The organism is Vibrio sp. K4, from assembly GCF_051122595.1.
In the GTDB taxonomy this organism is placed as follows: Bacteria; Pseudomonadota; Gammaproteobacteria; order Enterobacterales; family Vibrionaceae; genus Vibrio; species Vibrio owensii.
Genome location: NZ_CP178578.1, coordinates 1,898,857 through 2,014,199, shown reverse-complemented (window position 1 = coordinate 2,014,199; position 115,343 = coordinate 1,898,857). Strand labels below are relative to the sequence as shown.

The 115,343-nt window shown below is 45.7% G+C and carries 106 protein-coding genes (2 of these 106 only partly in view); 70 read left to right on the top strand and 36 right to left on the bottom strand.

Annotated features, from left to right (window positions below):
- The 6 genes from ACLIIY_RS26540 to ACLIIY_RS26515 form a co-directional block, all read left to right on the top strand.
- Positions 1–42, top strand: the final stretch of a protein-coding gene (locus ACLIIY_RS26540; RefSeq protein ID WP_434529529.1) for a BCCT family transporter. 1,527 nt of this gene lie to the left of the window's left edge; only the last 42 of its 1,569 coding nucleotides appear in the window; its start codon lies beyond the left edge, outside the window; its stop codon occupies positions 40–42.
- A gap of 112 nt (positions 43–154) precedes the next feature.
- Positions 155–1,894, top strand: coding sequence for a hypothetical protein (locus tag ACLIIY_RS26535; protein WP_434528860.1), 1,740 nt, complete (start codon positions 155–157; stop codon positions 1,892–1,894).
- A complete protein-coding gene (locus ACLIIY_RS26530) occupies positions 1,891–2,622 on the top strand; it encodes a DUF3726 domain-containing protein (protein WP_045477676.1) in 732 nt (243 codons plus the stop codon). Before ACLIIY_RS26535 ends, ACLIIY_RS26530 begins: the two co-directional genes overlap by 4 nt.
- Positions 2,623–3,454: 832 nt before the next feature.
- On the top strand, positions 3,455–5,797 hold the full coding sequence (locus ACLIIY_RS26525; RefSeq protein WP_434528859.1) for a M4 family metallopeptidase: 2,343 nt from the start codon (positions 3,455–3,457) through the stop codon (positions 5,795–5,797).
- A gap of 71 nt (positions 5,798–5,868) precedes the next feature.
- Positions 5,869–7,395 carry a M28 family metallopeptidase gene (locus ACLIIY_RS26520; RefSeq protein WP_434528858.1) on the top strand — a complete coding sequence of 509 codons (1,527 nt, stop codon included), beginning with the start codon at positions 5,869–5,871 and terminating at the stop codon, positions 7,393–7,395.
- A gap of 142 nt (positions 7,396–7,537) precedes the next feature.
- Positions 7,538–7,930, top strand: a complete 393-nt coding sequence (locus ACLIIY_RS26515) for a nuclear transport factor 2 family protein (protein ID WP_005443841.1) — start codon at positions 7,538–7,540, stop codon at positions 7,928–7,930.
- Between the two features lie 93 nt (positions 7,931–8,023).
- Here ACLIIY_RS26515 and ACLIIY_RS26510 read toward each other — a convergent pair whose 3' ends face one another.
- Entirely contained in the window at positions 8,024–8,818 is a 795-nt protein-coding gene (locus ACLIIY_RS26510; RefSeq protein WP_434528857.1) for a glycine betaine ABC transporter substrate-binding protein, read from the bottom strand.
- A gap of 154 nt (positions 8,819–8,972) precedes the next feature.
- Positions 8,973–9,929, bottom strand: coding sequence for a LysR family transcriptional regulator (locus ACLIIY_RS26505; RefSeq protein ID WP_408696388.1), 957 nt, complete (start codon positions 9,927–9,929; stop codon positions 8,973–8,975).
- Positions 9,930–10,066: 137 nt separating this feature from the next.
- On the opposite strand from ACLIIY_RS26505, the gene ACLIIY_RS26500 reads away from it, so the two are divergent.
- The 3 genes from ACLIIY_RS26500 (at position 10,067) to ACLIIY_RS26490 (ending at position 13,177) form a co-directional block, all read left to right on the top strand.
- Entirely contained in the window at positions 10,067–11,080 is a 1,014-nt protein-coding gene (locus ACLIIY_RS26500; RefSeq protein ID WP_434528856.1) for a DUF1254 domain-containing protein, read from the top strand.
- A gap of 33 nt (positions 11,081–11,113) precedes the next feature.
- On the top strand, positions 11,114–12,166 hold the full coding sequence (locus ACLIIY_RS26495) for a DUF1254 domain-containing protein (RefSeq protein ID WP_054823837.1): 1,053 nt from the start codon (positions 11,114–11,116) through the stop codon (positions 12,164–12,166).
- Positions 12,167–12,283: 117 nt separating this feature from the next.
- Positions 12,284–13,177 carry a LysR family transcriptional regulator gene (locus tag ACLIIY_RS26490; RefSeq protein ID WP_434528855.1) on the top strand — a complete coding sequence of 298 codons (894 nt, stop codon included), beginning with the start codon at positions 12,284–12,286 and terminating at the stop codon, positions 13,175–13,177.
- Positions 13,178–13,181: 4 nt separating this feature from the next.
- Here ACLIIY_RS26490 and ACLIIY_RS26485 read toward each other — a convergent pair whose 3' ends face one another.
- Entirely contained in the window at positions 13,182–14,177 is a 996-nt protein-coding gene (locus ACLIIY_RS26485; RefSeq protein ID WP_434528854.1) for an ABC transporter substrate-binding protein, read from the bottom strand.
- Between the two features lie 205 nt (positions 14,178–14,382).
- Positions 14,383–16,611 carry a hypothetical protein gene (locus tag ACLIIY_RS26480; RefSeq protein WP_434528853.1) on the bottom strand — a complete coding sequence of 743 codons (2,229 nt, stop codon included), beginning with the start codon at positions 16,609–16,611 and terminating at the stop codon, positions 14,383–14,385.
- 531 nt (positions 16,612–17,142) lie between these two features.
- Between ACLIIY_RS26480 and artP the strand changes: the two genes are divergently transcribed.
- The 6 genes from artP to ACLIIY_RS26450 all read left to right on the top strand — a co-directional run bounded on the left by artP (position 17,143) and on the right by ACLIIY_RS26450 (position 22,582).
- Positions 17,143–17,871: an arginine ABC transporter ATP-binding protein ArtP gene (artP, locus tag ACLIIY_RS26475; protein ID WP_009704632.1), complete on the top strand. Its 729-nt coding sequence runs from the start codon at positions 17,143–17,145 to the stop codon at positions 17,869–17,871.
- A gap of 88 nt (positions 17,872–17,959) precedes the next feature.
- Complete coding sequence (locus tag ACLIIY_RS26470; protein WP_005443853.1) at positions 17,960–18,691, top strand: arginine ABC transporter substrate-binding protein; 732 nt, start codon at positions 17,960–17,962, stop codon at positions 18,689–18,691.
- Between the two features lies 1 nt (position 18,692).
- Positions 18,693–19,382, top strand: a complete 690-nt coding sequence (gene artQ / locus ACLIIY_RS26465; RefSeq protein WP_167425292.1) for an arginine ABC transporter permease ArtQ — start codon at positions 18,693–18,695, stop codon at positions 19,380–19,382.
- Entirely contained in the window at positions 19,379–20,047 is a 669-nt protein-coding gene (gene artM, locus ACLIIY_RS26460) for an arginine ABC transporter permease ArtM (RefSeq protein WP_005388569.1), read from the top strand. The genes artQ and artM overlap by 4 nt, the downstream gene beginning before the upstream one ends.
- A 194-nt stretch (positions 20,048–20,241) precedes the next feature.
- Positions 20,242–21,858, top strand: coding sequence for a methyl-accepting chemotaxis protein (locus ACLIIY_RS26455; protein ID WP_171370323.1), 1,617 nt, complete (start codon positions 20,242–20,244; stop codon positions 21,856–21,858).
- A 151-nt stretch (positions 21,859–22,009) separates the two neighbouring features.
- Positions 22,010–22,582: a protocatechuate 3,4-dioxygenase gene (locus ACLIIY_RS26450; protein WP_171370324.1), complete on the top strand. Its 573-nt coding sequence runs from the start codon at positions 22,010–22,012 to the stop codon at positions 22,580–22,582.
- Between the two features lie 9 nt (positions 22,583–22,591).
- Here the strand turns inward: ACLIIY_RS26450 and ACLIIY_RS26445 are convergent, their stop codons facing one another.
- The gene (locus ACLIIY_RS26445; protein ID WP_434528852.1) at positions 22,592–23,422 is read right to left on the bottom strand and encodes a LysR family transcriptional regulator; all 831 of its coding nucleotides are present in this window, start codon (positions 23,420–23,422) and stop codon (positions 22,592–22,594) included.
- 118 nt (positions 23,423–23,540) lie between these two features.
- Here ACLIIY_RS26445 and ACLIIY_RS26440 point away from each other — a divergent pair, with 118 nt between their 5' ends.
- Positions 23,541–24,188: a glutathione S-transferase family protein gene (locus ACLIIY_RS26440; protein WP_434528851.1), complete on the top strand. Its 648-nt coding sequence runs from the start codon at positions 23,541–23,543 to the stop codon at positions 24,186–24,188.
- A gap of 96 nt (positions 24,189–24,284) precedes the next feature.
- Here ACLIIY_RS26440 and ACLIIY_RS26435 read toward each other — a convergent pair whose 3' ends face one another.
- Positions 24,285–25,802, bottom strand: a complete 1,518-nt coding sequence (locus tag ACLIIY_RS26435; RefSeq protein ID WP_434528850.1) for an arylsulfatase — start codon at positions 25,800–25,802, stop codon at positions 24,285–24,287.
- A 635-nt stretch (positions 25,803–26,437) separates the two neighbouring features.
- Here ACLIIY_RS26435 and ACLIIY_RS26430 point away from each other — a divergent pair.
- The gene (locus ACLIIY_RS26430; RefSeq protein WP_434528849.1) at positions 26,438–29,452 is read left to right on the top strand and encodes a flavocytochrome c; all 3,015 of its coding nucleotides are present in this window, start codon (positions 26,438–26,440) and stop codon (positions 29,450–29,452) included.
- 94 nt (positions 29,453–29,546) lie between these two features.
- Entirely contained in the window at positions 29,547–30,518 is a 972-nt protein-coding gene (locus ACLIIY_RS26425) for an FAD:protein FMN transferase (protein ID WP_434528848.1), read from the top strand.
- Between the two features lie 52 nt (positions 30,519–30,570).
- On the opposite strand, the gene ACLIIY_RS26420 is transcribed toward ACLIIY_RS26425, so the two are convergent.
- The 3 genes from ACLIIY_RS26420 to ACLIIY_RS26410 form a co-directional block, all read right to left on the bottom strand.
- Complete coding sequence (locus tag ACLIIY_RS26420; protein ID WP_434529539.1) at positions 30,571–30,738, bottom strand: hypothetical protein; 168 nt, start codon at positions 30,736–30,738, stop codon at positions 30,571–30,573.
- A 66-nt stretch (positions 30,739–30,804) separates the two neighbouring features.
- On the bottom strand, positions 30,805–31,680 hold the full coding sequence (locus ACLIIY_RS26415) for an alpha/beta hydrolase family protein (protein WP_434528847.1): 876 nt from the start codon (positions 31,678–31,680) through the stop codon (positions 30,805–30,807).
- A gap of 254 nt (positions 31,681–31,934) precedes the next feature.
- Positions 31,935–32,606, bottom strand: a complete 672-nt coding sequence (locus ACLIIY_RS26410) for a type 1 glutamine amidotransferase domain-containing protein (protein WP_009704625.1) — start codon at positions 32,604–32,606, stop codon at positions 31,935–31,937.
- Positions 32,607–32,723: 117 nt separating this feature from the next.
- Here ACLIIY_RS26410 and ACLIIY_RS26405 point away from each other — a divergent pair, with 117 nt between their 5' ends.
- Positions 32,724–33,608: a LysR family transcriptional regulator gene (locus tag ACLIIY_RS26405; RefSeq protein ID WP_408696374.1), complete on the top strand. Its 885-nt coding sequence runs from the start codon at positions 32,724–32,726 to the stop codon at positions 33,606–33,608.
- 59 nt (positions 33,609–33,667) lie between these two features.
- Here the strand turns inward: ACLIIY_RS26405 and ACLIIY_RS26400 are convergent, their stop codons facing one another.
- The gene (locus ACLIIY_RS26400) at positions 33,668–35,329 is read right to left on the bottom strand and encodes an electron transfer flavoprotein-ubiquinone oxidoreductase (protein ID WP_408696373.1); all 1,662 of its coding nucleotides are present in this window, start codon (positions 35,327–35,329) and stop codon (positions 33,668–33,670) included.
- A 278-nt stretch (positions 35,330–35,607) separates the two neighbouring features.
- Between ACLIIY_RS26400 and ACLIIY_RS26395 the strand changes: the two genes are divergently transcribed.
- Positions 35,608–36,357 (top strand): electron transfer flavoprotein subunit beta/FixA family protein, encoded by a 750-nt coding sequence (locus ACLIIY_RS26395; protein ID WP_408696372.1) that lies wholly within the window; start codon positions 35,608–35,610, stop codon positions 36,355–36,357.
- Positions 36,358–36,368: 11 nt separating this feature from the next.
- Positions 36,369–37,334 carry an electron transfer flavoprotein subunit alpha/FixB family protein gene (locus tag ACLIIY_RS26390; RefSeq protein ID WP_408696371.1) on the top strand — a complete coding sequence of 322 codons (966 nt, stop codon included), beginning with the start codon at positions 36,369–36,371 and terminating at the stop codon, positions 37,332–37,334.
- A 397-nt stretch (positions 37,335–37,731) separates the two neighbouring features.
- Here ACLIIY_RS26390 and ACLIIY_RS26385 read toward each other — a convergent pair whose 3' ends face one another.
- The 3 genes from ACLIIY_RS26385 to pdhA are packed head-to-tail and all read right to left on the bottom strand — an operon-like array spanning position 37,732 to position 40,941.
- Positions 37,732–38,874 (bottom strand): dihydrolipoamide acetyltransferase family protein, encoded by a 1,143-nt coding sequence (locus ACLIIY_RS26385; protein WP_408696370.1) that lies wholly within the window; start codon positions 38,872–38,874, stop codon positions 37,732–37,734.
- Positions 38,871–39,854: an alpha-ketoacid dehydrogenase subunit beta gene (locus ACLIIY_RS26380; protein WP_434528846.1), complete on the bottom strand. Its 984-nt coding sequence runs from the start codon at positions 39,852–39,854 to the stop codon at positions 38,871–38,873. The genes ACLIIY_RS26385 and ACLIIY_RS26380 overlap by 4 nt, the downstream gene beginning before the upstream one ends.
- Positions 39,847–40,941 carry a pyruvate dehydrogenase (acetyl-transferring) E1 component subunit alpha gene (gene pdhA / locus ACLIIY_RS26375; RefSeq protein ID WP_434528845.1) on the bottom strand — a complete coding sequence of 365 codons (1,095 nt, stop codon included), beginning with the start codon at positions 40,939–40,941 and terminating at the stop codon, positions 39,847–39,849. Before pdhA ends, ACLIIY_RS26380 begins: the two co-directional genes overlap by 8 nt.
- A 593-nt stretch (positions 40,942–41,534) precedes the next feature.
- Here pdhA and ACLIIY_RS26370 point away from each other — a divergent pair.
- The 3 genes from ACLIIY_RS26370 (at position 41,535) to yegD (ending at position 44,158) form a co-directional block, all read left to right on the top strand.
- Entirely contained in the window at positions 41,535–41,855 is a 321-nt protein-coding gene (locus ACLIIY_RS26370) for a DOPA 4,5-dioxygenase family protein (protein ID WP_005450131.1), read from the top strand.
- Between the two features lie 236 nt (positions 41,856–42,091).
- Positions 42,092–42,718, top strand: coding sequence for a hypothetical protein (locus ACLIIY_RS26365; RefSeq protein WP_009696323.1), 627 nt, complete (start codon positions 42,092–42,094; stop codon positions 42,716–42,718).
- Positions 42,719–42,805: 87 nt separating this feature from the next.
- Entirely contained in the window at positions 42,806–44,158 is a 1,353-nt protein-coding gene (yegD, locus tag ACLIIY_RS26360; protein ID WP_408696369.1) for a molecular chaperone, read from the top strand.
- A 257-nt stretch (positions 44,159–44,415) separates the two neighbouring features.
- Here the strand turns inward: yegD and ACLIIY_RS26355 are convergent, their stop codons facing one another.
- Positions 44,416–44,892, bottom strand: a complete 477-nt coding sequence (locus tag ACLIIY_RS26355) for a copper chaperone PCu(A)C (RefSeq protein WP_020197290.1) — start codon at positions 44,890–44,892, stop codon at positions 44,416–44,418.
- A 92-nt stretch (positions 44,893–44,984) separates the two neighbouring features.
- Positions 44,985–45,446 carry a hypothetical protein gene (locus tag ACLIIY_RS26350; RefSeq protein WP_408696367.1) on the bottom strand — a complete coding sequence of 154 codons (462 nt, stop codon included), beginning with the start codon at positions 45,444–45,446 and terminating at the stop codon, positions 44,985–44,987.
- Positions 45,447–45,853: 407 nt separating this feature from the next.
- Between ACLIIY_RS26350 and ACLIIY_RS26345 the strand changes: the two genes are divergently transcribed.
- Entirely contained in the window at positions 45,854–46,894 is a 1,041-nt protein-coding gene (locus tag ACLIIY_RS26345) for a hypothetical protein (protein WP_045417763.1), read from the top strand.
- A 115-nt stretch (positions 46,895–47,009) separates the two neighbouring features.
- Here the strand turns inward: ACLIIY_RS26345 and ACLIIY_RS26340 are convergent, their stop codons facing one another.
- From ACLIIY_RS26340 to ACLIIY_RS26330, 3 genes are all read right to left on the bottom strand, one after another.
- On the bottom strand, positions 47,010–47,306 hold the full coding sequence (locus ACLIIY_RS26340; RefSeq protein ID WP_408696366.1) for a hypothetical protein: 297 nt from the start codon (positions 47,304–47,306) through the stop codon (positions 47,010–47,012).
- A 117-nt stretch (positions 47,307–47,423) separates the two neighbouring features.
- Entirely contained in the window at positions 47,424–47,759 is a 336-nt protein-coding gene (locus ACLIIY_RS26335) for a hypothetical protein (RefSeq protein ID WP_009704615.1), read from the bottom strand.
- A 124-nt stretch (positions 47,760–47,883) separates the two neighbouring features.
- Positions 47,884–49,074, bottom strand: a complete 1,191-nt coding sequence (locus ACLIIY_RS26330) for a DUF5666 domain-containing protein (RefSeq protein ID WP_434528844.1) — start codon at positions 49,072–49,074, stop codon at positions 47,884–47,886.
- An 89-nt stretch (positions 49,075–49,163) separates the two neighbouring features.
- On the opposite strand from ACLIIY_RS26330, the gene ACLIIY_RS26325 reads away from it, so the two are divergent.
- The 5 genes from ACLIIY_RS26325 (at position 49,164) to ACLIIY_RS26305 (ending at position 53,890) form a co-directional block, all read left to right on the top strand.
- Entirely contained in the window at positions 49,164–49,832 is a 669-nt protein-coding gene (locus ACLIIY_RS26325) for a response regulator transcription factor (RefSeq protein WP_009704613.1), read from the top strand.
- The gene (locus tag ACLIIY_RS26320) at positions 49,804–51,045 is read left to right on the top strand and encodes a sensor histidine kinase (RefSeq protein WP_020197296.1); all 1,242 of its coding nucleotides are present in this window, start codon (positions 49,804–49,806) and stop codon (positions 51,043–51,045) included. The genes ACLIIY_RS26325 and ACLIIY_RS26320 overlap by 29 nt, the downstream gene beginning before the upstream one ends.
- Before the next feature lie 128 nt (positions 51,046–51,173).
- Entirely contained in the window at positions 51,174–52,103 is a 930-nt protein-coding gene (locus tag ACLIIY_RS26315) for an SRPBCC family protein (protein WP_270051793.1), read from the top strand.
- Between the two features lie 132 nt (positions 52,104–52,235).
- A complete protein-coding gene (locus ACLIIY_RS26310; RefSeq protein WP_270051792.1) occupies positions 52,236–53,528 on the top strand; it encodes an alkaline phosphatase in 1,293 nt (430 codons plus the stop codon).
- Between the two features lie 125 nt (positions 53,529–53,653).
- Positions 53,654–53,890, top strand: a complete 237-nt coding sequence (locus tag ACLIIY_RS26305) for a hypothetical protein (RefSeq protein ID WP_227739881.1) — start codon at positions 53,654–53,656, stop codon at positions 53,888–53,890.
- A 135-nt stretch (positions 53,891–54,025) separates the two neighbouring features.
- Here ACLIIY_RS26305 and ACLIIY_RS26300 read toward each other — a convergent pair whose 3' ends face one another.
- The 6 genes from ACLIIY_RS26300 to ACLIIY_RS26275 form a co-directional block, all read right to left on the bottom strand.
- Entirely contained in the window at positions 54,026–54,472 is a 447-nt protein-coding gene (locus ACLIIY_RS26300; protein ID WP_434528843.1) for a hypothetical protein, read from the bottom strand.
- Between the two features lie 12 nt (positions 54,473–54,484).
- Positions 54,485–56,263 carry a S8 family peptidase gene (locus tag ACLIIY_RS26295; RefSeq protein ID WP_045417780.1) on the bottom strand — a complete coding sequence of 593 codons (1,779 nt, stop codon included), beginning with the start codon at positions 56,261–56,263 and terminating at the stop codon, positions 54,485–54,487.
- Between the two features lie 255 nt (positions 56,264–56,518).
- Positions 56,519–56,854, bottom strand: a complete 336-nt coding sequence (locus ACLIIY_RS26290) for a hypothetical protein (RefSeq protein ID WP_005439286.1) — start codon at positions 56,852–56,854, stop codon at positions 56,519–56,521.
- Positions 56,855–56,862: 8 nt separating this feature from the next.
- Entirely contained in the window at positions 56,863–58,638 is a 1,776-nt protein-coding gene (locus ACLIIY_RS26285; RefSeq protein ID WP_270051789.1) for a tetratricopeptide repeat-containing diguanylate cyclase, read from the bottom strand.
- Positions 58,639–59,393: 755 nt separating this feature from the next.
- Positions 59,394–60,650 (bottom strand): aromatic amino acid transport family protein, encoded by a 1,257-nt coding sequence (locus tag ACLIIY_RS26280; RefSeq protein WP_005439281.1) that lies wholly within the window; start codon positions 60,648–60,650, stop codon positions 59,394–59,396.
- Positions 60,651–60,870: 220 nt separating this feature from the next.
- Positions 60,871–63,087 carry an EAL domain-containing protein gene (locus ACLIIY_RS26275; RefSeq protein ID WP_434528842.1) on the bottom strand — a complete coding sequence of 739 codons (2,217 nt, stop codon included), beginning with the start codon at positions 63,085–63,087 and terminating at the stop codon, positions 60,871–60,873.
- A 362-nt stretch (positions 63,088–63,449) separates the two neighbouring features.
- Between ACLIIY_RS26275 and ACLIIY_RS26270 the strand changes: the two genes are divergently transcribed.
- The 11 genes from ACLIIY_RS26270 (at position 63,450) to nirD (ending at position 76,906) form a co-directional block, all read left to right on the top strand.
- Complete coding sequence (locus ACLIIY_RS26270; RefSeq protein WP_045417789.1) at positions 63,450–63,884, top strand: GNAT family N-acetyltransferase; 435 nt, start codon at positions 63,450–63,452, stop codon at positions 63,882–63,884.
- Positions 63,885–64,174: 290 nt separating this feature from the next.
- Complete coding sequence (locus ACLIIY_RS26265; RefSeq protein ID WP_434528841.1) at positions 64,175–66,838, top strand: nitrate reductase; 2,664 nt, start codon at positions 64,175–64,177, stop codon at positions 66,836–66,838.
- A gap of 20 nt (positions 66,839–66,858) precedes the next feature.
- Complete coding sequence (gene cobA / locus ACLIIY_RS26260) at positions 66,859–67,764, top strand: uroporphyrinogen-III C-methyltransferase (protein ID WP_434528840.1); 906 nt, start codon at positions 66,859–66,861, stop codon at positions 67,762–67,764.
- Complete coding sequence (locus ACLIIY_RS26255; RefSeq protein WP_104980738.1) at positions 67,761–68,714, top strand: glycosyl transferase family protein; 954 nt, start codon at positions 67,761–67,763, stop codon at positions 68,712–68,714. Before cobA ends, ACLIIY_RS26255 begins: the two co-directional genes overlap by 4 nt.
- A 229-nt stretch (positions 68,715–68,943) precedes the next feature.
- Entirely contained in the window at positions 68,944–69,861 is a 918-nt protein-coding gene (locus ACLIIY_RS26250) for a dienelactone hydrolase family protein (protein WP_434528839.1), read from the top strand.
- A 73-nt stretch (positions 69,862–69,934) separates the two neighbouring features.
- Positions 69,935–70,516, top strand: a complete 582-nt coding sequence (locus tag ACLIIY_RS26245; RefSeq protein WP_012842515.1) for an ANTAR domain-containing response regulator — start codon at positions 69,935–69,937, stop codon at positions 70,514–70,516.
- A 265-nt stretch (positions 70,517–70,781) separates the two neighbouring features.
- A complete protein-coding gene (locus ACLIIY_RS26240) occupies positions 70,782–72,146 on the top strand; it encodes a CmpA/NrtA family ABC transporter substrate-binding protein (protein WP_434528838.1) in 1,365 nt (454 codons plus the stop codon).
- A gap of 80 nt (positions 72,147–72,226) precedes the next feature.
- Positions 72,227–73,192 carry an ABC transporter permease gene (locus ACLIIY_RS26235; RefSeq protein ID WP_079401738.1) on the top strand — a complete coding sequence of 322 codons (966 nt, stop codon included), beginning with the start codon at positions 72,227–72,229 and terminating at the stop codon, positions 73,190–73,192.
- A gap of 11 nt (positions 73,193–73,203) precedes the next feature.
- A complete protein-coding gene (locus ACLIIY_RS26230) occupies positions 73,204–74,040 on the top strand; it encodes an ABC transporter ATP-binding protein (RefSeq protein ID WP_005450080.1) in 837 nt (278 codons plus the stop codon).
- 10 nt (positions 74,041–74,050) lie between these two features.
- Positions 74,051–76,570, top strand: a complete 2,520-nt coding sequence (gene nirB / locus ACLIIY_RS26225) for a nitrite reductase large subunit NirB (RefSeq protein ID WP_434528837.1) — start codon at positions 74,051–74,053, stop codon at positions 76,568–76,570.
- Positions 76,571–76,906, top strand: coding sequence for a nitrite reductase small subunit NirD (gene nirD, locus ACLIIY_RS26220; RefSeq protein ID WP_050936462.1), 336 nt, complete (start codon positions 76,571–76,573; stop codon positions 76,904–76,906).
- 98 nt (positions 76,907–77,004) lie between these two features.
- Here nirD and ACLIIY_RS26215 read toward each other — a convergent pair whose 3' ends face one another.
- Both ACLIIY_RS26215 and ACLIIY_RS26210 read right to left on the bottom strand, forming a co-directional pair.
- Positions 77,005–77,409, bottom strand: a complete 405-nt coding sequence (locus ACLIIY_RS26215) for a PPC domain-containing DNA-binding protein (RefSeq protein ID WP_434528836.1) — start codon at positions 77,407–77,409, stop codon at positions 77,005–77,007.
- 1 nt (position 77,410) lies between these two features.
- Positions 77,411–77,986 carry a TetR/AcrR family transcriptional regulator gene (locus ACLIIY_RS26210; RefSeq protein ID WP_005375904.1) on the bottom strand — a complete coding sequence of 192 codons (576 nt, stop codon included), beginning with the start codon at positions 77,984–77,986 and terminating at the stop codon, positions 77,411–77,413.
- A gap of 284 nt (positions 77,987–78,270) precedes the next feature.
- Here ACLIIY_RS26210 and ACLIIY_RS26205 point away from each other — a divergent pair, with 284 nt between their 5' ends.
- The 9 genes from ACLIIY_RS26205 (at position 78,271) to ACLIIY_RS26165 (ending at position 86,918) form a co-directional block, all read left to right on the top strand.
- Positions 78,271–78,885: a glutathione S-transferase gene (locus ACLIIY_RS26205; protein ID WP_005450075.1), complete on the top strand. Its 615-nt coding sequence runs from the start codon at positions 78,271–78,273 to the stop codon at positions 78,883–78,885.
- Positions 78,886–79,139: 254 nt separating this feature from the next.
- On the top strand, positions 79,140–79,400 hold the full coding sequence (locus tag ACLIIY_RS26200; RefSeq protein ID WP_005443088.1) for a hypothetical protein: 261 nt from the start codon (positions 79,140–79,142) through the stop codon (positions 79,398–79,400).
- Between the two features lie 21 nt (positions 79,401–79,421).
- The gene (locus ACLIIY_RS26195; RefSeq protein WP_434528835.1) at positions 79,422–81,083 is read left to right on the top strand and encodes a SpoIIE family protein phosphatase; all 1,662 of its coding nucleotides are present in this window, start codon (positions 79,422–79,424) and stop codon (positions 81,081–81,083) included.
- Between the two features lie 212 nt (positions 81,084–81,295).
- Positions 81,296–81,769 (top strand): type II secretion system protein, encoded by a 474-nt coding sequence (locus ACLIIY_RS26190; protein WP_434528834.1) that lies wholly within the window; start codon positions 81,296–81,298, stop codon positions 81,767–81,769.
- Positions 81,770–82,098: 329 nt separating this feature from the next.
- Complete coding sequence (locus ACLIIY_RS26185; protein ID WP_434528833.1) at positions 82,099–83,796, top strand: GGDEF domain-containing protein; 1,698 nt, start codon at positions 82,099–82,101, stop codon at positions 83,794–83,796.
- Positions 83,797–83,836: 40 nt separating this feature from the next.
- Positions 83,837–84,379: a prepilin-type N-terminal cleavage/methylation domain-containing protein gene (locus ACLIIY_RS26180; protein WP_009704587.1), complete on the top strand. Its 543-nt coding sequence runs from the start codon at positions 83,837–83,839 to the stop codon at positions 84,377–84,379.
- Positions 84,380–84,396: 17 nt separating this feature from the next.
- A complete protein-coding gene (locus tag ACLIIY_RS26175; RefSeq protein WP_061009148.1) occupies positions 84,397–85,089 on the top strand; it encodes a response regulator transcription factor in 693 nt (230 codons plus the stop codon).
- Between the two features lie 11 nt (positions 85,090–85,100).
- A complete protein-coding gene (locus tag ACLIIY_RS26170) occupies positions 85,101–86,372 on the top strand; it encodes a sensor histidine kinase (RefSeq protein ID WP_041053241.1) in 1,272 nt (423 codons plus the stop codon).
- 15 nt (positions 86,373–86,387) lie between these two features.
- On the top strand, positions 86,388–86,918 hold the full coding sequence (locus ACLIIY_RS26165) for a type II secretion system protein (RefSeq protein WP_434528832.1): 531 nt from the start codon (positions 86,388–86,390) through the stop codon (positions 86,916–86,918).
- A gap of 14 nt (positions 86,919–86,932) precedes the next feature.
- Here the strand turns inward: ACLIIY_RS26165 and ACLIIY_RS26160 are convergent, their stop codons facing one another.
- Positions 86,933–87,610: a response regulator transcription factor gene (locus tag ACLIIY_RS26160; protein WP_434528831.1), complete on the bottom strand. Its 678-nt coding sequence runs from the start codon at positions 87,608–87,610 to the stop codon at positions 86,933–86,935.
- Between the two features lie 166 nt (positions 87,611–87,776).
- Between ACLIIY_RS26160 and ACLIIY_RS26155 the strand changes: the two genes are divergently transcribed.
- Together ACLIIY_RS26155 and ACLIIY_RS26150 are read left to right on the top strand one after the other, a co-directional pair.
- Positions 87,777–88,121, top strand: coding sequence for a hypothetical protein (locus ACLIIY_RS26155; protein ID WP_054823880.1), 345 nt, complete (start codon positions 87,777–87,779; stop codon positions 88,119–88,121).
- A 71-nt stretch (positions 88,122–88,192) separates the two neighbouring features.
- A complete protein-coding gene (locus ACLIIY_RS26150) occupies positions 88,193–88,753 on the top strand; it encodes a hypothetical protein (protein WP_009704581.1) in 561 nt (186 codons plus the stop codon).
- Between the two features lie 133 nt (positions 88,754–88,886).
- Here ACLIIY_RS26150 and ACLIIY_RS26145 read toward each other — a convergent pair whose 3' ends face one another.
- Positions 88,887–89,888, bottom strand: coding sequence for an NADH:flavin oxidoreductase (locus ACLIIY_RS26145; protein ID WP_434528830.1), 1,002 nt, complete (start codon positions 89,886–89,888; stop codon positions 88,887–88,889).
- Positions 89,889–90,132: 244 nt separating this feature from the next.
- Between ACLIIY_RS26145 and ACLIIY_RS26140 the strand changes: the two genes are divergently transcribed.
- Both ACLIIY_RS26140 and ACLIIY_RS26135 read left to right on the top strand, forming a co-directional pair.
- Positions 90,133–90,600, top strand: a complete 468-nt coding sequence (locus ACLIIY_RS26140) for a hypothetical protein (protein WP_434528829.1) — start codon at positions 90,133–90,135, stop codon at positions 90,598–90,600.
- A gap of 232 nt (positions 90,601–90,832) precedes the next feature.
- Complete coding sequence (locus tag ACLIIY_RS26135; RefSeq protein ID WP_434528828.1) at positions 90,833–91,339, top strand: IbrB-like domain-containing protein; 507 nt, start codon at positions 90,833–90,835, stop codon at positions 91,337–91,339.
- A 28-nt stretch (positions 91,340–91,367) separates the two neighbouring features.
- Here the strand turns inward: ACLIIY_RS26135 and ACLIIY_RS26130 are convergent, their stop codons facing one another.
- Complete coding sequence (locus ACLIIY_RS26130; protein WP_045417836.1) at positions 91,368–91,826, bottom strand: hypothetical protein; 459 nt, start codon at positions 91,824–91,826, stop codon at positions 91,368–91,370.
- Entirely contained in the window at positions 91,819–92,487 is a 669-nt protein-coding gene (locus tag ACLIIY_RS26125) for a winged helix-turn-helix domain-containing protein (protein WP_434528827.1), read from the bottom strand. Before ACLIIY_RS26125 ends, ACLIIY_RS26130 begins: the two co-directional genes overlap by 8 nt.
- A gap of 569 nt (positions 92,488–93,056) precedes the next feature.
- On the opposite strand from ACLIIY_RS26125, the gene ACLIIY_RS26120 reads away from it, so the two are divergent.
- The 3 genes from ACLIIY_RS26120 to ACLIIY_RS26110 all read left to right on the top strand — a co-directional run bounded on the left by ACLIIY_RS26120 (position 93,057) and on the right by ACLIIY_RS26110 (position 96,632).
- Positions 93,057–93,692 (top strand): LysE family translocator, encoded by a 636-nt coding sequence (locus tag ACLIIY_RS26120; protein WP_434528826.1) that lies wholly within the window; start codon positions 93,057–93,059, stop codon positions 93,690–93,692.
- Positions 93,693–94,001: 309 nt separating this feature from the next.
- Positions 94,002–95,252 (top strand): aromatic amino acid transporter, encoded by a 1,251-nt coding sequence (locus tag ACLIIY_RS26115; RefSeq protein ID WP_038896546.1) that lies wholly within the window; start codon positions 94,002–94,004, stop codon positions 95,250–95,252.
- A gap of 330 nt (positions 95,253–95,582) precedes the next feature.
- Complete coding sequence (locus ACLIIY_RS26110) at positions 95,583–96,632, top strand: carbohydrate porin (RefSeq protein WP_434529528.1); 1,050 nt, start codon at positions 95,583–95,585, stop codon at positions 96,630–96,632.
- 212 nt (positions 96,633–96,844) lie between these two features.
- On the opposite strand, the gene ACLIIY_RS26105 is transcribed toward ACLIIY_RS26110, so the two are convergent.
- The 3 genes from ACLIIY_RS26105 to ACLIIY_RS26095 form a co-directional block, all read right to left on the bottom strand.
- On the bottom strand, positions 96,845–97,537 hold the full coding sequence (locus tag ACLIIY_RS26105; protein ID WP_039989068.1) for an SDR family oxidoreductase: 693 nt from the start codon (positions 97,535–97,537) through the stop codon (positions 96,845–96,847).
- Between the two features lie 147 nt (positions 97,538–97,684).
- Positions 97,685–98,383, bottom strand: coding sequence for an IclR family transcriptional regulator (locus ACLIIY_RS26100; RefSeq protein WP_041053224.1), 699 nt, complete (start codon positions 98,381–98,383; stop codon positions 97,685–97,687).
- Positions 98,384–98,510: 127 nt separating this feature from the next.
- Positions 98,511–99,074 carry a carboxymuconolactone decarboxylase family protein gene (locus tag ACLIIY_RS26095; RefSeq protein ID WP_039839501.1) on the bottom strand — a complete coding sequence of 188 codons (564 nt, stop codon included), beginning with the start codon at positions 99,072–99,074 and terminating at the stop codon, positions 98,511–98,513.
- 498 nt (positions 99,075–99,572) lie between these two features.
- Here ACLIIY_RS26095 and ACLIIY_RS26090 point away from each other — a divergent pair, with 498 nt between their 5' ends.
- The 8 genes from ACLIIY_RS26090 to mnhG all read left to right on the top strand — a co-directional run bounded on the left by ACLIIY_RS26090 (position 99,573) and on the right by mnhG (position 106,650).
- The gene (locus ACLIIY_RS26090) at positions 99,573–100,508 is read left to right on the top strand and encodes a universal stress protein (RefSeq protein WP_434528825.1); all 936 of its coding nucleotides are present in this window, start codon (positions 99,573–99,575) and stop codon (positions 100,506–100,508) included.
- 83 nt (positions 100,509–100,591) lie between these two features.
- Positions 100,592–100,783, top strand: coding sequence for a hypothetical protein (locus tag ACLIIY_RS26085; protein WP_009699168.1), 192 nt, complete (start codon positions 100,592–100,594; stop codon positions 100,781–100,783).
- Positions 100,784–101,082: 299 nt separating this feature from the next.
- On the top strand, positions 101,083–103,689 hold the full coding sequence (gene mbhE / locus ACLIIY_RS26080) for a hydrogen gas-evolving membrane-bound hydrogenase subunit E (protein WP_434529527.1): 2,607 nt from the start codon (positions 101,083–101,085) through the stop codon (positions 103,687–103,689).
- The gene (locus ACLIIY_RS26075; RefSeq protein WP_061009158.1) at positions 103,689–104,042 is read left to right on the top strand and encodes a Na+/H+ antiporter subunit C; all 354 of its coding nucleotides are present in this window, start codon (positions 103,689–103,691) and stop codon (positions 104,040–104,042) included. Before mbhE ends, ACLIIY_RS26075 begins: the two co-directional genes overlap by 1 nt.
- Entirely contained in the window at positions 104,039–105,589 is a 1,551-nt protein-coding gene (locus tag ACLIIY_RS26070; RefSeq protein WP_434528824.1) for a proton-conducting transporter transmembrane domain-containing protein, read from the top strand. Before ACLIIY_RS26075 ends, ACLIIY_RS26070 begins: the two co-directional genes overlap by 4 nt.
- Positions 105,586–106,062 carry a Na+/H+ antiporter subunit E gene (locus ACLIIY_RS26065; RefSeq protein ID WP_038896553.1) on the top strand — a complete coding sequence of 159 codons (477 nt, stop codon included), beginning with the start codon at positions 105,586–105,588 and terminating at the stop codon, positions 106,060–106,062. Before ACLIIY_RS26070 ends, ACLIIY_RS26065 begins: the two co-directional genes overlap by 4 nt.
- 28 nt (positions 106,063–106,090) lie before the next feature.
- Positions 106,091–106,351: a cation:proton antiporter gene (locus ACLIIY_RS26060; protein WP_009699163.1), complete on the top strand. Its 261-nt coding sequence runs from the start codon at positions 106,091–106,093 to the stop codon at positions 106,349–106,351.
- A complete protein-coding gene (mnhG, locus tag ACLIIY_RS26055) occupies positions 106,351–106,650 on the top strand; it encodes a monovalent cation/H(+) antiporter subunit G (protein ID WP_005443983.1) in 300 nt (99 codons plus the stop codon). The genes ACLIIY_RS26060 and mnhG overlap by 1 nt, the downstream gene beginning before the upstream one ends.
- 73 nt (positions 106,651–106,723) lie before the next feature.
- Here the strand turns inward: mnhG and ACLIIY_RS26050 are convergent, their stop codons facing one another.
- The 3 genes from ACLIIY_RS26050 to ACLIIY_RS26040 form a co-directional block, all read right to left on the bottom strand.
- A complete protein-coding gene (locus ACLIIY_RS26050; RefSeq protein WP_009704562.1) occupies positions 106,724–107,716 on the bottom strand; it encodes a cytochrome d ubiquinol oxidase subunit II in 993 nt (330 codons plus the stop codon).
- A 2-nt stretch (positions 107,717–107,718) separates the two neighbouring features.
- Positions 107,719–109,050 carry a cytochrome ubiquinol oxidase subunit I gene (locus ACLIIY_RS26045; RefSeq protein WP_434528823.1) on the bottom strand — a complete coding sequence of 444 codons (1,332 nt, stop codon included), beginning with the start codon at positions 109,048–109,050 and terminating at the stop codon, positions 107,719–107,721.
- A 685-nt stretch (positions 109,051–109,735) separates the two neighbouring features.
- Positions 109,736–110,824, bottom strand: coding sequence for a DUF1254 domain-containing protein (locus ACLIIY_RS26040; protein ID WP_045417864.1), 1,089 nt, complete (start codon positions 110,822–110,824; stop codon positions 109,736–109,738).
- A gap of 135 nt (positions 110,825–110,959) precedes the next feature.
- Between ACLIIY_RS26040 and ACLIIY_RS26035 the strand changes: the two genes are divergently transcribed.
- The 5 genes from ACLIIY_RS26035 to ACLIIY_RS26015 form a co-directional block, all read left to right on the top strand.
- Positions 110,960–111,895, top strand: coding sequence for a LysR family transcriptional regulator (locus ACLIIY_RS26035; RefSeq protein WP_434528822.1), 936 nt, complete (start codon positions 110,960–110,962; stop codon positions 111,893–111,895).
- Positions 111,896–111,938: 43 nt separating this feature from the next.
- Positions 111,939–112,487 (top strand): AAA family ATPase, encoded by a 549-nt coding sequence (locus tag ACLIIY_RS26030; protein WP_434528821.1) that lies wholly within the window; start codon positions 111,939–111,941, stop codon positions 112,485–112,487.
- Positions 112,488–112,713: 226 nt separating this feature from the next.
- Positions 112,714–114,033, top strand: coding sequence for a murein DD-endopeptidase MepM (gene mepM / locus ACLIIY_RS26025; RefSeq protein WP_434528820.1), 1,320 nt, complete (start codon positions 112,714–112,716; stop codon positions 114,031–114,033).
- Positions 114,034–114,274: 241 nt separating this feature from the next.
- Positions 114,275–115,153, top strand: coding sequence for an AraC family transcriptional regulator (locus tag ACLIIY_RS26020; RefSeq protein ID WP_434528819.1), 879 nt, complete (start codon positions 114,275–114,277; stop codon positions 115,151–115,153).
- 123 nt (positions 115,154–115,276) lie between these two features.
- Positions 115,277–115,343: the 5' end (the start) of a nuclear transport factor 2 family protein gene (locus ACLIIY_RS26015; protein ID WP_334438504.1), read on the top strand. Its footprint extends 794 nt past the window's final position; only the first 67 of its 861 coding nucleotides appear in the window; its start codon is at positions 115,277–115,279; its stop codon lies beyond the right edge, outside the window.

The window sequence follows — 115,343 nt, the reverse complement described above, 5'->3', positions numbered from 1 at the left end:
CCGCAGATCGCTATGAAGATGGCAAAAGAGCAAGGGCTATAACAACGGTTATAACAAAAAGATCAAACCCAATAACGTGGCGCTTGTGTGGGTGATTCCTCCCCACACCCGCACAAGCCCTTATTCTTACAATAAAAAATAAGTGGTGAGCAAAATGGATGCACATCGTTCTACTTACACTGAAACAACACTTCGCAACGCTGCAATTGTGATGGCACCAGACAGGCTAGGGGCTATGCACCAAAATCGAATCAGCTTTGTGCGAAGTTTGATCCGAAAAATGGCGAGTCAGGAATGGCAAGTGAGCAAACATGAGTGGCAATTGTGTCCACGCGGTTTTGGTCATGTGATTTACAAATTAGCGACGCCGGGACACGTTTATCACTTGGTTGTGTTTTGCGATGAAATTGCTGATGAAGAGCGTAACGACCGAGTCATTGCTGAGAGATGGGACGTGACTTTTGCGTTGGTCAAAGGTGAGGTTAATGTTGAACTGTTAGAGCAACTTCGAGCCAACGTACCTTTGCAAGAAGCGGGGCGCAATCCAAACAACGTGCTTGTTCTTGCTCGTGCGAATAAAAGCGTTCGTGTGTTTGAGCACATTGTGAATGCACTTTCTAAAGGTGAGCAGCCAGAGCCTTCTGAGCTTGCTGAAGTGGGTTACATCCTAAGAACCACCGCCGTTTATGGTAACGGTAAATTTGGCATTGCCGATTTTAAACTGCTAGAGAACAACCCTGATTTTAACCAGTCATTTAGTGCCCAGATGTGTGCCGTTTATATGCTGCGTGAATTCAGTTTAGATTGGGTTCATTACCTTGCTGCGCAAAAGGGAGGATATAACGCCATTGCACTCCACAAAGGTTTGCAGCGCTATCTTGGTGTGGGGAATGCAACTGGCTTGGGTATGGCGCCATATTTAATCAACCATCCATGTATTGTCGACCAATGGATGACATCACGTGAGCGAGCTATTGCCAATGTGCTTGCCATGCCATGTGAACCTACCGAGTTAGAGCTGCCGTTAAAAGCCCTGCTAAAAAAAGCACAGCGACACTTAGAGCAAGTGATAACAATCAATGAACATCAAGATCAGTTTAATCATCAAGCGATTGCTGATCTCCAAGCGCTACAAATTAACTTAAATGCTTTGATGGCAGAGCACTCGAATTGGGCAAGCTTGATCAAACAAACCACAACAATGAGTTTGGAAGCCCAAGAAATCCTAACTTCATGTTTGATCGAGCTTTACCCGTCTTTGGTTGATGAATTTGAAAACCAAATGAACACCGATGAATCACTCTCTATTCCAGGCGGAAAAAGCGTTCAAGATGTTTTGCAAATACTAGAGAGTAAGTACCGTTGGTCAATCGAAACCGACTACACGTTACCGGAGAACAACTATTGGTTCTGGTATCGCTCGCAAGACAAAGAAGAACCAAGGCTAGGCGTTCGTGGAGAAGAAATCGGTGAAGAACGTGAGTTGCCACTCGACATAGGGCGACAAGTAAACCGCCTCTACCATGCGCTGCAAACGTGCCAACCAGAAACATCGTTGGCGGAGTTCTTACTGCAGCATCCACAGTATCGCGCAATCACTCGCCGTGTATGGACGCTAGGCAACCGAGAAATGGGTGATATCCAGATGAACGTGCTACGTGAAGATGCACTGCCTATGCATCTACTGCGTTGTAAGTTGGCTATCTTTGGGGCGACCAAGTTTGATCCACGTTCAGACCGATGGGTGCGCGTGACCTTCTTTCAAGGCGCACCATTGCTTGATGAGATTCAGGACCCGTGTTTCAGCGATACGTGGATTTTCCCAACCATGCCCGAGCGTGAAGAAATCGCGCAAAGCGACAATCAAAAAATCAGTGGAGGTTTTGCATTATGATCGTCTCGCATAACGAGCTGGTAGCAGCAGTAAACAAAGCTTTTCTTGGTATGCGCCGCCATTGTGGTGAAGCCGATGTGATTGCCAATATGGTTGCGGATCTGCAAATGGTGGGTTTGCACGGGGTGCGTCACTTCAACAACGCCAGCCTGTTTCTCAACTTAGATTCAGATTGCGCGGTCACTATTACGAGTAACACCGACTCTCATATCGAAGTCGAGTTACACAATGGCAGTATCGCCTGTCATTTACCGGCGGTGTTGGATTTTGCGCTTGAGAAAATGGTCAGCAGCAAGAGCGTTACCATCACACTAAAGCAATGCCACAATCGCTGGCTAGCATTTAGTGAGCTAGTTAGGCTCTCTGCCAAAGGCATTGCGTGCCGTGCTCAGTGGGTTAATGGCACTAGTCCAAAGCGAACTTTGTATGTGTTAAACCGTGGGCGGATTGCACCAGAGGTATTCTTTTCTGACCAGATTGAAGACAACAGTACCGATTATCACAGTATGACGATAGAGCTTGCCGTAACGGATTTTGATATCGAAGCGAGCTCTCAAGGTTACGCAATTCATATTGATGGTGAAGAGCTGAGCCGTGCGCAAAAAACATCATGGGAAGAGGGCATCTTTGTCGAGGACGCAGAATGGAACGCGCTTAAACAAACTGCCACGGTTTTCCTTGTCGAGAACAGTGAACGTTCGGTACAAGGTGCTGGCGAATTAGCCTGATATTGATACATTAACGAATAAAAGTGTGAGGCTGCCCAAGGGTAGCCTTTTTTATTTTCCTAACCTTGCTCTCTGGTTTATGTGTCTCTCACCTCGTTTATAATATTAAATATAACGTTTTTGACTCACTATTATTACATTGGATTTATTTGTTTTTGTTTTAATCAATAAATATGAGTTTTGTTATTATTGGTCTCACCAAGTTTATTCTGTTACCTATTGTTTAAAACGTTGTTTATTATCATCTCATTTGTAATTTATCTATTCATAATTAATGCCTTTATATTCTATGTGTTATTGTTTTTGGAAAATACCCTTTATTTAAATGTGGAATTAGGTGGTTGGTATAAACTATAGTATTACTTAGTCCTTTAAATTAAATAGGCTCCAGTGCTGTTAAAGCTCTTGTTTTATAGGCGGCCATTCAATTGGGATGGCATTCATTCTAAATTAAAGTGCAATATTTGGATTTTGATTGTTATATATGAAACTATAAAGTTAATTATGCTAAGTTCCCACTCCGGCTTAGGGTTGCTTCTCATTACATTCATCTAATCATTTAGTCGTAGTAGTATGATGTATTTATAATTAGATAAAATAAACAATATTTTTAAATAAAAATATCTAGTGATAAAAATAGTATTTTTTGATTTTATAAATGAGATCTTCTTTCCTAAAAAAGGTCATTGAAATAAATTTGTAATTTTCATTTTTACCAGTTTCATGAATTTATTTAATTGATGTATCACAACTATTTTATTGATCTTAATTATCGACTCCGGTGTGTTTTTTTCTGATAGATTCGACGCGAACACATCAAGGAGATAGATAAATGAAAATCAAGAAACGTCTGATAGCTATCGCTGTTGCAGGTGTCATGACGATGTCAGTTCATGCCGGTGAATCAGTGACATTGAATAAGCCAGTCAACTTTACCAACTTCTCTGGGCTTAATTCACAATTGGGTGTTAATAATGCATCGAGCTTTAAACAGGTTAAGAGCATTCACCTAAAGAAGCGCGGTGTTTATAAGGTAAAGATTCAGCAAAATGTCTGGGGTATTCCTGTTTGGGGACATTCACTTAACGCGACCCAAAGCTTTAAAGGCGGCGCTTTGAAGGCCGTGCAAGGCAATTATTTGCGTGTAAATGACTTAGATCGAAGCTTTGTAAAACCTAAGTTGAACCGAGCGGAAGCGCTAAAGGTTGCGTCAAAGAACCTTGAGAATAAAGGCATCGCAGGCAAGTTTCTAAGAAATGTCGAAGATGAGTTATTCATTTATCAAGATGGCAAACAAACACGATTGGTTTACGTGGTTTCTTATCTGCTAGCAAACAGCCTTCAACCTTCTCGCCCATTTACCATGTTAGATGCGCACAGTGGTGAAGTTATCGACCGTTGGGAAGGGATTGCTCATGCGCAAATCGGTACAGGCCCTGGTGGTAACGAAAAAACAGGCATGTATGAGTACGGTACCGACTACCACTATCTCGATGTACAAGAAGATGGCAACAATTGTGTGATGGAGTCGGAGAACGTCATCACAGTTAACCTAAATGGTGCCACTGAAGGTTCTACACCTTACAGCTACGAGTGTCCTCGCAATGAATTTCAAGAAATTAACGGTGCTTACTCTCCACTGAACGATGCTCATTACTTTGGCAATATCGTATTCGACATGTACAAAAACTGGTTCGATACTGCGCCACTTACTTTCAAGTTAATGATGCGTGTTCACTACGGCACGGGTTATGAAAATGCCTTCTGGGACGGCCAAGCGATGACGTTTGGTGACGGTGAGAGTTATTTCTACCCATTGGTTAGTCTGGATGTTTCAGCCCACGAAGTGAGCCACGGCTTTACCGAGCAAAACTCGGGGCTAGTGTATGCAAACCAATCTGGTGGTATGAACGAAGCTTTCTCTGATATTGCAGGTGAAGCCGCAGAGTTCTACATGAAAGGTGAGAATGACTGGATGGTTGGTAAAGACATCTTCAAAGAGGAAGGGGCATTGCGTTACATGGATGATCCTTCACGAGATGGTTCTTCTATCAACCATGCACAAGACTACTATGATGGCTTGAATGTGCATTACAGCTCGGGTGTTTTCAACAAAGCTTTCTATCACTTAGCAACGACATCCGGTTGGGATACCAAAAAGGCGTTTGAATTATTTGTGCTCGCGAACCAAATTTACTGGTCACAAGACAGTGATTTTTGGCAAGGCGCATGTGGTGTGAAGAACGCAGCAAACGACCTAGGGTATGACGCATCTGCGGTTGTGGATGCTTTTGCTGTTGTCGGTGTCGAGCCATGTGCAGAGCCACCGCTGCCGCCAGAGCCAGAATATCAGCGTCTTGAAAACGGCCAATCAGTCACAGTAAATGGCGCTACTGGGTCGAAAACCTATTTTGATATCGAAGTCCCAGAAGGCCAACCGCAGCTTACAATCAATCTTACCGTGCCAAATGGTGACCCAGATATTTACGTAGGCTTCGATTACGCGCCTTCTTCAACTGAAAATATTTGTTCTAGCTTGTCCGTTAGCGATGAAGTGTGTGTGATTGAGAACCCAGAGCAAGGTCGCTACACGGTGAACGTATTTGGTTACGCTGAATATGACAACGCAGAACTAACGGCAACGTACGACGATAGCAGTGCAAACCTTCCTCCAGTCGCCGCGTTTGATCAGTCTGTATCTGGTAAGACTGTGACACTTCACAGCACCAGTAGCGATAGCGACGGCAGCATTGTTTCTTACCAGTGGAACCTAGGTGATGGCAGTTCGCAAACTGGCGAAATGGTGACGCACACTTATGCCGCAGCAGGTGATTATGCGGTGACGTTAACCGTAACGGACGATGCAGGCAGTGCGACATCAACCACACAAACGGTGACGATTGAAGAAGGCCAAGCAGAGGCGTTCCCGCTGAAACTCAACTTCGGTAACAAGTTCCCGAATGGTAAGGCTCGCGTGAAGTTGTCTTGGAAGTACGACACCAACGATTACTTCATTGTTAAACGTAACGGTAAGAACGTTGGTGCAACAGACTTTAAGTCTTATGTCGACCAGTTTGAACACAACGGCACTATCGACGTGGAATACCAAGTGTGTACTTCGGGCAACGTATGTTCTGAAACCAAGCGTTACCGATTCATCAAACCAAACAAATAACAACGCAATAGCAAAGGGCTCCAGATGGAGCCCTTTTTTCGTCAGTAAGGTTAGTAAAGGAAAATACCAACATGAAAAAGAGTCTTTTAGCATTGGCATTGTTGAGCGGTACGTTGAGCAGCAGTGTTGTAGCCAGTGAATTGACCGAGCAAGAACAAGTTTGGATCACCACCGATGCGGATGCGTTGGATCTGATTACCAAACACGGAGCCACGGTTTATTCTGATTTCTTTGGTGCTCGTCCCGCCGTGGTCGCGAAAATATCGCCAGATCAGTTGGCGACGCTATCCAGTCACATGCATCATGAAAAGCATCGCTGCGGTGGTTATATGGTGCACCCAGACAAAGCCAGTGCATTGAAAGCCGCAACCATGCCAACCACTTTGAAGACGTTTAACAAACCGATGATCAGCCATCATGACACGGTTGAGGCTCTCATCAATCAAGTAGAGCCGACGAACTTGGTGAAGACCATAGAAGACATGACGTCATTTACCAATCGTTTTTATACCACCGCTACGGGTGTTGAAGCCTCTGATTGGTTGCTGGCGCGTTGGAACCAAGAGGTTGAAGGTATCTCTTATGCTTCTGCGGAACAAATTTCCCATCGCGGCTACCCACAAAAGTCGGTAGAAGTGACGTTGCTGGGTGCGAAATATCCCGAAGAAATTGTTGTCGTGGGTGGGCATCTCGACTCAACAGCTGGCGCATGGACAGAAGAGGGAACCATATCTCCGGGTGCCGATGACGATGCTTCTGGTATTGCAACGGTGACTGAGTCACTTCGCTTAATGATTGCCAGCGGTATCCAACCAGACAGAACCATCAAATTCTATGGTTATGCAGCAGAAGAAGTTGGGCTGAGAGGCTCGCAAGACATTGTTGAAATGCTGAAAGACGAAAAAGCCAACGTGTTATCCGTGTTGCAATTAGACATGACCAATTACAGCGGTTCTGCGCATGATATTACGTTTATTACCGACTATACCGATAGCAACTTGACGGCATTTTTGTCTGAGTTGATTGATGTGTACACGCCTGAAATTACCTACCAGTTTGATCGCTGCGGCTATGCTTGTTCTGACCATGCCTCTTGGCACAATGCTGGCTATCCGGCGGCCATGCCATTCGAAAGTTTGTTTGAAGACTACAACCCGAATATTCATACCCAATTTGATACGTTGGAAAATTCAGACCCGACCGCCTCGCATGCCAGTAACTTTGCAAAGCTTGCTATCGCCTATTTGATTGAATCAAGCATGGACAGCACGAATGGCGTGACCCCCTTACAAGATGGTGAGCCCGTTGAAAATTTACGAGCAGGCTATGGAGAGGAACAGTTCTTTAGTTTTGAAACTCGAGAGGAGGGTAAGGTGACCATTTCCTTGTCTGGGCCAAGAAGTGGCGATGCGGATCTCTTTGTGAAATACAACGATCAAGTGTCAGTCAGTAACTTTGATTGTCGTCCATTCCAAAATGGGAGCAATGAAGAATGTGTTCTAAATAAACCGGCAGGAACGTTCAGCATTATGGTGCGAGGTTATCGTAATTTCGACCAAACCAGCCTTGTTGCAAGATTTGAGAAAGCGACCAACTGATCGTAAAGAGCACTTCTCATCAAACTCTAAATGCCGCATGACACAGTGCGGCATTTTTGTTTATTCGTTACGAGGGAAATGCTCCGCGCTTTAATTCTCAACTACGCTTTGTAGACGATCGCGAGTTGAATAGGAGAAACCCATGAGCACCTTGCAAATCGACATTGAAGAGAACAAACGCAATGCCATTGCTTTCTATGAGATGGCATATCGAGGAAACCCAAGAAAAGCGGTCGAGCTTTACGTCGGGGATGAGTATATTCAGCACAACCCGTTGGTGGGTAATGGTCCTGATCCTTTTATCGCTTATTTCGAACGAATGCAGGAAGAGTACCCAGAAAAAGACATTACGTTTGTTCGTGCAGTCGCAGAGGGCAATTTAGTGGCGCTGCATACGCACCAAACGTGGCCTGATGACGTGGAATACGTGACGATGGATTTCTTCCGCTTTGATTTAAATGGCAAGATTGTCGAGCATTGGGATGCCTTGCAAGAAATCCCGAAAGAGTCAGCAAACGGGAACACCATGTACTAACCTAACGTGCTTTGCCATGCAATTTAGCAATTTAGCAAGGTAGTAATGTGACAATGTAAGCAAGGCAAAGCACTATAAACCGCGTAAAGCTTGTTAGCGTTGGTTGTCTAACCACTCACGTGTCACCGCGTCTAACTCTCGTCCTTCACGACTGATTTTGTAATCCAATTCCGCAATGATGTCGTTTGAGAAACGTAGCGCGTCCAGTCTGCTCAACTCATCTTGAGTAAATTTATCTGATTTGTCTTGGCGCAATAGCAAAACGGCTTTATCGACAATACCCAGCAAACCTTTTGGTTCTGCGACTTCTCGAATCGCGTACTTATAGTGGAGAAATTGAGGCTTCCAAAGTGGCACGACAACCCATTGTTTGTTCTCTACCGCCTTCTCAAATGCAGTAAAGCAGTCTTCTTCCGTCCCCGTATGGAAACGGTAACCCGCTTGGGTCAGCGAGTATTCGTCCATCATCTTAATCGAAAAACGTGTAATGCCCGCTCCAGGGTTGATGCCTTGAATATCCGATTTCATCTTCGCCACGACTTCTGGTTTGGTCAGGTCGCTTACTTCTGATACCAGTTCTTCCGGCACGTAGTCGGGCACACCCCAAAGCGCGTATGGTTCGTAGTGTAAGCCCAGTTCTAGCAAGGGTTGTACTTCCTCTACCGATGCTTTGTAAATGCCGTGACTTGATGGTAACCAAGCCGAAGAAAGCATATCGATTTCACCGGATTTGAGTTTTGAAAAGTTCTCTTCATGCGGAGAGTAAACGCGCTCAACCTCAAAGCCCATATCATTGAGCACGTGGCTAACAAGCGAAGCGGTAACGCGGTGGAAAGAGAGGTTAGTGACACCAAGTTTTATCGTTTTTGACGCGTGAGTACCAGTCATACTGAAATCCTTATTATGGAGCAGTGCGAAGGGGAGTCATGCACTGCTTTATGACGGAAATAGTAGGCTTGCGGTGAAGAAGGATAAACAGCGCTGTCTTTGAGTCACTGTCAAAAATGATTTGATAATGACACATAGGGAAAGCGCTGACTGCTCAGGAATTGACTTGGTGTTTATTCGATTGTGCCGCGTTTAGAGCATTCACTAACGAAGCTTGAATCAGTTTCCCTAACTGACTAGCAGCAAATTGATTTGAGTAAAAAAGGCCAATCTTCATGGATGGAAGATAGCTGTTCATATCGAATTTGGTGTTGATCGTCGTGTGTTCTGTCGATGCTTTTTGGGCAAACAAATGATTAACGGGCATTAACGCATCGGAATGCTTGAGCGTTGTCAGGCAGAGGTTGGCGTTGTCGCTGCGCAGAATAATGTTCGAGCTAAGTTTGAACTTACGAAGCGTGTGCTCAATTTTACTGTTCTTGGCCGTAAAGTTAGGAATGATGGATACCACGAGTGGATACTGGGAGATTTCTTCCAGAGTGACAGACTTATCGCATAGAGGGTGAGACTTTCGGGCGATCAAACGAAAGTCGGCAGGTAAAACAGACTGGTGAACTAAGTCCTTAGAAACATCTATCGGATAATAATTGATGCCAACCTGAATTTTGGTATTGAGTAATTGTTGTTCCGTAGATTCCGACCAATTGACCAATCGAACCGTGGCATTGGGAAAATCCTGTTTTAGTTGCAAATACACGTCATCGGCAAGGGCATAGTACATCGCCGAGCTTATCGCGATGCTGATTTCACCCGAATACGCTTGTGTTGATACTTGGTTGGAATCCGCATAAATGCTCTCTAGCTCAAGTAGCAACGGGGTGACTCGTGAGACCAATTCATCGCATTTCTCTGTTGGTATAAAGCCTTCTCTCGTGCGAACAAACAGTGGGTCATTGAGCTGCTCACGAAGCTTCTTCAATCCTTTACTCACGGCCGACTGGGTGACGAACAAACGCTCTGCGGTTCTTGCTGTACTTTGCTCTTCGTGGAGCGTAACCAACAACAGCAATAAGTTTAAGTCTTTATGAATAAACAATTTTTCGTTGAGCATCTCGATTCTCTTTTGGAATTGGTAGGGTGAAAATAAGTCCCTTATGGAATGTTATTGCTTAGGTTAAGGTTGGTCAACAGATAAACATTGGAACCTTAATACTCCTACCTAAAGCACATAACATGAGTACGCTCCCCATGAAAAAGAAACTATTAACGCTTTCACTCTCCACGCTTGCCTTAACGGGTGCAAGCCATGTATTGGCTGAAACGCTTGTCCCTGTTACTGAGAAAAACTACGAGTTTGCGGAATCTGATCTCGCGTTCAAAAACATCACTAAACTGGTTGGGTCTAACAAGTGGTTTCACTTCCCAGGTCTGACGCCTTTGGATAACCAAACGGTTGTTCGTATGAATCGCGACACCATTTACTCGGGTTATGTTGCTGATTTGTCGAAAGGCGGGAGTATTACCATTCCAGACACGGGCGAGCGTTACATCTCGGTGATGGTGGTGCAAAACGATCACTACATCGACCAAGTTTTCTCGACGCCGGGAACGCATAATATTGAGAGCCAAACTGACTTTGCGATGATTGTTGCTCGTGTGCAGATAGACCCAAATGACCCTGCTGATTTGCTTCGAGTAAAAGCCATACAGAATAAACTCAAAGTGACGACAGGTTCGCATCAAGAGCACATCATGCCGAACTACGATATGACCCAACTTGTCTCTGTCCGTGATGCGTTGACAAAAGAAGGCGCCAAACTGGGCAATCAAAAGAACATGCAAGGCGCTCATGGTGAGGTGGATCCTCGCATGCATATGTACGGCACCGCCATTGGTTGGGGAATGTTGCCTGATGCCGAAGCGCAATACTTTTCTTACTACAGCTCTGGCGAGGTTGCTAATCCAGACAACTGCTCTCAAGCCACTTACCAAGCACCAAAAGTAAAAGGGAATGGCTTCTACTCTCTGACCTTATACAACCACCAAGGTTATATCGCCTTTGATAAAGCGGTACTGAATAAAAACAACATCGAGTACAACCAAGATGGCTCATTCACGGTGAACTACGGTCACTGTCCTAAAGGCGCTAAGAATGCCATGCCAGTGGCGAAAGGGTGGGATGTCATGATGCGAATCTACAAACCGAATCTTACTCAAACAGAATCCTACCAGTTACCAGAGCCGAAAGTGGTTTCTCAATAACTCATCACACCCTCAGATTTAGGAGTCACCATTATGAACAAAACGATACTTGCGTTATCGACCCTTACTTTGATGTTTACGACAGGGTTACAAGCAAAAGAAGCAACTTTGGACAATGTTGTCACTGATTTTGCCGATCAGCCAACGAAAGAAACAGACTGGTATATGACGCGTTTGCAAAAAGAAGTGCCAGTTAATACCTATAAGCACAATCGTATCCCATCGAGCAAAGATCACCAGTTCGTGATTCGTGAAAACGAAGACACGATGTACAGTCATGCAATACTGGATGTCACCAAATCGGCAACCATTACCATGCCTGAGTACGATGAATATGCGATTGTTCAGGTGATCGACGAGAACCACTTTACGATTGCAGAAGTCTACCCGGGTCAGACACTGCGTTTGACGCCAGATATGCTGAGCTCTGGTACTCATGTATTCCTAAATACGCGAGTAGCGGCGGCAGATAACCACGACCCTAAGGCTTTGAAGAAAGCACATGATTACCAAAACGCGATTAAGTTGTCTGCTGAAACTCGCCACCCTTACGTCTCAAAAGGGTTTGATGAAAAAGAAGTATTAGCTGCGCGAGCGACGGTGCAAAAGTTACGTCCGTTCATCCCTAAACCATTCGATATTTTTGGCAACAAAGGTAAAGTTGACCCGACCTCGTTTGTGATTGCCTCTTCGGCAGGATGGGCGGGCTTACCCTCAGATGCGGCTGTGTACTTGCCACAAATTCCGGGAAACAAAGGGGAAACGCAATGCAGTTCTTTGACCATTAACCCGCCACCGCTTCAGTACGATCGTCACGCGTTTTTCAGCATGACGGTATACGACAAAGATGGCTGGATTGCAGATGATGATTTTGCGATTTCGAACAAGCGTATGACGCCAAATGAAAACGGTACTTACACATTCCGCTTTAACTGTGAAGGACAAGCTAACAACTTAACCGTCAGAGAAGGTTGGAGCGGGTTATTAAGGATGTACTTGCCAACATCTAAGCAAGCGATTCAAAACTATGTGGTGGACGACTACTTGAAGCATTCTCGCTTGGTGAAAGGGGCGGGTGAGCAGTAGTTCTGTCTCTTGCTGCCAATAGCCGATAACCAATTAGCAATAACCAAGGAATAATGAGTCACTGTTTTTGGCAGTGGCTCGCTTTCGTTTAATTCAATACACGCGAAGCAAATGCTCATGTCAAAGTCCATTGATTTGAACCTAATCAACACCTTTCTCGTCGTAACAGAGAGCCAATCTTACACTAAAGCGGCTGAGCAACTTGGTGTCACGCAACCTGCCGTCAGTGCATCGATTCGGCGATTGGAACAGGCCTCCAATAAAAAGCTATTTGTAAAATGCGGGAGAAGTATTGAGCTGACGCATACGGCACGAGAGCTACTGCCACAACTGAGACAAGCGCTGAGTATCATTGATAATGCGATGACGAAACCGCAATCATTCAAAGCCTATTGCTGTGACTTGCCTTTATTGGGGCTAAGCCCTATCGACAATGTGATCTTTCATGAATCCACACAAGATGCTGGTGAGCTGTGTGATTTCCTATACCACCGAAAAGCCGACATCATTATTGGCTGCATTGGCAATAAACCCACTTCAATCATTGTGGAAGATCTTCATCAAGAACCATTTGTAATTATTGGTCGAGCGGATCACCCGAGGCTTGGTAAAAGGCTTGATATCGATGCGTTTCACAACGAAAAGCATTGTGTTCTCTCCTCCACTTGGAGTGTGGAAACGGAGCATGAAACGGCATTAAATGTGACGATTAAAGCGAATCAAATCGAAGTGGTGACGTCATCTTATCTTGGCGTGCTGACTAACGTAGCTCAGCGAGATTGTTTGGGTGTTGTGCCTTTGTCGATGGCGAAAAGGTGGGGAGATGCTCTCAACATTCGTTACTTTCAAAGTCCGTTTCCAAGTGGCCAATTTACGTTTCAGATTGCTTATCACAAACGACACGCGAACTGTGCAGAACATCGGGCAATGCGGCGAGTGCTAAAAGAAAGGCTAAGTCTCCCCCTGTCATCACAGCATTATTCTTGCGCCGTTAACAGGGGGAGTGAGTAAAGCGTTAAATGGCTTTTTCTACTTTCGCAGCCACGTCTGCCGATACCCATGTTTTCCATAGTTCAGGATAGGTTTCGAAGAAGTAGTACATCGCTTCTTCTGCGTCCGCTTGGTTATCTTCCATCCATGCAAGTAGCTGGCTCATCTGCTGATTGGTGAACCCACGTTTTTGCAAGTAGGAGTAAGCTTGTGGCTCTTTATTGGCAAAGGCTTCGGTTGTAACGGTATGAACCGGTGAAGGTGGGTACATAGTCACTTTTGGAGATTCACACTCAGGTTGCGTTGTACAGTTGCGGTATTCTTCCACATCTGTGCCGCTGCCGAAGTCGACTTTCACCATGTCATACTTGCCCAATACTGGCGTCGGTGACCAGTAATACCCGAACCAAGGTTTCTCACGTTCATAAGCTTTCGCGATAGTGCCAGCCAGCGCTGCGCCCGAACCTGGGTCAATCATATCGAAGCCGTGTTTCTCGAGTTCCATGGCATCAAATAAGTGCCCAGAGGTGATTTGGCACGTCCAACCAGCAGGGCAGCTATAGAAGGCGAATTTCTCATCATCTTCTGGGTGCTCAAACAACTTGGCGTGTTTAATCACACCTTCAATGGTTGCTAATTCCGGATACTGCTTCACTAGATAGGAAGGAACCCAAAAGCCTTCCTCGCCACCATTGACCAAAGATTCACCAGCGATACGTAAGCGCTTATCTGCAATACCTTTGTCTAACGCTTCCTTGATTCCGTTGGTCCATAGCTCAGGAGCAACATCCGGTTGGCCTTTCTCAATCATCGAGGTGCCAGTCGGTACGCTATCACCCGGGATGAGTTCTGCATCGCATTGGTAGCCTTCATTAAGAATGAACTGGTCGATGTGCGCCATCAAACTCGCCGAGTTCCAGTTCATATCCGCTATGGTGATTTCACCACATTCACTAGCATAAGATTGAGCAGAAAAAGCGGACAGCAGCAAAACGGAAAGAACGGACGGTGTTGTCTTCATGTGACTGAATTCCCTTATCATTGTCATTTGATTCAGTATATACACAAGGTTTATGAAGATTCAGAGAATAGGGCGTTATCTGTGAAGTTGAAAACGAAGAGAATCGGAAGATAAAAACGTTAAACCCACGCTCTGCCGTTTACGCCGAAATCAGCAATTTGGATTGGGAGAGAGTGGAAGCAAGCGCTATGTCTGGTAAGCCTAATCAGTACAGCAAAAACAGACCTTCGTAACCACCGATTTCGATTTGCGAAACGTAGTCACCAATGTTGCCGTCCTTGTCTACGGGTCTCATCGGCTCGTCTAACGTGATGGTGATTTTAGGCGCAGTGAAATAATCTGTGCTCTTGCCGAAAAAGTCGGTGCGGTACAGCACTCTGCCTTTGCTAAACTCGCGTGCTAATACCATCTCTGCAGGGCCTTGAGCCACCACATTGTTCTCAGAGCGATACGCAAAGTAGGTGAACGTAGGAGAAACGTAAGTAATGCCATCGGGTAGATCTGCATGTACCACTTCGTTCATTGACGAATCTCCAATAACCGTGTAATCCGCTGGGTAAGGTGTGCTGGTGGACATCATCAGTGGGATGGCCTCTGCGCCCTCAGGTAGCTGATTGGCGGGCTCTCCCAAGTCAACAGCAAGTAAGGTACTTGGTTGATAGGCAATATTCTTTGGTATGCCTGCCTTCCAGAAGTTATCACCTGTAGTGTTATTACTTCCATATAGGTAACCATTGTTCCACTGATTAAAGTAACTGCCATCAGGGTGATGATTTAAGTAAAACGCCGCCAGTGCAGAGTATTGGTCTTGCTTCCAGTTATCTTCAGTGTTGCCAAAATATTGCACTCGACCATAACGCGTGGTCGCTTGATAAATCACTTTCTGACCCGCTTTGGCGAGTGCAGAGTTATCCCAAAACTTAGCTAAGCCAGCATAGCCACTAAAGCCAGTAGAAGGGAAAAGGTAATGCTCGCGTAAGTACAGAGAACCAGCTTCAACTAAGTGGTTCTGTCCATTGCGACTGAATAAGTTTGCCGTGCCTATGTTGAGGCCAATTAACGCATCCGCATCCAGTGTCGCCAGTTTGTTTAAGAAAGCCGAGAATTGCGCTTTGTAAGCATCGTCAGCAGCTTGGCTACCCGCCACCAAACCAAGTTCATCCACCGTACCACCTGAATAAACGTAGAACTGATTTGCTCCGAGTAACTTATTCGTATCGTCGTTGTACGCACCGTTTAAACCTTGCTTTGCCCATTCAGCTTGGTAATAGTGGTGCATTGCGTTGGCAAAGTCGGGGTTGCCGAGATTGGTTAACGCCCAAGAAGAGGTTTGGTTCCACATACGACCAAATGGAATAACACGTGACTCCCAACGAAATCGTGCTGTTGCATTCTTATTTGAGCGGTTTTTGTATTCATTCCAAGAAAGATAATTGTCTTGGTTGAGATCCGCAGATTTGTCGAAGCCACGAATTTTGCGCCAGCGTTGAATGGTTTGACCTTCAGGTGTTGCCGTTGGAGCATCGGTCAACTTTACGGTTTGGAAGCTGTTTTTGAGCTTAACTTCTTTTAAACGAGGGCGATTCTCGATGTTTTCGTCATGCCAAGTAATTTTCGCAACGTAAAGACGGCCGCCATCGCGCAAAAAAGTGGAGCCAAAGTACTGGCCACCACCATAGGTTTGTCCGCTGCCATCGTGTGTTGTAGCGCGAACCCAATTCGAAGGAACAGACCAGTTTACCGTCTGGTTTTTGGTCATGTTCTCGGTTTTGTCTTTTTTAATCGTGAAGCTTTTCCATTCTGTTACCTGACCAAAGGAATCGATGGCAGAAGGGTATTCAATCGTGAAGCTGCCACCTTGAGCAAACTGAGAGAACTTAAAGGTTAAGCGGTCGAACTTTTCTGAGTGATAAACATAGAGCGCACCACCATTATTCGCCTGACCGAATACGTCAGCATCCCATGGTGGTTGTTGATATAGCCAAAAACCGGCATGGTCATCGCTGGCGGTATAGCCAACGATCATCGGCTTTCGATTGAGTAAGGTATTTTCACCATGGCTAGAGTCTACCTCTGCGATGATTGTGTCTTCAGCAAAATGAAGAAAGTAATCCTCGTAATCAATCCCATTCAGCTCTGCCTCGTTGCGAATATCGTTTTCTACCCAACCCGCATTGAGCTCAAGCTTTTGGTTGTACATATAACCGATGGCTTGGACACGCTCGTTGTCAGCCTTGTGTGGGTAAGCACCAAACACAATATCGGCATTGTTAATTTCCCAATCGATCACATCATCGGCAGAGAGCGGGGCGTCTTGTAAATCGACACCTTGCTCATGCAATCCCGGTAAAACGACAGCAGTACCAGCCCAAGTAGTAGGCGAAAATAGGTTCAAAGAACCAAGCGCAAGCAGCGCAAAACGATATGGCTTCATTATTGAGTTGTCCCAATCAAAAAACTTCGATTACTCAAATTGCGAGTCAAATTACGAGGAAGTATTAGCGATCGGTCAGACCAATTCAAGAAAGTACTAGAACATCTCTCTTTTGATAAATTCTTTATAAGATGAATACGCTAAGCAAATCAGCTTTTTACAAAATGAGTCCTGTTTGTCTCAATTTTGAGCCTTGAAGAAGTGAAGAAAAGCTACGCGAGATTTTTCTCAAAATGAGAGGGGGAAATGCTTATACAACCAGTTACTGTCTTTCGGAATGATGCTCTCAATTAATGGCGCGGCAAAGCATCAGTTTAAGTCTCCAATGGAATTCTAAGCTGTCGAAATTACGGGCTTTTTTGATCAACAAATACGGTTAAAACCTCACTCATTGCACCAGTCATATACTCTGCTGAGTTGGTTGTTTCTCATACAAAAAATTAACAATCTAAATTTTTATACATTTTTATTGCATAAAATCCCTTTCTTGCTAGTATAAGCTCCAGATGACAATTAATGCAGTATGACAGCATGAGTATTCAAGTTAAAAGTATCAATAAGTCTTACGGCGATACCCAAGTTCTACACGATGTCAGTTTTAATTGTGAAAGCGGTGAAACGCTGGTGTTACTCGGTCCAAGTGGTGCAGGGAAGAGCTCTCTACTACGTGTTCTTAACCTTCTAGAAGGGGCGGATAACGGCCAGTTAAACATCGCTAATGACGCATTCGACTTTTCAACTGAAATCAAAGAGAAGCAAGGTTTAGCGCTTCGTCGTAAAGTGGGCATGGTGTTCCAACAGTACAACCTATGGCCACACATGACAGTGATGGAGAACCTGATTGAGGCTCCGGTAAAAGTTTCTGGCATGGATAAAGAAGAAGCGAAGAAGCAGGCAATGCAAATTCTCGCGACGCTGCATTTGGCAGACAAAGCAGATGCATGGCCGATGCAACTTTCTGGTGGTCAGCAACAACGTGTGGCGATTGCCCGCGCGCTGATGATGAAACCAGAAGTCTTGCTTTTTGATGAGCCTACCGCGGCGCTTGACCCTGAAATCACGAACCAAGTGGTCAAAATCATTAATGATTTAAGCGAAACCGGAATTACACAAGTAGTTGTGACCCACGAGGTGGATTTCGCCAAGAAAATCGCTAGCCATGTTCTATACCTAGAACAAGGACACATCGTAGAACACGGCACGCACGACGCATTTGTTAATCCGCAAACCACTCAGTTTGCCGATTACCTAAATCACTAAATTACGTTTTTAAAGTTCAGTCTATTTAACAGATAAGCTCGGCTGTCATTGCGAGTGTCAGCCCACTAAGTACACACGGAGTATTGCAATGAAAAAGATTTTACTAGCTTCACTAATCGGTCTTGTCTCAGCGAACGCAGCAGCACAAGAAGAGATCAAATTCGCGATGGAAGCGACTTACGCACCGTTCGAATACATGGATGAAAACAACCAAATCCAAGGTTTTGATGTGGATCTGGCGAACGCACTATGTAAAGAAATGGAAGCAAAATGTACCTTCCACAACCAATCTTTTGACAGCCTGATCCCTGCATTAAAATTCAAGCGTTACGACGCGGCTATCTCTGCAATGGATATTACTGATGCACGTTTGGAACAAGTAAACTTTTCTGACCCTTACTACGACAACTCAGCAGCGTTTGTTTCTATCAAAGAAAAAGTGGCCGATCAAAAAGCACTAGAAGGTAAGCGTGTTGGTGTTCAAAACGGTTCAACACACCAAAGCTACCTGATTGAGCAAATGCCGGGCGTAACCGCGGTTCCTTACTCAAGCTACCAAGACGCGTTCATCGATATGAAAAATGGTCGTATTGATTCTGTATTTGGTGACACAGCAGTCGTAGCAGAATGGTTCAAGAAAGAAGACAACCTAGCTTACGTGGGTGAGCACGTCACTAACCCTAAATACTTCGGTAACGGTTTCGGTATCGCAGTAAACAAAGGTAACGACGAGCTAGTGAACAAGCTGAACACAGCACTGAAAACAGTGAAAGCGAACGGCGAATACGACGTAATCTACAACAAGTACTTCGGTAAGTAATATGGCACTAACGGGTTACTCTTTATCGCTTGTTCAAGCTAGTTGGATGACTGTCCAGCTAGCCTTCACAAGCCTTTTAGTCGGTTTGATTCTGGCAGTGGTATTCGCCAGTGGTGAAATGTCTCGCCGCGTTATCGTTAAATGGCCAATGACGGCGTTTGTGACGATTGTACGTGGCTTGCCAGAAATCCTTGTCGTGTTGTTCATCTATTTTGGTTCGACGCAGGTTCTGTTTTTAATCACCGGCGACTTTATTGAAGTTAGCCCGTTCTTGTCTGGCGTGGTAGCGTTGTCATTGATCTTCGCCTCTTATGCTTCTCAAACTCTACGTGGCGCATTAAAAGCGGTTGGAAGAGGGCAGAGAGAGGCAGCAAGTGCACTCGGCATCAGTCAAGCACACGCTTTTGTTCGCATTGTTTTGCCACAAGCAGTAAGACACGCGCTACCAGGTTTAACTAACCAATGGCTGGTTTTGCTGAAAGATACCGCGCTTGTATCACTGATTGGCGTAACGGATTTGTTGAAACAAGCGCAGCTAACATCTGCAGCGACGCATGAAGCGTTTACATGGTACGCAACTGCTGCGGCGATTTACTTAGGCATTACTTTGATTACGCAACGTGCCGTAAAACTGATTGATAAGAAGTTCTCAATTCAAGGCATGAGTATGGGACAGGAGGCTACCGCATGAACGAACAACACGTTTGGCAAATGCTGGATGGCTTAGGCACTAGCCTTCAATTGACCGCCGCTTCCTTGGTTGTGGGCTGTCTCTTAGCTCTGATGATGACGCTGACTCTGATCCTACGTACTCCGGGTTTGCATTGGGTAAGTCGTGGCATCATCACCTTGTTCACAGGTACGCCTTTGTTGGTGCAGATCTTCTTGGTGTACTACGGTCCGGGTCAGTTTGACGCAGTAAGAGAAAGTGTATTCTGGACATGGTTAAGCCAACCTTGGTTCTGTGCGATGTTGGCGTTAGCGTTGAATACCGCGGCGTACAGTACTCAGTTGTTCAAAGGAGCGTTTAACGCGATTCCTTCCGGTCAATGGCAAGCGTGTCGTGCATTAGGCATGAACAAAACCGCAACGCTGAAAGTGCTGCTGCCATACGCTATTCGTCGTGCGGTTCCGGCTTACTCGAACGAAGTGATTTTGGTCTTCAAAGGTACGTCACTAGCAAGCACGATTACGATCATGGATTTGATGGGTTACGCGCAGCGCATTAACGCACAAACCTACGACACGTTGACGGTGTTTGGTATTGCAGGCGCATTTTATTTAACGGTAAATGGTGTGCTAACTCTTATTTTCCGTCAGGTAGAGAAGAAAGCATTGGCGTTCGAAGCCGCATAAACACATTTAGAAACAATTTGATTTTATAAATGCCCCTACTTAATGACTCTCGAGTAGGGGCATTTTTTATGGTTGAAGCATATTAAAAGTGTCATATTTCTTGATGCTAAGTTCCTTCCATTCCCCGTTTATATGATTGCGGTGTTCTGTAAAGGACAACACACAACATAATGAACTAAATTGGGGAAAACCCTGTGAAAACAATAATTAATAATCTGTCTATACGAGCGCAACTTGTGTCGCTCTCTGCCGTGGTGTCTATTTTCTTCGTCTTGATTTATTCGATAAGTATCTATCGTTTAGATGTTGCCGCTGAGCGGTTAGTCGAAGCCAGAGACTCATCTTTTTCTACCATAAACTCCGTCTATAAGAATGAACTGATCACGGCGTACAACATTCGTTTGTTGTTCTCGAAAGCAGCGCAACGAGAGGAGTTTTACGATCAATTCAATCGAGGTTTGAACGACTGGGCAAGAAGCATCAAAGATAAATACAGCGAGGACAAAAGCCGAGAAACGCAAGACCGCCTCGACAACTTTGAGCGCTACTACAATCACGTTTCAAAACTGGGCCAGATCACGTACCGTTTTCAAAATGGCGCTTTGTCTGAAGAAGCTTATGACGAATATTTCAATCAAGCTGATGATTTAGCGTTTGAGCTGATCGATTCGCTGAATGACTTCATCGAGCAGGTCAACTTCAGCATTGATGAAGAGTTTGCGGATGTGGAATCGGACGTGTACCGCGATGAAATTATTGGTGCGATTCTTATGGCAATCGCAGCTGTGCTATCACTTGGTCTGGTGTTTATTGCCTCTGGTTACCTCTCTCTGCCAATCAAAGAAGTGGATACCAAGTTGAACCTTATGGCTGATGGCGATTTTCGTGTTCGAACTAATGTGAAAGGGAAGAATGAGATTGGCAGTTTGGCTAGTTCAATTAATCAAGTGAGCGAGTCTGTGGGTAGCGTTGTTCGTGAACTGAATGACAACGGCGAGCGTGTTGCCGCGTCTGCCTCTGAGCTTTCTTCAGTGATGCAGCACTCTAAAAAGAACATGGAACAAGAAAAGGCACAGTTTGATCAGATCAGCGTTGCGGTTACCGAGCTATCAAACACCTCGCAAGAAGTGAATAGTAATGCTCAAATGGCAGAAGAAGCCTCTCGCCTTGCGATTTCGAACATTGCTCTAGGGCAAGAGCACGTAAATCGTTCGCAATCAGTGGGTGAAGATATGTCTCTCGCAATTCAAGAAGCTTCAGTAAAAGTTGAGAAGCTTAATGAATACTCGCAGAGCATCAGCAACGTGATTGAAGTGATTGATAATATCTCCGGCCAGACAAATTTACTGGCACTCAATGCTGCGATTGAAGCCGCAAGAGCAGGAGATCAAGGCCGAGGGTTCGCCGTAGTTGCTGATGAAGTTCGTAGCTTAGCGGTACGTACTCAAGAGTCGACGTCAGAAATCTATGAGGCGGTTGAATACCTTCAAAGCCAGTCAGTTGAAGTCAGCCAACTGATGGAACAAAACGTTGAACTGATAGATCACAATCGCACAATAACGGAAGAAGTACGTTCTGCCTTTGGTCAAATTTCAGAGGCGGTGGAGAACATTTCCACACTTAATGCGCTGGTCAATACCGCCTCATCTGAACAAGCGGATGTAACCCAAGAAATTGCACAAAGTTTGGGGCAATTGAATGACATTGTCAGCCTCAATTTAGCGGGATCTGTCCAGTCCAATGTTGCAGCCGAAGAGTTAGCAGAAATGGCAGAAAACCAGAAGAATACGCTCAGCCGATTTAGCGCCTAATCGTTTCGTTTTACATTCTGAGTTCTAGCGATTTAATCCGTGCCTCTGCAATGCAGGGGCATTTTTGTGTCTACTATCAGACGTTATCTTAAGCTGGAAAAATGAAGAGGTTTCGCCACACTTACTACAATAAACGGAAAAGGCTGAAACCATGGAAAGAAGACACTTTTTAGCGCTGTGGACATTGTTGTTCGCACGCTCTCTAAAAGCTAAAACACCAATGCGGCCGACGCCAGCACAAACAGAAGGGCCATTTTATCCAGTAGTGGATATTCCTCTTCGTCAAAACTTGATTCTGCAATCAGAAGGCTTGGTCGGTGAACCTATCGTGTTGCAAGGCAAAGTCGTAGATACATCTGGAAACCCAGTTTCAGGCATCAAAGTAGAAATCTGGCAATGCGATGGGCAGGGGATTTACGATCATCCTAAGCAGCCAAATAATGATAAGTTTGATGCCCACTTTGCAGGCTTTGGCGCGGCAGAAACCCAATCGGATGGTCGTTACTTGTTTCAGACTTTGTACCCCGTGCCTTATGCTTCTCGTCCGCCGCACATTCACGTTAAGTTGTGGAGGGGTAACCAAGAGCTTCTGACCACTCAATTATACTTAAAAGGCAATACTGGTGATGAATGGTGGGGTGGCAAAGCCCGTGATTATCTACAGTTTGAAACCATACGAATCGACGGGCGATTAACGGGCGAATTCAACTTTGTGATTGGTTAGCGAATTTAGTTAAGCCATTAACTCAACCAATTGCGCCAAGCATTCTTTATCCAGTATCGGATGAGGCTCGACGCCCGTGACCAAAACGATATCCACGGAAGGTAGCGATGGCATATCGTCTAAGATCTTAAGATCCTCGCTAACGCTAATACTGCCCATCGCACCGATAGCCATGCCTGAACGTACAATCGCTCGTTGTGCAGAGGCTGTATTGCAACACGCCAGTAGTTGATAAGGAGTGCCACGTTTGGTTAATCCGTCTACCGCTGCCGCGTGGTATTTGCAGTCGGTTTGGAATAGGGCGAGAGGGAGAGGTTGGGCGTTCTCGATGTCAAAATCAGGGTGAGTAATCCACACGCCTTTGTCGCTCGCTAGCCAGTAACCTTCTTCACTGTCCGGTGCTCTTGTCACAATAGCGGCGTCTAGCTTTCCTTCATCGAGCTTTTCTCTCAAGGTGATGCTTGGCTCACTGAAAACTTGGATAGAGCATGTCGGTTCAGATTGCTGTAATACGCGGATGACTTTAGGCAGGATATTATCGTTGTAATCCTCGGGGCAACCCAAGCGAAGAGGGCGCTTATTCTCATAACGTTTCACTTGTTTCAGTGCTTGATTGTGCAAGCTGACCAATTGTTCGGCGTGAGAGCGTAGTGCTAATCCTGCTTCACTCAATACTAAGTTGCGACCTTCTTTTTCAAACAAATTGACGCTGAGTTCGTCTTCCAGCTTACGCATTTGTGCACTGAACGCTGATTGGGTGCGATTGATCTGCTTGGCTGCACGAGTGAAACTGCCCGTTTCTACAAAAGCAAGAAAGCTGCGTAACGCATCGATATCCATATCTAAAACTCATCCATCGTTTTTGTTGAAGTGTTCCATCAAAACTATCCGTTAGTCCCCTTAAATACAATCAGATATTGTGAATGAGTAATCAAAACACGAACCGCATGGAGGCGTCATGAAACTGTTTATTGCTAACCAAAACTACTCAAGTTGGTCACTTCGCGCATGGCTGATCTTTTCTCAATTCAAACTGGATGTGAAAGTCACCAAGCTCAAATTATTCACGGAAGATTTTTATAAGACCTTGGAAGATATTACACCAACCGCGAAAGTACCGACCTTGGTGGATGGTGACGCAACCGTGTGGGATTCATTAGCGATTTTGGAATACGTAAACGAGCAATACTTACAAGGCAAAGCATGGCCAAGCAACTCCGCAGAACGGGCTAAAGCACGCGCCATCGCTTCAGAAATGCACTCGGGTTTCTTTGATTTAAGAAACGAACTCCCAATGAATATCCGCGCGCGCAGAAAAGTCGATCTAACGGATGGTGCGCGTAAGGATATTGCGCGTATTGATGCCATTTGGGCTGAGCAAGCCAAACTGTATCCCAACGGTTGGCTATTTGGAGAATGGTCGATTGCAGATGCAATGTACGCACCTGTGGCATTGCGTTTCCAAACTTACGGTATCGAGTTATCGGAAGGTGCCAAAGCTTACCAACAGAAGGTGCTAGCAAGTGAATCTTTACAGCAATGGTTGGAAGAGGCGAGCCAAGAAACGGATATCGTCGAAGAAGATGAAGCAGGGGTAGAAGTTTAAACATAAAAATACGGAGTACAGATACCAGCGATAATATCCGTACTCCGTAGGCTTAATGCTTTTTAAGTGGAGTAAATGTACTTTAGTTCGTTTTGATTAATTCCGTTGCGGTTGCGTCATTGCATCAACCACTTGTTCGATACTCAAAGAGCTGCCTTTTGTCGCTGGGAACTCTTTAAAGGTTTCGAGGAATTTGCGAACGATCGCTTGGGCTGGCACAAACATCCACATTTGATCTGCGTAGAAGTGGCGAACATAAAGTGCTGAGTCTGGGCCTACTTCAAATGGGTCCATACGCAGGTTCACAATCAATGGCCAGCTTGGTGTTTTACGGTAAGCTTCGTTAATCGCACCTTCCATAATCGTAAAGTGGATTTTCCAATCTTTGTAACGCAGTGCGTTTAAGTGACCACCAGCATCGAAGTAGAAGATCTCGTTACGTGCGCCCGTTTCGGCTTTACCAGTAAGTAGATCCAACTGGTTGTAACCATCTAGGTGCGCTTTAAAGGTCTTGTTGTTTGCCTTATGGCCTTTTAGCAGTTTCTCTTTGATATCTGCTTCACCAACAGCAGCAAGCAGTGTTGGCATCCAGTCTTCTTGAGAGAAGATATCGTTGATCACCGTACCCGGTTTGATTTGACCCGGCCAGCGAACCATCATAGGAACACGGAAACCACCTTCCCAAGTCGTACCTTTCTCGCCTTTAAATGGTGTTGTACCACCATCTGGCCAAGTGAATTTCTCCGCACCGTTGTCGGTACTGAAAATTACGATAGTGTTGTCAGCGACGCCAAGTTCGTCGAGCTTTTTCAGCATCACGCCAACTTGGTCATCCAAATCCATCATGCCATCTGCATATAGGCCATAACCGGATTTGCCTTTGTACTCGTCGCTTAGGTGAGTCCAAACGTGCATACGAGTTGAGTTGTGCCAAATAAAGAAAGGTTTGTCTTCTTTTACGGCTTTTTCCATGAAGGCAAGGCTGGCTTCCATAAACTCACGGTCTACGTTTTCCATGCGTTTACGAGTCAGTGGACCTGTATCTTCGATCTTGCCATCTGCCGTCGATTTAAGAACGCCACGAGGGCCGAACTTTTTACGGAATTCAGGATCTTTAGGGTAGAACTCTGATTCAGGCTCTTCTTCTGCATTCAAGTGGTAAAGGTTACCGAAGAACTCATCAAAACCGTGGTTAGTCGGTAAGTGTTCGTCTTGGTCACCCAAGTGGTTTTTACCAAACTGACCCGCGACATAGCCGTGGTTCTTCAGCAGTTCGGCGATGGTTGGATCTTTAGCTTGAATCCCTTCCTTTGCGCCTGGCATGCCAATAGTAAGAAGACCGGTTCGGAATGGGTGCTGACCAAGAATGAAGGATGCACGACCCGCAGTACAACTTTGTTGCGCGTAGGCATCTGTGAAAATGGCACCTTCCTTTGCGATGGTATCAATGTTTGGAGTACGACCACCCATCATGCCGTTGTGGTAAGCGCTAATGTTGTAAAAACCCACATCGTCGCCCCAAAATACCAAAATGTTGGGTTTATCTGCTGCTAGCAAACTGACAGGCGCGACCGCGCTCATCAATACAAGAAACTGTCTCAATATCCTGTTCATCGAGTCCTCCTGGACAATAAATAGAGTTCATTTCTTTTGGAGTAAGAGAATGCGAATTAACCGTAAAGCTGTTCAGTGAATTGCCAAGTAAGCATAGTACACCTGATTGATTTTTCGGATTTAGATACGCTTTTCTTATGAATAGCAAGAGGAAGAAAAGTAGAGTAATCACAATGAAACTGCGGTGGACAAAGGATTTGGAGCGTTAAACAGCGTTAAAAATCAATTTTTATTTTGTTGGAAGTCGGTGTTTTTATGAGTCTCTGTACTTTTCTTTGTCTATCGAATTTGATGACAGGCACTTCTATTTTCAAACTATTTCTTCGCAAGCCCGAACCTTACATTACCTATTAAATTCTCGATTAGAAAAGGCTTAACGCCTAACTAAACGTTAAGGCGTCGCACTTCATCTCCTGCCGTTTTTACCATTCAAATCAAACCACTTAGCCTTTAATTAATGCGCGTCAATCATAGCTAAAATGCAAAGTATTCATTTTACTCATATGGTCAAATCAATAATATTTTTGTGGTTATCGAATGAGGGCGTTGGTTTTCATATCAAAAACACTTGTGGTGCGTTGGTCGAGCTGGAGGTGCCTTTGATATGAGAATTAATCTGTTAAAGGAAACTATTTATGGCTCAGTTAGTCGATGAAATTGTATTTCAATCAGGGGTCAAACTGCACAATCGTATCGTGATGGCACCGATGACGATTCAGTCTGCATTCTTTGATGGCGGCGTAACGCAAGAGATGATCAACTACTATGCGGCACGCTCTGGTGATGCTGGGGCAATCATTGTCGAGAGTGCGTTTGTAGAGAATTACGGTCGAGCTTTCCCGGGTGCGCTTGGTATTGATACCGACAGCAAAATTGCTGGTTTAACTAAACTTGCCGATGCGATTAAAGCAAAAGGCTCTAAAGCCATTCTGCAGATTTACCATGCCGGTCGTATGGCAAACCCTGAGTTTAATGGCGGACACCAACCTATTTCTGCAAGTCCTGTCGCTGCGCTACGTGACAACGCTGAAACACCACTTGAGATGACCAAAGAGCAAATCGAAGAGATGATCGATCGCTTTGGTGATGCAGTAAATCGTGCAATCCTTGCTGGCTTCGATGGCGTTGAAATCCACGGTGCAAACACATACCTGATTCAGCAATTCTTCTCGCCACACTCAAACCGTCGTAACGATAAATGGGGTGGTAACATTGAAAGACGTACTTCCTTCCCATTAGCTGTACTTGCAAAAACTAAGCAAGTGGCTGAGCAACATAACAAATCTGACTTCATCATCGGTTACCGCTTCTCTCCTGAAGAGATTGAACAGCCGGGCATCCGCTTTGATGACACCATGTTCCTACTAGACAAGCTGGCGACTCACGGCTTGGATTACTTCCATTTCTCAATGGGGAGCTGGTTACGTAACTCGATCGTGACACCTGAGGATCAAGAACCGCTAATTGACAAATACCGTAAGCTTCAATCTGAAAGTGTCGCAAAAGTGCCAGTGATTGGTGTTGGTGGCATTGCTCAACGGAAAGATGCAGAAAACGCACTAGAGCAAGGTTACGACATGGTCAGTGTCGGTAAAGGTTATTTGGTTGAACCTATTTGGGCAAACAAAGCGCTTAACGATGAGACCTGTGCCGAGTTCGCGGACATCGCGCAACAAGAAGCGCTGCAAATTCCAACGCCACTTTGGGAAATCATGGATTACATGATTGTGGATAGCGCAGCAGAAGCTTTGAAGCACCAACGCATCAAAGAGCTGCAGAACGTTCCAATCAAATTTAACTCAGGTGAATACACGGCGTATGGTCGCGGTCACAATGGTGACTTGCCGGTTACGGTTACTTTCTCTGAAGATAAAATCCTCGACATTGTGGTGGACTCTTCAAAAGAATCGGACGGCATCGCAAACCCAGCGTTTGAACGTATTCCTCAACAAATTCTTGATGGACAAACACTGAACATCGACGTGATTTCAGGCGCAACAGTCAGCAGCCAAGCAGTACTGGACGGCGTATCGAACGCGGTTGATCTGGCGGGCGGTAACTCAGAAGCACTGCGCTGCAAAGCCAAAGAAGCGGTGGCATGGTCATCGAAAACCATCGAAGAAACCGTGGATATCGTGGTTGTTGGTGGCGGCGGTGCCGGCTTGAGTGCAACGTTAACGGCGCTAGATAAAGGCAAGTCGGTTATTTTGCTTGAGAAGTTCCCTGCAATCGGTGGTAACACAGTGCGCACTGGCGGTTGGGTGAACGCGGCAGAACCAAAATGGCAAGGTGATTTCCCAGCACTTCCTGGCGAAAAAGAAACCTTGATGCTGCTAGCGAAAACAGCGGAATCCGAGTTTGCGGGTGAGTACCTTCAAGACTTCAAGGTACTTAAAGCGCAACTGGATGGCTACTTTACAGACCTTGAGAACGGCAAGCAGTACTTGTTTGATTCTGTCGAATTACACCGCATTCAAACCTACCTTGGCGGTAAACGCACTGACTTGAACGGTGAATCGATTTACGGTCAATACGATTTGGTTGAAACCCTAACGTCTCGCTCTATGGAATCTATTGATTGGCTGAGTGAAAAGGGCATTGATTTTGACCGTAGCGTTGTTGAGATTCCAGTTGGTGCCTTGTGGCGTCGTGCACACAAACCTAAACGTCCAAAAGGCGTAGAGTTTGTCGACAAACTATCAAAACGCATCCAAGAGCAAAACGGTCGCATCATTACAGATACACGAGCGACGGATTTGATGATTGATAACGGTAAAGTGGTCGGCATCAAAGCGGTTCAAGCGGACGGTACAGAGCTTATCCTTCACGTGAATCATGGTGTGGTGTTGGCTTCTGGTGGCTTCGGCGCAAACACTCAGATGATCAAAAAGTACAACACATACTGGAAAGAAATCGCGGACGACATCAAGACCACAAACTCACCAGCATTGGTTGGTGACGGCATCGAAATTGGTGAGAAAGCAGGCGCAGAATTAGTTGGTATGGGCTTTGTGCAATTAATGCCAGTTGGTGACCCTAAATCAGGTGCGCTGTTAACTGGTCTGATTGTGCCACCAGAGAACTTTGTATTCGTGAACAAGCAAGGTAAGCGCTTTGTTGATGAGTGTGGTAGCCGTGACGTGCTTTCTGAGGCGTTCTTCGATAACGGTGGTCTGATTTACATGATTGCGGATGAGAACATTCGTCAAACCGCAGCGAATACATCAGATGAAACCATCGAACGCGAAATCAAAGAAGGCATCATTATTCAAGCTGACACGCTAGAAGAGTTGGCCGAGAAAATTGGCGTTCCGACGCAAGAGCTAACGAACACCATCGCACAATACAACGCTTGTGTGGATGCGGGGCAGGATCCTGAATTCCATAAGAGTGCCTTCGGTTTGAAAGTGGAAAAAGCACCGTTCTACGCAACGCCACGTCAGCCTTCGGTTCACCATACAATGGGTGGCTTGAAGATTGATACTAAGGCGCGAGTGATTGGTAAAGACGGCGAAGTTATTCAAGGTCTTTACGCAGCAGGCGAAGTAACGGGTGGCATCCACGCGGGCAACCGCCTCGGAGGTAACGCGCTGATCGATATCTTCACTTATGGTCGCATCGCTGGTGAGAGTGCATCTGATCTTGTTTAAGCACTCATTCAAGAGCGAAACAATGCAAGATAAGTAATAAATGAGAGGGGAGTGACGCTTCCCTCTTTTCCGTATTTAGTGTTTGGAGAAATCGATGAGCACCAATAAATACAGCGCCAGATTTCAGATGATGGGCACCTTTATCGATGTGGTGGTGTATCACTCGAATGGTGACCTACTGATAAGAGAAGCCTACGCGCAACTCGCCGATTACGCAGAGCGATTTACGGTCAATCAATCCGACTCTGAGTTGATGCGCGTCAACCAAAATGCAGGCATTACACCTGTAGTGGTGGTAAGGGATCTATTTGACCTGATTAAGCTTGCCAAACAGCACAGTGAAGACACAAGAAACCCGTTTAATGTTGCTATTGGGCCTTTAGTAAAAGCGTGGCGAATTGGTTTTAAGGATGCCAAAGTGCCGTCTCATGATGTGATTACTGACAAGTTATCCTTGGTTGATCCTACCAAGATCATTTTGAATGAAGATGACCACTCGGTGTTCTTAAGTCAGAAGGGGATGGAGTTAGACTTGGGCGCGATTGCTAAAGGTTACTTCGCTGATCAGGTAAAGAACAAACTGGTTGAAGCAGGCGTACAAAGCGGTTTTATCAGTTTGGGTGGGAACGTACTGACCATCGGTCATTCGCCAAATAACAGCAACAAAGCATGGAATGTGGGCATTCAGAACCCATTATCAGAGCGTGGTGACGTCGTTCGCGTCGTACCTTTACAAGGCATGTCGATGGTGACATCGGGTATCAATGAGCGATTTTTTGAATCCAACGGGCAGCGTTATCATCACTTGTTGGATGCCAAAACGGGGATGCCAATCTCAACCGATATCGCCAGTTTGACGATTATCTCTCGCCTGTCTGTCGATGGTGAAATTTGGAGTACCGCAGGCTTTTTAGCAAGCGTAGAAGAATCGATGTCGTACCTAAATCAGCAACAGGGTATCGAGGCAGTGGTTGTTTCAAAACAAGGTGAAGTGCACGTCACACAGGGGCTGATGGATTATAAAGGCTGTATTTTATTGCGCGAAGAGTCAGCTCTGGGAGAGTAAGATGAGGCAGAGATTCAAACCTGCCTCGTATCATTAACTTATCGCGTTAGCGTTAATCGTCCGCACCGCATTTAGCGCACTCTTCGTACGTGCGTTCGCCTTCACTGATCACAACATAGCTACCCACACATTGGTCACATAGCGCCAGTTTTGGGTAGGCAATTTTCTCTTTCTTAGACGTCGTGCCGCCTTCAGTTACGTAGTATTTTCGCATTGTCATGATTCATCAGCTGGAACAAGGGCGGCATTATATCCGGAATTGATGAGGAGTGGCGACAATATCGCATTACGCCACCGACTCTATCTCACTCGGATATTGGTTGTTCAGCCAAGCTAAGGCATCTAGCCAGAGATCGTCTTCATGTTTCTTACGGAAGAAGCCAAAGTGTCCAACTTTGGTGCCCAGTTGTTTTGTTTTCACTGTCTCTATTTCGACGTTCGCGTTGCTGTAAAAGCTGGCAAGTTGATGGACGGATTTCGGTGGTGCAAAGTCCATGTCATCATCGATAAGTTTGAACTTAATAGTACAAGTCATTTTCTCGAAATTTTCGCGGATTGGCGTGCCGTTCTCATCAACGATGTAGTGCGGATCGCGTCCCCAGTATGCCCATTGTTTGGCAATGCATTCAGGTAGAGCTTCCCCACCAAGAAAGACTCCAGGAACTTTGCCAAACAGCGTTGATAACACTGGAACGGCGAAATACCACATGGCAAACATGCGCGGTTTAGCAATGCCTTCCCAATTTGCCCAATATCCGCCTTGAGAGGAAACACAGTAAACGCTTTTAAATATCGTGTTGTTTGCCGCTAAACCTAAGATCTGACCGCCAACACTGTGCCCAATACAGTGCCAATCGAGTGCAGGGTGATGGGTTGTCGCCCAATCAATGACGGTAGCCAAGTCCTTTTCTCCCCATGCTTGCATTGTTAAGCGGGGATCGCGCGTATCTTGAATGGAGGATTGACCAATACCGCGATAGTCATAGGTCACCACCAAATAACCATTTTGCGCGAGGAATTGAGCAAAACGTTGATAATAACTTTGCTTAACTGCGGTAGCTGCGTTGATGATGATGCCGGCTTTTACCTCGCTTTCTGGATGGAAAACTCTGGCATGGATGGAGAGCACATCAGGCGTTTTCAGTACTAATTCATTATTCATTGTCGTCCTGACTTGTTGTTATTGAATTGTTAACTTACCTTGATTCAATCTTTGGTGAGTTTCAATGAATCAAAGAAATACAAGCGGATGAGTTTGAAGTAACTCAAGTTTTGCGAGGCATCACTCGTTATTGTATTGGGAAGGGGCGAGGGAACGGAACGGTCTTGGCTGAATAGTGAAATAGATGACAAACAAAAAGGAAAGCGACATGAATGCGGCTTTCCTTTGTTCTTCGTGGGTAGAGTGTCTAGGGACTAGCTCAATAGATCCACGATTGCTTTACCTACGCCGTGTGCGCTCGTTGGGTTTTGACCTGTGATGACTCGGTCGTCCACAATCACAAGCTCTTGCCATGGTTGCACTTTGGAATAACGCGCTGCGCCACGAGCAAGAGACTCTTCCAATAGGAATGGGATATCGTTGATAGTGCCGAAGTCAATCTCTTCTTCGCGAGTGAAGCCTGTTACTGATTTAGACGCAAGTAGCTTTTCGCCATTGCTAAGCGTGATAGGGAGAAGAGCGCCAGGACCATGACAAACTGCAGCCACAATACCGCCATCTTCATAGTGTTTTGCAGAAATCTTGGCAAAATCTTCGTTGCTCGCTAGGTCTGAAAGAAGACCAAAGCCACCCGGATAGAAGATCGCATCGTAGTTGTCACCGTTGATTTGTGACACTGGAATCGTGTTGTTGATGCGGTTCTGGAAATCATCATCCGCCAAGATTTTCTCGTTCACTGCGTCGCCTTCGATGTCGGTTCCGTACAGTGGTGCTTGTCCACCTTTGATCGAGGCAATGTCGTAATCGAAGCCTGCACCTAGTAGCTCGCTAAGGGCATGAGTGAGCTCTGGCGCGTAAGTTCCGTTTGCTTGGTCAGTTTCACCAAGGGTCGCATGGTTCGTCACAATGATGAGTACTTTCTTCATGATGGTTTCCTTTTTGGCTTACGTATATTTGTTGAACACCTTCATACTAATTGTTAAACAAATAAGTGATAATACGATTAATTGGCAAAACATTATTGCTATATTGCAAAGGTAAGTATGGACAGTTTTGAAGGCATCAATGAGTTTGTTACGGTTGCTGAGAGCTTGGGGTTTTCTGCAGCGGCAAAACAATTAGGTTGCAGTACCAGTCATGTCAGTCGCCAAGTCACAAGACTAGAAGAGCGATTAGGTGTCGCCTTGTTAGCACGTTCGACAAGAATGGTGAGTCTAACGGAAGCGGGGCAAGCGTATTATCAACAGTGTAAAGAGCTGGTGATTGGGCTTCAGCAAGCCAATGAACAGCTCACCACGCAGCAAACTCAATTGAGTGGTACGTTACGTGTGAGTGCCGCTGGTGCGTTTTCTGAAAACCATGTAGCGCCTGCCTTAATGGCGTTTGCCAAGCAACATCCTAATCTCACGGTAGAAATCAACTTCAACACAAGCATGGTCAACTTTATTGAAGATGGTTTCGATTTTGCTATTCGTTACGGTAAGTTAAGTGATTCAGGCTTGGTTGCGAGAAAGCTGGTGGACCGTCCGATGGCAGCGGCAGCCAGTCAGCGTTATCTCGATGAACATGGTTTGCCAACGCACCCCGAGCAACTCAAGCGTCATAGCTGCATTATTGCCAATAAGGACGTTTGGTTGTTTGAAAAAGACGGCAAGCCTTTAGATGGCGTAAAAGTGCAGGGCAGATGGAAGAGCAATAACGCACACACGGTCTTGCAAGCCTGTGCAGAAGGATTAGGTGTGGCGTACTTACCGAAGAGCAGTTTCAACGATGCTATTTCGTCTGGTCGTTTGGTGCCAATACTAGAGCCCTATTGGGGAAGTGGTAACAGCAGCTGGATTGTTTATCAGAATCGTCACTTTCTGCCACTAAGAGCGCGATTGGCTATCGATTTTCTACTTGATCATTTTGCCGATTGGCAGGAGTAATAAGGCTCTACCAATCGGTTTGTTTATCCATTCATTAGACCGTCAACATACTAACGTATCTACATGTTTTGATAGCTCGGTCCGCCGCCACCTTCTGGTGCTTTCCATGTGATGTTTTGCGACGGATCTTTAATGTCACAGGTTTTGCAATGCACACAGTTTGCGGCATTGATTTGGAACATTCGCTCGCCTTCTACTTCTACCACTTCATACACGCCAGCAGGGCAGTAACGTTGGCTCGGCTCATCAAACTTCTTCAAATGGACTTGAATCGGAATATGAGGATAGGCGAGCTGCAAGTGGCAAGGCTGATTTTCTTCGTGTTGTGTACCAGACAAAAATACCGATGAAGGTTTATCGAAGCTAATTACACTATCTGGCTTCGAGTATTGAATAGGTTGGCACTCATCAATTGGTTTCAGCTGTTCGTGATCGTGCGAAGGATCAGTGACCGTCCATGGTATTGGTTTTTTCACCAGAGGCTGCCACAGATTGTGTTCGAAGGTGGAAAGTGCGCCGCCCAGCACGCTGCCGAATTTGTGAATGTTCGCACCAAAGTTACGTGTGTCACTAAGTTCTTCATACAGCCATGAATCTTCAAACTTGGTTTGGTAATCCGGTTCCGAATTGGATTGTGTGAACGCGTCAGCAATGGCTTCTGCGGCTAATAAACCGGATTTCATCGCAGTATGGCTGCCTTTGATCTTAGCGACGTTTAAGGTGCCCGCATCACAACCAATCAATAAACCGCCGGGGAATTGCTGTCTCGGCAGAGAAGACAACCCACCTTTTGCAATGGCTCTTGCGCCGTAAGCGATGCGTTGAGCGCCTTTCAAATGTTGTTCGATTGCAGGGTGGTGCTTAAAGCGTTGAAATTCGTCAAACGGACTCAAGTAAGGATTGCTGTAATTCAAGTCGACAATAAGCCCAACGGCGATTTGGTTGTTTTCCATGTGATAGAGAAAACCGCCGCCCGTGGTGTTGGATTCACTCAGAGGATACCCTGCAGAATGAATCACGCTGCCTGATTGATCTTTGGCATCGGCAGGTAACTCCCAAATCTCTTTAAGCCCGAGCGCATAATGTTGCGGTTGTTTATCATCGTCTAAACCAAATCGTTGGATGAGCTCTTTTCCTAGATGACCTCGGCACCCCTCGGCGAATACGGTGTATTTGGCTTTTAGCTCAATACCTGCCTCAAAGTTGGGTTTGGCTTCCCCTTTCTTGTCCAAACCCATGTCGCTGGTGTTTACCCCTGAAACTGCGCCAAATGCATCGTAGTTAACTGTGGATGCGGCGAAACCGGGATAGACCTCAACACCAAGTGATTCTGCTTGTTCTGCTAACCAACGACACAAGTTCGCCAAACTGATGACGTAGTTGTTTTCGTCATTGTGCATTGGGTTGGGGGTAAGAAAGTGGGGAACACGAACGTGATTAAGTTCCGTGGTTAGGTACAAGAAGGCATCGTTTTTTACAGTGGCGGAAAGCGGTGCGCCAATGCTTTGCCAATCAGGAAAGAGTTCGTCTAATGCACGCGTTTCGAATACCGCGCCAGATAAGATATGTGCACCAACCTCTGAGCCTTTTTCTACCACACAAATAGACAGCGGCTCACCTTCACGTTCTTGGTTGAGTTGCGCTAAGCGGCATGCAGCACTCAAACCTGCAGGTCCGGCGCCGACAATCACCACATCAAATTCCATGCATTCTCTTTCCATCTTCTTGCTTCCTTTATGCGAAACCTTTCTTTGTGTTTCAGGTGCTTCTTCTATTACGCAGTGCTCGTATAAAGAACTATAGTCCAGTTGACGTAAACGTAAACTAAACTAAGCTCAAATGGTAACGTCATAGGGCGTGATAAAGATATTGAGTGACAATGTCACAATGCATTTTTTGTTAGCAAGGTAATGAAAAAGCTGAGCTTTAACACCAATCTTTGTCACGCATGACCCAATTGCTAGGACGCGTATCGCTTTGCGATCTGCTAGGAGGGAATGTGAAAGTACTGGTTGCGATTAAACGTGTAATTGACCCTTACGTTAAAGTAAGAGTGAAATCTGATGGTTCCGGTGTGGAAACCAACAACGTAAAAATGACGATGAACCCATTCTGTGAAATCGCGGTGGAAGAGGCAGTACGCCTTAAAGAAACTGGGGTAGCAGAGGAGGTGTTGGTGGTGTCAATTGGTGACACCAGTTGTCAGGAACAATTGCGCTCAGCGCTCGCATTAGGTGCGGATCGTGCGATTCATATTGATGTTGAACAGTCACCAGAACCGCTCGCGGTCGCGAAGTTACTCAAAGCGGTGATGGAGCAAGAACAGGCTCAATTGGTGCTGCTGGGTAAACAGTCAATCGATACGGATAACAACCAAGCCGCGCAAATGTTGGCAGCACTAACGAATCGCCCACAGGGGACATTTGCATCGGAAGTGAAAGTAGAAGGGGAAACGGTTCTGGTTACTCGAGAAATCGACGGTGGCTTAGAGACGCTCAAACTGGATCTGCCTGCAATCATCAGTACGGATTTGCGATTGAATGAACCGCGTTACGCCTCTCTACCGAATATCATGAAAGCGAAGAAGAAGCCGCTATCGGTGATGACGCCAGACTTCTTTGGTGTGAGTGTTGAGCGCTCTCAGCAAGTGTTGGAAGTCATGACGCCGCCTGCTCGTAAAGCCGGTGAGATGGTTGGCAGTGTGAGCGAGTTAGTCGACAAGCTCAAAAATGAAGCGAAAGTGATTTAGGAGGCATAACCATGGAAAACAAACCGTTAGCAACCTTGGTCGTGGTGGAGCACGACAACCAATCACTTTCAGTCGATACATTACGTGCGTTGAGCGCGGCTTCTCAAATTAAACAAAACGGTGCCTCTTTGCCGGTCACCGCCTTGTTAGTCGGACACCAGTTCAACTCAGTATTGAATGAGTTGAAGTGTGTGCAAGGTATCTCGCAGATCGTTGCGATTGATGCTGCCGAATATCAACATGCATTGGCAGAAAACCTGTCTACCTTGATTGCCGAAGTTGGTCGGGATTATTCGCATATCCTAGCTCCCGCGAGTACCTTCGGTAAGAACTTGATGCCCCGAGTCGCTGCCTTGTTGGATGTTGGGCAGTTGTCAGATGTGATTGCAATTGAATCGTTCGATACGGTTGTTCGCCCCATCTATGCCGGTAATGCGTTAGCCAGAGTTCGTTCGGACGATACAACCAAAGTAATGACGATTCGAAGTTCAGCGTTTGACGCAATTGCTGTGTCTGACTCACCAGTAGCCGAGAATGTCGTGACGTTAGAAACGGTCATTAAGGCAGATCACAGTGAGTTTCTTTCACAGCAAAAAGCGGAAAGCGAAAGACCAGAGCTACCGGCGGCAAACGTTGTGGTTTCTGGTGGTCGAGGGTTAGGCAGCAAAGAGAATTTTGCGCTGGTGGAACAGCTTGCCGATAAGCTTGGTGGTGCAATTGGCGCATCACGCGCTGCGGTAGACGCAGGCTTTGTCTCTAACGATTTGCAAGTAGGGCAAACGGGTAAGATTGTCGCGCCTCAACTGTACATTGCTGTAGGTATTTCCGGTGCAATTCAACATTTAGCAGGGATGAAAGATTCCAAGGTAATTGTGGCGATCAACAGTGACCCTGAAGCACCAATCTTCCAAGTCGCAGACTATGGTTTGGTTGGTGATCTGTTTGAGATTATGCCGGAATTATTGGAGAAGGTTTAAGTTAGGTATTTGTCGGGCGCCGTTCCCTACATCGAAGAATGAGCGAGTAGGGAATCCCTTCATGCTCGCTACTTTAAGTCGTCATTCTGAACAGCGAGGAACGAGCGTGATTCAGAATCTATTGTCAAAGTGCACGGTTGGAATATCGCTATGAAAGCCCTTCAGTGCATTTTGCCATTAGATTCCTAGTCGCGCTTAGGCTTGCTGGAATGACGCGCTAAAGTTTCTTCTTAAGTATCAGGTTTTTACGGCGCTTTTTGTTGATTACAGACCAAACAGCGTCATTCCCTAGAGTGAAGAATGAACGAGTAGGGAATCTCTAATTCAAGTTCATCCTCATCCTCAAAACAAAAGGGCCTCCGATTGGAAGCCCTTCGCTAATTATGGCAAAAGCTGCTTAAACGCTCGGTTTTCTCAAGTGCTCTGCCAGTACTTTTGTGAACCTTGCTGCTTCACCGCCGGTACATGCGCGATGGTCAAACGTTATCGAAAGTGGCATGGCTTTCACTGCTACAGCTTGTCCGTTTCGAATTACAACCTTCTCAATGATTCGACCTGCACCGACAATCGCGACTTGTGGCGGTGTGACCACAGGCGTTGCGTAAATACCGGCAATTGCACCAAAGTTTGAAAGCGTAATGGTGGCGTGCTGTAACTGCTCACGACCGATCTTACGTTCACGTATGCCTTGTACGGTTTGGTCCAACCAACGGCGTACCTCTTGAGGCTCGTATTCATCAGCGTGTCGTAGAACAGGTACGTACAAACCGTGTCGACTGTCTACGGCAATACCAATATTCACCGTGCTGTGGACACAGCGCGTCATGGTTTCGGCATCGAACCATGCATTCATGGCTGGCTCTTCCTGACACGCATGCACAATCGCTTGGACCAGACGAATACTGATGTCTTCACCTTGCTTCCAGCCTTCCAACACGGCTTCTTCGGTAATGGTGACCGCCGCGACATTGTGATGGGATTCTGCCATGGTCGACACCATGGTTCGGCGCGCGCCTTTGAGTACTTCTGTACCGGGGCGTTGTTTGCCTGCTTCATCGTAGATATCGGCATCGACGATCAAACCATCCGGACCACTGCCTTTGACCAAATCTAAATCCACACCCAGTTTCTTCGCTAATAGGCGAGCAGAAGGAAGCGCTGTGATGAGGTTATCAGGCGATGGGTTGTGTTCGCCACCAATCCAGAAATCGTCGACATTCACGCTGTGCGCATGTTGGGATACATTACCGACCACAGTTGCTGCATCGGCAGTTTGTTTCTGCTCTGAAACGGTTTGCTCCGCTCCGGTTTCATCGATTTCCAGAAGTAGAGCACCAATGTTGATTACGTCACCTTCTTCACCATGACGACTCACGATACGACCGCCATAAGGCGCAGGTACGTCCACGGTCGCTTTTGCGGTTTCGACGGTAAGCACCACTTGATCGAGCTTGACCATATCACCGACACTAATATGCCATTTCACAATTTCTGACTCAGCGAGACCTTCGCCGAGATCGGGTAAGTTAAACGTCTTCATTTCCAATCCTCCACGAGTTCGCGCGCGGCGAGCACAATGTCTTCTTCCTGAATCATGTAATAATCTTCGTTGCGGTAGTACGGCATGATGGTATCCATACCTGTGACACGTTTTGGTGGCGCTTTGAGTAGGCACATCGCATGTTCTGCGGTTCTGGCTAGCAGCTCTGAGCCGACACCACAGGTTTTGCTGGCTTCATGTACCACCAAGAGGCGTCCGGTTTTCTCTAGCGAACGGAAGATGGTCGCGGTATCAATGGGTTTGATGCTGGCTAAATCAATCACCTCAACTTCGATACCTTGATTGGATAGCGTTTGAGCCGCTTGCAGTGATTCGACAACACACGCCCCCCAAGTCACTAACGTAATATCGCGACCTTTGCGAAGGGTAAAGCATGTGTCGAGAGGAAGCGCTTCGCCATTATCCACCACTTCAGATTTCACTGTGCGATAGATACGTTTTGGCTCAAAGAACATCACCGGATCGTTGCTTCGAATGGCTGCTAGGAGCAAACCATAAGCGCGTTGCGGTGAGGAAGGAATGACAACCTTAAAACCTGCGGTGTGAGCAAACAATGCTTCGACACTTTCGGAGTGGTGCTCTGGTGCGTGAATACCGCCACCAAAGGGCGCGCGGAACACTGCAGGACAGGTGAGTCGACCACGAGTACGGTTACGCATTCGTGCCGCGTGACACATTAAATGCTCTAATGCAGGAAAGACAAAGCCTTGGAATTGAAACTCTGCCACAGGTCGTAGACCTTGCGTAGCCATGCCGACAGTGACACCGCCAATAAGCGCTTCAGCTAAAGGTGTGTCGATAACACGCTTAAGACCGTATTTTTGTTTGAGTCCAACAGTAGCGCGGAATACACCGCCGTTATCACCCACATCTTCGCCAAGGACGATGACATTCGGATCGTGTTCCATTTCATGGTACAGTGCGAGGTTCACTGCTTCAACTAACGTGAGTTCAGCCATGTTTCCCTCCTTGCATTCGCATTGCTTTGTTGATTAGCTCATCCCTTTGCGCATGAAGCTCTTGGGGTAGGGATTCATAAAGGAAATCGAAGCCCGTTTCAGGTGCTTGATTTGGCATGTTGAGATAACGTTCAACGGCGAGTTCTACTTGTTCTTTACAGTGGGCTTGCCACTCTTGTTCTTTCTCGTTACTCCAAACACCTTGATTGGTGAGAAAGGCTTTAAGTCGACGAACGGGTTCATATTGCCAAGCAGTTTGAACCTCATCCTCGTTACGATAACGGGTCGCGTCGTCGGCGGTGGTGTGGTCGCTCAAGCGGTAACTTACTGCTTCAATTAACGTTGCGCCTTTGCCTTTTCTCGCTCGTTCAAGGGCGGTCATTGTTGCATCAAACACCGCGACGACATCGTTGCCATCCACCGTAATACCGGGGATGCCAGCACCTTTGGCTTTTTCTGAGAGAAATTCCGCAGCACATTGCAAACTGCGCGGCACGGAGATCGCCCATTGGTTATTGTTCACCACAAAGACTAATGGGATGTTCCATGCGCCCGCACAGTTAATGGATTCAAGGAAGTCGCCTTTGGAAGTGCCGCCATCGCCGCACATCACCAAAGCCGCATCGTGATTGCCTTGGATTTTCAGTGCTGCTCCAACACCAACGGCATGGGTACACTGGGTTGCGATTGGGACACAGAAGGGGAGGTCTTTGCTCGGAAAAGGGCTGCCTTCAGGAGCGAAGTCGCTGCCGCGTTCATCGCCTCCCCAGTATTGCAGGTTCTTTTCCATTCCTATGCCACGACACCACATGGCGGGCATGTCGCGATAATAAGGAACAAACACATCACTGGCTTTTAGCGCTCTGCCTACCGCTATCCCAACGGCTTCCGAGCCAAGGTGCGATGGGTAGGTGCCTAATTTACCAGTGCGTTGCAGGGCAACGGCTTTGTTATCGTAGGTGCGAGTTAATACCATGTCTTGGTAAAACCCGACTAGTGTTTCGAGATCAGCCCAGTTGGGTAGTTGGCTGACGAGGTTCCCATCATGGTCGATAAACCGATGCATGGGTAATGCCTGAACGTTCATCTCAAGCTCCTTTTGACGCTGCGGGTCTTTTGGACTGCAGCTGCTCATTGTTTCGATCTCAGCCTGTATGGGTACTCAGGCTTTGATATCAGCGCAAAAGGTCATACCTAGGATTGCAGTTGTTTTGATAGTTATCGACGCTTTTGGTGCTCGTCTCTCTAACAAAAGTGTGTTCTGGTAAAACACAAGGCGTCATTTATTACTGCTGTTTACACCGCCTAATCCAGTGATGAATCTTGGTATAACCAGATACAGTAAGTGTAAACAAATTGTTAAATTATGCTTTAATTTGAGTTGTAACCCACAGTAAAGTTTCGCTTACACCGTACTTTTCTAGGATAAAACACTGCTTTTTTGAATTGTACGTTTTCGAAGTTGAAGGGAATCACTGAGTTTGACAGGAAATTTGTAATAAAATTATGCTGTAAAATTCGACAGGTTGAGTGATTTATCAACCATATCCGCGCAGATCCAGTAACACGTTAATCTCTCCGTCACGCTTTGACGATAGATTTGAATTTGTCGCTTCCCTCGATAGTTGAATGCAGGTAGTGTAGCGACTAATGAAAGTCAGTGATACGCATGGAGAAGTTATGTACCACATTCATGTTTACTTCCCGCTTCAGCAGCAGGATAAAGCTCAAGCCTTGAATGAGATCATTCGTCAAGAACGCCAAGATGTTTTGCGCGTTTTCCCTTTAGTGTGCAAGTTGGTTGGTCCACATAAGATGCCGATGTTTGAGCTGCATGTTGAATCGATAAGTGATGAGTTTATCGCATGGCTTGATACCATTCGTGGCGGTTTTTCGGTTCTGATTCATCCTGTCAGTGATAACGAGCTGCGTGATCATACCGAGCGTGCGATTTGGTTAGGTCGTGAGCTTGGCGTGTTTGAAGAAAAGCTCGAAGCATAATTCGTTTGGGTAGACCGTTTCTTTCCCTCCTATTTGGTCTATCCAGATTCAGCAATTCCGTCCATCGTGTGCTAAACCTTAATAACGGTAGTGATAAAGTCGTCACTGCCGTTTTGAGTACATTTATGATGTTTAACAACGCATTAAAACAAGATTAAGCACAAAAACAGGGAAGTGCAGTTTACGACCCCAACGCCATTGGCAGTGGAAAAGGACATTTCTGGAGGGGAAAGGGTATGCTTACAATACTCTTAGTCGCACTTGCGCTGTATATTTTCTGGTTGTTGTTTCGTAATGGTCCTGCGTTTGCAGAGCGAGTACCGAACAAAAAACGTAACTGGGTCGGACCCACGTCAAATCAAAAAGAATGGCAGGGCTATTGCTCCGAAGTCTTTCAGCCATTCAGCTCTCAAACTACCTTTTATGCCATCGCGTATTTTGCCAATTTTGTCGCTGCGGCAAACGCCATATCATGGTCGATAGTGTACGAGGGAGATTACTCCGTCATCATCAGTCGCTTTGGCAGCTACTTCATTCTCAATACGCACGATGCATTGGTAATATCTGGGTTCGTCGCACTGGCGTGTTTCATCATTAATTGGCAAATGGCGGTACACTGCGCGGGGATCATGAGTCAGTACTTGGTGCGAATCTTAATCATCAATCGTACGCGCTTCGTTGCGATTAGTTTGGTGTTCTGCAGTTACTTTGCTTACTTGCTGACTGTCGGCATTTTCTGGTTGTTCCACGACGGATACTCCATTTGGCATGGGCTTACGCTCACTCCGGTATTTCTGCTGTTGGCTTTGTTGCTTGCGGTTGTGTTGCCATCAATGAAGAAAGAACCAGCTGAAAAAGAGTAAGTACCACTTATTTCATTGAGTTGCGGTAGTAATTCCACTGAGGTTGAGGTAGGATCGCCGACCTTTTTTTCGTCAGTGGGAGGACTTATGTATATTGGCTTTGACTACGGCACCGCGAACTGTTCGGTGGCGAAAATGGAACAAGGTGAACCGCAACTTTTAAACCTTGAAGGGAATAGCCCTTACATTCCTTCCACCCTTGCTGCGCCAACGCGTGAGTCGGTGTCTGAACACTTGTTCCGTCATCGCAGCATCAAACCTTTCGATCAGGTTGGTGAGCAGGTTTTGCGTCGCGCGATCAACCTTAATCGTGAAGAAAGCATTGAACTTGAGCCAGAAGACATGGCGTTTGGTCAAGCGGCATTGAATCGCTACTTGGAAGATCCTCGCGATATCTATTACGTGAAGTCACCAAAGTCTTTCCTCGGTGCTTCTGGTCTGCGTGATGTTCAGCTGAGTTTCTTTGAAGATCTGGTTTGCGCCATGATGGACAACATCAAAGCGCAAGCAGAGAACAGTGCGCAGCAAATCATTACTGATGCGGTGATTGGTCGTCCGATCAACTTCCACGGTCGTGGCGGTGAGACGGCGAACATTCAAGCGGAAGGCATTCTTTTAAGAGCAGCAAAACGCGCCGGTTTTCAGAATATCGAATTCCAATTTGAACCGGTAGCCGCAGGCCTGGAATACGAAGCAACGCTAACCGAAGATAAAACCATTCTGGTGGTCGATATCGGTGGTGGTACGACAGACTGTTCTTTGATTCAGATGGGACCATCTTGGCGAGGTAAAGCCGATCGTACCGCAAGTCTGTTGGCGCACAGTGGTCAACGAATTGGTGGTAACGACTTAGATATCGCGTTGGCGTTTAAACAATTGATGTTCTCATTCGGTATGGAGAGCAAGATGGAATCGGGCATCATGATGCCAACCACACAGTTCTGGAACCCAATCGCGATCAACAATGTGGAAGCGCAAAACGATTTCTACTCACGTGAGAACTTAGCGGCGTTGAAACTGCTGCACAAGCAAGCGCAAGAGCCTGAGAAGCTGGCTCGTTTGCTAGAGGTTTACCATGAGTCGCTGGGCTACAACATCGTGCGTCGCGCAGAAGAAGCTAAAGTCGCGTTGTCTGACCAAGCGTCTTATCGTGCGGGCATTAACTTGTTGTCTGAGTTGATTGAAGTCGATGTTCAACGCGACGAGATGATTGAAGCGATTGAATCACCGAAGAATAAGATGACGGCTTTGGTTACCGAAGCAGTAGAGCAAGCGGGCGTAAAACCGGATGCGATCTTTATGACAGGCGGTTCGGCACGTTCACCTATTTTGCGTGATGCAGTGCAGACAGTATTGCCAAACATTCCAGTGGTGAGTGGCAACTACTTTGGTTCGGTCACCGCAGGTCTAGCGCGCTGGGCAGAGGTTTGCTTTAAGTAAGACCGAGTTAGCTGTTATTAGATTCCTGATCTCGCCTAGGTTCGTCGGAATGACGGGGTTGGAGTTTGGCTGATGTGTTGAGCACTAAGCCACTCAAACTTTGACAGAAGACTAAATAGGGTCATTCCCTAGAGCGAGGAACGAGTAGGGAATCTCTAAAGTGCACATCAGTGCAACCAAAGGTGCACACGGCTAGAATCATAGGTACAAAAAGCAAAAGAGCCCGCTGAAGTAGCGGGCTCTTTTCGTTTAAGCGATTAATGGTGGTGCGTGTGCTTTTCCATATGGTCTTTCTTCTCAACCGCCATTTCTACTTCCACTTTACCTGCTTTTTTGAACGTCAAAGTCACAGGGAAACGGTCGCCTTCTTTCAGCGTTTGGGTTGGGTTGAAGATCATGAGATGGAAGCTGCCTGGCTTGAACTCCACTTTCTGCTGAGGCTCTACTACGACTTCATCAATCTTAATCATCTTCATCATGCCGTCTTCTTTTGTGTGAGTATGAATCTCCACACGGTCAGCAATCGGTGTTGAAGCCGCAATCAGCGCGTCATCAGCGTCACCTAGGTTGCTTAACTGAAAGAAACCGCCAATCACTGGAGCATTTGGTGGCGCTTCGCGGCTCCAAGGATGATCGATGTGAATCTTGCCTGCTTCGTATTCGTGAGCAAGGCCAAGTGGGCTTGCCAATAAAGCGATAAGAGCGATGGCTGTGGTTTTCATCAGTTTGATCATTTGTGTTTTCCTTTTTAAATCTGGCTGTTCTCTATCGGTTCTTCGATAGGATTAATACGTTATGTTTATTTACCGACTACTTCGTTGAGTATTTAGGCGTGGAAAACACACGGCGGAGACTGCTTCGGCGCTACGTACTTGTAAACTTTTCTTCCGCAAGTTGCGAAATGGTAGGGTGTGAAAACGTGCTTGGTGCGTCGTAACCAAGAGAGCGTGGTCAGATACAGACCGAACGCGATAGCGATAAAGAATTGCGCCGCTTGCAATAATGGACATTCAAACTGAAACCCATCGTGCAGATTAAGATCTTGAACAAATTCAGAATTGGGCAGTGCGTTGGCTTCAATCAGTTCGTTAATATCCACCCATTTAAAGCCATCAGCGGTACACAGCAACACCTTTTCATCTTGAACTTGGTTTAGCCAATTTTCGCTGTGGATTTGCGTAGGGTTCAGTGCCGCAGTAGACGTTAGGTACAGCTGAAACAGCACAGCGATGATGATCATGACTGCGCTTATCGCTTTCTTTCCATGCTGTGTTCTGAGTGTGTCCATACGACTTTTTATTATGAAGCGGAGATACGCTAATTGGCTGTAAGACTATGTTTCGGCGCAGGATAGTAACAAACGAACATCAAATTGTAATCGTGAGTTTATAAAAAGGTGATGTGAGTGTGTTTTATTTGTTTTGCGGTTTTTTATTCTGAGAACACATATCGCAAAGATTTATCGTTCGGAAAGCTTTCAAACCTATTGGTGCGCTGAATGTCGTAAATTGGGCTGGTGATTTTGCGTGCTAGAATCGCACTGATTCAATTCAAACTGATTATCTATTCCTCACTTGTTTTCCATTAACGGAATTATGACAGTAATTTAATAAAGGATACGGTATTCTCCGCACCTTTGTAGTTGCTTGAAGCGCCCGTCATATAAGGGCTGCGGAATCTTAAGAAATTTCTCCAATGAAATACGAACAACAGATCGGATATCGATATCCTAAAGGTCGATTTGCTATGGTGAGCGTGTACGCGTTCACTGGCGCTGCGATTTTAGCATCGACTATTTTTTCTCTTTTACTGTTTTTGTCGATTGACGAAAACCCAATGATGCAGGCGCTATTTGGCGGTTTGGCCATCATCTTTGAAGCGGGTAAGTTTTACGCTTGGTACGAATATGGTGAGCGTCGTGCACACAGAAACTACACTGGGGCCCTAACGGCGTTAGTGTTCTATTTGGTGTTGGCTGCCATTTCTATTGGCGGCAGTATCGGCGGTATTAACAGTGCGACCAACAGCGCCCAAAGTCATATCTCTGTAGAACAAGCGAAAGTGGAAGCGTACAACCGTCAGATTGCATCTATCGATAAGCAGATTGAACTGAACAACATGGCGGCGCAAAAGTACATCGAGATGGAGCGCATCGCGACAGGCGTAACGCGCATTCAAGAGCAGAACAAGAAACTACGTGAAGAGCAGCAACGCTTGGCAATAGAGCGAGATAGCTTACCGCCAGTGGCGCAAGGCTCGGTGATTGGCCTGATCGACAGTTTAGCGAAAGCATTTGGAACGACTTCTTCTCAAGCGCAGTTGGGCTTGGTGGTGTTCTTATCTATCTTGTTGGATTTCTTTGCTGCTTTCTTTGTGGGTTTGATTGGTGAAGAGAATCGCTTCCGCCATTTCTTCCGTCGTAACGATGGTATAACGCTAGCAAACGTTCGAGATATTGACCCAGAGCCAGCGGGATACTTGCCTCATATCAAAGAGGAAGCTGAGCCTGAAGCGCAACAAGAGCTTGAGCCAGAAGAGCCCAAAACGTTATTAGAGCAGGTGAGTGATGCGTTAAAAGGTCACCAAATTACTTGCACCAAAAAAGCGGTGGCGAAGCAGTTCAGGCTCTCGGCAGAAGAAGTCGACAAAGTGTTTGAAGAGTTAGCCGAACTTGGCTTAGTCGGTAAGAAAGCCAACCATCATTATCACTGGATTGGTCAGGTCGAAGCGGCTTAAGCATCGCGAACGAAAAACAAAAGAGCGTCCAGATGGACGCTCTTTTTATTCGATTATTTTATACCTATGTTCATTTCAAACCAATAGACACAAATCGATTCACATCAGGCTGAGATTAATCTGTGATGATCTTCTTGGTCGTGTTTTTAATTGGTTTTTTTTCTTTCTCTGGCATGGCCGCGTCAACGGCTTTCCCAGCAAGCCCTTCGTCTGGCAGTGCTTCTTTACCAGCTTCTACCGTCGTGTCTTTTAAGGCTTCTTTTGGTGTGCATCGACCACCGACACCCACAACCGCTTTAGTGGCTGTTGCTTTAGCTGCTTTTTCTGCATCACAGTCTGGATCCAACACACCTGCGTGCGCAGAGGTTGCACCGAATATGAGAAGAAGTAGGGCAAGGTTACGTTTGTTCATTACAGTTACCGTCTTCGTGTAAACATGAATTAAGTGTAACTGAGTGATGTGAGTTTGCAGGAAAAGAAAAGTGCCGCCGAAGCGACACTTGTGAGTTTCTGTTGTAATTTCGGAACTTTAGTCGTTCGCGAGTTCAATTTCTCTTGCGATATTTTGATCGTTAATTACTACGCCATCGACTTCGATCGTCGCCCCATCTAATTGCGCTTCTTGCACGCCATCGAGCTGGGTATTGGTATCAATCACCACCGTTTTGGTTTGGAATTCTGGCCCATGATCGTTTTGACAAGCCAGCACAAAAGTTCGGGAGTTTGCGTCGTAACTGTTTACTAAGCCTGTGCACTCAAAAGATTCCAATCGCTCTGGTGTGTTGTCGCTGTTTGTCGCCGCGAAACTGCTTGCTGAAGCACAAGCACCGAAAAGCATAATTAGAGGTAGTGTCATTTTACGCATTGTTAATCCCTCATTTGGTCATACGTATCTGTTGTAAAAATTGAAAAGAAAAGACGATACGAGAGAGGGGAGAAGCACCACAAAGGCGGTGCTTCTTAGTTGTGTTCGTTGTACTTATTTCGACTTAGTCGTCGTGGCCTTCTGCTTCCACTTCACGTGCGATGTTTTGGTTGTTGATGATGACACCTTCAACTTCTACTCGCGTACCGTTTAGGTTGTGTTTATTTAAGCCTTCAAAACGAGTTTGTGCGTCAATCACAACGGTATTGTTTGCCATAACTTGGTCTGCGTCGTTTTCACAGCGAGCTACTTGGAAGGTCTCAGCATTCACGTCGTAGTTAGAAACGATGCCTTCACATTCGAACTCTTTGCCTTGCCAGTTGCTGTCGTGGTCACCATCAAAATCAGGGCCATCGATTTCAATGTTTGTCGCTGTGCGAACGCCGTTCTTCATTACCGATGTTACTTCCACTTCTTGACCTTGTTTAAGATCCGCTTTAGTGCCATCTTCAAAACGTGTTGCGTTGTCGACCGCAAAGTTGCCACGGTAGTTTAGTGAGAACTGGCTGTAATCGTTCGCAACCCATGTCACGATACCTTCTACATCATTGTCACCAACAAGGCTGTCGTAGTTTTCTACTTCCACTTCTGTCGCAACAAATACGTCGCCTTGCATAGAGCCTTCAACTTCAACCCACTGACCAACCTCTAGACCGTCAACGCGGTTGTAAGATACCGTTGTATTTGCGCCAAGTTTGAACGTGCTGTTGTTTGCATCAATGCTTGAGATACGGCCTTCGATTTCGTCAGGGCCATTGATATCAAAATCGAATTTCACAACGGATAGCACTTTGTAACCAGCATCAGCAGTTGGTAGTGATGACACCATGACCCAATCGTTTAACTCGATCTCGTTGCTCAAACCGTCAAACTGAAGTTCTACACCGTTAACTGTGAACGTTTTGCTTGCATGATCAATCGCGGTTACTGTACCAGTCATGGTCGGCTCTAGCGTAACGACGACGGGTTCATCTGTCGTGTTCGATGCAGCTTTTATTGTTGAGCCAACTTGCACCATCATGTTTGGATGTACCGCACCAAGGTTCATTTTTTGAGTGCCATACATGACTTCAGACACTCGGTAAGTGTAACCATTCACCGTGATGGTACTTGCTTCATCGTTTACTGATTCAACCGTACCGATTGCAGCGCTTGGCTTCACAACAGGTTGTGGTGTTGAACTACCGCCGTCACCAGACCCGCCACAACCAGATAATGCCAAACTCACTGCCGCTACAAGCGCTAATTTTTTCATGATATCGACCTATTTTTGAAAGCTTATTTATGAATTTGGTTGTATCTTATGACGCGTATCGTGAAGTGTTCGTGAAGAAACGTGAGCCTATGAAAATATTAATTGTCGACGATAATCACAATGTTTCAGAAACCATTGCCGATTATCTAGAACTCGAAGGAATGACCATTGATTGCGCTTACCACGGAGAGGCTGCGCTAAATTTAATTCAAGAAAATCATTACGATGTCATCATCATGGACATCATGATGCCAAAACTCGATGGCATCAGTACGGTTGAGAAACTACGCCAAGAACTTCTTTGTGGTACCCCAATTTTGTTCTTAACCGCCAAAGATACCTTAGATGACAAAGTGGCTGCCTTTAACGCGGGTGGCGATGATTATCTGATGAAGCCTTTTGCCATGCAGGAGCTGAGCTTGAGAGTTCATGCTCTGGCCAATCGAGGCCCAAGACAAGACATTGGTACATTGAAGTTTGCCGACATTAGTTTGGATGCTCGCACTGATGAAGTGACGCGCATGGGCAAACACATCAAGCTGAGTCGTATTCAAACCAAAATTCTCAAGTTGCTATTGAAGCGTGCACCGTCTGCGGTTTCTCGTACTGAAGTTATTGAGAACGTGTGGGGCGATGAACCGCCGGGCAGTGATGCGTTAAGAAGCCACATTTATGGTTTAAGAACGGCACTCGACAAGGGTTTTGATGATTCCAGATTAGAGACGATTCATGGACAAGGCTACCGACTCAAAGCATAAAGAATACCCGAGTATCTATCGCAAGATTCGCTGGGGTTTTGGCTTGATGACCTTTGCGATGTTCACCTTGTTTTGGTCGTTGATCTACGTTGCTGAGAATAAACTCGAAGTATTGAGCTTGCACCACTGGCTTGATACCGAAGTGGCACTTTACAAAGAAAACTACCAACAGATGGGGTGGGATGCGCCATTGCCAAATGTGATGGAGTTTGACTCGTATTGGAGCGAAGCGCCAACGCCAGATTGGTTATTGTCGTTCAAGTTTCCGGGTTTCTACGAATACTTATTAGGTGAAGAAGATAAGCACTTCGTGGTGTTTGAGCATCCGTCTGGAAAAGGGCTAATGTACATCGTCTTCCAAGATGATTCCGATGACTACTTGGACGAATACGAAAGCTCGCTGCATCAATTTACTTTCTTCTTAGGTGGTTTGTTCTCCATCATCATGGTTGGCTATGGCGTTTACATGGTGCGTATCCTGTCTCGACCGTTAGCGAAGATCGAAGACAAGATTGGCAGAATGCCGCCGGACCAACCAACGTTTGAGGTTGATACCAAGTTCAGCGAAACACGCCATATCGAACAGACGCTATTAGACAGCAAGAACGAGATCGCAGGCTACTTCAAACGAGAACAAGAGTTCAGCCGCTTTGCGTCACACGAGCTACGCACGCCAATCATGGTGATCAAAGGGTCTACCGACATTCTGAGCCGTGTTCCAGAGCAACTGCCTATCGCACAAAAGGCAATTACGCGTATGCAGTCGGCTTGTGAAGAGATGCGAGTGTTAACGGAGGCCTTTTTGCTATTGGGTAAAGAGAAGGTAGAACTACAACATTACGCGGATCATGCGCTATTGCGTTGCTTGAACCAGCAGCTCGACGAACTCGCGCCGTTATTTGCCAAGCAAGGGGCGGAGTACAAGTTGGAAGAGACAAACAGTGGTATGGTGCACGCACCGGAAAGCTTCGTAACGATTGTCATTAATAACCTGATAAAAAACGCTTTCAGCTACAGTGTGGGTGATATAGAAATTGCTCTCAATGAGACACAGCTTATTATTGTGAATCGCCACGATGGCAACGAAACCTACAACGCTGGCTATGGATGTGGCTTGGTGATTGTTGAGCGCATCTGTGAGCGAATGAGTTGGCCATTTGAACTGGATGATGATGGCGTCAGGTTTACTGCAAAAATCGATTTTCGCTCTTAAACGCCCGCAAATTATTTAAAGCCAGAGAACGTACTCTGGCTTTTTTGTATCTAACTGCCAGTGAAACAAGAAAAAAATTCGATATCGATTAGACTCAAAAGAGTCAAAGTGAATTGCAAGGAGTGGTTATGCTCTCGTATCAGGTCAATCGAAGTATCGAAATTGAAAAGACACAAAGTGACATCATCGAGTACTTGAAAGACTTTACTCATTGGCCAGAGTGGTCGCCGTGGATCATTATGGAGCCAGAATGCGAACTCACCTACAGTGATGAACAAGGTGTGGTTGGTTCTGGGTATCAGTGGAATGGTCATCGTATCGGGACAGGGGCGATGGTACTTGAGAGCACGCAAGAACACCGCCTAGATATGGAACTTCACTTCTTTAGACCATTCAAAAGTCACGCAAAAGTGACGTTTTTAGTGACGCCGTCACAGAATGGCTGCACGGTTGAATGGTTGATGCAATCGCGAGTTCCTTGGTTTTTGTTCTTCTTGAAAAACATGTTTAAGTCAATGATTGGTATGGATTATGACCGTGGACTTCGAATGCTGAAAAGTCAAATGGAAACCGGCCAAGTGCTGTCTCAACTCACCGACGTCGGTTCCCGTAAACAAAATGAAATTAACTACATTGGCTTAATGGGGTCCGGAACCATTCCAGAATTGGGTCCCGTCATGCAAGATCATGTGGCACGACTGTACGAGATGGCAGAGCGAGAAAGCTTACCAGTGACAGGGGAGTTATTCTGTTACTACCTTTCTATGGACATGAAGCAAGGTTATTTTGAATTCATCACTTGCTTGCCAGTGAAAGCGGGCGTCGCGGCTACTGGCGATTTTGTGGCTGGGACGATCCCTGAGTGTGAAACTTATGTGGTTGAACACAAGGGTGAGTACTGGTTCTTAGGGAATGCTTGGTCGTTCGTCATGAATCTCACTCGACAAAACGGCATCAAAGTCAAAACCAAGCCATTGGGTATCGAGCGTTACCTGAACAATCCAAATGAAACCGATCAAGCAGATTTGTTGACGGAAGTGATTGTCTTCAAGAAATGATGTGCGTTGTAAAACTATGAAGCAACGCCATGTTTCATCCCAACTGCATGATAGTATTCGTTTATAAATTAGAACGATACACAAGTTGATGCGTGCCCTCGTGGCACCATCGTATTATGTCATGGATGAGATATGAAGCTTAAATACCCCCTAATTACTGCCTGCCTTTTTGCCACGCCTACCTTTGCAGATGATGCGCCAAAGAACATTATATTTATGGTCGGTGATGGCATGGGCCCCGCGTTTACCACCGCTTATCGTTATTACCACGATGATCCAAAAACCGAAGAGATTGAACCGACCATCTTTGATTCCATTTTGGTTGGTATGGCGAAAACATACCCAGATGATGTCACCTATGTTACCGACAGTGCGGCGAGCGCAACGGCTCTTAGTACAGGTGTGAAAAGTTACAATGGTGCAATTGCGGTGGATACCGATAAGCAGCCAATCAAAACCATGTTAGAGATGGCAAAAGAAGAAGGGATGACGACAGGCTTAGTGGCAACGTCACAAATTAACCATGCGACCCCAGCAAGTTTTGCCGCGCACAATGAATCCCGCCGAAACTACGATGCCATCGCCAATGACTACATCGACAACAAAGTGGATGACCAACTGCCAGTAGACTTACTGCTGGGTGGTGGTGTGCGCTATTTCGAACGTGATGATCGTAACCTTGTCGATGAGTTCAAACAGCAAGGCTATCAGTACATCACGGATTTCAAACAACTGCCTGCGTTGCAAACCTTACCTGCATTAGGTTTGTTTGCAGACAAGGCCTTTCCGTTTGCACTTGATGAAAATCCAACACGATTAGAACAGATGACCAATAAAGCCTTGTCACTACTGCAGCGTCAGGACAATGGTTTCTTTGTCATGATTGAGGGGAGCCAGATCGACTGGTGTGGCCATGCGAATGATATAGCATGCGCAATGGCAGAGATGAGCGACTTTGCCAAGTCCGTAGAGTTAGCGAAAGCCTATGTGGATGGCCATCCCGATACTTTATTGGTGGTCACGGCCGATCATTCTACTGGCGGTTTAACCCTTGGCGCGAATGGACAGTATCAGTGGGATACTGAAGTGATCAAAGGCGTTCATAAAACCGCATGGCCTTTAGCGATGTCTCTTGCGCAGTCGAATGACATGATCGCGACATGGAATGAGTCTGTTGATTGGCCTTTGTCTAAAGAGCAAGGTAGAAAACTGGCTTATGCGAAATTGAGTGAGGAGCCGGCGAAAACGCTCTACAAAGAAGTGAAAGCTATCATCAACGAGAAGAGCTACACCGGCTGGACAACAAAGGGGCACACTGCGGTTGACGTTCAAGTGTTCGCTTATGGCAAAGGTTCTGAGCAGTTTGTTGGTTCACAAAATAACACCGACATTGCCAAGAAGTTGATTTCATTCATCCAAGATTAACAGGGTAGATTGTTACGTGAACTTGCCGCCCAGATCACCGTTTTATGGGTAATTTTGCATGACAAATAGAGCGAATTAGCATAGCTTAGTTTTTGTGCAACATGCAGTGCGGAATCTTTGATGTGATGCGTATAGAGAATAAAGCAAACCCTTATGTAACCAGCAGTCAGCTCGATTTGAAAAACGCCAGTCGTTATATGAATCTGGCGTTTAAAGCGAATCGAATTGATGTGAGTGCCGAGTTGAGCACCCAAACTGGAAAACCAACTATGGTAATCAAGAATGAAGATGGGGCGGTTGTGCGTCGTATTGATGGTCAAAAGATCATTAATAAAATGAACCACGTTGATACTTACGTCTGATGTGACACTTCAAAGTGACAATGAACCAAATAAATAATGCCTCAGCAATTGCTGAGGCATTATTTTTATCACTCTATAACGTTAACTCAAGTGTTACGTCATAGTGCTCAGAGCCAACTTCTCTTTGCTAGAGAATTATTGTGCACGGAATTTACCGCTGTTAAGTTCAATTTTAGACGCTTTTACGCGACTGTCAGCATTCAAGTAATCGCTGATACCAAGTAGGTCTTGGCCTTCAGACGCTTTGAATACTGCAGACTCACCTTGTGCAAATACAACGTCTAGCTTGAGGTCTTTAGCCACGGCTTTCGCATCCGCTGGATTTTTCACGGTAACGAAAATCAGGCCAGTGGCTTTCGATACGTTGCTAAACGCGTTCTTAAACACTTCATCGCCTGCATGCAGTTCTGCCGCTTCTGAAAGGTTATCGACAGAAAGTTTGCGGTAATCTTGGCCGTTAATCTCGACGGCATCTGATGCTACAAACAGCTCAGGCGCAGGTTGTTCTGCTAGTTGTTGCTCTGCATGGGCAGCGGTTGCCATAGTCGAAAGAGCCAGAATAGAAAATGTCATAAATTTCATGTGAATGACTCCTTAGTGACCGAAGATACGCATAGACCAGTTTTTAATAACACCAGGTTTTGCGTTGTTTGCCATCGGTACATCATAGATAGCTGAAGAGTTGAAATATGCAATGAATGAGAACACTTCATCACCGTTTGTATCGATAGCGCGTAGCGTCCATTCGCCTTTTGCGTCCTCGCCGTAGAACTGGTTAGAAAGCAGAAGTTGATTCTCATAGCCTGTCACGTTTGGATCGAGCGATTGACCAACAAGGCCATTACGCGGCGTTTGTAGAACAGAGCGCGTGCCTGAAGGGGAAATCAGTTCGATTGCCAAATCAGGTAGACGTGAATGCTCAAGCGTTAGTTTCACCTGTACCGATTCAACGGTAATGTCATCGGTCACTGCGATAGCTGAAGAGCCGCCAACCAAGCTTGCATCTGGCACGCTGACTTCTGTCGCGTTGCTTGCCCATGGAGTAATGATTTGTGCAGGCAGAACATTGTTTGTCATGCGAGCACGTTTCATTGCTTCATCAAGGTTAACCGCACCAAAGCCATAGAAGGTGTGGAAGTCGACGCCCGCTGCGTTTTTCTGCCATGGTGAGATTGCTTCGTAGCTCACCAGTTCACCTTGGTTGTTTACGAACTCAAGCTGAACGCCAGGGTGATCTTTGTCAGTCACGCTTGCGGTTTCCGCGAGCAGCGCACGCACGTCACGAGCGGTTAGCGCATGGTTTGTCGACATAATTGCCGCAATCGCACCTGAAGTGTTTGGCGCAGCAGAAGAGGTACCATTCATCGTGCTGGTGTAGTTACAGCTCGGATCTTGCTCTGTACCGCCGTGTAGGCCGTTAATACCAAGATCAGCACTGGTGTTTTGACCTTCTTCACAGCCCATCAAGTCGGTTGTGACCATAGCTGGGAAATCTTGACCATATTCGCCGGCTGGTGCAGCAACCCAAACGTTAGCACCAACGGAAGAGTAACTCGCACGAGTACCGTCGGCACGAAGTGCACTAGTGACTAGGTTGTAATAACTTGAGTTATCGTAAGATTGTGCCGAGTTGTGCATTGGTAGCCCTTGGTTACCGCCACCAGCGAAGAAATCGCTCGGAAGCACAAAGAAACGACCAGTATTGAAGTAGCGATATCCATTACCTGCAGACTTCACGAAGACCGCACCTCGGCCCCAAGCATTGCTTTCGCTGACGTCCTTCATCACATCCATTTCGAGTTTGAACTGTGGATCGTTCTCATCGAAAGGAATTGGTGTGATAGGGCTAAAGCCATAGCTTTGGTTGAATACGCGGACATCGCTAGTGGACGCGTCTGCACCGTGTGAAATCAACCAACCTTCAAGAGTTTGGTTAGCGAGCCAGTTAAAGCCCATTAGAGACGAGCGAGAAGCAACGCCGCGAACGCCTTCACCGTTGTTACCAACCGCACTGATTAGGCCAGCAACAGCAGTACCGTGGCCATTTGCGTCTACTGGGTAATCGGCTGGGAATGGTGAATCTTCAACGAAGTTTCTGCTACCTGTGACTACGTTACCCGCAAGGTCTGGGTGGTCGATCTGTACTCCAGAGTCAATGACTGCAACTTTTACGCCTACACCCGCAATACCCATTGCTTGTGTCAGTTTGGTGTTTAAGTCGTTACCCGCAACAGCAGGGTTGGCTGCAAATGCAGTTTGGCCTGTGTTATCTAGGTGCCATTGCTCTGAGTAGAGCGGATCGTAAGCCGAGACGGCAGGTGAAATGCCTACTGCTAACATCGCAGCGAATAGGCGATTAATGCGTGTTTCCATTTGTGACCTCATGTCTTTGTTTGGAATTTTTGTCCCTGTTCGATACTCCTTTAAACAGGTCTAAACAAAGCTAGCGGGTAAGAATGGAGACGAAAACTGTTTACATCTGATTTACTTTTGTTTTTCGACGCACGACATTATCTTGACGTTAAATGCTTGAAGTCACGAAAGATTCTAGATATCTGGAGAAAAGATTGCGTGTTTAAAAAGCAGGAAAATTAGAGTAATTTCCTGCTTTTTATGGAATGGGGTGATTTATATGGCAGGTTGTATGGTTGGCTCAGGTTCTGTAGGGGCTTGTTCTTTACGAGACAGCAACCCGTCAACCACTTTTTCTACATAGAACTTCTTGTATTCTTGATCGCACCAACGTTTGTTTAAGCCTCTGCGATTAAACTCAGCGCCGATGGCAACACGAGTTTGGTTGGATGCTCGATTGTAATACAGGGTTTCACATAGCTGTATGTTGCTCATTTGTTGAGCGTATACATTCACACTGCTGCTTCTCATTCCCAATTGTGCGGCTTGTTGATTGCTGCATGCGGCCAAAATGAATGGCGATAGGGCAGCAATAATCCATGTTTTCTTCATTGTGCTTTCTATGACGTCGAGTGAATTTTGAACTGATTTCGTCCAGCTTGTTTGGCATCATACAGAGCTTGGTCAGCAGCGAAAAACCATTGATCCCACTCTTGTTTGATGGATTGCGCGCTTAACTCGTTAACCGCGCCGAGGGAGATTGTCGCGCCTAGAGAGTCTGAGTCAACCTCTAGGTTGTTGTTTTCAACTGCAAGTCTCAAACGGTCTAAGGTTTTTGCGCAGTCGTCGGCGTGGCGGATTTCAAATAATAAGACGAACTCTTCACCACCCCAGCGTACCAATAAGTCTCCAGAGCGAGTGGCTTCATCAAGGATCCGCGCGACATGGGTCAGCATCTTGTCACCCAAGTCATGCCCGTATTGGTCGTTGAACGTTTTAAAGTGGTCAATATCAATCACGGCCAAAGCAAACTTACGCCCCGGGCTGCGTTTCGCCATGTTATCTAACCAATTCGGCAGATAACGTCGGTTATGTATCTTAGTCAACGGGTCGGTGGTGTTTTGCTGAGTGAGCTCTTCATTGATCTTGTTCATCTGACGAATGTAGCGGAATAGCCAGAAGCCAATCGCGGCCACAATGAGGAAGTAAAAGATTTCGCGATAGCGCTGCGACTCAAGTTCCGATGCTTGCAGGGCATTTTTCGCTTCAAGCAATGTCAGTTCTTTTTGAGCAAGTTTGGCTTCTAAATCGAGCTTGATATTAATCATCTCGTCGCCATGAACATGATTGTCGAAGCTTTTCTCTAAGTTACGTAAACGACCCAAGTTGTCGAACGCTTTTTCAAAGTTCTTCAACTCCTGATGAGCACGAACCAAGACCAAGTACAGATCCATTTGTTGTTTGGTTTCTGCACTTGCTGTTTCACTTAGGCCTTCTAGCGCGAGCTTCGCACTTTCAATGGCTTGTTCGTATTTACCGTCTTTAAGATAAGCTTCGGCAAATGCCTCATGACAAGCGGCTTTCATGCCTTTTAGTTTTTGCGGGTTAGGGAGGTCTAAGCAAGCTTGAGCTAACTTATAAGACTCTTCCATTTTACCGAGCGTGCTAAGCAGCTGAGATAAATTAGAAACGGAGTTGTGTTTTATTCTTACTGAGCCCGTATCCATAGAGAGCTTGGCCGCACGCTCAAAGTAATGTTCCGACTCTTCGTATTTGCCCATCCCGTAGTTAATGACACTCAAGTTCGCATACATAATTGCAAGGAACAGGCTGTTGTCGTATTTCTCGCTGCTATTGAGATAACCACTGATCGCTTGGTCAAGATAGGCTTTAGCGCGATCCCAATCAGACAGCTCCATATAGAGCGATGCAATGTTATTAAGAGTCATCGCAGTCTGGATTTCAAATTCAGAGTCTTCAAGTAAATCGTAAGCGGTACGGTAGTGTTTTAAACCAGTTTGGACTTGCGCTCGTTGTACTTCCGCATTACCAAGCCAACGGTAAGCTCGGCCTTGTAGCGAGTTGTAACCGATTTGGCGTGAAATGTTGATGACGTCATGCAGCAGCAATTCGCCTTGCCAAACGTCGTCTGCTTCCACCAATTCGACGGCTTGGTTTAACTTGGCTTCAGCGATGACCCAAGGTAACTCGTGCTTTTTGCCAAACGCCACAAGGTCCGGAATCTCGGGTAGGGGAACCCCTTCATAACGTTCTAGATAAATACGCGCAAAATAGTACAAGGCTTCTGAATTTGGTGAAGCATCAGCGGGAAGCGTTAAATCGCTTGATTTGATAGAACGAGGCTTGCCGATGGAGTCAAAGTAGAACTCAAGCATCGGATAATCTTTTATGGTGAGATGGTGTCTGAGATAGCTTTCTTTATTCGCGTTATCTGCCGCAATGCTATTTGTCGAGCACAAAGCGCCAAACACAATCGGAAATAGGTATCGTAACGTTTTAAACGGGAAAAGCTTTAGGCTGTTGATAAAAGCTAACTCTATAAATTGAAACACCCTAAAAGTTTATCACTTCTTATCAACGAACACCCACAGATTTATCTATTTTATCTGTTTGAAAAAGTTAGTTATTAGATGAATGTAATTAGGCATATGAAATATGGGCGTTTTTAAAAGACCTACTTAAAATCGAACGCCTTGATAGGGTGGTTAATGTTGGTTTGCTGCAATGACAAAAAGCTTGTAACACGTTAGTGCGCAATGGTTGAAGAAGGGAAATGAGTCTTAAAAAATCGTTCGATCTCTAAAATTTCATCAGACTGTCATAAATATTTAATATTGGTATGTCTTGTGAAAAAAGGTGTTTTTAGACATAGTGTTATTAAGCCATGAAAAATTGGCTGTTCTAACAAAAAAGGAGATTGCCTATGCACAACGAAATGATTCAACCTTCCCGCTTCGGTATTATCGGCCGTACTTGCATCGCGTCAGTACTAATGATCGCAGGCGTTTTCACTCTCATGTAATGAGACAGTAATTTTTCATTACTGATTAGAAAACCATAGCAAAATTCAGGGAATTACCTTAATAAAAAATAAGGTATTCCCCTGAAAATCCCACCTAACTCTCTTTTCTTAACTCAACAAGCTAAAAACCAACGCACTTACTGCAACAATACCCGTCATCAGTACAAAGTATGTCGATACTTTTCCACGATATTTGTGCAGTGCTTTCACTTTGTATACCGACAACATCGGCATAATGAACAAGATCATCGCGATAACCGGGCCAGATAGTGCCTCCATCATACCCAAAATGCTTGGGTTCATGATTGCCGCAATCCAAATAGACACGAATAGCACCACAACACTGATGTGATCTACACGGCGTTTCGGCATATCTGAATGCTTAGTGATCAAACCATTTAGGCTTTCACGTGCACCCAAAAAGTGGCCAAGGAAAGAAGAGGTGATCGCGACAAATGCCACAAGCGGACCAAGTGTTGCGATAAATGGGTTGTCCGTAGCGTTAGCTAAGTAAGAAAGTACAGATACGTTCTGTGACTTTGCCTCTGCCAGTTGTTCTGGAGAAAGCGCTAATACACAAGAAAACACAAACAGAAGAACAAACGCGATCAGCATGACGCTAGTACGGCGCAAGATAAGCTCTGATTTTACGTCCGCACCTTCTCCATAATGGCGACGCTGTACATTTGCAAAGCTAGAGATTGCTGCTGCGTGGCTGAACGAGAAGATCACCACGGGAATCGCTAACCACATTGTGCTTGCAAAAGACGACATTTCTGGTGCATCCATCACTGGCATGCTCCAGTTTGGCATTAGATAGAATGAAAGAAACGCCAGAATCGCTACCAATGGGTAAACCATGATGGCAAACGCACGTAGCATCACCTTTTCACCCGCCATCATGATGGCAATTAAGCTAAACACCAATACGCCAGACAGTAGGGCACGCGGTAATGGCTCCATACCTGCTTGGTTGACCATGAAGCTGTCAACGGTGTTGGTAATACCGACGCCATAGATAAGAAGAATCGGGAAGATAGAAAGAAAATACAGCAGCGAAATGGAACGGCCCGCTTTCGCGCCAAAGTGTTCTTCTACAACATCGGTAAAGTCTGCGTTTTTGATCTTTGATGACAGTACGAAACGAGCGAGGCCACGGTGCGCTAGGTAAGTCATTGGGTATGCAAGAATCGCCATGACAACCAGCGGCCAGAAACCACCAATACCAAGGTTTATTGGTAAGAACAGAATGCCAGCACCTACGGCAGTACCAAACAAGCTTAATACCCAATGAGTATCGTGTTTTGTCCAAGTATTTGTTGTGTTTAATTCACTAAAATTTAACGTATCTCGAGATTCTTTCACTTAAAACTCGCCTTTATAAAAATAATAATCGCGCGGATGTTATATGTTTTAGTGATTGTTATCACATTGGCCAAGTGGTGAATCGTGCTAGTGAAAAGGCAGGGCAGTAAACTATCGAACCATGAAAATTTGAAAAAAGCGATATATAGTTCCAGTTTTGCATGAGTAAGTTGAAACTATATCGCGAAATTTTCTGTTTTTATGGTTTTAGATGTTGTGGTTAAGCTTTGTTCGATAACATTGTAAGGTGGTCCGAAAGCGGCAGTGGTCTTGCGACCCCAAACCCTTGAGCAAACTGGATATTTAGCGCTTTTAGTGTATCGATATGATCTTCTGATTCGACAAACTCGGCAACCGTAACCAACTGCATGCTGCAGGCGACTTGGCTGATGGCTTGGACGATGATTCGGTCATTTTCACTGTCGACAATGTTTTTCACGAATGAGCCGTCCACCTTCAGCACGTCGAGGGGAAGGCGACGCAAATAATCGAAGCTCGCATAACCGGTGCCAAAATCATCCAGTGCGATGGTGGAACCTGCTTCCCGAAGTCTGTTTAAGTTTTGAATTGCAATTGGTTCATTACGAAGTGCATCCGATTCCGTGATTTCAAAACACAGTTTGTTCATCGGGATCTGGTGTAGATTCGCTTCGGTTTGAATGTCCTCCGCTAAACCCTGTGAATTCAGCGCTTTGGCGGTCAGATTGATGGCGCATCGCCCGATCGAGTCCCAATCTCCAATATGGTTTTTTAGCGCTTTGAAAGTGTGTTCGATTACCCATTTATCTAGCTCTCTTTCTAACCCGAACTCGTTGATTAAAGGGAAAAACTCAGCCGGAGACATAAGTTCACCTTGTTTGGGTTTAAGGCGCAGCAAAATCTCAAAGTGGGCATTTTGAGCGTTATCCGATAGCGCTCGATAAGGCTGACAATAGAGCTCAAATTCGTTTTCGCGAAAGCACTGTTGGATGAAGCTCAATTGGTTAAGTGTCTTATTTTCTTCTTGATTGTGTGTTACCCAGTTTACGCATGCGGTGTCGCGACCTTGTTGCTCGCACAGTTTGGAGATCAAAGGATCAAGATTGTGGTTTCCGTAGATGGAAGCACACTGGATGGTACGTTTTACAAGGCTTACCGCGCTGTCGTCGAAGTAAAAATAGAATCGATCTAAAAGCCCAATCAGTTTGGATAACTCGCTTTCCATCTTAGGCAGTTTCGGGGCGAAGCAGAGTAACCCACTGGCAAAAGGTGGCAGATAGGCGCGTTTTAAATGCTCGGTATTGGCAGCCAAATACTGGCTTAACTGTTTCATCAGTTGCGCGCGGCCCTGGTGCCCAAGCCCGTTAAGCTTGGAAAGGGTGGGTTCAAGGTCGATGTAGATCAATGTCGCGTGAGTTTGCGTTGCCACATCTTCTTTTAGTTGGGCGAGATTGTATAACCCTGTAAAGCTATCAATGCGTTCTTTACGAATCGCATTACGCGTCGTGACATAATTCTTTATCGTATGAGCACCAAGCATAAAAGTGAGCATGGTCAGTACAAACAAAACCAGCAACATCGCATAAACTTGTTCACGTGATATGAAACCTAGGTTGTAGCGGCTGATTATGTTCTCGACACAAACGAGCAATGTTGCAGCGCCAATCAGCATTGGACGAAGTAAGCCAAACTTTCCGAGCCCCATGCCGACCAAACACAGCAGCATCAAGCTAAGTGTATTCAGAGTTAACGGGTTTTGTGCCGAGATTCCGGCCACTAAAAACAGCGCGCACACCATCAGCCACAGTCGATAATGCAAAGGGTTGGAGTAGGCCGCCATCATGGCACGATCGAGTTTTATGTAAGGCGCGTTTTCTCCATCAAGTACATAGCTAAGACCAAGGCTTAGCAGTGGGGTAAGTACCATCTGAGTCAGGATTGCGCTTAACACCGAGTAAGCGACAAACTCGAAAGAAAAGTCAGATGATCCACCTAGCATTACACTGATCAACATGAGCAATGCGGTGTTTGCAATTGGATAGAGTATTCCGATAAACGCGGCGTAGTAGCCAAGTTTAACCGTGAAGTTATACGCAGCAACGCGTTTTAAGGCTGCACGATACAACTGGCAAAACAACAAAGGCAGTGCGGGGAGCAACACAGAAAACAGCACCGTCATTTCCCATGGACGCTTGGAAAAGAATCCATAGTAAAACAGCAGTCCTGCCACGATAGTCGGAAGGACTCGCCAACTGTATCGCAGCGTTACGGTAACAACGAAAGCAGCCGTAAAAGAGAGTACGTGAACGCGATCTTGCGCAATCACATAGAAATTGGAGAGGCTATAGCTAACTTGTATTGCGCAAAAGATTAGGATTTGAATGCCTAAAAACTGCCACCACTTTTTATTTTTATAATCGAGCAAAGGGCTGATTTGCTCGAATCCAGACACCGACATTATCCACTCTAATTCTGACAACTAAATCGAAGCGCTGACGTAAACGCGAGTTCTTCATTTCCATGATGATTCGCCTAGCAAAATGAGCGTTGTTGCTCATGTTGGACGGTGTTCGTCCGTATTGTTTTTATTATTTTTGTATATAAGAGCGGCGATTATTCAACAAAAAAGCGCTAACAATCAAATAAAAACTGGTACGACGTTCCGTTTATATGAAAGAGCTCTCATGGAAAGTCGCGCAGAATACTTCAATTTAGAGGTACGACTATCAATAAAATCGAAAGAAGTTCATGAAATCGTTAGGTTCCGTCTCATTTCGCCACTATATTTCGTTCGTCATGCCGTAAAAAGAAGAGACCACAATGAAGATCACCTCAGCAGAAAAACAAGATTTAGTTGCACTATACGAGCTCGAACACAAGCTGTTTGGGCATCATGCATATCCAAGATTCTTCTTCAGACAAGCATTTGATTGCTGGCAACAGGGATTGGTGGTTTCCAAACACGGCGAGCAAGTCACAGGCTATGTTTTGATGGCACAAAGTGATGAACAAAACACCCATTGGATTTTGTCACTTGCGGTAGATAGTCAGCATCGAGGAAAGGGGATTGCACGTTCGCTTGTGGAGAATGTAATCGCAAAAGCAAGCTTAGGTTCTATCGTTAAGTTAACGGTCGATCCAAACAATGCGCCAGCTTACAAGTTGTACACTTCGTTAGGCTTCAAGGTTCTAGAAAAAGAAGAAGATTATTTCGGTGATGGAGAGCCGAGACTGGTCATGGCACTAGCCCGTTAATCTTGCACTTCTGTGATTCAAACTCGCACCTAATCAGTGCATTGCCAATTATAGAGTGAGAGCTGGTTTTGTTAAGTTATTGAAATATAGTGCAATATAAAATTGGCATCGGGTTTGCAATTTAGATTACGTTCATCGTTAACTCGATGCGCCGCTTTCCCTTAGCAGGCGGTTAAGCGGATAGGGTATTACTTTTTTGAGCTTTTATAGGCAATGCAGCCTCTCTCGTTTCGGGAGAGGTTTTTTTTCGCTTGTAGCTCGTCATTCTAAGGAAAGAATCAGGGGGCGGAATGTCGCAAGGATGCAAAAAAACCACTTGTCCCTATTGTGGTGTTGGATGTGGTGTCGAGGTCAATGCGAAAGGAATCGTTGGGGATGCGTGTCATCCTGCAAATGCGGGATCACTGTGCGTAAAGGGCGTCGCGCTGGCAGAGAGTTTGAATATGCCTTCGCGCTTGCTGTATCCAAAGCTTGTCACCAAGCAGCGACCTCAAGGGCAAGAAGTGCAATGGCAACAAGCCACGAATCTAATTGCAGAGAAGATTCATCAAGCGAAAGCAGAGTTTGGACCGGATTCCGTCGCGATGTACGTGTCAGGCCAGTTGTTGACGGAAGACTACTATATCGCCAACAAACTCATGAAAGGCTATGTTGGCAGCGCAAACATCGATACGAACTCCCGTTTGTGTATGTCTTCGGCGGTTGCGGCTCATGTACGAGCATTTGGTGAAGATGTCGTTCCCGTCAATTACGACGATATTGATAAGACTGAGCTATTGATAATTTGCGGTGCTAATACCGCTTGGACGCATCCTGTTTTATTCCGACGTATTCAACAAGCGAGAGAGAGCAATCCTAACCTCAAGCTGGTGGTCATTGACCCGCGTGAAACGGTCACAGCACAGCAAGCCGATTTGCATCTACCGATTAAAAACGATGGGGATGTATCACTTTTTAATGGGCTGCTCAAGTTTCTTATTGAGCAGCAATGCGTTGATTCTCAATACATAAATTCCTATACCGACGGGTTTGATGCGCTTGCAGAAGAAGCTTCTGATTTGCGTTACGATGTCACTAATCTAACGTCTTCCATTGGGATTTCAGAAGAAAAACTCACGACATTCTTCCAATGGTTTGCACAAAGCCCAACCGCAATCACGTTGTTTTGCCAAGGGGTTAACCAAGCCGAAAATGGTGTCGATAAAGGCAATGCCATTATTAATGCACATTTGGCGACAGGTAAAATTGCTAAGTCAGGTTGTGGTCCGTTTTCTATTACAGGTCAGCCGAATGCGATGGGTGGGCGAGAAGTCGGTGGATTGGCAAATCAATTAGCGGTTCATCGTGCTTTTGACGCAGAGTCTATCAAGCAAGTGCAGGCGTTCTGGGATTCACCAGAAATTGCCACTCAGCCCGGTTTAAAAGCCGTTGAACTGTTTGAGGCGGTAGAACGTGATGAGATTAAAGTTCTGTGGATCATGGCAACCAATCCTGTTGTCTCTTTGCCAGATAACCAATTGGTAAAACGAGCACTAGAGATTTGTCCGTTTGTGATTGTTTCCGATATCACAGCGGATTCGGATGTTGCGCATTACGCGGACCTATTGCTGCCCGCCGCTGGTTGGGGGGAGAAGCAAGGCATGGTGACCAACTCTGAGCGTCGACTTTCAAGGCAGCGCCAGTTTCAAACGCCTCCGGGTGAAGCAAAATCAGATTGGTGGGCGATAAGCCAAGTCGGACAAGCTCTGTGTGCATTGGAAAAGACACAAAATGGTTTTGCATTTACTTCTGAGCGGGCGGTATTCAGGGAATATGCGGCGATGACAAGCATGAATGCAGATTCACCTTTGAAGCTAGATCTTTCTCAATACGCGAACTTAACCGAGCAAGAATACGAAGAGTGGGTACCGACACAATGGGGAGGAGAGCGTCCTTTTTCTGATGGAATCTATTCGCACCCAGATGGAAAAGCGCGTTTTGTCGTGACCAGTGAATCTCCAACACGTTTAGAGAGAACAAAAGGCTGGTGGCTCAATACGGGTAGGCAACGCGACCAATGGCATACCATGACGCGCACAGGGCATATCGTACACCTTGCCGCCTCTGAGTTAGAACCAACCGTGTACATGAACACACTCTCTGCCACTCAAAATCGCTTAAAAGCAGGACAACTCACCAAGCTGTTTCAGCCTACTTCAAACACCGTTATATATGCCAAAGTTGCCATTGATGAAGGTTTGGGTTTTCAGGAGCTGTTTATGTCAATGCACTGGGCGGGTCGATATGGCGGTGAAAGCAGTGTTAACGCGATAGTAAACAGCGCAAAAGACCCTATTTCCGGACAGCCTGCGTTTAAGTCGTCTTATGTTGAAGTGCAAGATGCGGCGGTAAAAACCTACGGTATGTTCATCGGTACACAGTTTGATTCCGGCAAATTTCTTTACAGCGCATTTCAAGCAGAAAGTAGTCTGGGCATCTGGCGCTTTGCACACGATAAGCGACCAAAGAAGCAGAGTTTTTGTCGAACGGAAAAGAGCCGCAGAATTACGATAGATATTGCCCAAGGTTGGCTAGCGGTGGATTACGACCTTGTTGGAGACGTTCGTATCATTCGCTCTGTTTTGGTGGTGTCTAGTGAACCGATTCCAACCGACTACACCAACTTTACTGGCTTGATTGGCAAACCAATGGAGCTATCGCAACTGCTTACCATCACTCAATCGCAAAGCAGTGCCAAACTGGTTTGTAGTTGTTTCCGTGTTACTGATAAACAAATATATGACGCGATGGAGAAGCAAGACTGCACGTCACTGACTCAACTTCAAAACAAACTCAAATGCGGCACTAACTGTGGCTCGTGCGTTTCTCAAATTAAACAAATGGTCGACAGCCATCAGCATCAAAAGGGCAAACAGCAAGCGAACCAGCAAAGTCTGGCTATTCAAATAAAGTAAGTCATAAAGAGGATAAGCACATGGAAGCGCCTTATCAAAAGTCTTGGTTTAAGAAAGGACAAGCGAGTCAGAATCAAGAACGCTCGTCTCGCTTTTCTAAGCATGACCAAGCAAGCAAACTGAACCAACTTTTAGAAGGCCATTCAATAGACCGAGACGCGAACCACAAAGGTTTTGTCTCGATTGTTGGAGCAGGGCCGCACGATCCTGACTTGTTAACCGTGAAGGCTGTGAAAGCGATTATGTCGGCAGAGGTTCTGCTGTACGACCGTTTGGTTAACAAAGATATTTTGGAGTTGGCTTCGCCACAAGCCGATTGGATTTACGTGGGCAAACGATGCGGACAACCTAGTATAGGTCAGGAAGAAATCTGTGATTTGATGGTGTCGCTCGCTCAGCAAGGAAAGCGAGTTGTACGCTTAAAAGGGGGAGATCCTTTCGTATTTGGCCGTGGAGGTGAAGAGGCGTTAGCACTCGTCAAACACTCAATCGCGTACGAAGTCATCCCCGGTATTACTGCTGCGATTGGATGTTCAGCAAACAGCTTGATTCCGCTGACTCATCGTGGCGTTGCTCGTAGCGTTACCTTTGTGACGGGGCAAGTGGTAACAGGCGCATTTGAAGCGTGGAGCCAACTGATGCAAAGCGGACAAACGTTAGTCTTCTATATGGGGTTAGAAAAGTCATCGCAAATACAAACGGGTTTATTAGGCTCCGGTTTGAGAGCAGATTTCCCTGTCGCGATCATCACTCATGGTTGCAGCCCTCAACAACAAGTGCACGTTACACAACTCAATCAGCTCAATGATTTATCGATTACACTTAAAGGCGTGAGCCCAGCATTGATTGTGATGGGAGAAGTTGTCAAACTGCGCGAACAACTAATAGAAACCGTACAGTCAGTGACGGAATACGAGGGAATATGAGCAGCATTTTGGAATGTATTAGAACAGTCGGTCGTGGCGAACGTGGTAGAAAACCACTGAACTTTGATCAAGCGTTTCGAGTTATGGATGAATACCTAAACGGTGAGTGCGATGATGATCAGATGGCAATGCTGTTGATGCTGATCCGCGTACAGAACGAGACTCAACAAGAAATCGCTGGCTTTGTGAAAGCATTCCAATCCCGCATGCCTGCTATTGGTGCAGACATCGACTGGCCATGTTATGCAGGCAAACGTGAAGCGGCAGGTCAACCTTGGCACCTGTTGGCAGCAAAGATCCTCGCCGATAATGGTCATAAAGTGTTGATGCACGGCTATCACGACCGCCAATCTGGTCGTTTACACGCTGAAGACTACCTCGACAAATTTGCTATTACGAAAGCGGAATCAGCAGAAGACGCAAAGCGTGTATTAGAAACACAAAACATTGTGTATCTGCCGCTCAGTGCGTTTGCTCCTCAAGCAGAAACCATGATCGGTTGGAAGAATCGTTATGGGCTTAGAACGCCGATTAATACCGTGGTTCGAGCATTGAATCCGGGGCAGGCGACGGTTGGTATTCGTGGTAGCTTCCATCCTGGGTTCCAACAACTTCATGCTGAAGTCGAATACGAGATTGGTCAAACCGCTCATGCCGTTGTGTCATTCAAAGGACAATCGGGTGAGTCAGAATACAACCCGAAAGTAAGCCAAACGGTATGGCTAAGCCAAACAAGCGGCGTGACATCGCACTACTGGACGGAGCAAATGCTGTCTGAGGTACCAATGCCTGTGAACTGCCCGTTTGGGACGTCAGAAGACGACATGAATCAAATGGCAAATACGGTTCTCGCTACGATGACAGTGGTGCTATTTGCACAGATGCACGACAGGGAAAAAGCATTCGAACGAGCTTTCTCTTACTGGCAAGCCTATTGCGGCCAGCAATAAGATACTATTGTCAATTAATGTAAAACCAACGACGCAAAGTTGTTGAATCTGAATCCATTATCTATTGTTTGAAGAAGGTAAAAGATCCTAGCTCGCCAATGATGTGTTTCACCACCTTGCTCCGTATCAGAGTGGTGAAACCGCAGTTTTAGCCTCAATCGCGTTCGTTTTTAGCTTCGCGTTTGAGAATGAGAAAATCCCATATGGTAAGACACAGAGGACATGGATAATGGTTCTAAAGCATACCACTCCTAGTGAAAAGGCTTCTCATCCGATCCCGCAAGAAGCCTTCGATTGGTACGACGAATACGCCCACGGAAAAATCTCGCGCCGTGAGTTTCTTAACAGGCTGGGTGGCCTTGCGGTGCTTGGCTTTAGCATGACAGCACTGGTCGATGCGTTAACCCCGAATTACGCACTTGCAGAACAAGTTTCATTTAACGATCCTGACATCAAAGCAACTTACGAAACCTTTCCATCTCCAAATGGGCATGGAGAAGGGCGTGGTTATTTGGTGATGCCACAGAAGAAGACCTTAAAATCGCCGACCGTGTTGGTGATCCATGAAAACCGAGGTCTGAACCCTTATATCAAAGATGTCGCAAGACGACTTGCAAAAGATGGCTTTATTGCTTTCGCTCCAGACGCACTTTATCCACTCGGCGGCTATCCGGGGAACGACGATGAGGGGCGCGCCATGCAGAAAGAGATGGACAGAGCCAAGATCGAACAAGACTTTATTGCAGCGGCTAACTTCCTTAAGCAATACGAGGGTGGTAACGGTAAATTGGGCGCGGTTGGATTCTGCTTCGGTGGATACATTGTCAACATGCTTGCGGCGGTAATGCCAGAAGAGCTCGATGCAGGTGTGCCTTTCTATGGAACACCAGCGGCGCAAGAGATCCAAAAGCAAGTCAAAGGGCCTTTGATGATTCACTTTGCAGGGCTCGATGAGCGCGTTAACGACACATGGCCTGCTTATGAGCAGCAATTGATCGCAACCGACGCACAGTATCAAGCGTTAATGTATGAAAACGTCAACCATGGTTTCCATAACGACTCAACAGCACGCTACGCACCGGAAGAAGCAGCACTCGCTTGGGAGCGCACACTCGGCTTCTTCAAAGAACATCTTGCCTCTAGTTAAAACGCGTCTATTTTAGTTGGCACATTCCTTGTTATGTCTCTCTTAGTGAGTGAGATATAAACAAGGAATGTGCATGACTCAATCAACGTCAAAAACACCCATCATAGTATGCTGTGATAGCCTCCAAGAGCAGGCTCGATTGTCCGGCTTATTGAGCAAAGATTACGACAACATTATCGGCTGCCAATTGGCACAATTAGAAACGCTTATGCAGCGAGAACCGTCGGCAAGCGTTGTAGTCGGATGGCAGCAGCCGACGGCAGAACTGCGTTTGATAGTCGATTTCTGCCGCAGAAAATCGGCACCACTTCTTATCGTCTTAAAGCAGTTATCATCCAATGATATCAATCGGTTATCAGAAAAAATGGACTATGTGCTCATGCCGCACGATAGTGAGTTTGCGCTTCAGCCTTGGATTGAACATGCGACACTAGTGAGAGCGAAATTCGAAAGTATGCAATCGGAAATTGAATCGCTGACCCATAAGATTGAAGAGCGCAAGCTGGTGGAAAAAGCCAAAGGTCTGCTGATGAAGATGCACAGCGTTGATGAAGAACAGGCTTATAAAGCACTTAGAAATTCAGCCATGCAATCGAGCCAAACGCTCGCACAAGTTGCCAAGAATTTGATAACTACTTTGGAGGTGCTTGATTAGTTGCTCTACCACTTTGGGGTTAGAGTGCATTTTCTAACGTGGTGCGTGTTGCACTATCAGCAAGCAATAACAGGGAATAACAAACGGCAAGATATACTAATCTATTGTATTTACTGTGAAAAATAAGTTGGCACAGTAATTGGATTAGAAGAATTGGGTTTATTGTTGAATCGCTTATCTCAATTATCAACGGCGGTAATTGTAGACTTAGCAACGGCGCTACTGCTCTTCGGAGTAGTGGCGCTTTTTTTATGGGAGCAAACCAATGAAATGGAGTTCGATGCTGAAAGTGTCAGCAATTTCGTTATCGGTATTCACCACGGTCAGCGTAAAGGCAGAGTTAGGTGAGCCAGAAATTGAAGACCTGAAGTTTGGTTTTATTAAGTTAACCGATATGGCACCGCTGGCGGTTGCTTATGAGAAAGGCTTTTTTGAAGACGAAGGCTTGTACGTCACTTTAGAAGCGCAAGCAAACTGGAAGGTGCTTTTAGACCGAGTCATCGACGGTGAGCTTGCTGGCGCGCACATGCTTGCTGGTCAGCCATTGGGCGCGACGATTGGTGTCGGCACAAAAGCAGAAGTGATTACCGCGTTCAGTATGGATTTGAACGGCAACGCAATTACGGTTTCCAATGATACTTGGGAACAGATGAAGCAATACATTCCAAAACAACCAGATGGCAAACCTGTTCACCCAATCAAGGCGGATGCGCTGAAGCCTGTGGTCGACAGCTATCTGGATAAAGGCAAACCGTTCAACATGGGCATGGTGTTCCCTGTATCGACACACAACTATGAGTTGCGATACTGGTTAGCGGCAGGTGGGATTCATCCAGGCTTTTATGCACCAGACTCAGGCGATAACAGTGGCCAGTTGGATGCTGACGTTCTTTTGAGTGTTACACCGCCACCACAAATGCCAGCAACAATGGAAGCGGGCACGATCAAAGGGTACTGCGTAGGCGAACCATGGAATCAACAAGCCGTATTCAAAGGCATTGGTACGCCAGTCGTGACTGACTACGAAATCTGGAAGAACAACCCAGAGAAAGTGTTTGGTGTTTCCAGAGCTTGGGCTGAAAAGTATCCAAACACGCACATTCGTGTAGTGAAAGCCTTGATTCGAGCGGCACATTGGTTGGATGAAAACGACAATGCCAACCGCCAAGAAGCAGTGAAGATGCTATCAAAAAGTGAGTATGTTGGAGCGGATGCCGAAGTTATCGCCAACTCAATGACGGGCACATTTGAATACGAGAAAGGCGACAAACGAGACGTGCCAGACTTCAACGTGTTCTTCCGTCATAACGCCACGTATCCGTATTACAGCGATGCGATTTGGTATCTGACTCAAATGCGTCGCTGGGGACAGATCTCAAGCGAGAAATCCGATGATTGGTACATGAATGTGGCAAAAGAGGTTTACCGTCCAGATATCTACCAACAAGCAGCTCAAGCGCTAATTGAAGATGGTGTGTTGAGCAAAAAAGACTTCCCAGATTTCAGTGCTGAAGATGGTTTCCGTGCGCCACAAACACACTTTATCGACAACATCGTTTATGACGGTCGCGAGCCAAATAAATATCTAGAGAAGTTCTCTATCGGGCTTAAAGGAAAAGACAAGGTTTAGGATGAGCAGTCCTACAAAAAATACAGCGGGCAGGTGAGTTTGCCCGCAATAACAAGGATGTAAATTTCTTAGGAGTGAGTATGTCTAGTAATGTCATTTCCCTTTTTCCTGCTAAGCAGGTAGTGAACCGAAGCCGGTTGGTGCTTTTGCCCGTCATTGGCTTGCTGATCTTTTTGGCAATGTGGCACTTAGCAGCGAGAGAAGTGCAAACCTCATTAGGTACGCTACCGGGGCCTGTGCAAACTTTTCAGCAGTTCAGCAACCTTGTCGATGACCATTGGCAAGAGCGAGAAAAGGAACAAGCGTTTATCGAACGTCAGGAAAAACGCAATGCTGCGAAGTTAGTCAAGAATCCGGATGCGGAAGTGAAGATTCGTCCTTACACAGGTAAACCGACGTTCTTCGACCAAATCATAACAAGCTTAGTGACTGTAACTGCCGGCTTTCTATTGGCGACTGTCATTGCGATTCCACTTGGCATCGTGCTTGGTCTGAATCAAGGACTGTATCAAGCGTTCAACCCAATCATTCAATTGCTCAAGCCCGTATCACCTTTGGCTTGGCTGCCTATCGTCACTATGGTGGTGAGTGCCACTTATGTGAGTGATGATCCGATGTTTGCTAAGTCGTTCATTAACTCTCTGATCACTGTGGCGCTGTGTAGCTTATGGCCGACGCTGATTAACACCGCTGTGGGTGTAACAAGCGTTGATAAAGACTTAATCAATGTGAGTAAAGTGCTTCAACTTTCCTGGTGGCAGCACATCCGCACCATCGTATTACCTTCTGCCATACCAATGATCTTCACAGGTTTACGTCTCTCTTTAGGTATCGCTTGGATGGTGTTGATTGCGGCAGAGATGCTCGCGCAGAACCCTGGGTTGGGAAAGTTCGTTTGGGATGAATTCCAGAACGGCAGTTCGGCATCATTGGGTCGTATTATGGTCGCAGTCATCACCATCGGCTTTATCGGTTTGATGCTCGATAGAGGCATGTTGCAACTTCAAAAGTGGTTGTCTTGGAATAAACAACAAGCGTTGAGATAAGGGAAAAGATCATGGAAAAAGCATTATTAGATCTAACGCGTTTAGGGATGCGATTCCCAACGCCAGATGGCGAGTTCATCGCGCTTAAGAACGTCGATTTACAAATCAATAAAGGCGAGTTTGTATCCCTAATTGGTCACTCTGGCTGCGGTAAATCAACGGTATTGAACTTAGTCGCTGGGCTACACATGCCAACAGACGGCGGCGTGATCGTCGATGGACGAGAGGTGGCAGGGCCGGGACCCGACCGCGCAGTGGTGTTCCAAAACCATTCATTGTTGCCTTGGCTCACTGTGTATCAAAACGTTGAGCTCGCAGTAAAACAAATTGCTGGCAAAAAGGGCAAAGCGTGGATTCAGGAACAAGTGAATCACTATTTGGAGTTGATTCAAATGCAGCATGCCGCGCACAAAAAGCCGGATGAAATCTCTGGTGGTATGAAGCAGCGAGTCGGCATCGCCAGAGCACTGGCACTTCAACCAAAGGTTTTGCTGATGGATGAACCATTTGGTGCGTTGGATGCGTTAACTCGTGCGCATTTGCAGGATGCACTGATGAAGATTCAAGCCGAGCTAAACAACACCGTCATCATGATTACCCACGATGTGGATGAGGCGGTGTTGCTATCCGACAAAATCGTGATGATGACTAACGGACCGGCGGCAACCATTGGTGAAGTGTTAGAAGTGAATTTACCGCGTCCCCGTGAGCGTGTCGCACTGGCGGATGATGCGCAGTATCAGAAGTGTCGCCAAGCCGTGTTGAAGTTCCTTTACGAGAAGCAATCTAAAGTCGAGATTCCTGCTTCGAAAGAAGACAAACCCAAAACCGCAGCGCAAACGGCATAAGGAGGCAGCGATGAACAGTCCTTTAACGATTCCAGTAAAGAACGCATTGAGCCACATCGTTGTGGTAGGCAACGGTATGGTCGGGCAACACCTCGTCGAGCAATTAGTGCAGAAAAACGCGCATTTGGAGCACCGAATTACCGTGATTGGTGCAGAGCGCTTTATCGCGTATGACCGTGTACAGTTGTCCTCTTTGTTTGCGGGTAAGTCTCATGATGATTTGATGCTGAGTAACCAAGAATGGTACGACATGCATGGCATCCAACTCGTACTTGGCAGCCAAGTAACAGGCATCGACAGAGAGCAAAAGCGTATTCTGCTTGATGGTGAAGATGTGCTGGGTTACGACCAACTCGTGCTCGCGACCGGTTCTTACCCGTTTGTGCCTCCAATTGAAGGTAAAGACCGAGACAACGTGTTTGTCTACCGCACGCTTGATGACCTTTCACAAATCAAAAAGGCATGTGAAGGCGCAAGAACAGGCGCAGTGATTGGCGGCGGCTTGTTGGGTTTAGAAGCGGCAAACGCACTCAAACTATTGGGGTTAGAAACTCACGTTATTGAATTTGCTCCCCGCCTGATGCCCGTGCAGTTAGACGATGGTGCTGGCTTAGTGCTAAAAGAGAAGATTGAAGCGCTGGGGCTAACCGTTCACACCTCAACGGGTACGGAACGAATCTGCGATGGTGAAACGGCTAAGCATCGTATGGTATTTAAAGACAAAGATCCTCTCGAAGTGGATGTGATTGTCTTTTCCGCAGGGATTCGCCCTCAAGATGAGCTGGCAAAAATGGCTGAGCTAGAAGTAGGCGAGCGAGGCGGTATTGTGATTAACAACCAATGCCAAACCAGCGATGAGAACATATACGCGATTGGCGAATGTGCCCTTTGGGAGCAGAAGATCTTTGGTTTAGTCGCACCCGGTTACACCATGGCGAGAACCACTGCCGATGTCTTGACTGGGATGCCAAGCGAAGGTTTCAAAGGTGCAGACATGAGCACTAAACTTAAGCTGCTTGGGGTAGATGTGGCGTCTATCGGCGATGCACAAATGCAAACCGAAGGCGCACAAGAAATGGTATTGCAAGATGCGGTTGCAGGCATCTACAAAAAGCTGGTGGTTGATGCGAGTGGTACCCAATTGCTTGGTGCAATTCTTGTTGGTGACAACAGCGATTACGATGCGCTCTTACAGTGTTATTTGAACAAAACGGTCCTGCCAGACCACGCAGCGAACCTGCTGTTTGATACCGGAATGCTTGATGGAGAGATGCCAGACAGCGCCATCATCTGTTCTTGTCACAACGTCACAAAAGGCGACTTAGTTGCCGAGATTCAAGCTGGCACTACCAACCTGACGGATCTTAAAGCAAACACTAAAGCCGGTACTGGCTGTGGTGGCTGTAGCAATATGGTCAAGTCGGTATTGGATACTCAATTGGCAGCCATGGGAGTAGAGGTTAACAACCACCTTTGTGAGCACTTTGAGTTAAGTCGCCAAGAGATGTTCCATATTTGCCAAGTGGAACAAATCAAAGACTTCGACACCTTAATCGCACTGCATGGCAAAGGGCATGGGTGTGATATTTGTAAGCCGACAGCAGCATCTGTGTTTGCTTCTTTGTGGAATGAACACATCATGGAACCACAGCATCAATCTCTGCAAGATTCCAACGATGCCTTTATGGCGAACCTGCAAAAAGATGGTTCTTACTCGATTGTACCTCGTGTTCCGGGCGGCGAAATTACACCAGACAAACTTATCGTGCTAGGCGAAGTTGCTCAGCAATACGATCTGTACACCAAAATCACTGGCGGTCAGCGCGTGGATTTATTTGGTGCGCAGTTAGAGCAACTCCCAGAAATCTGGCAAACCTTAATTGATGCTGGTTTTGAAACAGGGCACGCCTACGGCAAGTCGGTGCGCACTGTGAAATCTTGCGTCGGTTCTACTTGGTGTCGCTATGGTGTTGATGATTCAGTTGGATTAGCCATTGAGTTAGAGAACCGCTACAAAGGATTGCGAGCGCCCCATAAGCTTAAGTTTGCCGTATCGGGCTGTACTCGCGAGTGTGCAGAAGCACAAAGTAAAGACATTGGGGTGATCGCCACTGAAAACGGCTGGAATCTATATGTGTGTGGTAATGGCGGCATGAGACCAAGACACGCTGATTTGTTTGCATCCGACTTATCTAAATCAGAGTTGATCACCATGATCGACCGAGTCTTGATGTTCTACGTCAGCACCGCTGATCGCTTGCAGCGCACGTCGGTGTGGATGGAGAACATGGAAGGGGGCTTAGATTACCTTAAACAAGTGATTTTGGATGACTCTCTCAACCTATGCGATGCATTGGATGAGCAAATGGAGCGAGTCATAGATACCTATCAATGTGAGTGGAAGAGTACGCTGGATAATCCTCAAAAACTGCAACGCTTCCGTCCTTTCTTGAACAGCACGTCGGGCAGCAAAGTCTTGCCTTACCAGCGTGTGCGCGGTCAGCGTATTCCAGTGAAACAGGAGGTGTAAATGGCAGCTTTAACCAAAGTGAAATTGTGTCAGCTTGATGACCTAATGCCGTTCATCGGTGCCACTGTATTGATTGAAGGCGAGCATGTCGCGCTATTCTACATTCCTGATAGCGGTGTTTACGCCGTTCAAGATTGGGACCCAATTGGTAAGGCTTATGTGATGAGTCGAGGGATTGTCGGTGATATTGATGGTGAGATGTGTGTTGCATCACCACTGTATAAACAGCACTTCAGTTTAAAGAGTGGGCAATGTCTGGAAGACGATGCGCACTGTCTAAAAACGTGGCAAGTAACGATCGACGATAATCAGGTTTGTTATTTAGTCGAAGAATGATCCTAGAAATTTGCCTGCTCGATATGAGTAAATTCTTAGCGTAAGAGATAAGCGAATAAAGCTCCAGAGACAGCACAGTATGGCTCTGGAGCTTTTTACTATTTGGAAGGATTCACTCGGAGTTCGGTATAGCCAGTCGAGTCGTCCATCGCTCTGGTAAACTCAAGTTTTGAGTAAGAATGGATGATCAATTCTGCGGTAGTATCAATCACTGTGCCTTCCAACAAATGCCCACCCCAAACTCGTCCTTCACGATCAGACACCGAGATATGAACGTGTTGATGTTCAGCCGTTAGGGTTCCCATCACAGAGACAATTTCAAATGGCTCTTGTTTGGTTAACGTACTCTCTGCACCTGCCAAACGAAGGTTGAGGTCAGAGACACAACCAACGCATGAAGCAATCGAGCCTGCTTTGATACCATGCTGCTCGACCAATTTCGCTAAGCTCAGCTTTAAGTCCATGCCTTTGGTAAGACGTACTGCTATCACTTCAATCGACATATTATTTCCTAATCAAAACCAGCAAGCAGGAAAGCGCCGTATCCAAGTCGGCATAACGTTTGGCTTTGCCAAGTACGCGCATGCCTTGCATGTTGTTGAGAACAAAACGAGCGAGTTCTTCTGGTTTCAACGTTTTTGGCACTAAGGTTTCTTTTTGCGCATTAGTCAGCGCATCCGCAATGATGTCGATAAGATGGTCAAACAAAAAATGCCCTTTGCGCAGTACGTCATCGTCTTCACCTGCATGCTCAATTAACGCATTTTGAATAAAACACCCACAGTTCCGTTTGCGCTGCAGCTCAGCAAAAGATTTAAGGAACGATTCTAACTCAGGTAAAGACGCGTCGTCTTTTTCTAAATCATTCAGTGAAGGTAGCGAGACCTTCTTCAAGTAGGTATCGAGCGCTTCGTAGTAGAGCTGTTGTTTGTCACCATAGGTGTTGTAAAGACTGAAGCGGTTGATGTTCAACTCGTCGGTGAGATCCGAGATAGACGTGTTCGCAAAGCCTTTGCGCCAAAACACATCCATAGCCACGAGAAGCTTTTCATCTCGGTCGAAGTTGGCTTTTCTTGCCATAAATTACCTGCCTGGGTCTGCTTATCGGGTAATTAAATTGCTTTGGAGGGATGGAACAGAGAACCTCTAGCGTTCGAACTGAACCAATATGATGAATACCCATCTATTCTTGGGTATCAGCCTCCAAATTCATGTGAACTCACAAACGGCATCAAAAATCTCTCTCAGCAAACAGACCCACAACTGTTTGAAAATTTTTGATAGTGAAGTTCTTGACTGATCGTTTATAAACTGGCTACAGTATATCCTAACCAATCGGTTAGAAAAAGATAAAAGGATGTGAAATGAAGCTCTATGAAACCGCAATGACTCCAAGTTGTAAGCGAGTTAGCATTTTTCTAAAGGAAATCGGTGGCGAGGTTGAGCGAATTGCGCTGAACGTTCGTGAGGGCGATAACCTATCTGAACCGTTTAAATCGAAAAGCGTGAATGGCAAAGTGCCTCTTCTGGAACTGGATGATGGCACGACGATCTGCGAAAGCGTGGCGATTTGTCGCTACCTAGATGAAGCGTTTGAAAATGATCTGGCGCTGTTTGGTGCTAACCAGCTTGAACGTGCTCAGGTGGAAATGTGGCATCGCGTTGTCGAATTCCAAGGCTTGTACACGGCTTTTCAGGCGTTTCGCAATATCACAGCAATTTACCAAGACCGTGAAAACTGTGTGGCTGCGTGGGGTGACGAGTCGAAATCTCGCGTATTAGAATTCTTACCAATTCTCGACAAGCGCCTATCAGAGAGCGAGCACATCGCGACGGACAACTTCACCATCGTAGACATTACCGGCTACATTTTTGTTGGTTTTGCCGTAAATGGTTTGAGTATTGAAGTGTTCGAAACCTACCCAAATATTGCACGTTGGTTTGAACAAGTATCGGTGCGTGAAGCGTTTCAAGGTTAACTTCTAACGTGATTTTTCTAAGCAGCAAGGCTTTTGTAGACTTGCTGCTTTTTGTCGTTTTAAGCGCAAAGATCTTCAATTTGTTCAGGTTTTCTCTTCTTTTTCTACCTTTCTCCTATAATTAACTCTGTTAATGAAACAACATCAATTGGCTCTCACGGCGTTTTGGAACCTTGAGTTCTTAGTTTGTAGACGTCCCAATCATTATTGGACTTCACCAAGTAATGAAGGACACCAAGCGACAAGGAGAGGTTATGCGTGTTCGAAGTAAAACCATCAATGGCGTGTTGTGTACGCTGCTCGTAGCGTCTGTGTGCGGACTCGTTGCCATGTATCAAAACCATAGTCAGCAGCATCAACAAATCGAGTTGCTGCGTGGGCAATTGATGGAAAAAGAAAACCAAATCGTCATCTCGAATGAGGCGTTGTCTTACACTCGTTATCAACATCAACTTTTAGCGGAAGATTACAGCCGTTTCAGAGATGCCCAATCCATGAGTAGCGTACTGCAATAGAACAAACAGGCAAGGAGAGGTATGAAGTCCATATTGTTGGTCGACGACAGCAAAACGGTCCTGCTCTACATGACCAGTGCATTGCAAAAGCAAGGGTACGAAGTCATTGCCGTTGAAGATGGTGAGTCAGCGTTAGAAGTGCTGACTCACCGAACTGACATTCAGTTTGTCCTCAGTGATTTGATGATGCCGGGCATCAGTGGCATCGAGCTTTGCCGTGAGCTTAAATCGTCGGCGTTTTCCCGTTATATCTTCTTTGTGCTTCTCTCTTCCCGTAACGATCAAGAATCCATCATCAAAGGCATGGATGCAGGCGCTGATGACTTTGTCGACAAGAAGACGTCTGTAGAGGAACTACAAGCGCGCATCCGTGCGGGCTTTCGTACCTTAGAACTGCACAACACGCTCACGACAAAAAACCAAGAGCTCGATTTAGCGTATCAAACCATTCAGCAGGATTTGGACTCTGCCGGAGAGTTAATGGAACAACTGTTGCCCGTGGAAGAACAGATTCATACGGCACAATTTAGCTTCACTTATGTTCCTTGTACCAAGATCGGTGGGGATATGTTGGGCTATGTCGAGCTCGATGAGTCCCACGTTGCGTTTTATGTCTTCGATGTTTCCGGGCACGGTATTTCTTCGGCGTTAATGGCATTCTCGATTCAACAAACGTTGTCACAACGTAACAAATCGGAGTCGATAACGTTAGACTGGAGCGACAACGAATACCGCATCAGTGAGCCTGCTGCCGTGATTGAGAGGCTTAATCGACGCTACCAGCAAACGCAGAACAGCAAGCTCTATTTCACTATCGAATACGCCGTGTTGAACACCGAAACCGGTGAACTGAATTATTGCACTGCAGGACATCCTAAATTCATTTGGCAACAGACGGAACAAAACCGCTTGGAACTTGTTGGTGACAACAACTTCATTGTCGGGGCATTGGAGCCGATGATGTACCAAGGTGGCAGTATCCAACTCAAGCCTAATGATGCGCTTTGGTTCTTCTCCGATGGCTTATTGGAAGCCAAGCAAGGCGAGGAGCTTTACGGCATTGACCGGCTGCTATCCAACATCGAAGAGAGTAAAGCGATGTCAGAAAAGGCACAAATCAATGCCGTTTTGGAGCAAGTGCAAAACTGGCAAGGAAAACCAGAAATTGACGATGATGTGAGCTTGTTGAAAGTGCAATGGTTGGGCTGTGCACAATCGCAAGCCGTTAAGTCGACAAGTTCGGTATTCCAGAAATCCTATCAAGCGTCTTTAGAAGTTTCACGCCAAGCGAGTCTCGAATTGGTTGGGTTCCTTCAACGACATTCGGTTTCTTCTCATGTCGCGCAAACCCTTGAGCTGTGTGTGGTTGAGTTGATGAACAATGCTTTCATCCATGCCTATCAAGAACAAAGCGGAAAAACGGTTGAGTTAGAATGCGAACTAACACAAGGTGAGCAGCAAAACATAGAAGTGCGTGTATTTGATTATGGTAATCGCATTTCTGATGAAACCTTCCAAAGTTACACCTCAAAGCAAATTGAGACGCCAAATCTATTCGATGAAGAGAGTTGGATGCCTTCAGGACGAGGTTTGATGCTCATAGCTCAAATGACAAATGGGTTTTCTGTATCACATCAAGGGGAGCGCAATTGCTTTACGGTCGTAATGGCATCGAAATCGTAACTTTTTGCTTGTGATACTGCTTAAATCTTCCTCTTACTCACATTATTTTTGTGCGCGCTAATCGATTGCCTAAACTTTATTTTTTCTGCCCGTTTTGAGTTAACCCTGCGTTAACTTTCCCCGTCGTATATTCGCCGTCAACCGATGGAGAGTCAGGGCTTCTGCCTCTTGTCATCGTGATTTTTCTCTCGTTTGTAGTTGGGAAATAAAAAATGAAGGCGAAAGGTTTTACCTTAATTGAATTGGTCGTGGTCATTGTCATCTTAGGTATTTTATCTGTGACGGCAGCGCCTCGATTCTTGAATTTGCAAGATGATGCGAGAAACGCGGCAATTGCTGGGTTAAGAGGGGCGATGAACGGTGCGATGGGCATTGTTTACGGCAAAGCGGCGTTGATGGGTGTCGAACGCGCAGAAGAGGCTAAATTGGATACTGATGGCACAGGAACGCTTGATTTGGCTATCGCTTACGGATATCCAAAAGCGACCTTGAATGACCTATCTATTGTGGTGCAAGGCTTGAGAGAAGACTGGGCACACAAAGAAATCCCTGGCAGCGCTTCAATTCACTTCGGCATTGCGGGTTATGACAAAACTTGCATCAAGTACACACAAGCCGGTGCGACTAGTCCAGCAACAGCCGTGGTTATCAAAGATCCGGCAGAGTGCAGTGGGTTAACAAAATGATTCTTAGAGCCACTTTTGAAGTGGCTTTTTTGTGCTCAAAAGTTGTGCGTATTCCCTCAAAAAGTTCCCCTAAAAGTCACTTAAAACATACCGTTATGGTGACGATAAAAATTAATCATTAAAACGGGGGCTGGCGTTAACTTAGCGTTAACCATGAGAAATTTAAGATATGACTCATATCACACACTGTGCCTCTTAAAGCGTTGGCTTTGAGATGGAATTTAACCTTGTTAATGATTAACAGGAAGTAGAGGCGAGTGTCATTGAACGTGTTGGTCAGCGAACTACGTGAATCCCAACTCAATAAAAACACTTATAAAGGTCTCTTAATGTCAGATTTCAACTTGTTGTACCAACCAAAACTAAAAGATGGCGTGATCGTTGGTCTTGAAGCTTTGCTACGACCAATCGATGTTGAAAAAACACTACCTGAATTTTTCGCCGAAGTGGAAGACAACATGGCGCTTGATCTCGCTGTGATGAAGCGTTGTTTGGAAGACATTGCGAAGTTTGACATTCAAATTCCGGTATCCATCAACATCTACCCAACCAGTGTTTTGAATGATTACTTTGTCTTCAGTGCGATCAAGCAGCTAAAAGGAAAGAACGTTTCTTTAGAGTTGGTAGAGCATCAAGGTGTTGAGCTGAACGACGAATTTCTTAGTCACGTTACGTTACTAAAAGACAACGGCATCAAGCTGTCTATTGATGATTTCGGTAAAGATTTCGCAAGAGCGGATTTGGCGCTCACTATCGGTGCGGATGAAGTCAAATTTGACCGTTCGTTGGTTCATGACATTGAGAAAAACTACAGCAAATTTAAGCACCTGTCGTTTTTGTACTCAAAGATCAAAACGCTATGTACACACAAAGTTGTTTTTGAAGGTGTTGAGAACAAGCGTCAAAAAGAACTGATCGAATTGTTTGCTGAAAAGCCAACGATTCAAGGTTTCTACTTCTATCCAGCAATGCCGCTAGAGGAGATTGTTGAGCTAGATTGCTTTTCCAACCTTGAGCAAGATGCACCCGTAGAAGCACTGCTACGAATGAGCTTGGATTTAGATTACAAGCTTTATAACTTTCTGATTGAAAACAATATTGAAGATGTACAGAGCGAGGAAGTGAATCGCTTTATTGAAGACCATGACATTTTGGGCGTCGTGCACAATGAAGACGTGAAAACGACTCTGAGCAACCTAAGAGACATCTATTTCAATAATACATCGATTATTGCGAACGGCGTTGTGTCGATGCTCGATTCAGCTGAGAAGCTGGTCATCATGAGAAACGAGCAAGGTGTGGTGATTTTTGATAATGCGGCACACCGAGAGTTGGTCGGAACCAGTATTGTTGGTGTGAAACCGCAAGAGATCATCCATGAAAACGAAAGCTACCGTTTGTGCTTAGAGAAAGATAAGAACTTGCTGCAAGACGAACATCTTATGTTCCACAAAGACAAAGAGTTTTTCGAGGGCATTGAGTACGACACGATTCGCGAAAAGATGGTCTACAACGGCAAGAAATTCATCATTGCGACTGTTTGTCCGTCGAATACTGGACTAATGGATGTAACCAAGGATGAGTTGACCAAGTGTTATACCCGTTCGTTCTTAAAGTACCACTTAGCGTCTTACGATAATCGCATCGTGGCTTTTCTTGATATGAATGGCTTTAAAGCGATAAACGACAACTACGGCCATCGTATTGGTGATAATTGTTTGGTGGATTTCGCGTGTTTATTACGTTCATCGCTACGCGAAAAAGATGTGGTGATTCGCTACGGTGGCGATGAATTTGTGATTGTTTTTGACTCTTCAGCATACGAAGACATTGAAAATCGATTGAACGCACTAAACGCGAAAATGGCGCGTTACTTTGCAGAAAAAGGTTTTGATTTGTCTTTCGCGTACGGCTTATCAAAAGTCGTAAATCACGATATTGATGCTGCGATTGAGTTAGCTGACAAGAACATGTACTCGGCAAAACGACGCTTTAAGCGCCAATTAAGTGTGGATTACGTTATCTAAAACTTTCTAACAGGGATGTTGTAAATGTTAGGAGTTTTAAATGAAAAACAAAGGTTTTACTCTCATTGAAATGATCGTGGTGATTGTGATTTTAGGCGTGTTAGCGGTGACAGCGGCTCCTAAGTTCATGGGATTACAATCCGACGCGAGAATCGCAACACTGCAAGCGACCAAAGGCGCTATTGAGTCCTCGTTTGCTATGTTTTCTGCCAAGTCAGAAATACCGTCTACTGAGATTCAACCTTGTGATTACCACAAGCAAATGCGCTGTATGGTCATTGATGGTCAGCAAATTCGTCTAACCAATGCTGACAATTATCCATGGTTTGATGTCTTTCCGAATCAAGCGCTGTCGCAGTTCAAAGCTTTGGTGAATGTTGACGTTTCTCCTCTTAACGATGATTTGCACGGTGAAGACAAACTCAACTTTGAAACGGATTACGACGGCGGATTTTGGATCTTCCCACAGTTTTATGGCGATTGGAGTGAACTTGATACACTGCGTTGCCGAATCCACTACACGCCAGCAACGGCAAGTAGAACAGGGCACAGTATTACAACACTGGAAACTGAAGATTGTTAATAACGAGCGAAACGTAAATGGAAGTCACGCACAAACATGTTCTGCTGGTGGACGACAATGTTGAACTAGCAAAAACCATTATGGAATATCTGGAGCTGCATGGTATTCACAGCGACCATGCAGCCAATGGGGTAATGGCATTACAGTTGGCACGATCGGATGAATACGATCTGGTGATATTGGATGTGAATTTACCTCATTTATCCGGCATCAAAGTCTGTGAAATCCTTCGAGCTGATGGCATCGATTTACCCGTACTGATGCTCACCGCAAGAAGTGAACTCAGCGACAAGCTTAAAGGGTTCAGCGCTGGTGCGGATGACTACATGGTAAAGCCCTTCGCGCTAGAAGAGTTAATGGCCCGTGTTCTTGCGCTGTTGAAGCGAAGTAGCGGTACGCCAGATCGCTTGGTAGTGGACGATTTAGTGTTGGATATCACGCAGAGGCAAGCTTATCGGGCTGGAATTGCTCTAACGTTATCGCCGACTTGCTACAATATTTTAAAAGTGATGATGAGCGCTAGTCCTTCACCGGTAAGTCGAAGTAAGATAATGCGATTGGTCTGGGGCGATGCGTCACCAGAGAGTAACAGCTTGAAAGTTCACATGTTTAAGCTGCGTCAGGCGGTGGATAAGGGGCAAAACACCAAGCTTATTCATACGCTTCCTAACTTTGGCTATGTGCTCAAGTCTGAGTCGCGGCATCAATAGGAAAATCATCAGTGAAGATCAAAGACAGTCTTAGAGTGTACGTCATCACCGTCTCTGCGGTGTTAGGGTTAATCCTTGCCGTTGTTGCGGGCTCTTATAGCACCTATAACCTCTATACTGGTATCGATCTTGTGACCAAAGGTGTCATGCTGGTGAAAGCGGAAACGGAAGAGCCGCAAGCAGGCAAACCCATCATCAACCCGCCTTTTATCATCACGGCCAACTGGGATGATTTACCCTTGGCATTTCAACTCAAGTTTGTTGAAAAAGAGCTCGCGGTAGGGAAGTTATTTAAAGCGACGGAGACTGAGTATCGCGCAGGGAGAAATGCCAACCGCTTTATCTATCTGTTGATCAAAAGTGAAGTGGACGCTCAAACCAAATTTGTTGCAGTCAAAATCAACAAAAACGCCTTCGATGATTTCGCCGACACACTAAATATCAACTTGCTGCCTCAATTAGATTACATCGTTGTTTTTGTTACCGTACTGCTGATCTTCTTTTTGGTTGGGGTATTTACCATCATCAAGAGAATCACCAAACCGGTTGAAGAGCTGAAAAACTGGGCAATCAATATTCGAGAGAAAGACGATTTATCCAAGGTTCCGGACTTTAAGTTTTCTGAGCTCAACATGATGGCGCGAGTTATCAACTCCTCGGTGTCGGCAGTCCGGAAAAGTGTCCGTAAAGAGCAAGATTTCATTCGTTATGCCAGCCATGAGTTAAGAACGCCAATTGCGGTTATTCGCTCTAATTCGGAACTGATGAAAAAGATGATCGCCAGTGATATGCCTAAAGAGCGTTTACTGAAGAATCTGCAGCGAATCGAAAACAACAGCTTAGCCATGTCCGATTTGTGTGACAGTTTGTTATGGCTCAACCACGAAAAGTCAACAGAACTCAGAGAAACGATGACCAGTCTGGGCGTATTAACCGAACAGGTCGTGAACGAGCAAAGATACTTGTTATCTGGAAAGAAGGTAGAGGTTGAAACCTCGGTCGATAGCTTTGAATGTTTGCACTTAGAAGGAATGTGCAAAATCGTGATTACCAATCTTGTGCGCAATGCCTTTCAGCACACCAATGAAGGTGAGGTCATCATCAAACAGCAAGGGCTGGAAGTACAAGTGATCAATCGAGATAAACAAAAAGACCTGACTCATGAAACGACGGGGTTTGGTTTGGGTTTGTTGATCATCAAGAAAATCTGCGACAAGTATTACTGGCAGTATGAAGAACAAGTGCTGGAAGATGGTCGCGCAGTGAAAGTGACGTTTGTTTAAAGGGCTATTCTTAGCATGAAAACAAGTGTAGGCATGAAAAACAAAGGCTTTACATTGATTAAACTCGTTATCGCTATCGTGATTTTGGGTATTCTCGCCGTGGTTGCTGCGCCGAGATTCCTGAACCTGCAAAAGGATTCAAAGGTTGCGGTTATGGAGACGGTTGAAGCAGCAATGCGAGCAGGTCTAGAAATGGTGCATACGCGTGCCATTGTCGAAGGTTTGGATCAAGGTGAGCAAGAGATCGTCATCAATGGCGTTGTGGTTCCGCTTAGAGATGGTTACCCACGCGTAGACGGTAATGATTCATTCGATGACATGAACAAACAAGTCTTAGCTTGGCTCAATATTGATGCGGTGTCTTTAACTACGGCTCAAAAAGATCCCAATGCTGCTGATCTGTTTACTGACAAAAGCACGCCAAACAACCAAATCTATATTTTCTTCACTTCTGATTTGGATAAGAAAAGCGTCAACTTCCAATGCCAAGTGATGTACCAAAACATCACCACTCCAGAAGTAAGATTACTGACTGACGCTTGCTAGATATCGTTGAGGGGTTACTTCAAGACAAACCCAAAGTTTTTGATGGTTTGGAGCAGCTTCTCTTCGTAATTATCATCGAGTGCATGCCTTAATTTGAACATGTGCACTTTTAAGCTGTTGGTGTCTGGCTGTTCATCTCCCCATACCTTCTGGATTAAGTCTTCACGGCTGATGGGGTTTGGAGTGGCGCGCAGCAAGACTTCTAGAATGCGATAGCCAGTAGGAGAGAGTTTGAGTTCATCGCTATCACGCATGACATGGCGCTCTTTCACGTTCATTTTTAAGTCTTTCAACTGCAGAAGGTTCACTTCGCCACTGCGTCGTCGAGAGAGCACTTTGACGCGCATTAACAGCTCTTCAAAGGCAAACGGTTTGGTGAGATAGTCATCAGCACCAGCTTCAAAGCCAACGATTTTGTCATCTAGTGTGTCCCGCGCAGTCAGCATAATAATAGGGACATCACTGCCTTGTTCCCGTAATTTCTTACACACCTCTATGCCAGACATGCGTGGTAAATTCAAATCCAATATCACGACATCGTGGTGCGTCTTGGCTATTAACTCTAACGCGGCTACGCCGTTCGAGACATGATCACAGCTAATGTCTTCAAGCTCAAAGTGTTCGACAGTGGTTTCTGCCAGTTCCAAGTTGTCTTCGACCAAAAGCAATTGAAGTGTATTTGAGCGCGTCACATTTTTCTCCAGCAGAATGCGGTAAGCGAAGTATAGATTATTAAGCCAGAACCGCAGAAAAACAAATACTTAAATAGAAATTTTAGGTCACGATAACGGTCGCTTTAACCAGTTGATAACCCACGAAATGCTAATTTAGCAACCAATTGAATGAATGGAGTTTGCAATGAGGCGCTCTACTAACTTTAAGGTGGCATTGTTGGCAACGTGCAATATGCTTTTTTGGGCGTCGATTGCTGTGTCTACGGTTGCGCTATCAAGGCCGAACATTTCGATAGAAGTTCTTATCTCACTGCTTTTTATTGCTGGTGTCTTTACGTGGACAACAATCTATTGGTTGGTTCGTAACTGTGTGAAACCCATTACGTGCATTACCAATGATATCGAGCGTATGAATCAAACTGGGAGCGTTGTACCTATCGCCAATATTTATGGGGAAGAATATGAAGCATTGCTTGTGGCGGTGAACAAAGCGATGAGATTGGCACAGGGTGAGAAACAAGAGCGCTAAGTGACCATAATCAAACAAATTCTGGTGCTATGCTTTAACGATGACATAAGAAAGGTAAGGGGCCATTAAACATGTCGCAAATCGAAATCAAATTGGAGCGTCCACGCGTCGAATTGCTGTTTGCCAAATATAAAGATCAAATCGGAGATGACTTTCCGGGCTATCGTAATCATGTTTATCGAACCATCACTTATGCGATGCATTTCCTCGGCAATGATGAGCAGTACGAGCAGTTAGTTGAAACGGCATTTGTTTATCACGACATTGGTTTGTGGACTGACCATGAATTGGCTTATCTCGAGCCTTCTGAAGCGGTTGCTTTGGCAGATAATGAACACTTTGAGTGGGGGTTAGATCCTGATGCTTTGCGCGGTGCGATTCATTGGCACCATAAGATTTCGCCGTATAAAGGGCCGCACCAGAAAGTCATCGAAGCATGCCGAAAAGCAGACTGGATTGATGCAACCAAAGGCAGTGTTCGTAAGGGGTTGAGTAAAGAAGTCATTGCAGAAGTGGAAGCGGCATTTCCAAACTTGGGCTTTCATGACACTTTGCTGCGTCTTGCAAAAGATTATGGCGGGTCAACGCTCGTTGGCGGCGTTAAAGTGACGTTGGGTATCGTTAAGTGGTAATTCGTCTTCTGCCTTAACCGTGAGTAAATATAACCACGAAAGTAAAGATAACCAAAAAACAGAAACAACCACGAAAACAAAAATGCCGAGGTGATGCAGTTCACTTCGGCATTTGTTTTTTTGAATAGGGAGGTTATGCGCTGACTTCTTGCTGCATGATTTGTTGATTGAAGGCGAGAGGGTCTTTCAAGATGGCACGCCCAACAGCTGCCAAATCGAGCCAACCGTTGTTTACGGCTTGGTCGATGTACTCTGCGCTTTCAATTCCACCAACACCAATGATAGGAACACCCAAGTCCGCTTGCTTGAGGAAGGTGGACTCTGATACCAGATAGCCTTCGCCGCGGCGATCTTTAGGACGATTCCATCCACCAATGCCAGATGACACATCAATGATGTCTATGCCTGCTTTGATTAGCAACTGGCACACTTCTACCATGTCTTCTTGGGTTAATCCTTCTGGGTAAAGGTCTTGACCGGGGATTCGCACCATCACCCCAATGTTACTATTGGCTTTGATTGCTTCGATGATCTCGACCACCAAACGAGTACGGTTTTCTAATGATCCACCATATTGATCATCACGTTGGTTTGTTACCGGAGAAAGAACTTGGTTTAAGCCATAACCGTGGGCACAGTGCAGTTCGACAAAATCAAACCCAGCCTTGTCGGCACGAAGCGCAGCATCGATAAAGTTCTGACGCCAAACAAGCATGTCTTCCAACGTCATTGCTTTTGGTTGTGGTAACACGCGATCGTAAGCGGGGACGGTTATGCCGGAAGGTCCCATTAAATCAGGGCATACCTCTAACTGTGCTTTACCGCCGCAATGCGTGATCTGAAAGCCAGCTTTTGCACCGCGAGCATGAATGACTTTTGCGATCGCTTGTATTCCCTCAATGCAGTCATCGCTGTGTACACCTAGTTGGTTCGGTTCACTTCGGCCGGTAAAATCCACAAAGCTGTATTCCACCATCACAAGACCTGCACCCGATTGCGCCAGTTTGTCATAGTGTTGAATGGTGGTTTGGGTGGCAATGCCATCGGTTGTCGCGGTTTGAGAGGCCATAGGTGGCACAACCAAACGGTTGTTGAGTTGGTGTTTCGCGACGTTCAATGGAGTAAAGCGAGTCATACGATCCCTCGTGTTATCGAAATAAGAGCAAATATTCTATGTCACTTTGCCAAGAATATGAGTGCGAATCTTCTGTTTCAATCCGAATACTTCGAATTTCTATCTTACATTTTCATAAATTACGCTAATTTAATTTTACTCATTACCGATCTTCGCTGAACTGAAGCATCACGTTTTTGTGCGTCAACAATATGCACGATGACATAAGAAAGAACACCGGAACCCGATAAAAGAAGAGGTGTGTATGTGGAAGGTTCGTGAGGTCAGTCCGACAGATTTTGAAGCCATTAACCGGCTTAACTTCGAGCAGTTAACTGGGCATTGTATGGTTCAATCGAGTTCAATATCTAGCTCAATACTTGAAAGCGGAAAGGACGACGAAAATTCACGTCGGGTGCTCGATTTTAGCCAATCTCGGATAACCAACCTCTATTACACGCCAGAGTCGTTTTGTGCACAAATTCTCGACCAAGGTGTGTTGTTCTGCCTTATCGAAAATGCGCGTAATCGGACAGCGGGTTATCTCTGCGTTCGGATGTGCAAACCTGATGGCAAGCAAGTTTATGCTTCAGGAGTGATGGTTTCTAACCTCTACTTTTGTGTAGAGCGTTTTTACCTCTCGCGCCGAGATAACCATCCAGAACTCGGAAAAAAGCTGTTTGAACACTTCGAACAATGGCGTGCGCAAATCTTAAATGTTCAAAAGCAATAACATAAAGAATTTGGGAAAACGCAAGATAGCTTAAGCCGTTATATCGCGGCAGTACCACGTCCCGAATTCATCTCTTCCATCGTTCAATCACAAACTCTCTCAATCACCACTGTCAAAGGAGCACCATATGGTGAAAACAACACAGTTAAGCTCATCAGAGCAAGAACAGAGCGGCCTATCCAACGAGGAGAAGGTATCGCTCTACAATACGTTTACACAACTCGTCTAAGAAATGTCATCGAATCTACCGCCAGTCTGTAACGTGAAATTGCTTCCCATCGCCAAAATCAAAGCAAATGGCTATAAGGCCAATACGATGGAGCCGGCGGAGCGCGATTTGCTGAAACGTTCTTTGCTCATAGATGGCATCACATCCCCGATCATTGTCAACAAAATCGACAAAGGAAAAGCGTTTACCATTATTGATGGTGTTCATCGATTTGAGCTAATACAGTCACATCCTGTTTTACAACCTATCCCTGGTTATGCGCCTTGCGTGGTATTTGATACCTGCCTACCGAATTGCATGTCCTCGTCTATCCGGCATAACAGCGCCCGAGGTACCACGGACTCTGAGGCCTTTGCGGATCTTGTCATCAACCTCGTTCAACTAGGTTGGAGTAACGAGCGTATCAACCAAGAAATAGGAATGCTCGACGGCGAAATATCAAAGGTGCTTCAGATTGGCGACCTAGGGGAGTATTCACGACAAACTAGCCTCTCTGCTTACTTGGAGTAATCTCGCTAGCACAACAGAGCAGGGTAGATTACTGCTGGTCCCAATAATCGAGTTTTCCGTTGATTGTGCCGACGTGTACGTTGTATCGCGGAAAGTTCTTAAACAAATACACTTTGTCACCATGACGTTTAGAGTTATAAAAAAGCACACGATACCCTGATGTCACATGGTTAAAGTGGTCATTAGAGTCTTGCAACCGATCATCGACTATCGGATTTCGACTGTAGATGAAATGAATGACTTGATCGCCTAGCTTAAATTGCCTTGCCTCCACCTTCCATTTAGATAACAAATCTCCATGCTCACTCTGCTTTGAATGCATGGCAACAACCTTGCCTCGATAGCACGTCATAAAAGTATCTCTCTCATCGGTTTTAAAATTGATGGAATAGCGACATGTTGCTCCATTAATAAACGAGTAAAGAATCGTTAGAATAATGCTTACAGTTAAAAGTAGAGCGAGTGCCATAACGGTTCTATTAATCATTTGCTTTTTCCTCATTGTTTAATTCAATTAAGCCAGAACGAGTAGAGTAAAAGTAATTCCCTGTTTTATTTTTAGTTAAGAGTGAAGGTGGATTATCTCCTTCAATATGGCAAATTTGACCTGTTTTAAGTTCTTTGCATTCTAAATTCACCCATGAAAGCCACCAAAAGAACAATATATAAACACAAACAAAAATGATGAATATCGAAAGAAAGAACTTTCGCTTTTCGCAACGACAACTTTCTACGGTATGGGTCACTAACGCATCGACTTGAACATTAGAGGGTTCATCAATCAAAGAATCTTTGTCTTTATTCTTTACGTCTGTATTTTGTTTGGGTATTTGGATCCGATAGCCTTTCTTAGGCACATTAAGGATTTTTATATTGTCGATTTCTAGCACCTTCCTTAAGTTGGTTATCGCGACTGGCAGCGAATTTGGACCGATGATCTCCGCACTTCCCCAAGCCTCAAGAATCAATTCATCCTTCACGACAACGTCACCAGGGCTTTTGCATAAACGATCTAAGATGCAACTCTCAGGTATGGTAATCGAGAACGACTTGCCATTTCCCAGAATGAGCTCAGCGCCGGATTCGGTTCGCTTCAGCGTGCAGTTTCCTATTGGCACTTCAATGCTGTCTATTTGTTGAGGTCTCATAAAGCTCCACCTTTATTATTTAGTTTTGAACGCTGATAAATGGTATGAAAGTTCACCCTTATGGTGTTGGTTTAATGTTAAATATATAAGTAATTAATCATTAATTTACATGTTCGATTGTTGTTTATAGGGATCTTGCCCACAAAAAAATGGACTATTTATTCATATTTGTTAAATGTCGTCACCCTTTATTATCCAACCGATCTCAGGCATATATATGAAGAATTTCTTCGCACAATTTCAGTCAATTGGTTGCAGTCAACAAGATGAAGAAATTAGATATGGTTATTTAATGTTTAGGAATGAATCTGAAAAGTGAAGATATTTTAGGTAATCGCAATCAGGGCATGGTCGTTGAGGGGATTACTTATCGTTCCATGCATTCTAACGTTTCAATTATTAATTCTTATTTAACGATGATTAATTACCTTTATTGAGCGAGGTAGAGGATGCTTGCATTTCTAACATAGGTTTTTGCGCTTAATAAACATGATTGTGGAATGCATATCACGGAGCGAATTGAACGAGTTATTTGTACATCTTTGTTCTGCATCCAAAGGGAGTCTCGGATGATCCAAACGCCAGAAATGACGGCTTTTCTTTTGTTGATATTTCTTTATGCCTTTATGCCTGGGCCAGCAATGCTCTATAGCGTGGGGCAAACCTTAAGTTGTGGTAAGCGAGCGGGTATCCTTTCTGTTATTGGGTTGCATTTGGGAGGGTACTTCCACGTTGTCTTATCTGCGGTGTGTTTGTCATCCGCTTTCGTACTATCACCAATGGTATTTGAGGCAATGAAACATCTTGGTGCTGTCTACTTTATATGGCTTGGCATTACCAGAATCTACAAAGCTCAGACACAAGTCTGGTGTGAGAAACAACAATCTGGTTGTCAGCATGATTCTGACCAGAGGGTCTTTGTTGATGGCATCATCGTAGATGTTCTAAACCCCAAAGCCGCGTTATTTTACTTAGCTTTTTTGCCTCAGTTTGTAAGTCGCGATATTGGGTCAGATATTTGGCCTCAGCTGTTACTACTCGGCATCATCACCAACATTGTATTTAGCTGTGCTGACTTATTGAGTGTCCTACTTGCATCACGATTACGTGCTGCACTGCTTTTAAAACACAATGCATGGATTTATTTGTCGAAGTGGTCAGGCTCGATATTCATTTTATTAGGGCTCTTGGCGGTAATTAACTAGATATAAGTTTTCTAAGTGAGCTCGTGAAAATTATCTTCACGATAAGGGTTTTTGGGTTTTAAAACTTGGCTTTAATCTTGGTATAAAAATTTAAAGATAATTTCATAAATAATAGGAGGGCTATTTGATTTTTTCGTTTAAATATAATAGTGCAAAATAAAAAGGGAAAAGTAATGATAAATATAAACAATGTTGAATTATTAACACCAAAAGATAAAACACTATATTGGAAGAAATGGAGTTATTGTGCAGAAGCACGAATTGATCCGCTGGGTCAGATGTGTGTAGACCATATTAAGGAGCATCAGTATGAATAAGTCTCCCTCTGTTTATGGTGGTGCTTGTATTATTGCGTGCGTTTGTGTTGGTGCTGGTATGCTTGGCTTGCCTACCGCAGCATCAGGCGCATGGACATGGTGGGCGTTGCTGATTCTATTCGGCACTATGATCATCATGACGTTCTCCGGTTGGCTTCTGCTTGAAGCGTACTCTTCCTTTCCTTACAAAGCATCGTTCAGCACGGTAACTGAAACCGTGTTAGGTAAACCTATCAGTATCATCAATAACTTAGCGGTGTATTTTGTTGGCGGTATCCTGTTGTACGCCTACATTACCTCTGCTGGGTTGGTATTGGCGGATATGTTTTCAGTCAATGCCAAAGTGACCTCATTATTGTATGTGATGGTGTTTTCTTTTTTCGTTTGGCATTCAACGCGTTGGGTGGACCGAATTTCAGTATTGTTGATCCTTTTCATGGTTATCTCGTTTGTGTTTGGGATCTCAGGATTAGCAAGCCAAATCGACCTGTCCGTGTTGCTGAATTCCGGTGACGAGGGCGCGAACTACGTGCTTTACGTGGCGCCTATGTTGCCAATTGCGCTTGCTTCGTTTGGTTATCATCACTCGGTGTCTTCCTTGCGAGACTACTACCAAAGCGAACGTAAAGCGGGTAAGGCGTTGATTGGCGGAACGGTGATTGCGTTTGTGGTTTATAGCGCTTGGCTGCTCTCAATATACGGTAACTTACCTCGTGGTGAATTCAGCCATGTCATTGAAGCGGGTGGCAATGCAGATGCGCTCTTGAATCAGCTGAGCAAAGTGATTGAAGTGACGTTTATCTCACAAGTCATCAGTGCCTTCTCTGTCGCTGCTATTTTATCAAGCTTTATTGGAGTAGGACTTGGCGTGTTTGATTTCCTTGCCGACCTATTCAAATTTGATGACACCAAAGAAGGTAGAACCAAAACTTGGTGCGTAACCTTTATCCCTCCACTGGTTCTCTCTTTGCTATTCCCGTTTGGGTTTCTTATTGCCATCGGCTATGCAGCGTTCGCTGCGGCAATCTGGGCCTGTATTATTCCAGCGGCTCTGGTTGCCAAACTGAGAGCTCAGCGAAAAGCAGGCGACAACAGCGAAGACTCTAACGATAAGAGTGCAGAGCCTACTTTTACGGTAAAGGGCGGAAGTGCCGTGCTGTGGGCTTCTTTACTTTTTGGTATCGCGGTCATGGTCATCCACCTGCTGACATTACTTGATGTTATCCCCATGTTCACGGGATAAATCCAATATTCATGACGAATACTCGAATATAAAAGCCAACTAATATGACCTGAATTCGTTTTACGGATTGAAATGACACCTGATGTTTTCATTAAGGTGCGGATATCTCTATTTAAATTTCGATGTCCCATTTAAATGAATAGTCGGAGAGTTTCTCATTGAAGAAGGATTTTTTATTTAAGTATTTCGTCAAGCAATAACGATAGAAACAATTAAAGGACGTTAAAAATGACAATTAATTACACGAAGAATAATCATTCGAACAGAAAATCAAAAAAACAAATAAGCGCTTTACAATACACTGGATTATTAGGTGTTTTGTTAAGTTCGGTGCCTGTGAGTGCAGCATATGTCGACGGCAATTTGAAAATTAACGGAGACTACTTTCTTTTCGGCCTTGGCTCGGGTGCTGCGATGGAAGACAAAGACGACTATGCGGTTTCTGGTATCGGTCGTGTTACCGCAAACTGGACGGCGTTTGAGGATCAGAGTGGCAATGTTGGGCAAGTCCAGCTTCGAGTCGACCACAAGCATCGTTTAACTAATGATGTAACGCTGATGTACATATTCGATAATTTAGGCGGCTACGGCATCATTCAACCTGCATTCAGCGACATTGGTCTTCGATTAACTAATTTGTACTGGCGACAAGAGTTCAACCAACAAAATACTGAACTGATGGTCGGGTTCCTCGACAGTACAGATTATGTCGATACTTACGCGCTTGGTAATCCTTATGCTGGCTTTTCAAATCTCCAATTCAGCACCGGCGTTGGTACGATCCCAATTCCGGATGAGTCCACTTTAGGTTTTACTCTAAGGCATATTACTTCGGATAATTTTTATGGCTTAGTGAGCTTTTCTGATGCGCTCGCCGATTCAACGGAGCCGTTTGATGGGTTGAGCCAAATTGTGCGTGATAACCAGTACTTTAAGTCTTTGGAAATTGGTTGGATAGGGGCGAAAGATGCTTTCTATGTTCAGAACATCCACATGACCTTATGGCACAGTGATGGAAAACAGGAACAAGAAACGGAAAACTATGGTGTGAATGTTTCTGCAACCTACCTTATGGGGGATTGGATGCCATTTGTCAGAGCGGGTGTCTCACACGGCGACGAATCACTGTACGAATCATCGTTCACGTTCGGAACCGGATACTTAGGCTTTGATGGTAATACTTTGGGCATGGCCGTGGGATGGGCTAAGCCGAACTTACCGATGGAGATCGACGAGATAGTCAATGCGGAAGTCTACTACCGAATGCAATTTGGCGCACTGTCCTTGACTCCTAATCTTCAGTACGTCAGTGATTTAGCGTGGAATCCAAGCGAGGAAAATGCGTTGATCTTTGGCCTTAGAGCAAGACTAACGTTTTAATCTCGCGTCGTTGAACATTTGAGTAAAAAAATGCGCGGCGACGGCCGCGCGTGTCAAAGACCACAAGATACAAAGGAGTGTGTAGCTAATTGGATTGGAGAACTAGCGTGTTGTTAGCGCCTTCATTCTCTCGTTTGGTCTTAAAGTCTCAACTAAATAATGGCTAATTAATGTGCCATGAGAAAAGAAACTGGTTGGCTTCTGTGTACCGATTACCACTCAATGCTTGAGCCATCGAATACTCGGAAGCTGCCAGATTCTTCTAGCGTTAAGTTTGACGCAACATTAATAATGCCAGACACACTTTGCTCGGCGGTAAAGGTCGCGTCTTTGCCACCCATATCGGTTTGTACCCAGCCCGGATGAATCGCCAATGTTTTCACTTCTTTCTCGCGAAGGTTCTGCGCTGCTGATACCAGAATTTGATTCAGTGCCGCTTTAGACGTACGGTAGCTGTACATATTGCCTGAGCTGTTATCGCCAAGGCTCGCGACGCGAGTCGAGATACCGACGATGGTTTTGAGTTCACTAGCTGCAACGTTGTCTTGTAACGCTTGGATAAGTAGAGCAGGAGCAACGGTATTGATGGTTAGCACTTCTAGCCATTTAGCTTGTGTCATTTCACCGAGTTTCGCGCAATCGTCACCAAGCACGCCTGCATTTAGGATCAAGTGGTCGATAGGGCGGCCATTCAGACTATCTGCTAGGGCATTGATGTCGGATTCTTTGGTTACATCGAGCGTTAATGGCTCAATGTTGTCGTTATTTTTTGCTAGTTCATTCAGTGCATTTGCTGATTCTGGCGCGCGACAGGCGGCTAGCACATGCCAACCTTTGTTTGCGTATTGACGAACAAACTCCAAACCAAGACCACGATTTGCACCAGTGATTAAAACAGTAGACATAGGGAACTCCTAAACATTCATTGAGTATGTGGCGAGTTTAAGAGTGAACCGGAACAAAAGGCGCTAGAAAGGGAACAAACTTAGCAAGATTCGACAATGTCGAATTCAATAAGCTAAGTGGTTATTTTTCCAAGAATAGGAGGCGTGTTAGCGTTTCAAAAAGACGGACGCAAAATGAATTAGACGCTGCTGGTTTAGCTCTTTTGCATGACCGCTGACACCCGCGACGGCAACGAGCTCTCCCTCGAGATAGAGCGGGATGGCAAGGCAGTTTAAGTTCGGTTCCGCTTCTTCCAAGTCCAACGCATAACCATTGTCGGCAACCACGCTCAGTTCTTTCTCTAACGACGGGGAAAGTTGGTCTTGCAAGCGCAAACGTCGTCTGAGTTCCTCATCAAAAGCCAAAAAGACTTTGCCGATTGCAGAGGTAGTTAGCCCCTCACGTTTGCCGCGTGGGCTGCGGATCGTTAGTGGGTTATCTCGTTCGATGGCATCCAGATAAAGGTATTCCTGCGCGCCACTTTGAACAGCAAGATAGGCGGTGTTATCTGTCAATTGAGCCATCTTTTTCAAAAGAGAAGCAAAGTGCCGACGAATCGATTCGTCCTTTTGTTCAAGTGGCTTGGAGAGATCACGAAATCGCAGTCCCAATGTGTAGCCCTGTTTTACTCGAGAAACGTATCCCAACTCACTCATGGTCGCGAGTAAACCGTGCACCGTGGTTTTATTAAGCGCGACAGCTTCACTGACTTGCTGTAATGACATAGGCGCATTATGTAAAGAAAGCGCTTCTAGAATGGTAAAGCTTCGCTCAACGGATTGAATTCTTTTGGGTTCTTTGGACACGTTTTTACTCGGGTAACGGTGTAAGAAATGTGAAGGAACAAAGCCTGAGAATAGCTTCTCTTGTTAAATTAGAAAAGCCCAACGATCTGTCCATCGTTGGGCTTGTAAGTATTAGAAACTTTGGTGATTAACGTTCGCTAGGGTGTGTCCAAGCGAATTTCTCGAATGGCTTGTCTGGTTGAGTATGCGCTAGCGCATTGGTGAAGTTAGAAATCAGCTTCGCCGCTAATCCGGTTAATACCTCTAACGCTTGGCGCTGCGTGAAACCAGCATCCAAGAACGCTTGTAGTCTGTCGTCACCGATATGACCGCGGTTATCAAGTAACTCTTTAGTGAAATCATGCAAGGCTTGTAATTTTGCGTCTGGAATTGGTGTGCCTTCACGTAACGCTTCAATCACTTCGTCTGGCATTTTGCCGGCTTTCATCATCCATGTGTGACCAGGAATGCAGTAATGACACTTGTTTTCGAAGTTAGAGGTCATAAACACCACTTGTTGTTCAAGCGGACTGAGTGTGGTGTTTTTCATGAAGAGTTCAAACGTTTTGTTGTAAGCCTCGTACGTAGCAGGTGCTTCTGCGAGAACCGCATGAAGGTTAGGCAACATACCAAAGCCTTTCAGCGATTGTTCAACTAATGCTTTTGATTCTTCGGGTGCCGTTTCAGCTGTGTAGTAAGTGAATTCAGTCATGAGTTTTCTCTCCGTGAGATTTTTGCACTGTGTGCCTGACATTGAATGTAAGCGCGTTCGCTAAATCGAACTGCGTTATGTGGTTTATTATGGTTACCTAGACCTTAATATCAATTAGTTAACTTTTAGTAACCTAGTATTGAACTTGCTTTGAAGCTTGGGTTTGGTTGTTAAGTTATTAATTAACATAATTAAATTTTTTAAATCTGAATTTCCCTTTTCTCTAAGACGGGCTTTAAATTGGCCAGAATAAGCATAGTGTAAGACGCAAAAATGAGTAGGGATGTTGGAGCTATGGACGGAAACTTCTAACCAATATTGACGTAATTTGTTACATGTCACTGCCGGAAAGGGGGGATTTTTGCACGTATTTGCGGTGATTTGTCACGTAAATAACTGAGTGAGAACAAATATCATTCACCTAATGAGTGGTTACAATTACGTGCTAGAAAAAGGCGGTTTAACTTGGTTAATATTTAGTCAATCAAGGAGGTGTGTATGAGACGATTCGAGAACATACTTTTTGCTACGCAAGGACTGCCAGGGCACAGTGACGCACTGGGTCAAGCGATCAGAATTGCGGCCAACAATCGCGTTCCGGTATCAGGTTTAATTGCCTGTCCAGACTTTCCTACCGATCTCGCTCAGTATCAACAAAGCTACGAGCAATCTTTGCACGATTCGCTTCAGCAGAGTGTGAAAAAGTTACGTGAACAACACGACATTGCTGAAGAGCAAGTGCCGTTTCCGCTGCGAGTACAAAGCAGTGAACAACCAGCGGTTTGCATTATCCAACAAGCCATCACAAATCATAACGACCTGATCATTAAAGAGGCTGAGCCGCTCAGTGAAGGAGCGGAGGGTTTTAAAGCGATAGACATGACGCTATTGCGCAAGTGTCCTTGCCCGCTATGGCTTCACCGACCAATTTCTAAACCAAGAGACAAACGACGTATTGCCGTTGCCGTGGATCCGATGACGGTCAGCGACGAGCAACAAGCGCTTTCGCGCCGATTGTTGGAACTGTCTCGCTCGATTGCAGACACGTGCGACAGCCGATTGCACATTATCTCTTGCTGGGAACACTACTTGGAGAACTATCTAGATAACCATGTCTGGATCCAAGTAGAAGAGTCGCAGTTGGCCAATGAAGTGTCTCGGGCTAAAGCAAATCACGAACAAGCACTTCAACGTTTGATCGAGGACTCAGGTATCTCTGGTGAGATGGTGATTCATCATCTGCATGGTAAACCAGATGACCAAATTCCAGAATGTGTCGATGAAACAGAAATCGATGTTTTGGTCATGGGCACCTTAGCTCGAACCGGTATTTCAGGGTTTGTGATCGGTAATACTGCCGAGAACATTCTGCAATCGATCAACTGCTCTTTGGTGGCGATGAAGCCAGAGGGTTTCGTATCCCCAATTAAATAACCAGTCATTCGCGAATATTGAAAGGAGAAACACTGAGGTAAGCACGATCACGACAGACTGATGACTTCTCAATGGAGGATGGTATGAAAAAACTGTGTCCTATTTGCCAAACTGAAATGGTTGAACGCTCGAACATTCATGTGTGTCCGAGAAACGAAATCGGCGACTGTTCCTACGATGCACTTAACTTTGTGCATGAAGAGTCGGCTTACGTACTTAACCAAGCTAACACCTTTAGCGACTTGCGTTCCTACGTCGTCCCCGACAGCAAGTAGCTCGAACCATTGAGAATATAAGTCTATATTGAAATGGATGATCGTGACTTAAGTTTTCAGCGGTCTGCTTCAAAGCCTTCGCATTCTAGATAATCCGTTCACCTGTCTTGCTCGGATTGCCTTTCTAACACCCAAATCGACAATTTTGGTTGAAGCCTGAAGTATCAGGAGAGGGCGGTCTTTCCGTTGATTCTATGAGTCACCATCCAAGTGTGAACCTAACGAAATGGATGGCGATATTGAATAGCGTAATAGGGAATAAAAACACACAAGGCTCAAAAGATCGTTCGCTGGTTCTTATGATCTTTCCTTTGCTGCCGATGGTCATTTTCGTCTCGCTCATTAGTTGGTATGAGCCGGGAGGCGTAAGTTGGCAAGCGGCTTGGGTTCCGGGTTTAGATGTAAACCTGAGCTTCAAGTTGGATGGCTTGTCTTTCCTATTTGCATGTTTGATCAGCGGCATCGGTGCGCTTATCCAGATTTACGCACTGGCTTACCTGAAGGGGCATTCGTCTCGATTCTCTTTCCACCTGTATTTAACACTGTTCATGTTAGCCATGCTCGGAGTTGTCACGAGCGACAATATCCTGCTCCTTTTTGTGTTTTGGGAACTCACTACTATCACATCGTATCTTTTGATTGGCTTTAATCATGAGAAAGACAAATCCCGCAAGAATGCATTGCAATCTCTCATTGTCACTGGCGCTGGTGGCTTAGCGTTATTAGCAGGTCTGATACTGCTGGGTGAAATGGCTGGCAGCTATGAGATAAGTACCATCGTCGCGCAAAGTGCGCTGATTGCACAACATGAATGGATTTTGCCTTCGTTGATTCTGATCTTACTCGGTGCGTTTACTAAATCGGCGCAGTTTCCATTCCACTTCTGGTTACCCAATGCCATGGCAGCGCCAACGCCAGTGAGTGCCTATCTTCATTCTGCCACTATGGTGAAGGCTGGGGTGTACTTACTTGCCCGTGTGTCACCTATCTATTCACACAGCGAGATTTGGTTTTACATGCTCGGTATTTTTGGCGGTTTTACCGCGATATGGTGCGCGCTGCTGGCCCTAAAGCAAACCGATTTGAAGCTGATGCTGGCATACAGCACCAACGTCGCCTTAGGTAAATTGGTGCTATTGATAGGCATGGGGACTGAGTTAGCGATGATGGCCGCGCTGTTGTTTATCTTGGCGCACTCGTTCTACAAAGCAGCGCTGTTTATGGTGGTGGGTAATATCGATAAAGCGACAGGGACGCGTGATATTCGAATGTTGCATGGTTTGAAAGCAGTACTAATACTCAGTGTCACAGCCGCAATCCTTGCTGCCTCGTCTAAATCAGGTGTACCACCGCTACTCGGCTTCTTAAGTAAAGAGTACATGTACAAATCCGGTCTGGAAGTGAGTATCACCCTAACTACGATATTCCTTTTGGTTAACGTCACTATGGTTGCTTTGGCGCTGGCACTGATCGTTAAACCTTTCTTCGCGACGTATGAAGGTAACCCAACACCAGCCGAGAAAGTGGAAGCCAATAAAGGGTTATGGATGCCAGCAATGCTGCTCGCCATAGCCAGTGTGCTTGCTCCGTTATTTGGCTTAGGGTGGATCAACAACAACGTAGTTATTCCGGGTGTTTTGTCGAGCTTGCCTGACTCCGCACCAGAGGCTGCCAAACTGTGGCAGGGCGTGAATCTGCCGTTGGCGCTCAGCGCATTAACTTTGTTACTCGGTTTTGTTTTGTATCGAGTCTACCCGGGGCTGCTAGTGATTTGGCAACGTAAAGTACCCGTGTTGCCAACAGCAGAATCCGTTTTCGACAAAATCATGGCTAGCATGATGCGTTTGGCGAAATGGCAAACGCAGTTATTGCAGCAAAAGCGCTTAAGCCATTATGTGTTGTTGTTCTTTATCGTGCTGGCTGGATTGCTGTTGAGTAGCCCGTTAGTGATCCCACAAGCTCGCTTTGCTGCATTAGCAAACATTAGTTTCTACGAGATCAGCATTGCACTGCTTCTCATTGGGGCTGCCTTAGTCTGCACCTTTACCACGTCTCGTTTGCTGGCGGTCTCTTCCCTTGGCGTGGTGGGCTTTATGACCACCTTAGTCTTTATGCTTTACAGCGCACCAGATGTCGCGAAAACCTTATTGTTGGTTGAAACCTTGATGGTTGTATTTGTGGTGCTCTTGATACGCCACATCCCAGGTTTGTTGACGGTGCCGCAACATTATGTACGTCGAAGATTACTTCACGGGGCGATAGCAGGTGTGATTGGTATGTCGGTGACTGCGTTGTTGATAAACATCACCGCACAACCTTTAGATTCTACTCTGGCTGATTTCTTCGCAGAGAATAGCGTTCCCGGCGGGCATGGACGCAACATCGTCAACGTGATTTTGGTCGATTTCCGAGCCTTCGATACGTTAGGCGAGGTGATTGTGGTCGTGATGGCTGGTATCGCTGCGGTGAGTTTGTTGAAAACGCACTACCACAAGCGAAACCGTATCCGTTCCCTTATCTTTGCGACCACCGCACACATTGTTGCAGCACTGATGTTGGTGTTCTCACTTTACCTTTTGTTACGAGGTCACAACGAGCCGGGTGGTGGCTTTATTGGTGCGCTGATCGCTGTGATTGGTTTTGCGCTACTGATGTTTGCAGAATCGCCAAAGTATGTTCGTGACCGCTTGTATTACGCGCCATTTAGCATTGCTCTGTTTGGCATTTTCTTAAGCTTTGTGGCTGGCCTAATGAGCTTTGCCTTCAATTTGCCGTTCTTAACGGGTTTGTGGTGGAAAGACATTCTGCCACTTGGCACACCGCTAATATTCGATGTCGGCATCTACCTCGCCATTATTGGTGGTGTGATGGGGATGTTGCTGCGCGTGAATGAGGAGTTGGACTGATGGAAATACTATGGAGTCTCGTGGTCGGTGTGTTTGTCGCGGCTGGTGTCTATCTCATGCTTGAACGACACATCTTACGCTTACTATTCGGTTTGATCTTGTTGAGCAGTGCGGTGAACATCGCGATTTTCACTGCCGGACGTTTAACTCCCGGACTACCGCCATTGATCGAGGCGAATTCAGTGTTGCCACCAGTAGGTGCGGCAAACCCGCTTCCTCAAGCCTTAATTCTGACTGCCATTGTGATTGGCTTTGGCTTGTTGGTGTTCGCATTAATGCTGTTTTACCGTGCATATTCTGAAGCGGGCTCGGCAGATGTGGATGCGATGCGACATTCTGAGGAGGATGAATGACGACGATTTGGTTGACGTTACCCGTAGTTGTTTCACTTCTTACCGCTGTCGCTATCTTCTGCGCGAAGCGTAATAAAGCGCTGGTGGATGCAATAAGCGGCACAAGCGCATTGGCAACCTTGGTGCTTGCAGCATTGTTGACCCATGATGTCATCAACGGTGGACCACAAGCAGTAGCCTTTGGTCAATGGGCGGCACCATTTGGCATTGTTTTTGTGGCGGATTATCTTGCCGTCGCCATGGTGACAGTGACGGCCATTATTGGCGTAGTGAGCGTGTTCTACGCCATGGGCGATCTGCAAGAAAAAGCATCGTACGGCACGTTTCATGCGCTGATGCATGTCTTGTTGGCCGGCGTGTATGGTGCGTTTCTTACTGGCGACATTTTCAACCTCTATGTGTGGTTCGAGGTGATGTTGATAGCATCGTTTGGTTTGATGATTTTAGATGGATCAAAGCAACAAGTGGATGGAGCAGTGAAGTACGTGATGCTCAATCTAATCTCGACCTTGGTCTTCTTGCTCGCGATTGGCTTACTCTATGGCGCAACAGGGACTTTGAACCTCGCGGATTTACACGCCAAAGCCGCACTGATTCCGTCAGACACCAAAACCTTGCTCGCGGTACTGTTTCTATTCGCGTTTGCGATTAAAGCGGCGTTGTTCCCCGTTTTTGCTTGGCTGCCTGCTTCTTACCATACGTTGCCGAGCGCGGTTGTCGCACTATTCGCTGCGTTGCTCACCAAGGTCGGGGTGTACGCATTAATCCGAGTGTTCACCTTGATTTTCCCACTCTCAGAAAGCGGTTGGCAGCCGACTTTGATGTGGGTGGCAGGGCTTACGATGTTAACTGGCGTATTGGGGGCCGCGAGCCAGTACGACATTAAAAAGATTCTCTCTTTCCATATCATCAGCCAGATTGGTTACATGATCATGGGATTGGCGATCTACACGCCGCTTGCCATTGCGGGTGCGATTTTCTACATCGTGCACCACATCATAGTGAAAGCAAATCTATTCCTGATTGGCGGCTTTATCGAGCGTAAGTATGGCTCGGGCAACCTGGGGCAATTAGGCGGCGTATACAAAGCCATGCCTTGGCTCGCTTTCTTGTTTCTCATTCCTGCATTCTCTTTAGCGGGGTTTCCACCTTTGTCGGGCTTCTGGGGCAAGTTCCTTGTCATCAAATCTAGTTTGCAAACCGAGTTGTATTGGCTTGCAGGGGCGGCGCTCTTAGTTGGTCTGTTAACGGTGTTCTCGATGACCAAGATCTGGAACGAAGTGTTTTGGAAAAAGCCCCTACAAACACTGAAAGCACAGCCAATGAACAAGTACACAAAAGGATTATATTGCGTGCCAATAGCCACGTTGACCACCTTAAGTCTGATTATTGGTTTGGCAGCCGAGCCGTTTTATCAATTTGCAGAACTCGCCGCAGAGCAGCTGATTGAGCCCCAAACTTACGTAAAAGCGGTTCTTGGAGAGAGCGCGTTGGATGACATTGTAATAGCTGAGATGGCATTGAATGCGCCGGGAGGGAACCAATGATTTATCTGTTTTTAAACTTGTTTCTCGCTTTGGCTTGGATGCTGCTAAACGGCAACTATACAGGCACGAATTTCATTCTTGGTTTTGTGGTCGGCTTTTTGGCATTGCGACTCAGTCAACCGTTTGGGTTGAAAACCAGTTACTTCCGACGCTTTCGTGCTTTGGTCGGCCTGTTTCTTTTCTTCTGTTATGAGATGGTGATATCGGTAGCCAGAGTCGTCTGGGATGTGGTCACGCCAACCCATTTGAGTGACCCAGATATTGTTTATGTGCCGTTAGATGTTGAGTCAGATTTAGAGATCTCTTTGCTCGCTAACATGGTTTCACTTACTCCAGGAAGCTTGAGCCTAGATGTCACGCCAGATAAGAAGCACATGGTTGTGCACGCGATGTTTGCACCCGAGCATGAAAAGGTAATTCGAGAAATCAAAGACGGCTTAGAGAAACGGATTTTGGAGGTGACGCGTGGCTGATGGATTACAGGTAGGTAGTTGGTTACAGATGAGCATCACGTTCGCTTATATTGGTTTGTTGCTCAGTGTCGTGATGGCATTCATTCGCTTGGTTCTTGGTCCAACTTTGGCCGATAGAGTGATAGCGCTTGATCTGATTTCATTTGTGACAGTGGGCTTTATTGCCGTTTATACCTTAGATAGTGGACAACAATCCTTGTTGGATATTGCTATCACGCTCGGTCTAGTGGCCTTCCTCGGGACGATTGCGTTTGCAAGGCTGATCTTCAAAAGAAAAGGAGAGGTGTAATGGACATTATTGTAGGGATTTTACTCTGTCTCGGAACCTTGTTTACGCTCATCGCGAGTCTTGGGATCTTACGAATGCCTGACCTTTACACGCGAATGCACGCCGCAACCAAAGCCGGCACGGTGGGCTTAGCTTCGCTGTTATTGGCAGTGGCGATAGCGATACCGGATATCACGGTAATTTCTCGAGTGATTGGCACAATGTTGTTTATCTTTATCACCGCCCCGGTAGCGGCACACTTGCTGGGTAAGGCGACGCAAGAAAGTGGTTATCAAATCTGGAGAAATAAAAAGAAATAGGGCTTATGTGGCTTGTGGTAGAAACAAAAACGCCGCTAAATCAGCGGCGTTTCTATATAGGTAATTGTCTTATCTACTTGTAGCTGAGCTCGGTCGCTTTGCCTTTGAAGATTCGATACACCATAAAGGTGTAAAGCAAAATCATCGGCATAACGATCATTACGCCGTAGCCTACAATCATTAACGTCGCAGGTGAGGAGGCGGCTTCTTGTGCGGTCATTAATCCCGGCACAACTTCTGGGAAGAAGCTATACGCAAGACCGAGAAAGCTCAACGCGAAAATGACGGTGACACCAAAGAAAGGCCAGCGCACACCCAGATCATTCACCATTGGAACCTGACGCAAATAGCGATCAACGAGGAAGATGGTCGCCAACACAATTAACGGAACTGGAGCAAGCAACAAGACTTCTGGGAAGCTGAACCAACGCAGGGCAACTTGTTGATTTACAATTGGGTTTACAACGCTCACGACTAAGATTCCTAAGGCTGCTAACCAACCAGCACGGCGAGACCAACGTGCTGAACGTATTTGCAAATCACCTTCCGTTTTCAGTACCAACCATGCGCCGCCGATGTAAACATACGCCGCCGTTACACAAAGTGCGCTTAACCATGCAAAGCCAAATGCTTCGGTTGATTGCTCAAACCCCATGATGTAACGACCCACCATGTAACCCTGGGTTAGTGCGGTGATTAGCGAGCCAATTCTGAAGCACCAATCCCAATGAGGTTTATGATCCGAGTTCGCTTTGGCGCGGAAGTCGAACGCCACGCCACGCATGATCAGTGCGATAAGCATGATGGCAGTAGGCATGTAAAGCTCCGTCAAAATCAAGCTATGTGCAGTAGGAAAGGCAATCAGCAGAATACCAACGGCTAACACCAACCACGTTTCATTCGCGTCCCAGAAAGGGCCGATAGACGCTATCATTCGGTCACGTTGCGCTTCATTATCACTTGGCAACAGGATACCGACACCAAGGTCGTAGCCGTCGAGCACGGCATACATAAAGACCGAGAAGCCAAGCAGCAGAAGATAAATTTCTGGTAGATAGTCGAGCATGATTAGGCCTCTTGTTGTGTCAGTGGGACTTCATGGGCTGCAACGTCTTTGCGCGCCAAATAGAACAGGGTATGGATGTACGCAACCAGCAATGCCGCGTAAATGGCTAAGTACATAATGAGCGAAGTCATCACACTACTGCTCGCAACCGTGGTGACGGCTTCTGATGTACGCAATACACCGCTGACTAACCAAGGCTGTCGGCCAATCTCAGTAACATACCAACCCGCAAGTGTGGCTATCCAACCAGAGAACGTCATGGCTAATACTGTGTACAGGTAAGGTTTGGGTAGCGCTTTTTTGCGTGCTAGCTTCACCGCGCCGTACCAGCTAACCAGCAGCATAAGAACTCCCACACCAACCATCACGCGGAAACCAAAGAACAAGGGCTTCACTGGCGGGTGATCAGGTACAAATTCGTTAAGTCCTTGGATTTCCCCGTCTAAGTCATGCGTAAGAATCAAACTCGCCAACTTCGGAATGCCCACTTCAAAATCATTGCTGCGAGTTTCTTCATTTGGCATCGCAAACAGAAGAAGAGGCGCGCCTTGCTCGGTCTCCCACACGCCTTCCATCGCTGCGATTTTTGCAGGTTGATGTTCAAGCGTGTTTAACCCGTGCAGGTCACCGACAAAGATTTGTACTGGGATGAATCCAGCCGCCGCGAACAACGCGACTTTTAAGCCAAGTTTGGCTGAGCGGTGATCTGGCTTTTTCATTATTTGATAAGCCGAGATACCCGCAATCAAGAAGCTGGCAGTCAGCGCCGATGCTAATAGCGTGTGTAAAAGCCGGTAAGGTAAAGAAGGATTGAAAATGACTTCCTTCCAACTGGTTACATGCACAATACCGTCAATCGCTTCATAGCCACTTGGTGTGTGCATCCAACTGTTAAGCACCAGAATCCAAAATGCGGACATACTTGTCCCAACTGCAACCAGAACGGTTGCGAGAGTATGAACCCATTCCGGTACTCGTCCTCGTCCAAAAAGCATCACACCAAGGAAGGTGGCTTCCATAAAGAAGGCAGTCATCACTTCGTATCCGAGCAATGGTCCTGCAACGTTTCCGACTCGCTCCATAAAGCCTGGCCAGTTGGTACCAAACTGGAAACTCATCGTAATGCCGGATACCACACCTAAGGCGAAAGTAAGAGCGAATATCTTGACCCAGAAGTAATAAACATCGAGCCATACGGGAGCTTGTGTGCGGTTATATCGCCACTTGAAAAACACCAACATCCACGCCAACGCGATGGTGATGGTCGGGAAGAGAATATGAAAGCTGATATTGGCCGCGAACTGGATCCGCGACAGCATGAGGGTATCTAACATCTCGGTTCCTCAAAAACGTGCCGTGCTAAAAATCGTGTCTATCTGTAATTTAGTTACGAAAAATTGGGCAGTTTGGATTCATGTATCGAGAAATACAGGTGATTCTGTTTTCTTCTAACCATGATTTATATCAACTAAGACAAAGAAAGGAGTGTGGGAAATTGTCTCAAAATGCCGCTAATAGTCGCGAGAAGTGAGTAAAAGAAAGCAAATGTAACTGAAGTTGCATGAATTAAGATTAGTTCGAATTATCCTTATGATGGTTTCGATAATTCTGAAATAAAATTACAGAAACAGTGTTTTTAGTAAGGATATTCGCGTTCGTTGCTTTGGATGTTCGATTTTGGTTTATCAGACAAAAAAACGGCGCGGAATTGGAGTCATCCGCGCGAGTCAATGACTGCTAGATACATAAGAGTGCTTGGCTAATCACTCGGAGATCTTGAAAGACACAACAATCGAGTAGAACGTTAGCGTTTTCGCCAACCATTCCATTCTTTTGTGACTACGTTTAATTCTCCATTAATTAATGGCTAAATAATGCACTTAAGTGCATATTTTAGTTCCAACGTAAAAGTGTTCTATTATTTGTCTTGCTCTAAAAAAGAAGGGACAAGCAACAAAAAAGGACAAGCGTTAACTTGTCCTTGAAAATTATTAATTGAAATTGTCTAGAGCGCTTTCACTACAGCTTTTCGAGTTTTGGTAACTGGTAGTGTTTCATCTTCTCCACATCTGGCACGTAAGCTCGAAGCTGTGCGCGCCATCCATCTACTGGTGTTTTCGCGTAGTTCACGCCTTTTTCGTCTGCGATGGCATGACATTGTTCCCCACCAAAAATGATCGTAAAGCTGCCGTCTTCGTTACTCTTAAAGTCTTTACGGTTTGTGCTCACAATATTGTGGTCGTTTGTCATCAAGTAGTTATCTGAGTTGTACATGGTCAGCGAGCTGAAGGCTTTCGCCGGAACATGGTCAAACGTTGCGGTGTAACATTCATTCGCCTTGGTGTTTTCAGGCGCCCAAGAAGCATACATTGCCGTCGATTCTGGGCTCAAACCCCAAGAGCCAGCAATGGTGTACGTCCATTTCTCCCAATTAGACACATCATGAATATCGAATTGCACCGTGTCGTACATGTCAGGTAACTTACCCCATTCTTTAAGTAGGGCAGAACGCAGCTCAGCGATGTCTTCCTCTTTGGTGTCAGTGGCATATGGAACGGCTGAGTTTGACTCAATCTTCATCTTGGGTTGAATTTCGTTCTTGATGTACGCCAAGTCATCGGCTGTTGCGTCTGTTCCTACACGAACGCCAATAAACACGTAGTCGGTCTCAATATCACCCGCTTTGTATTCATACACACCCGGTGTCCAAGTGTACTGAACAAAAGTATGGTTTTGGTCTTGGATGTGAAGGGAGACAAAACGATCACCCATGTCTGGGATTTCAATCTTGAAGCCTTTACGCGCATCAATAACGGCAAGGGAATAGACGTTGTCGACATTCGGCGTGACTACCCAAGTATCACCCGCTTGAGATAGGCCAGGGAAGTGGATGAACTGGTTCAACTCACCACGGCTTAGCATCTTTTGTGCGAACAAATCAGCTTCTTTGCGCTGGTACTCCATTGCTGTCATGCCGTAATCAAGCGGATTTACTGCCCAGTTAGAGGAATCAATGCTGTCGATCACTTGTTGTGTCGTTGGCAAATCAGCAGCAAAAGCAGCCGAAGAAATCAGAGCCATGGTCAGTGCTAATGACGTCTTTTTCATAATAGGACCTTTCAGGGTTAAGGAAGCGTTGACCCCATATTAGGCAGAACAAGATATGTTCAGAAGTGAAGCTGTTGAATGTTAGAAATTAACTGTATTAATATCTAACACAAAGAGTGATGAAAGAGACGGCGTATGTTTGACTACAACCTACTCAAAGTATTACGAGTGCTGCTCGAAACCAGAAATACTAAGCAGGCAGCAGAACGTTTGAACCTTAGTCAATCGGCGGTAAGCCACGCGCTCAGCCGATTAAGGGAAACCTTTGATGACGCATTGTTCGTCCGTGAGCGTTACGGATTAGTACCGACAGAGCGTTGTTACGAATTAGAGCGCCGTCTTCCTGAATTGGTCGAGCAGATTGATGGACTATTAGCCTTAGAAGCGGCATTTGATCCTTCTAAATACCAAGGAAAGGTCTCTATCAGTTTGACCAATGCGCTGACGAATGCAATTGGCGTGGATCTGTTCTCCACATTGCGAGAGAAGGCTCCAAACGCAAGATTTGAGATTATGGATTGGCGTTCACAAGTAGAATCGGCTTTGTTATCTCGAAAAATCCACGTCGCTTTGGATTACGGCCCAGAAGGGTATTCCAAACAGATCAAACAAGAGTTGATGCCCAAGAACCACTTCATGTTTTGTGTCAGGCAAGGGCATCCGCTCACTCAACTTGATGTTGTTACCATTCATGATTTAGCTAAGTATCCAATGGTGTTGATTCGTACCCCGGATTGGCAAACAAGACACGAAACGGCAGAACAGACCATGTTAAAAGCCGGTCATGTTCCGGATATTTTGTTGAAATCGGATTCGCCGGAGGTTAACTTTAATGCCATCCGACATTCTGATGCCTTCTTCCCAGTCGCCAGTGTCATGACGACACTTCCAGACGATATCGTCGCTATTCATCCTAACGTTACTTCCAGCACAGGCTTACCCAAGCAAAATATGGATGTGTACGCTTATTACCTCTATCAAACTCAAGATACCCCATTGATTAACTGGCTTCTTTCAGAGATCAAAATTCTTCTACAACACCGATTCGAGAATAACCAAAGACCGACATAAAAGGGCGGAAGGCGATCATTACGCTTCAACAATCGAGGTCTACATGAACAACCTAATCGTATTTACAGGTGGCCCAGGTGCGGGCAAAACCTCTGTAATAGAAAAATTGATTGAGCTTGGTTACGCTTGCGCGCCAGAAGTGGGGCGCAAAGTGATTAAACAGCAAGTTGCTCTGGATGGTGATGCTTTACCGTGGAAAGACAAAATAGCTTTTCGTGATGAGATGGTGCGTGAAGAGAAAAACCACCATCAAGCCTTCGAACAACTCAATAAGCTTGTCTTCTTTGACCGCTGTATTGTGGATTCATACGGTTATAGCCAATTAGAAAACTTACCCATTCCACAAGCATTAATGGATGCGTGTCAGCGTATCCGTTACGCCAACCCTGTCTTTATCTTTCCGCCTTGGGAAGCCATTTTTGCTAATGATGAAGAGAGAAAACAAGACTTTGCGGAAGCCGTAAGAACGTATCAAGCCATGGTAGCGGCATATCATCAATATGGTTATGAGTTGATAGAAGTGCCGACGATGAGTATCGAACAACGTGTGGATTTTATTTTCGAACGCTTAAAAGATCGGCAGTTGATATAGAATTCATAGAAGTTGCGAGTAGTAGAGTGAACTAAACCGTGATCACGCAATCATAGAGAGGGTAAGAGGAATTTACCCTTTTTTACAGTAAGGTTTATTTAAGCAAAATAGGCGCTTAGCGAGACTAGAAAAGCTTAGAAACAAAGTTCTCAAATACGCAATGTTTAAATTTTGAGATTCAGATGTTATAACATAACAATTACTGTTTCCGATTATCCCAAGTACTATGAAGTTTGTTCGTTATTCACTCATTGCTGTCGCTGCTACCGCATTCTCTCTTGCAGCCTATCTCACCTATCAAGCAGAAACGAAACCAGAAGAAATCACCATTGAGGTCACGCCTTATTCCGAGCTAGAGAGCGCTCACGTACACGAGGCTCAGACAGACGACACGGCACCAAACGCCGAACTGGCAACACAAGATCACGACAACATTGCACGTATTCACTACTTCGTTAAAGTAGGTGACACACTCAGCACGATCTTCTCCTCATGGGGCGTCCCATACGAAACCACGCAAAAGCTTCTTGAAGCCGATTTAACTTCCTTGAAACTAGATACCATCAAACCAGGTGACCACCTTGAGTTTGTGGTAGATAGAGACACCAAGACGCTGCAACAAGTAATCTTCCACGAAAGCCTTGTCGAACGTTCGATTTACACGCAGAACGACGATGGCACATTCGCTTATGACTTTGTTGAAGAGCCTGGAGAATGGCGTGAGGAAATGTACTCCGGTGAAATCAACGGCAGTTTCTCATCTTCTGCGCACCGACAAGGATTAACTACTACCCAGATTGCCAACATTACGCGCGTGCTTCGTGACAAAGTGAATTTTGCGCGCGAGCTGCGAGCTGGTGATAGCTTTCATGTATTGGTGCGTCGTCAGTACGTGGATGACCACTTAACCGGCAATACCGAAGTGCAGGGCATTGCTATCAAGATGCGTGGTAAAGACGTAGAAGCGTTTTTAGCTGAAGATGGTCGCTTTTATGACCGTGATGGAAACAGCTTAGAGCAAGCCTTTAACCGTTATCCAATCGACAAACAATTCCGACGTATTACGTCTCCGTTTAACCCGAACCGAAGACACCCTGTAACGGGCCGCATTCAACCGCATAACGGTACCGATTTCGCGACGCCTGTGGGTTCGCCAGTTTACTCAACGGGTGATGGCAAAGTGATTGCTGTTCGTAACCACCCTTACGCAGGTAAATACTTGGTGATTGAGCACAACAGTGTGTACAAAACTCGTTACTTGCACTTGAGCCGTTTCTTAGTCAAGAAAGGCGACCACGTTAAGCGTGGACAAAAGATTGCGCTTTCGGGAGCGACAGGTCGTCTAACAGGCCCACACTTGCACTTCGAAGTACTGGTGCGCAACCGTGCAGTGGATTCGATGACAGCCGATTTGCCGTTGGCGAGTTCGATTCCAAACAAAGACAAACCTGCGTTCCTAGCACGAGTTTCTGAGTTTGATGACATGGTTGCTACCGAGCAGAATGCGAGTAACTCATCAGCAAACGAGGGTAAAAAGGCCTCTTAGGCTCTTTGCATAGTTCAATGAACAAAGGCAGGCTTCGGCTTGCCTTTGTGTTTTAAGAGCCATGTGTTTTATGGACCATGTTGTTTTATGGACTGGGCTATTTTAAGCAGCATGTTGGTTTAGGGAGATTAGACAGACATTCACCACCTCAAACGCTATCTTGGTTGCGCTATGTGATACAGTTCGATTCGCATTCCTGCTGAAATTGACCAAAATACAAGTAGTAACGAGTGGAGGGTGAATGCAAATACCAATTCTAGGCTTTGACCATAAGAAATCGAATCAAGCAGAGATTGAAATCTTCGATCTAGAAAGCTTGTATGGCCAAGAGTACGAAAGCCATTCACCTCAAAAACCGCATCGCATTACCTTCTTTATGATGGTTTACATCGAAAAAGGCAGTGGCATGCACATGGTGGATTTTAAGCAGTATCCGTTTGAATCTGGCAGCATCCTCTTTGTTCGTCGCGAGCAGGTGCAAGCTTTCGATTTGTCCAACAAACCCTCCGGCAAAGTGATCATTTTCACCCAAGCGTTTTTAGACCAAGTGCATGCCAACATGCGTTTACCTAACTACACTCCAACGCATTTAAACCAAGCTCGTTCGCCAGTATTGAGCTTAGACGAAGCCACCTGCCAGAGTGCCAAACTGCTTATTGGCGAGGTTATCAAGGAAATTGAAAGTCAGCATTCCGACCCATTGATCGTCATGTATCTTTTCTCTTCTTTCGCTCTAATGCTGCATCGCCTAAGACCTGAAGAGAGGCACGATAAGTTAACCAAAGAGCAGAGCTACAAGCTTGCACGTTTCTTTGATTTGCTCCAGGCGAATTATGAACATATTCGTGATGCGAACTGGTATGCGGGGCAGATGGGATCAACGTACAAAACGTTAAATGTTATTTGCAAGCTGGCAACGAACTTAACCGCGAAACAAATGATCGACGCGTTTGTCACAATAGAGATTAAGCGCCGCTTGGTGGTGAGTAACGTTACGACGCAACAGTTAGCTTTTGACTTTGGTTTTGAAGATGCGAGTAATTTCGTTCGATACTTTAAAAATCAAACTGATATGACACCAAGCCAATTCCAGAAGCTGTACGCCGAACCACAGTTATGATGTTGAGTATGAACGCCTTTTTGTGTTCATGTTCGATATTGACCATTTTCCGACGCACATCCACACAGACGAGTCTTTGATTCATTCCTATTATTGTTCTCAAGCCAACAAGAGGAAAATAATATGAACAAATTGACTCGCTTTTTCGCTAGCTCTGTTATCGCATCCACCGTTTTTGCTAGTGCTTCTT

Bases quoted from the DNA above. Each gene is read 5' to 3' on its own strand.
- ACLIIY_RS26535 (WP_434528860.1), top strand. From the start codon at position 155: ATGGATGCACATCGTTCTACTTACACTGAAACAACACTTCGCAACGCT.
- ACLIIY_RS26530 (WP_045477676.1), top strand. From the start codon at position 1,891: ATGATCGTCTCGCATAACGAGCTGGTAGCAGCAGTAAACAAAGCTTTT.
- ACLIIY_RS26525 (WP_434528859.1), top strand. From the start codon at position 3,455: ATGAAAATCAAGAAACGTCTGATAGCTATCGCTGTTGCAGGTGTCATG.
- ACLIIY_RS26520 (WP_434528858.1), top strand. From the start codon at position 5,869: ATGAAAAAGAGTCTTTTAGCATTGGCATTGTTGAGCGGTACGTTGAGC.
- ACLIIY_RS26515 (WP_005443841.1), top strand. From the start codon at position 7,538: ATGAGCACCTTGCAAATCGACATTGAAGAGAACAAACGCAATGCCATT.
- ACLIIY_RS26510 (WP_434528857.1), bottom strand. From the start codon at position 8,818: ATGACTGGTACTCACGCGTCAAAAACGATAAAACTTGGTGTCACTAAC.
- ACLIIY_RS26505 (WP_408696388.1), bottom strand. From the start codon at position 9,929: ATGCTCAACGAAAAATTGTTTATTCATAAAGACTTAAACTTATTGCTG.
- ACLIIY_RS26500 (WP_434528856.1), top strand. From the start codon at position 10,067: ATGAAAAAGAAACTATTAACGCTTTCACTCTCCACGCTTGCCTTAACG.
- ACLIIY_RS26495 (WP_054823837.1), top strand. From the start codon at position 11,114: ATGAACAAAACGATACTTGCGTTATCGACCCTTACTTTGATGTTTACG.
- ACLIIY_RS26490 (WP_434528855.1), top strand. From the start codon at position 12,284: ATGTCAAAGTCCATTGATTTGAACCTAATCAACACCTTTCTCGTCGTA.
- ACLIIY_RS26485 (WP_434528854.1), bottom strand. From the start codon at position 14,177: ATGAAGACAACACCGTCCGTTCTTTCCGTTTTGCTGCTGTCCGCTTTT.
- ACLIIY_RS26480 (WP_434528853.1), bottom strand. From the start codon at position 16,611: ATGAAGCCATATCGTTTTGCGCTGCTTGCGCTTGGTTCTTTGAACCTA.
- artP (WP_009704632.1), top strand. From the start codon at position 17,143: ATGAGTATTCAAGTTAAAAGTATCAATAAGTCTTACGGCGATACCCAA.
- ACLIIY_RS26470 (WP_005443853.1), top strand. From the start codon at position 17,960: ATGAAAAAGATTTTACTAGCTTCACTAATCGGTCTTGTCTCAGCGAAC.
- artQ (WP_167425292.1), top strand. From the start codon at position 18,693: ATGGCACTAACGGGTTACTCTTTATCGCTTGTTCAAGCTAGTTGGATG.
- artM (WP_005388569.1), top strand. From the start codon at position 19,379: ATGAACGAACAACACGTTTGGCAAATGCTGGATGGCTTAGGCACTAGC.
- ACLIIY_RS26450 (WP_171370324.1), top strand. From the start codon at position 22,010: ATGGAAAGAAGACACTTTTTAGCGCTGTGGACATTGTTGTTCGCACGC.
- ACLIIY_RS26445 (WP_434528852.1), bottom strand. From the start codon at position 23,422: ATGGATATCGATGCGTTACGCAGCTTTCTTGCTTTTGTAGAAACGGGC.
- ACLIIY_RS26440 (WP_434528851.1), top strand. From the start codon at position 23,541: ATGAAACTGTTTATTGCTAACCAAAACTACTCAAGTTGGTCACTTCGC.
- ACLIIY_RS26435 (WP_434528850.1), bottom strand. From the start codon at position 25,802: ATGAACAGGATATTGAGACAGTTTCTTGTATTGATGAGCGCGGTCGCG.
- ACLIIY_RS26430 (WP_434528849.1), top strand. From the start codon at position 26,438: ATGGCTCAGTTAGTCGATGAAATTGTATTTCAATCAGGGGTCAAACTG.
- ACLIIY_RS26425 (WP_434528848.1), top strand. From the start codon at position 29,547: ATGAGCACCAATAAATACAGCGCCAGATTTCAGATGATGGGCACCTTT.
- ACLIIY_RS26420 (WP_434529539.1), bottom strand. From the start codon at position 30,738: ATGACAATGCGAAAATACTACGTAACTGAAGGCGGCACGACGTCTAAG.
- ACLIIY_RS26415 (WP_434528847.1), bottom strand. From the start codon at position 31,680: ATGAATAATGAATTAGTACTGAAAACGCCTGATGTGCTCTCCATCCAT.
- ACLIIY_RS26410 (WP_009704625.1), bottom strand. From the start codon at position 32,606: ATGAAGAAAGTACTCATCATTGTGACGAACCATGCGACCCTTGGTGAA.
- ACLIIY_RS26405 (WP_408696374.1), top strand. From the start codon at position 32,724: ATGGACAGTTTTGAAGGCATCAATGAGTTTGTTACGGTTGCTGAGAGC.
- ACLIIY_RS26400 (WP_408696373.1), bottom strand. From the start codon at position 35,329: ATGGAAAGAGAATGCATGGAATTTGATGTGGTGATTGTCGGCGCCGGA.
- ACLIIY_RS26390 (WP_408696371.1), top strand. From the start codon at position 36,369: ATGGAAAACAAACCGTTAGCAACCTTGGTCGTGGTGGAGCACGACAAC.
- ACLIIY_RS26385 (WP_408696370.1), bottom strand. From the start codon at position 38,874: ATGAAGACGTTTAACTTACCCGATCTCGGCGAAGGTCTCGCTGAGTCA.
- ACLIIY_RS26380 (WP_434528846.1), bottom strand. From the start codon at position 39,854: ATGGCTGAACTCACGTTAGTTGAAGCAGTGAACCTCGCACTGTACCAT.
- pdhA (WP_434528845.1), bottom strand. From the start codon at position 40,941: ATGAACGTTCAGGCATTACCCATGCATCGGTTTATCGACCATGATGGG.
- ACLIIY_RS26370 (WP_005450131.1), top strand. From the start codon at position 41,535: ATGTACCACATTCATGTTTACTTCCCGCTTCAGCAGCAGGATAAAGCT.
- ACLIIY_RS26365 (WP_009696323.1), top strand. From the start codon at position 42,092: ATGCTTACAATACTCTTAGTCGCACTTGCGCTGTATATTTTCTGGTTG.
- yegD (WP_408696369.1), top strand. From the start codon at position 42,806: ATGTATATTGGCTTTGACTACGGCACCGCGAACTGTTCGGTGGCGAAA.
- ACLIIY_RS26355 (WP_020197290.1), bottom strand. From the start codon at position 44,892: ATGATCAAACTGATGAAAACCACAGCCATCGCTCTTATCGCTTTATTG.
- ACLIIY_RS26350 (WP_408696367.1), bottom strand. From the start codon at position 45,446: ATGGACACACTCAGAACACAGCATGGAAAGAAAGCGATAAGCGCAGTC.
- ACLIIY_RS26345 (WP_045417763.1), top strand. From the start codon at position 45,854: ATGAAATACGAACAACAGATCGGATATCGATATCCTAAAGGTCGATTT.
- ACLIIY_RS26340 (WP_408696366.1), bottom strand. From the start codon at position 47,306: ATGAACAAACGTAACCTTGCCCTACTTCTTCTCATATTCGGTGCAACC.
- ACLIIY_RS26335 (WP_009704615.1), bottom strand. From the start codon at position 47,759: ATGCGTAAAATGACACTACCTCTAATTATGCTTTTCGGTGCTTGTGCT.
- ACLIIY_RS26330 (WP_434528844.1), bottom strand. From the start codon at position 49,074: ATGAAAAAATTAGCGCTTGTAGCGGCAGTGAGTTTGGCATTATCTGGT.
- ACLIIY_RS26325 (WP_009704613.1), top strand. From the start codon at position 49,164: ATGAAAATATTAATTGTCGACGATAATCACAATGTTTCAGAAACCATT.
- ACLIIY_RS26320 (WP_020197296.1), top strand. From the start codon at position 49,804: ATGGACAAGGCTACCGACTCAAAGCATAAAGAATACCCGAGTATCTAT.
- ACLIIY_RS26315 (WP_270051793.1), top strand. From the start codon at position 51,174: ATGCTCTCGTATCAGGTCAATCGAAGTATCGAAATTGAAAAGACACAA.
- ACLIIY_RS26310 (WP_270051792.1), top strand. From the start codon at position 52,236: ATGAAGCTTAAATACCCCCTAATTACTGCCTGCCTTTTTGCCACGCCT.
- ACLIIY_RS26305 (WP_227739881.1), top strand. From the start codon at position 53,654: ATGCGTATAGAGAATAAAGCAAACCCTTATGTAACCAGCAGTCAGCTC.
- ACLIIY_RS26300 (WP_434528843.1), bottom strand. From the start codon at position 54,472: ATGAAATTTATGACATTTTCTATTCTGGCTCTTTCGACTATGGCAACC.
- ACLIIY_RS26295 (WP_045417780.1), bottom strand. From the start codon at position 56,263: ATGGAAACACGCATTAATCGCCTATTCGCTGCGATGTTAGCAGTAGGC.
- ACLIIY_RS26290 (WP_005439286.1), bottom strand. From the start codon at position 56,854: ATGAAGAAAACATGGATTATTGCTGCCCTATCGCCATTCATTTTGGCC.
- ACLIIY_RS26285 (WP_270051789.1), bottom strand. From the start codon at position 58,638: ATGCTTGAGTTCTACTTTGACTCCATCGGCAAGCCTCGTTCTATCAAA.
- ACLIIY_RS26275 (WP_434528842.1), bottom strand. From the start codon at position 63,087: ATGTCGGTGTCTGGATTCGAGCAAATCAGCCCTTTGCTCGATTATAAA.
- ACLIIY_RS26270 (WP_045417789.1), top strand. From the start codon at position 63,450: ATGAAGATCACCTCAGCAGAAAAACAAGATTTAGTTGCACTATACGAG.
- ACLIIY_RS26265 (WP_434528841.1), top strand. From the start codon at position 64,175: ATGTCGCAAGGATGCAAAAAAACCACTTGTCCCTATTGTGGTGTTGGA.
- cobA (WP_434528840.1), top strand. From the start codon at position 66,859: ATGGAAGCGCCTTATCAAAAGTCTTGGTTTAAGAAAGGACAAGCGAGT.
- ACLIIY_RS26255 (WP_104980738.1), top strand. From the start codon at position 67,761: ATGAGCAGCATTTTGGAATGTATTAGAACAGTCGGTCGTGGCGAACGT.
- ACLIIY_RS26250 (WP_434528839.1), top strand. From the start codon at position 68,944: ATGGTTCTAAAGCATACCACTCCTAGTGAAAAGGCTTCTCATCCGATC.
- ACLIIY_RS26245 (WP_012842515.1), top strand. From the start codon at position 69,935: ATGACTCAATCAACGTCAAAAACACCCATCATAGTATGCTGTGATAGC.
- ACLIIY_RS26240 (WP_434528838.1), top strand. From the start codon at position 70,782: ATGAAATGGAGTTCGATGCTGAAAGTGTCAGCAATTTCGTTATCGGTA.
- ACLIIY_RS26235 (WP_079401738.1), top strand. From the start codon at position 72,227: ATGTCTAGTAATGTCATTTCCCTTTTTCCTGCTAAGCAGGTAGTGAAC.
- ACLIIY_RS26230 (WP_005450080.1), top strand. From the start codon at position 73,204: ATGGAAAAAGCATTATTAGATCTAACGCGTTTAGGGATGCGATTCCCA.
- nirB (WP_434528837.1), top strand. From the start codon at position 74,051: ATGAACAGTCCTTTAACGATTCCAGTAAAGAACGCATTGAGCCACATC.
- nirD (WP_050936462.1), top strand. From the start codon at position 76,571: ATGGCAGCTTTAACCAAAGTGAAATTGTGTCAGCTTGATGACCTAATG.
- ACLIIY_RS26215 (WP_434528836.1), bottom strand. From the start codon at position 77,409: ATGTCGATTGAAGTGATAGCAGTACGTCTTACCAAAGGCATGGACTTA.
- ACLIIY_RS26210 (WP_005375904.1), bottom strand. From the start codon at position 77,986: ATGGCAAGAAAAGCCAACTTCGACCGAGATGAAAAGCTTCTCGTGGCT.
- ACLIIY_RS26205 (WP_005450075.1), top strand. From the start codon at position 78,271: ATGAAGCTCTATGAAACCGCAATGACTCCAAGTTGTAAGCGAGTTAGC.
- ACLIIY_RS26200 (WP_005443088.1), top strand. From the start codon at position 79,140: ATGCGTGTTCGAAGTAAAACCATCAATGGCGTGTTGTGTACGCTGCTC.
- ACLIIY_RS26195 (WP_434528835.1), top strand. From the start codon at position 79,422: ATGAAGTCCATATTGTTGGTCGACGACAGCAAAACGGTCCTGCTCTAC.
- ACLIIY_RS26190 (WP_434528834.1), top strand. From the start codon at position 81,296: ATGAAGGCGAAAGGTTTTACCTTAATTGAATTGGTCGTGGTCATTGTC.
- ACLIIY_RS26185 (WP_434528833.1), top strand. From the start codon at position 82,099: ATGTCAGATTTCAACTTGTTGTACCAACCAAAACTAAAAGATGGCGTG.
- ACLIIY_RS26180 (WP_009704587.1), top strand. From the start codon at position 83,837: ATGAAAAACAAAGGTTTTACTCTCATTGAAATGATCGTGGTGATTGTG.
- ACLIIY_RS26175 (WP_061009148.1), top strand. From the start codon at position 84,397: ATGGAAGTCACGCACAAACATGTTCTGCTGGTGGACGACAATGTTGAA.
- ACLIIY_RS26165 (WP_434528832.1), top strand. From the start codon at position 86,388: ATGAAAACAAGTGTAGGCATGAAAAACAAAGGCTTTACATTGATTAAA.
- ACLIIY_RS26155 (WP_054823880.1), top strand. From the start codon at position 87,777: ATGAGGCGCTCTACTAACTTTAAGGTGGCATTGTTGGCAACGTGCAAT.
- ACLIIY_RS26150 (WP_009704581.1), top strand. From the start codon at position 88,193: ATGTCGCAAATCGAAATCAAATTGGAGCGTCCACGCGTCGAATTGCTG.
- ACLIIY_RS26145 (WP_434528830.1), bottom strand. From the start codon at position 89,888: ATGACTCGCTTTACTCCATTGAACGTCGCGAAACACCAACTCAACAAC.
- ACLIIY_RS26140 (WP_434528829.1), top strand. From the start codon at position 90,133: ATGTGGAAGGTTCGTGAGGTCAGTCCGACAGATTTTGAAGCCATTAAC.
- ACLIIY_RS26135 (WP_434528828.1), top strand. From the start codon at position 90,833: ATGTCATCGAATCTACCGCCAGTCTGTAACGTGAAATTGCTTCCCATC.
- ACLIIY_RS26130 (WP_045417836.1), bottom strand. From the start codon at position 91,826: ATGATTAATAGAACCGTTATGGCACTCGCTCTACTTTTAACTGTAAGC.
- ACLIIY_RS26125 (WP_434528827.1), bottom strand. From the start codon at position 92,487: ATGAGACCTCAACAAATAGACAGCATTGAAGTGCCAATAGGAAACTGC.
- ACLIIY_RS26120 (WP_434528826.1), top strand. From the start codon at position 93,057: ATGATCCAAACGCCAGAAATGACGGCTTTTCTTTTGTTGATATTTCTT.
- ACLIIY_RS26115 (WP_038896546.1), top strand. From the start codon at position 94,002: ATGAATAAGTCTCCCTCTGTTTATGGTGGTGCTTGTATTATTGCGTGC.
- ACLIIY_RS26105 (WP_039989068.1), bottom strand. From the start codon at position 97,537: ATGTCTACTGTTTTAATCACTGGTGCAAATCGTGGTCTTGGTTTGGAG.
- ACLIIY_RS26095 (WP_039839501.1), bottom strand. From the start codon at position 99,074: ATGACTGAATTCACTTACTACACAGCTGAAACGGCACCCGAAGAATCA.
- ACLIIY_RS26090 (WP_434528825.1), top strand. From the start codon at position 99,573: ATGAGACGATTCGAGAACATACTTTTTGCTACGCAAGGACTGCCAGGG.
- ACLIIY_RS26085 (WP_009699168.1), top strand. From the start codon at position 100,592: ATGAAAAAACTGTGTCCTATTTGCCAAACTGAAATGGTTGAACGCTCG.
- mbhE (WP_434529527.1), top strand. From the start codon at position 101,083: ATGATCTTTCCTTTGCTGCCGATGGTCATTTTCGTCTCGCTCATTAGT.
- ACLIIY_RS26075 (WP_061009158.1), top strand. From the start codon at position 103,689: ATGGAAATACTATGGAGTCTCGTGGTCGGTGTGTTTGTCGCGGCTGGT.
- ACLIIY_RS26070 (WP_434528824.1), top strand. From the start codon at position 104,039: ATGACGACGATTTGGTTGACGTTACCCGTAGTTGTTTCACTTCTTACC.
- ACLIIY_RS26065 (WP_038896553.1), top strand. From the start codon at position 105,586: ATGATTTATCTGTTTTTAAACTTGTTTCTCGCTTTGGCTTGGATGCTG.
- ACLIIY_RS26060 (WP_009699163.1), top strand. From the start codon at position 106,091: ATGAGCATCACGTTCGCTTATATTGGTTTGTTGCTCAGTGTCGTGATG.
- mnhG (WP_005443983.1), top strand. From the start codon at position 106,351: ATGGACATTATTGTAGGGATTTTACTCTGTCTCGGAACCTTGTTTACG.
- ACLIIY_RS26050 (WP_009704562.1), bottom strand. From the start codon at position 107,716: ATGCTCGACTATCTACCAGAAATTTATCTTCTGCTGCTTGGCTTCTCG.
- ACLIIY_RS26045 (WP_434528823.1), bottom strand. From the start codon at position 109,050: ATGTTAGATACCCTCATGCTGTCGCGGATCCAGTTCGCGGCCAATATC.
- ACLIIY_RS26040 (WP_045417864.1), bottom strand. From the start codon at position 110,824: ATGAAAAAGACGTCATTAGCACTGACCATGGCTCTGATTTCTTCGGCT.
- ACLIIY_RS26035 (WP_434528822.1), top strand. From the start codon at position 110,960: ATGTTTGACTACAACCTACTCAAAGTATTACGAGTGCTGCTCGAAACC.
- ACLIIY_RS26030 (WP_434528821.1), top strand. From the start codon at position 111,939: ATGAACAACCTAATCGTATTTACAGGTGGCCCAGGTGCGGGCAAAACC.
- mepM (WP_434528820.1), top strand. From the start codon at position 112,714: ATGAAGTTTGTTCGTTATTCACTCATTGCTGTCGCTGCTACCGCATTC.
- ACLIIY_RS26020 (WP_434528819.1), top strand. From the start codon at position 114,275: ATGCAAATACCAATTCTAGGCTTTGACCATAAGAAATCGAATCAAGCA.